The sequence below is a fragment of the Lysobacter firmicutimachus genome, from assembly GCF_037027445.1.
Lineage (GTDB): Bacteria > Pseudomonadota > Gammaproteobacteria > Xanthomonadales > Xanthomonadaceae > Lysobacter > Lysobacter firmicutimachus.
The window spans coordinates 4,478,667-4,589,118 of sequence record NZ_JBANDL010000002.1; the positions used below are offsets into that span (position 1 = coordinate 4,478,667).

At 67.5% G+C, this 110,452-nt stretch carries 110 protein-coding genes, 2 tRNA genes and 1 pseudogene (1 of these 113 running past the window's edge); 34 read left to right on the forward strand and 79 right to left on the reverse strand.

The window, feature by feature from the left end; all coding sequences use genetic code 11:
- Nucleotides 1-207 precede the first annotated feature (207 nt).
- Entirely contained in the window at nt 208-843 is a 636-nt protein-coding gene (locus tag V2J18_RS19335; RefSeq protein WP_336132622.1) for an OmpW/AlkL family protein, read from the forward strand.
- A gap of 104 nt (nt 844-947) precedes the next feature.
- On the opposite strand, the gene V2J18_RS19340 is transcribed toward V2J18_RS19335, so the two are convergent.
- From V2J18_RS19340 to V2J18_RS19350, 3 genes are all read right to left on the reverse strand, one after another.
- The gene (locus tag V2J18_RS19340) at nt 948-1,832 is read right to left on the reverse strand and encodes a DMT family transporter (protein ID WP_261370040.1); all 885 of its coding nucleotides are present in this window, start codon (nt 1,830-1,832) and stop codon (nt 948-950) included.
- A gap of 152 nt (nt 1,833-1,984) precedes the next feature.
- Nucleotides 1,985-2,518 (reverse strand): CcdC protein domain-containing protein, encoded by a 534-nt coding sequence (locus tag V2J18_RS19345; RefSeq protein WP_336132623.1) that lies wholly within the window; start codon nt 2,516-2,518, stop codon nt 1,985-1,987.
- A 237-nt stretch (nt 2,519-2,755) separates the two neighbouring features.
- A complete protein-coding gene (locus tag V2J18_RS19350; protein ID WP_336132624.1) occupies nt 2,756-3,811 on the reverse strand; it encodes an NAD(P)-dependent alcohol dehydrogenase in 1,056 nt (351 codons plus the stop codon).
- A gap of 164 nt (nt 3,812-3,975) precedes the next feature.
- Here V2J18_RS19350 and V2J18_RS19355 point away from each other — a divergent pair, with 164 nt between their 5' ends.
- Together V2J18_RS19355 and V2J18_RS19360 are read left to right on the forward strand one after the other, a co-directional pair.
- Nucleotides 3,976-4,458 carry a YajQ family cyclic di-GMP-binding protein gene (locus V2J18_RS19355; protein ID WP_336132625.1) on the forward strand — a complete coding sequence of 161 codons (483 nt, stop codon included), beginning with the start codon at nt 3,976-3,978 and terminating at the stop codon, nt 4,456-4,458.
- Nucleotides 4,459-4,469: 11 nt separating this feature from the next.
- Nucleotides 4,470-5,009 (forward strand): DUF1415 domain-containing protein, encoded by a 540-nt coding sequence (locus V2J18_RS19360; protein ID WP_336132626.1) that lies wholly within the window; start codon nt 4,470-4,472, stop codon nt 5,007-5,009.
- A 296-nt stretch (nt 5,010-5,305) separates the two neighbouring features.
- Here the strand turns inward: V2J18_RS19360 and V2J18_RS19365 are convergent, their stop codons facing one another.
- The 3 genes from V2J18_RS19365 to V2J18_RS19375 are packed head-to-tail and all read right to left on the reverse strand — an operon-like array spanning nt 5,306 to nt 7,783.
- Nucleotides 5,306-6,028, reverse strand: coding sequence for an HAD family hydrolase (locus V2J18_RS19365; protein WP_336132627.1), 723 nt, complete (start codon nt 6,026-6,028; stop codon nt 5,306-5,308).
- Complete coding sequence (locus V2J18_RS19370) at nt 6,021-6,722, reverse strand: pseudouridine synthase (protein WP_336132628.1); 702 nt, start codon at nt 6,720-6,722, stop codon at nt 6,021-6,023. Before V2J18_RS19370 ends, V2J18_RS19365 begins: the two co-directional genes overlap by 8 nt.
- Nucleotides 6,719-7,783, reverse strand: coding sequence for a class I SAM-dependent methyltransferase (locus V2J18_RS19375; RefSeq protein ID WP_336132629.1), 1,065 nt, complete (start codon nt 7,781-7,783; stop codon nt 6,719-6,721). The genes V2J18_RS19370 and V2J18_RS19375 overlap by 4 nt, the downstream gene beginning before the upstream one ends.
- A 95-nt stretch (nt 7,784-7,878) precedes the next feature.
- On the opposite strand from V2J18_RS19375, the gene V2J18_RS19380 reads away from it, so the two are divergent.
- Both V2J18_RS19380 and V2J18_RS19385 read left to right on the forward strand, forming a co-directional pair.
- A complete protein-coding gene (locus V2J18_RS19380) occupies nt 7,879-8,655 on the forward strand; it encodes a hypothetical protein (protein WP_336132630.1) in 777 nt (258 codons plus the stop codon).
- Nucleotides 8,656-8,768: 113 nt separating this feature from the next.
- Nucleotides 8,769-9,026, forward strand: a complete 258-nt coding sequence (locus V2J18_RS19385) for a hypothetical protein (protein WP_064747073.1) — start codon at nt 8,769-8,771, stop codon at nt 9,024-9,026.
- Nucleotides 9,027-9,066: 40 nt separating this feature from the next.
- On the opposite strand, the gene V2J18_RS19390 is transcribed toward V2J18_RS19385, so the two are convergent.
- On the reverse strand, nt 9,067-11,580 hold the full coding sequence (locus tag V2J18_RS19390) for an ABC transporter permease (protein WP_336132631.1): 2,514 nt from the start codon (nt 11,578-11,580) through the stop codon (nt 9,067-9,069).
- The gene (locus V2J18_RS19395; RefSeq protein WP_261370038.1) at nt 11,577-12,341 is read right to left on the reverse strand and encodes an ABC transporter ATP-binding protein; all 765 of its coding nucleotides are present in this window, start codon (nt 12,339-12,341) and stop codon (nt 11,577-11,579) included. Before V2J18_RS19395 ends, V2J18_RS19390 begins: the two co-directional genes overlap by 4 nt.
- A gap of 179 nt (nt 12,342-12,520) precedes the next feature.
- Here V2J18_RS19395 and V2J18_RS19400 point away from each other — a divergent pair, with 179 nt between their 5' ends.
- Nucleotides 12,521-13,150: an arylesterase gene (locus V2J18_RS19400; RefSeq protein ID WP_261370037.1), complete on the forward strand. Its 630-nt coding sequence runs from the start codon at nt 12,521-12,523 to the stop codon at nt 13,148-13,150.
- A gap of 39 nt (nt 13,151-13,189) precedes the next feature.
- Here the strand turns inward: V2J18_RS19400 and V2J18_RS19405 are convergent, their stop codons facing one another.
- The 7 genes from V2J18_RS19405 to V2J18_RS19435 all read right to left on the reverse strand — a co-directional run bounded on the left by V2J18_RS19405 (nt 13,190) and on the right by V2J18_RS19435 (nt 18,650).
- A complete protein-coding gene (locus V2J18_RS19405; protein WP_075575027.1) occupies nt 13,190-13,960 on the reverse strand; it encodes a Crp/Fnr family transcriptional regulator in 771 nt (256 codons plus the stop codon).
- Nucleotides 13,961-14,243: 283 nt separating this feature from the next.
- The gene (locus tag V2J18_RS19410) at nt 14,244-14,579 is read right to left on the reverse strand and encodes a RebB family R body protein (protein WP_064747071.1); all 336 of its coding nucleotides are present in this window, start codon (nt 14,577-14,579) and stop codon (nt 14,244-14,246) included.
- 113 nt (nt 14,580-14,692) lie between these two features.
- Complete coding sequence (locus tag V2J18_RS19415; protein WP_064747070.1) at nt 14,693-15,013, reverse strand: RebB family R body protein; 321 nt, start codon at nt 15,011-15,013, stop codon at nt 14,693-14,695.
- A gap of 78 nt (nt 15,014-15,091) precedes the next feature.
- Nucleotides 15,092-15,814: a hypothetical protein gene (locus V2J18_RS19420; RefSeq protein ID WP_064747069.1), complete on the reverse strand. Its 723-nt coding sequence runs from the start codon at nt 15,812-15,814 to the stop codon at nt 15,092-15,094.
- Nucleotide 15,815: 1 nt separating this feature from the next.
- A complete protein-coding gene (locus V2J18_RS19425; protein WP_064747068.1) occupies nt 15,816-16,055 on the reverse strand; it encodes a hypothetical protein in 240 nt (79 codons plus the stop codon).
- 48 nt (nt 16,056-16,103) lie between these two features.
- Nucleotides 16,104-18,302 (reverse strand): hypothetical protein, encoded by a 2,199-nt coding sequence (locus V2J18_RS19430; RefSeq protein ID WP_336132632.1) that lies wholly within the window; start codon nt 18,300-18,302, stop codon nt 16,104-16,106.
- A 33-nt stretch (nt 18,303-18,335) separates the two neighbouring features.
- Nucleotides 18,336-18,650 carry a hypothetical protein gene (locus V2J18_RS19435; RefSeq protein ID WP_261370036.1) on the reverse strand — a complete coding sequence of 105 codons (315 nt, stop codon included), beginning with the start codon at nt 18,648-18,650 and terminating at the stop codon, nt 18,336-18,338.
- Between V2J18_RS19435 and V2J18_RS19440 the strand changes: the two genes are divergently transcribed.
- Nucleotides 18,649-19,311, forward strand: coding sequence for a hypothetical protein (locus V2J18_RS19440; RefSeq protein ID WP_261370035.1), 663 nt, complete (start codon nt 18,649-18,651; stop codon nt 19,309-19,311). The genes V2J18_RS19435 and V2J18_RS19440 overlap by 2 nt on opposite strands.
- Here the strand turns inward: V2J18_RS19440 and V2J18_RS19445 are convergent.
- The 4 genes from V2J18_RS19445 to V2J18_RS19460 form a co-directional block, all read right to left on the reverse strand.
- Entirely contained in the window at nt 19,286-19,525 is a 240-nt protein-coding gene (locus V2J18_RS19445) for a RebB family R body protein (protein ID WP_064747064.1), read from the reverse strand. The two genes, V2J18_RS19440 and V2J18_RS19445, sit on opposite strands and share 26 nt — an antisense overlap.
- Nucleotides 19,526-19,694: 169 nt before the next feature.
- Nucleotides 19,695-20,249 (reverse strand): RNA polymerase sigma factor, encoded by a 555-nt coding sequence (locus V2J18_RS19450; RefSeq protein WP_064747063.1) that lies wholly within the window; start codon nt 20,247-20,249, stop codon nt 19,695-19,697.
- A gap of 364 nt (nt 20,250-20,613) precedes the next feature.
- Nucleotides 20,614-21,099: a hypothetical protein gene (locus V2J18_RS19455; protein WP_064747062.1), complete on the reverse strand. Its 486-nt coding sequence runs from the start codon at nt 21,097-21,099 to the stop codon at nt 20,614-20,616.
- Complete coding sequence (locus tag V2J18_RS19460) at nt 21,096-21,677, reverse strand: RNA polymerase sigma factor (protein ID WP_064747061.1); 582 nt, start codon at nt 21,675-21,677, stop codon at nt 21,096-21,098. Before V2J18_RS19460 ends, V2J18_RS19455 begins: the two co-directional genes overlap by 4 nt.
- 184 nt (nt 21,678-21,861) lie before the next feature.
- Between V2J18_RS19460 and V2J18_RS19465 the strand changes: the two genes are divergently transcribed.
- Together V2J18_RS19465 and V2J18_RS19470 are read left to right on the forward strand one after the other, a co-directional pair.
- A complete protein-coding gene (locus V2J18_RS19465) occupies nt 21,862-22,188 on the forward strand; it encodes a DUF6249 domain-containing protein (RefSeq protein WP_064747060.1) in 327 nt (108 codons plus the stop codon).
- Nucleotides 22,189-22,310: 122 nt separating this feature from the next.
- Complete coding sequence (locus V2J18_RS19470) at nt 22,311-23,279, forward strand: polysaccharide deacetylase family protein (RefSeq protein WP_336132633.1); 969 nt, start codon at nt 22,311-22,313, stop codon at nt 23,277-23,279.
- A gap of 107 nt (nt 23,280-23,386) precedes the next feature.
- On the opposite strand, the gene V2J18_RS19475 is transcribed toward V2J18_RS19470, so the two are convergent.
- Nucleotides 23,387-23,821, reverse strand: coding sequence for an Lrp/AsnC family transcriptional regulator (locus V2J18_RS19475; protein WP_064747059.1), 435 nt, complete (start codon nt 23,819-23,821; stop codon nt 23,387-23,389).
- Nucleotides 23,822-23,952: 131 nt separating this feature from the next.
- On the opposite strand from V2J18_RS19475, the gene V2J18_RS19480 reads away from it, so the two are divergent.
- From V2J18_RS19480 to V2J18_RS19510, 7 genes are all read left to right on the forward strand, one after another.
- A complete protein-coding gene (locus V2J18_RS19480) occupies nt 23,953-24,519 on the forward strand; it encodes a cysteine hydrolase family protein (protein WP_064747058.1) in 567 nt (188 codons plus the stop codon).
- A 792-nt stretch (nt 24,520-25,311) separates the two neighbouring features.
- Nucleotides 25,312-25,382 (forward strand) — tRNA-OTHER (locus V2J18_RS19485).
- Nucleotides 25,383-25,385: 3 nt separating this feature from the next.
- Nucleotides 25,386-25,453: transfer RNA gene (locus V2J18_RS19490), tRNA-Leu, on the forward strand.
- Between the two features lie 366 nt (nt 25,454-25,819).
- Entirely contained in the window at nt 25,820-26,950 is a 1,131-nt protein-coding gene (locus V2J18_RS19495; protein ID WP_336132634.1) for a slipin family protein, read from the forward strand.
- Nucleotides 26,951-27,201: 251 nt separating this feature from the next.
- The gene (locus V2J18_RS19500; RefSeq protein ID WP_064747056.1) at nt 27,202-27,963 is read left to right on the forward strand and encodes a hypothetical protein; all 762 of its coding nucleotides are present in this window, start codon (nt 27,202-27,204) and stop codon (nt 27,961-27,963) included.
- A 1-nt stretch (nt 27,964) separates the two neighbouring features.
- Nucleotides 27,965-29,185, forward strand: a complete 1,221-nt coding sequence (locus V2J18_RS19505) for an RtcB family protein (RefSeq protein WP_336132635.1) — start codon at nt 27,965-27,967, stop codon at nt 29,183-29,185.
- 277 nt (nt 29,186-29,462) lie between these two features.
- On the forward strand, nt 29,463-29,741 hold the full coding sequence (locus V2J18_RS19510) for a hypothetical protein (protein ID WP_336132636.1): 279 nt from the start codon (nt 29,463-29,465) through the stop codon (nt 29,739-29,741).
- A gap of 123 nt (nt 29,742-29,864) precedes the next feature.
- On the opposite strand, the gene V2J18_RS19515 is transcribed toward V2J18_RS19510, so the two are convergent.
- Entirely contained in the window at nt 29,865-30,785 is a 921-nt protein-coding gene (locus V2J18_RS19515) for a DMT family transporter (RefSeq protein WP_336132637.1), read from the reverse strand.
- Between the two features lie 260 nt (nt 30,786-31,045).
- On the opposite strand from V2J18_RS19515, the gene V2J18_RS19520 reads away from it, so the two are divergent.
- Entirely contained in the window at nt 31,046-32,473 is a 1,428-nt protein-coding gene (locus V2J18_RS19520; RefSeq protein ID WP_064747049.1) for an aminotransferase-like domain-containing protein, read from the forward strand.
- 62 nt (nt 32,474-32,535) lie between these two features.
- Here the strand turns inward: V2J18_RS19520 and V2J18_RS19525 are convergent, their stop codons facing one another.
- The 11 genes from V2J18_RS19525 to V2J18_RS19575 form a co-directional block, all read right to left on the reverse strand.
- The gene (locus V2J18_RS19525; protein ID WP_064747047.1) at nt 32,536-33,150 is read right to left on the reverse strand and encodes a TetR/AcrR family transcriptional regulator; all 615 of its coding nucleotides are present in this window, start codon (nt 33,148-33,150) and stop codon (nt 32,536-32,538) included.
- Entirely contained in the window at nt 33,147-34,604 is a 1,458-nt protein-coding gene (locus V2J18_RS19530) for an efflux transporter outer membrane subunit (protein ID WP_336132638.1), read from the reverse strand. The genes V2J18_RS19525 and V2J18_RS19530 overlap by 4 nt, the downstream gene beginning before the upstream one ends.
- Nucleotides 34,597-37,794 carry an efflux RND transporter permease subunit gene (locus V2J18_RS19535; protein WP_064747045.1) on the reverse strand — a complete coding sequence of 1,066 codons (3,198 nt, stop codon included), beginning with the start codon at nt 37,792-37,794 and terminating at the stop codon, nt 34,597-34,599. Before V2J18_RS19535 ends, V2J18_RS19530 begins: the two co-directional genes overlap by 8 nt.
- A gap of 12 nt (nt 37,795-37,806) precedes the next feature.
- Nucleotides 37,807-38,985 (reverse strand): efflux RND transporter periplasmic adaptor subunit, encoded by a 1,179-nt coding sequence (locus V2J18_RS19540; RefSeq protein ID WP_336132639.1) that lies wholly within the window; start codon nt 38,983-38,985, stop codon nt 37,807-37,809.
- A 486-nt stretch (nt 38,986-39,471) separates the two neighbouring features.
- On the reverse strand, nt 39,472-39,924 hold the full coding sequence (locus V2J18_RS19545) for a hypothetical protein (RefSeq protein ID WP_064747044.1): 453 nt from the start codon (nt 39,922-39,924) through the stop codon (nt 39,472-39,474).
- A gap of 71 nt (nt 39,925-39,995) precedes the next feature.
- Nucleotides 39,996-40,316 (reverse strand): hypothetical protein, encoded by a 321-nt coding sequence (locus tag V2J18_RS19550; protein ID WP_064747043.1) that lies wholly within the window; start codon nt 40,314-40,316, stop codon nt 39,996-39,998.
- A 115-nt stretch (nt 40,317-40,431) separates the two neighbouring features.
- Nucleotides 40,432-40,881 (reverse strand): hypothetical protein, encoded by a 450-nt coding sequence (locus V2J18_RS19555; protein WP_141233389.1) that lies wholly within the window; start codon nt 40,879-40,881, stop codon nt 40,432-40,434.
- 145 nt (nt 40,882-41,026) lie between these two features.
- Nucleotides 41,027-41,386, reverse strand: a complete 360-nt coding sequence (locus tag V2J18_RS19560) for a hypothetical protein (protein ID WP_336132640.1) — start codon at nt 41,384-41,386, stop codon at nt 41,027-41,029.
- Nucleotides 41,383-45,519, reverse strand: coding sequence for an RHS repeat-associated core domain-containing protein (locus V2J18_RS19565; RefSeq protein WP_336132641.1), 4,137 nt, complete (start codon nt 45,517-45,519; stop codon nt 41,383-41,385). The genes V2J18_RS19560 and V2J18_RS19565 overlap by 4 nt, the downstream gene beginning before the upstream one ends.
- Before the next feature lie 408 nt (nt 45,520-45,927).
- Nucleotides 45,928-47,004 carry a hypothetical protein gene (locus tag V2J18_RS19570; protein WP_336132642.1) on the reverse strand — a complete coding sequence of 359 codons (1,077 nt, stop codon included), beginning with the start codon at nt 47,002-47,004 and terminating at the stop codon, nt 45,928-45,930.
- Between the two features lie 200 nt (nt 47,005-47,204).
- Nucleotides 47,205-47,885 (reverse strand): DsbA family oxidoreductase, encoded by a 681-nt coding sequence (locus tag V2J18_RS19575; RefSeq protein WP_336132643.1) that lies wholly within the window; start codon nt 47,883-47,885, stop codon nt 47,205-47,207.
- A 330-nt stretch (nt 47,886-48,215) separates the two neighbouring features.
- On the opposite strand from V2J18_RS19575, the gene V2J18_RS19580 reads away from it, so the two are divergent.
- Together V2J18_RS19580 and V2J18_RS19585 are read left to right on the forward strand one after the other, a co-directional pair.
- On the forward strand, nt 48,216-49,505 hold the full coding sequence (locus tag V2J18_RS19580) for a CynX/NimT family MFS transporter (protein WP_336132644.1): 1,290 nt from the start codon (nt 48,216-48,218) through the stop codon (nt 49,503-49,505).
- Nucleotides 49,506-49,717: 212 nt separating this feature from the next.
- On the forward strand, nt 49,718-51,331 hold the full coding sequence (locus tag V2J18_RS19585) for an N-acetylmuramoyl-L-alanine amidase (protein WP_064747039.1): 1,614 nt from the start codon (nt 49,718-49,720) through the stop codon (nt 51,329-51,331).
- Between the two features lie 252 nt (nt 51,332-51,583).
- Here V2J18_RS19585 and V2J18_RS19590 read toward each other — a convergent pair whose 3' ends face one another.
- Together V2J18_RS19590 and V2J18_RS19595 are read right to left on the reverse strand one after the other, a co-directional pair.
- Nucleotides 51,584-52,126 carry a DUF6630 family protein gene (locus V2J18_RS19590; RefSeq protein WP_336132645.1) on the reverse strand — a complete coding sequence of 181 codons (543 nt, stop codon included), beginning with the start codon at nt 52,124-52,126 and terminating at the stop codon, nt 51,584-51,586.
- Between the two features lie 222 nt (nt 52,127-52,348).
- A complete protein-coding gene (locus V2J18_RS19595; RefSeq protein WP_064747037.1) occupies nt 52,349-52,558 on the reverse strand; it encodes a cold-shock protein in 210 nt (69 codons plus the stop codon).
- Between the two features lie 424 nt (nt 52,559-52,982).
- Here V2J18_RS19595 and V2J18_RS19600 point away from each other — a divergent pair, with 424 nt between their 5' ends.
- Nucleotides 52,983-53,708: a bactofilin family protein gene (locus V2J18_RS19600; RefSeq protein WP_336132646.1), complete on the forward strand. Its 726-nt coding sequence runs from the start codon at nt 52,983-52,985 to the stop codon at nt 53,706-53,708.
- 9 nt (nt 53,709-53,717) lie between these two features.
- On the opposite strand, the gene V2J18_RS19605 is transcribed toward V2J18_RS19600, so the two are convergent.
- The 4 genes from V2J18_RS19605 to V2J18_RS19620 form a co-directional block, all read right to left on the reverse strand.
- Nucleotides 53,718-54,632 (reverse strand): HEAT repeat domain-containing protein, encoded by a 915-nt coding sequence (locus V2J18_RS19605; protein WP_336132647.1) that lies wholly within the window; start codon nt 54,630-54,632, stop codon nt 53,718-53,720.
- 151 nt (nt 54,633-54,783) lie between these two features.
- Nucleotides 54,784-55,551: a M23 family metallopeptidase gene (locus V2J18_RS19610; protein WP_064747034.1), complete on the reverse strand. Its 768-nt coding sequence runs from the start codon at nt 55,549-55,551 to the stop codon at nt 54,784-54,786.
- Between the two features lie 56 nt (nt 55,552-55,607).
- Complete coding sequence (locus V2J18_RS19615) at nt 55,608-57,740, reverse strand: SpoIID/LytB domain-containing protein (protein WP_336132648.1); 2,133 nt, start codon at nt 57,738-57,740, stop codon at nt 55,608-55,610.
- Between the two features lie 132 nt (nt 57,741-57,872).
- Entirely contained in the window at nt 57,873-59,795 is a 1,923-nt protein-coding gene (locus tag V2J18_RS19620; protein WP_336132649.1) for an N-acetylmuramoyl-L-alanine amidase, read from the reverse strand.
- Nucleotides 59,796-60,137: 342 nt separating this feature from the next.
- Between V2J18_RS19620 and V2J18_RS19625 the strand changes: the two genes are divergently transcribed.
- Entirely contained in the window at nt 60,138-62,264 is a 2,127-nt protein-coding gene (locus V2J18_RS19625) for a hypothetical protein (protein ID WP_336132650.1), read from the forward strand.
- A gap of 129 nt (nt 62,265-62,393) precedes the next feature.
- On the opposite strand, the gene V2J18_RS19630 is transcribed toward V2J18_RS19625, so the two are convergent.
- From V2J18_RS19630 to V2J18_RS19640, 3 genes are all read right to left on the reverse strand, one after another.
- On the reverse strand, nt 62,394-62,885 hold the full coding sequence (locus V2J18_RS19630; RefSeq protein ID WP_336132651.1) for a hypothetical protein: 492 nt from the start codon (nt 62,883-62,885) through the stop codon (nt 62,394-62,396).
- Between the two features lie 301 nt (nt 62,886-63,186).
- Nucleotides 63,187-64,320: a lactonase family protein gene (locus tag V2J18_RS19635; RefSeq protein WP_261370034.1), complete on the reverse strand. Its 1,134-nt coding sequence runs from the start codon at nt 64,318-64,320 to the stop codon at nt 63,187-63,189.
- Between the two features lie 245 nt (nt 64,321-64,565).
- Nucleotides 64,566-65,336, reverse strand: coding sequence for an SIMPL domain-containing protein (locus V2J18_RS19640; RefSeq protein ID WP_336132652.1), 771 nt, complete (start codon nt 65,334-65,336; stop codon nt 64,566-64,568).
- A gap of 176 nt (nt 65,337-65,512) precedes the next feature.
- Here V2J18_RS19640 and V2J18_RS19645 point away from each other — a divergent pair, with 176 nt between their 5' ends.
- Together V2J18_RS19645 and V2J18_RS19650 are read left to right on the forward strand one after the other, a co-directional pair.
- Complete coding sequence (locus V2J18_RS19645; protein ID WP_064747027.1) at nt 65,513-65,767, forward strand: DUF3297 family protein; 255 nt, start codon at nt 65,513-65,515, stop codon at nt 65,765-65,767.
- A 225-nt stretch (nt 65,768-65,992) separates the two neighbouring features.
- Nucleotides 65,993-66,469: a DUF2165 family protein gene (locus V2J18_RS19650; protein WP_336132653.1), complete on the forward strand. Its 477-nt coding sequence runs from the start codon at nt 65,993-65,995 to the stop codon at nt 66,467-66,469.
- A 28-nt stretch (nt 66,470-66,497) separates the two neighbouring features.
- On the opposite strand, the gene V2J18_RS19655 is transcribed toward V2J18_RS19650, so the two are convergent.
- The 6 genes from V2J18_RS19655 to tsaA all read right to left on the reverse strand — a co-directional run bounded on the left by V2J18_RS19655 (nt 66,498) and on the right by tsaA (nt 71,957).
- The gene (locus V2J18_RS19655) at nt 66,498-66,980 is read right to left on the reverse strand and encodes a tetratricopeptide repeat protein (RefSeq protein WP_064747025.1); all 483 of its coding nucleotides are present in this window, start codon (nt 66,978-66,980) and stop codon (nt 66,498-66,500) included.
- A gap of 169 nt (nt 66,981-67,149) precedes the next feature.
- Complete coding sequence (locus V2J18_RS19660) at nt 67,150-68,514, reverse strand: amino acid permease (protein WP_064747024.1); 1,365 nt, start codon at nt 68,512-68,514, stop codon at nt 67,150-67,152.
- Nucleotides 68,515-68,733: 219 nt separating this feature from the next.
- Nucleotides 68,734-69,495 (reverse strand): ABC transporter permease, encoded by a 762-nt coding sequence (locus V2J18_RS19665; protein ID WP_064747023.1) that lies wholly within the window; start codon nt 69,493-69,495, stop codon nt 68,734-68,736.
- On the reverse strand, nt 69,492-70,508 hold the full coding sequence (locus V2J18_RS19670) for an ABC transporter ATP-binding protein (protein ID WP_064747022.1): 1,017 nt from the start codon (nt 70,506-70,508) through the stop codon (nt 69,492-69,494). The genes V2J18_RS19665 and V2J18_RS19670 overlap by 4 nt, the downstream gene beginning before the upstream one ends.
- 138 nt (nt 70,509-70,646) lie before the next feature.
- On the reverse strand, nt 70,647-71,162 hold the full coding sequence (locus V2J18_RS19675; RefSeq protein WP_336132654.1) for an SRPBCC domain-containing protein: 516 nt from the start codon (nt 71,160-71,162) through the stop codon (nt 70,647-70,649).
- A gap of 261 nt (nt 71,163-71,423) precedes the next feature.
- Complete coding sequence (tsaA, locus tag V2J18_RS19680; protein WP_064747454.1) at nt 71,424-71,957, reverse strand: tRNA (N6-threonylcarbamoyladenosine(37)-N6)-methyltransferase TrmO; 534 nt, start codon at nt 71,955-71,957, stop codon at nt 71,424-71,426.
- A gap of 194 nt (nt 71,958-72,151) precedes the next feature.
- On the opposite strand from tsaA, the gene V2J18_RS19685 reads away from it, so the two are divergent.
- The 3 genes from V2J18_RS19685 to V2J18_RS19695 all read left to right on the forward strand — a co-directional run bounded on the left by V2J18_RS19685 (nt 72,152) and on the right by V2J18_RS19695 (nt 73,703).
- Nucleotides 72,152-72,526 (forward strand): YciI family protein, encoded by a 375-nt coding sequence (locus V2J18_RS19685; protein WP_064747452.1) that lies wholly within the window; start codon nt 72,152-72,154, stop codon nt 72,524-72,526.
- A gap of 127 nt (nt 72,527-72,653) precedes the next feature.
- A complete protein-coding gene (locus tag V2J18_RS19690; RefSeq protein WP_336132655.1) occupies nt 72,654-73,010 on the forward strand; it encodes an excalibur calcium-binding domain-containing protein in 357 nt (118 codons plus the stop codon).
- Nucleotides 73,011-73,142: 132 nt separating this feature from the next.
- Nucleotides 73,143-73,703: a DUF3016 domain-containing protein gene (locus V2J18_RS19695; RefSeq protein ID WP_064747453.1), complete on the forward strand. Its 561-nt coding sequence runs from the start codon at nt 73,143-73,145 to the stop codon at nt 73,701-73,703.
- Between the two features lie 558 nt (nt 73,704-74,261).
- On the opposite strand, the gene V2J18_RS19700 is transcribed toward V2J18_RS19695, so the two are convergent.
- Nucleotides 74,262-74,675: a VOC family protein gene (locus tag V2J18_RS19700; RefSeq protein WP_064747450.1), complete on the reverse strand. Its 414-nt coding sequence runs from the start codon at nt 74,673-74,675 to the stop codon at nt 74,262-74,264.
- Nucleotides 74,676-75,112: 437 nt separating this feature from the next.
- Between V2J18_RS19700 and V2J18_RS19705 the strand changes: the two genes are divergently transcribed.
- The gene (locus tag V2J18_RS19705) at nt 75,113-76,420 is read left to right on the forward strand and encodes a beta-1,3-glucanase family protein (protein WP_336132656.1); all 1,308 of its coding nucleotides are present in this window, start codon (nt 75,113-75,115) and stop codon (nt 76,418-76,420) included.
- Nucleotides 76,421-76,480: 60 nt separating this feature from the next.
- Here V2J18_RS19705 and V2J18_RS19710 read toward each other — a convergent pair whose 3' ends face one another.
- Entirely contained in the window at nt 76,481-76,915 is a 435-nt protein-coding gene (locus tag V2J18_RS19710; protein ID WP_064747448.1) for a PepSY domain-containing protein, read from the reverse strand.
- 242 nt (nt 76,916-77,157) lie between these two features.
- On the opposite strand from V2J18_RS19710, the gene V2J18_RS19715 reads away from it, so the two are divergent.
- The gene (locus tag V2J18_RS19715) at nt 77,158-77,586 is read left to right on the forward strand and encodes a hypothetical protein (RefSeq protein ID WP_336132657.1); all 429 of its coding nucleotides are present in this window, start codon (nt 77,158-77,160) and stop codon (nt 77,584-77,586) included.
- Between the two features lie 27 nt (nt 77,587-77,613).
- Nucleotides 77,614-77,910, forward strand: a complete 297-nt coding sequence (locus tag V2J18_RS19720; RefSeq protein WP_336132658.1) for a hypothetical protein — start codon at nt 77,614-77,616, stop codon at nt 77,908-77,910.
- Nucleotides 77,911-77,982: 72 nt separating this feature from the next.
- Here V2J18_RS19720 and V2J18_RS19725 read toward each other — a convergent pair whose 3' ends face one another.
- The 3 genes from V2J18_RS19725 to V2J18_RS19735 form a co-directional block, all read right to left on the reverse strand.
- Nucleotides 77,983-78,825, reverse strand: coding sequence for an arylamine N-acetyltransferase family protein (locus V2J18_RS19725; protein ID WP_336132659.1), 843 nt, complete (start codon nt 78,823-78,825; stop codon nt 77,983-77,985).
- A gap of 278 nt (nt 78,826-79,103) precedes the next feature.
- Complete coding sequence (locus V2J18_RS19730; protein WP_064747444.1) at nt 79,104-79,721, reverse strand: glutathione S-transferase family protein; 618 nt, start codon at nt 79,719-79,721, stop codon at nt 79,104-79,106.
- A gap of 197 nt (nt 79,722-79,918) precedes the next feature.
- Nucleotides 79,919-80,458 carry a DUF2058 domain-containing protein gene (locus tag V2J18_RS19735; protein ID WP_336132660.1) on the reverse strand — a complete coding sequence of 180 codons (540 nt, stop codon included), beginning with the start codon at nt 80,456-80,458 and terminating at the stop codon, nt 79,919-79,921.
- A 219-nt stretch (nt 80,459-80,677) separates the two neighbouring features.
- Here V2J18_RS19735 and V2J18_RS19740 point away from each other — a divergent pair, with 219 nt between their 5' ends.
- Entirely contained in the window at nt 80,678-81,103 is a 426-nt protein-coding gene (locus V2J18_RS19740; protein ID WP_141233416.1) for a hypothetical protein, read from the forward strand.
- A 37-nt stretch (nt 81,104-81,140) separates the two neighbouring features.
- Here V2J18_RS19740 and V2J18_RS19745 read toward each other — a convergent pair whose 3' ends face one another.
- From V2J18_RS19745 to V2J18_RS19755, 3 genes are all read right to left on the reverse strand, one after another.
- The gene (locus tag V2J18_RS19745; protein ID WP_336133146.1) at nt 81,141-81,650 is read right to left on the reverse strand and encodes a DUF1697 domain-containing protein; all 510 of its coding nucleotides are present in this window, start codon (nt 81,648-81,650) and stop codon (nt 81,141-81,143) included.
- A 64-nt stretch (nt 81,651-81,714) separates the two neighbouring features.
- Nucleotides 81,715-82,140 carry a GFA family protein gene (locus V2J18_RS19750; RefSeq protein ID WP_064747440.1) on the reverse strand — a complete coding sequence of 142 codons (426 nt, stop codon included), beginning with the start codon at nt 82,138-82,140 and terminating at the stop codon, nt 81,715-81,717.
- Nucleotides 82,141-82,350: 210 nt separating this feature from the next.
- On the reverse strand, nt 82,351-83,571 hold the full coding sequence (locus V2J18_RS19755) for an MFS transporter (protein WP_336132661.1): 1,221 nt from the start codon (nt 83,569-83,571) through the stop codon (nt 82,351-82,353).
- 226 nt (nt 83,572-83,797) lie between these two features.
- On the opposite strand from V2J18_RS19755, the gene V2J18_RS19760 reads away from it, so the two are divergent.
- Nucleotides 83,798-85,333, forward strand: coding sequence for a tetratricopeptide repeat protein (locus V2J18_RS19760; RefSeq protein ID WP_336132662.1), 1,536 nt, complete (start codon nt 83,798-83,800; stop codon nt 85,331-85,333).
- A 31-nt stretch (nt 85,334-85,364) separates the two neighbouring features.
- Here the strand turns inward: V2J18_RS19760 and V2J18_RS19765 are convergent, their stop codons facing one another.
- From V2J18_RS19765 to V2J18_RS19790, 6 genes are all read right to left on the reverse strand, one after another.
- On the reverse strand, nt 85,365-85,940 hold the full coding sequence (locus V2J18_RS19765; protein ID WP_336132663.1) for a dihydrofolate reductase family protein: 576 nt from the start codon (nt 85,938-85,940) through the stop codon (nt 85,365-85,367).
- 425 nt (nt 85,941-86,365) lie between these two features.
- The gene (locus tag V2J18_RS19770; RefSeq protein WP_064747436.1) at nt 86,366-86,938 is read right to left on the reverse strand and encodes a hypothetical protein; all 573 of its coding nucleotides are present in this window, start codon (nt 86,936-86,938) and stop codon (nt 86,366-86,368) included.
- A 79-nt stretch (nt 86,939-87,017) separates the two neighbouring features.
- Nucleotides 87,018-88,307 (reverse strand): Tle-like phospholipase domain-containing protein, encoded by a 1,290-nt coding sequence (locus V2J18_RS19775; protein ID WP_336132664.1) that lies wholly within the window; start codon nt 88,305-88,307, stop codon nt 87,018-87,020.
- Complete coding sequence (locus V2J18_RS19780) at nt 88,304-88,885, reverse strand: hypothetical protein (protein ID WP_336132665.1); 582 nt, start codon at nt 88,883-88,885, stop codon at nt 88,304-88,306. Before V2J18_RS19780 ends, V2J18_RS19775 begins: the two co-directional genes overlap by 4 nt.
- Nucleotides 88,886-89,147: 262 nt before the next feature.
- Complete coding sequence (locus V2J18_RS19785) at nt 89,148-89,741, reverse strand: hypothetical protein (RefSeq protein WP_141233414.1); 594 nt, start codon at nt 89,739-89,741, stop codon at nt 89,148-89,150.
- Nucleotides 89,742-89,934: 193 nt separating this feature from the next.
- On the reverse strand, nt 89,935-91,734 hold the full coding sequence (locus tag V2J18_RS19790; protein WP_336132666.1) for a caspase family protein: 1,800 nt from the start codon (nt 91,732-91,734) through the stop codon (nt 89,935-89,937).
- A 389-nt stretch (nt 91,735-92,123) separates the two neighbouring features.
- On the opposite strand from V2J18_RS19790, the gene V2J18_RS19795 reads away from it, so the two are divergent.
- A complete protein-coding gene (locus V2J18_RS19795; protein ID WP_336132667.1) occupies nt 92,124-93,836 on the forward strand; it encodes a M91 family zinc metallopeptidase in 1,713 nt (570 codons plus the stop codon).
- Nucleotides 93,837-93,912: 76 nt separating this feature from the next.
- A complete protein-coding gene (locus tag V2J18_RS19800; protein ID WP_064747427.1) occupies nt 93,913-94,602 on the forward strand; it encodes a hypothetical protein in 690 nt (229 codons plus the stop codon).
- Between the two features lie 76 nt (nt 94,603-94,678).
- Here V2J18_RS19800 and V2J18_RS19805 read toward each other — a convergent pair whose 3' ends face one another.
- The 3 genes from V2J18_RS19805 to V2J18_RS19815 form a co-directional block, all read right to left on the reverse strand.
- Entirely contained in the window at nt 94,679-94,867 is a 189-nt protein-coding gene (locus tag V2J18_RS19805; protein ID WP_141233413.1) for a hypothetical protein, read from the reverse strand.
- Nucleotides 94,868-94,935: 68 nt separating this feature from the next.
- On the reverse strand, nt 94,936-95,529 hold the full coding sequence (locus V2J18_RS19810) for a lysozyme inhibitor LprI family protein (protein WP_064747423.1): 594 nt from the start codon (nt 95,527-95,529) through the stop codon (nt 94,936-94,938).
- 137 nt (nt 95,530-95,666) lie between these two features.
- Entirely contained in the window at nt 95,667-96,011 is a 345-nt protein-coding gene (locus V2J18_RS19815) for a hypothetical protein (protein WP_064747421.1), read from the reverse strand.
- Nucleotides 96,012-96,557: 546 nt separating this feature from the next.
- Here V2J18_RS19815 and V2J18_RS19820 point away from each other — a divergent pair.
- Complete coding sequence (locus tag V2J18_RS19820; RefSeq protein ID WP_075575054.1) at nt 96,558-97,520, forward strand: alpha/beta fold hydrolase; 963 nt, start codon at nt 96,558-96,560, stop codon at nt 97,518-97,520.
- Between the two features lie 153 nt (nt 97,521-97,673).
- Here V2J18_RS19820 and V2J18_RS19825 read toward each other — a convergent pair whose 3' ends face one another.
- The 15 genes and pseudogenes from V2J18_RS19825 to V2J18_RS19895 form a co-directional block, all read right to left on the reverse strand.
- On the reverse strand, nt 97,674-98,171 hold the full coding sequence (locus V2J18_RS19825; protein WP_064747419.1) for a hypothetical protein: 498 nt from the start codon (nt 98,169-98,171) through the stop codon (nt 97,674-97,676).
- 36 nt (nt 98,172-98,207) lie between these two features.
- Nucleotides 98,208-98,750 carry a lysozyme inhibitor LprI family protein gene (locus V2J18_RS19830; RefSeq protein ID WP_064747418.1) on the reverse strand — a complete coding sequence of 181 codons (543 nt, stop codon included), beginning with the start codon at nt 98,748-98,750 and terminating at the stop codon, nt 98,208-98,210.
- A gap of 174 nt (nt 98,751-98,924) precedes the next feature.
- The gene (locus V2J18_RS19835) at nt 98,925-100,283 is read right to left on the reverse strand and encodes a peptidoglycan-binding protein (RefSeq protein WP_064747417.1); all 1,359 of its coding nucleotides are present in this window, start codon (nt 100,281-100,283) and stop codon (nt 98,925-98,927) included.
- Nucleotides 100,284-100,316: 33 nt separating this feature from the next.
- Nucleotides 100,317-100,715 carry a hypothetical protein gene (locus V2J18_RS19840; RefSeq protein ID WP_141233411.1) on the reverse strand — a complete coding sequence of 133 codons (399 nt, stop codon included), beginning with the start codon at nt 100,713-100,715 and terminating at the stop codon, nt 100,317-100,319.
- A gap of 184 nt (nt 100,716-100,899) precedes the next feature.
- Nucleotides 100,900-101,424 (reverse strand): hypothetical protein, encoded by a 525-nt coding sequence (locus V2J18_RS19845; RefSeq protein ID WP_336132668.1) that lies wholly within the window; start codon nt 101,422-101,424, stop codon nt 100,900-100,902.
- A gap of 310 nt (nt 101,425-101,734) precedes the next feature.
- Nucleotides 101,735-102,373, reverse strand: coding sequence for a hypothetical protein (locus tag V2J18_RS19850; protein ID WP_336132669.1), 639 nt, complete (start codon nt 102,371-102,373; stop codon nt 101,735-101,737).
- Nucleotides 102,370-103,431 carry a hypothetical protein gene (locus V2J18_RS19855; RefSeq protein ID WP_336132670.1) on the reverse strand — a complete coding sequence of 354 codons (1,062 nt, stop codon included), beginning with the start codon at nt 103,429-103,431 and terminating at the stop codon, nt 102,370-102,372. The genes V2J18_RS19850 and V2J18_RS19855 overlap by 4 nt, the downstream gene beginning before the upstream one ends.
- 118 nt (nt 103,432-103,549) lie before the next feature.
- A complete protein-coding gene (locus tag V2J18_RS19860) occupies nt 103,550-103,810 on the reverse strand; it encodes a transcriptional regulator (RefSeq protein WP_336132671.1) in 261 nt (86 codons plus the stop codon).
- A gap of 1,043 nt (nt 103,811-104,853) precedes the next feature.
- Nucleotides 104,854-105,993: a helix-turn-helix domain-containing protein gene (locus V2J18_RS19865; protein WP_336132672.1), complete on the reverse strand. Its 1,140-nt coding sequence runs from the start codon at nt 105,991-105,993 to the stop codon at nt 104,854-104,856.
- A complete protein-coding gene (locus tag V2J18_RS19870; RefSeq protein WP_336132673.1) occupies nt 105,974-106,666 on the reverse strand; it encodes a hypothetical protein in 693 nt (230 codons plus the stop codon). Before V2J18_RS19870 ends, V2J18_RS19865 begins: the two co-directional genes overlap by 20 nt.
- A 154-nt stretch (nt 106,667-106,820) precedes the next feature.
- A complete protein-coding gene (locus tag V2J18_RS19875) occupies nt 106,821-107,750 on the reverse strand; it encodes a hypothetical protein (RefSeq protein WP_336132674.1) in 930 nt (309 codons plus the stop codon).
- 5 nt (nt 107,751-107,755) lie between these two features.
- Nucleotides 107,756-107,965, reverse strand: coding sequence for a hypothetical protein (locus V2J18_RS19880; protein WP_336132675.1), 210 nt, complete (start codon nt 107,963-107,965; stop codon nt 107,756-107,758).
- 105 nt (nt 107,966-108,070) lie between these two features.
- Nucleotides 108,071-108,378: pseudogene (locus V2J18_RS19885) on the reverse strand (transketolase-like TK C-terminal-containing protein); the annotation flags it as partial.
- Nucleotides 108,379-108,406: 28 nt separating this feature from the next.
- The gene (locus tag V2J18_RS19890; protein ID WP_336132676.1) at nt 108,407-110,011 is read right to left on the reverse strand and encodes a restriction endonuclease; all 1,605 of its coding nucleotides are present in this window, start codon (nt 110,009-110,011) and stop codon (nt 108,407-108,409) included.
- 201 nt (nt 110,012-110,212) lie between these two features.
- Nucleotides 110,213-110,452: the 3' portion of an XVIPCD domain-containing protein gene (locus tag V2J18_RS19895; protein WP_336132677.1), read on the reverse strand. Its footprint extends 864 nt past the window's final position; only the last 240 of its 1,104 coding nucleotides appear in the window; its start codon lies off the right edge, out of view; it ends in the stop codon at nt 110,213-110,215.

Below are 110,452 nucleotides of genomic sequence, written 5' to 3' on the forward strand. Positions count from 1 at the left end.
CGCGTACGCGAGCCATGAGGCGCAACGCAAGCACTCATGTGTTCATTGAATTCACTTTTTCCGCGGAAAAACCGCCTTTAACACGATGTTCGCGTGAAAGTTCCTTCACCTTCGTTCGCGCGGCAAGTTCGGTTCATGCAAGCGTCGCTACCTTGTGCCCGCCTCCCCCAAGGCGTCAGCAACACCACAACAACAGGAGTCGACTCCATGAACCGCTTTCGTCATTTGACCCTTGCCCTGATGGGTGCCATGGCCTTCGCCCCGGCCGCCTTCGCTCAGGATGCCGCTTCCACCTATACCGCCAGCGGCAAGCGTTTCGCCGTCGTCGGCGGCTACGCGCTGACCCAGCCGACCAAGAATCCGCAGATCGGCGGCGTGCGCAGCGACCTCGACGGCGACGGCGCCGCGACGCTGAGCGCCAGCTACTACATCAACGACAACATCGCCATCGAAGCCTGGGGCGCGGCCGACAAGTTCGGTCACCGCGTCAACAGCGGCGGCGGCAAGATCGGCAGCGTCGATTCGCAGCCGGTCGCGCTGAGCGGCCAGTACCACTTCCGCGGCGCCGACAGCATCGTGCGTCCGTTCGTGGGCCTGGGCTACTACCAGGCCAACTACAGCGGCGAGAAGCTGCTCGGCGGCCAGCGCCTGGGCGTGGAGAACGCCAAGGGCGGCATCGCCACCGCCGGCGTCGACCTCAACATCAACCCGACCTGGTTCGCCCGCGCCGATGTGCGCTACATGCAGGGCAGCAAGTCGGACGTGAAGCTGAACGGCGTCAAGGTCGGCGAAGCCGAGCTCAACCCGATCACCCTGGGCGTGGGCATCGGCGCGCGCTTCTGATCGGTGCGCCCGATCGGCATGTCCGATCGGAAACGCGACAACGGGCTCCTTCGGGGGCCCGTTGTTTTTTGCGCATCGTTTTTTCGGGCGCCGCCGCGCGCGGCTCAGGGATGTTCGGATTCGGCGTGGACGCTTTCGCGCCGCAGCAGGTACAGGCCGCTGGCGACGATGATCGCCGCGCCCAGCCAGGTCACCGAATCGGGCAGCACGCCCCACAGGCTGAGGTCGAGCAGCACGCCCCAGATCAGGGCGGTGTACTCCAGCGGCGCGATCAGCGAGGCCTCGCCCAGGCGGAACGCCTCGGTGACCGCGTACTGGCCGATCGAACCGGCCACGCCCAGCCCGGCGATCAGCCACAGGTCGCGCGACTGGATCGGCGTCCACTCCGGCCACGCCAACGCGCCCGCCCCCAGCGTGATCATGACCATCAGCCAGACCATCATCGCCTGGGTGCTGTCGGTGCGCGCCAGCAGGCGCACGGTGATCGCGCTGACCGCATAGCCCAGCGCCGCGCCGAGAATGCCCAACGCGGCCAGGCTCATCATGCCCTCGCCGGTGGGCCGCAACAGCACCAGCACGCCGAGCAGGCCGATGCCGATCGCGACCCAGCGGCGCGGGCCGACCCGCTCGCCGAGGATCGGCCCGGACAGCGCGGTGATCAGCAACGGCGCGATGAAGAAGATCGAGTACGCGCTCGACAAGGGCAGCCGGTTCACGCCGTAGACGAAGCAGGCCATCATGCCGACGCCGAGCACCCCGCGCAGCAGGTGCAGCGGCCAGCGCACCCGCACCAAGGGCCGCCAGCCGGCGCTGGCCAGGGCCCAGGTCAACACGAACGGCAACGACGAGACGCCGCGCAGGGCCGCGACCTGGAACGGCGGGTAGTGCTCGGACAAGAGTTTCAGGATCGCGTCCATCAGCGAGAACATCACCACCGCGACCAGCATGGTGGCGACCGCGCGGCCGCGGTGCGGATGGGCCGCGGTCATGGCGCGCACGCCGGCGCGAAGACGGGACGCGGCGCGCGCGGCGGGCCGTGGAAGCGAGGAGAAGGCATGATCGAAAACAATCGCGTGGACGACCCCATCATGCCGCGCGGCGCGATGGTCGTCATCCGTCTTCGGGCGAGGCGTGCAGGGCCTCAGCCGCGCAAGTCGGCACGCCGCAGACGCCGCCGCAGCCCCAGCGCATAAGCCTGGTAGTAGCCGAGCAACGACCCGCCGACCGCGAACAGCCCACCTTGGCGCGGCCACCACGCCGCGGCGGGTGCATCGTCCCAAGCATGCGCCGCCTGCCACAGGCCGATCGCCACGCGCGCGGCGACGATCAGGGTCAGGCTCAACACCAGCCAGCGATTGGGCGTGTAGTACAGCCCGCCCGCAGTCGGTTCGAAGCGAGTCAGGGCCAGTCCCAGCACGCCGGTCGCGAGCCCGGCCAGCCACCCGGCCGCGGCGAACACCGTGGCGTCCTCGACCCAATGCCCGACCGTCCAGGCACCGGCGAAGAACAACAGCAGCGAAGGCAACGACAGCGCGACCGCCAGGCCCAACGCCCAGGGCACGGCGCGCCGGCGCGCGCTGCCGGCGCGGTAGCGCAGGACCAGCCCGAGCGGCACCAGCAACGCCCACAGCAGGACCAGCACCAGCAAAGCCAATGGAATCAGCAGCAGCGGCATGACCGCAGCTTACGCGCCCGAGCCCATCCCTTGTAGGAGCGGCGTGAGCCGCGACCGCCGGAGCCGGGCACGTCAGCGCATCGCCCAAAGCCGGCCCGATGCGAGCGCCGGGTCGGAGCGGCGCGTTCCGTCCTCGGCCCCGCGCCAGGCGCGATCGGGTGACCGCGGCAGGGGACCCGGCTGCGGCGAGCGGCGCCGGGGTAAGCCGCTCCCACAGGCGGGACCGGCACCGCGGCCTCAGCCGGCGCAGCGCAAGCTGGCGATGTCGATCACGAAGCGGTAGCGCACGTCGCCCTGGAGCATGCGCTCGTAGGCCTCGTTGACCCGGTCGATGCCGATCAGTTCGATGTCCGAGGCCACACCGTGCTCGGCGCAGAAATCGAGCATTTCCTGGGTCTCGCGGATGCCGCCGATCATCGACCCCGCCAGACGGCGGCGATGCGCGATCAGCGCACCGGCCGCGACCGGCGCGGGCTGCTCGGGAATGCCGAGCAGGACCATGGTGCCGTCCACCTTGAGCAGATTCAGATAGGCGTTGTAGTCGTGCTCGCCGGAGACCGTGTCGACGACGAAATCGAAACTGCGCGCCAGAGTCTTGAACACCGCCGGATCGCGGGTCGCGGCGAAGGCCTGCGCGCCGAGCTGCAAGGCCGCCTCGCGCTTGGACTCGGACGTGCTGAACACGGTCACTTTCGCGCCCATCGCCGCCGCCAGCTTGACCGCCATGTGGCCCAGGCCGCCGAGGCCGACCACCGCGACCGCGTCGCCGGCCTTGACCCCGTAATGGCGCAGCGGCGAATAGGTGGTGATGCCGGCGCACAGCAGCGGCGCGGCGCGGTCCAGCGGAATCGATTCGGGCATGCGCAGCACGTAGTCCTGGTCGACGGTGATCCGGGTCGAATAGCCGCCGTAGGTCGGCGCGCCGCTGCCGCGCTCGGTGGAGTTATAGGTGCTGGTCATGCCCTGGTCGCAGTACTGCTCCTCGCCGGCCCGGCACTGCGCGCATTCGCGGCAGGAGTCGACGAAACAGCCTACGCCGACCGCGTCGCCGGCGCGGAACTTGCCCACCGCGCTGCCGACCTGGGCGACCCGGCCGACGATCTCGTGGCCCGGCACCATCGGAAACCGCGAGCGGCCCCATTCGCCGCGCGCCTGATGGATGTCGGAATGGCAGACGCCGCAATAGAGGATGTCGATCAGGACGTCGGTCGGGCCCGGCTCGCGGCGCTCGATCTCGAACGGGGCCAGCGGGGCGCGCGCGCTCTGCGCGGCGAAGGCGGCGGTCTTGAGCATGGAAGCTTCCGGATAACGGGGAAGCCCCGAATTCTAGCGGCCAATCCGCCGGCGCCGGGGCGCCGGAGCGGCAAAAACCGCCGGTATCGGCCGCAACAGTGCATATCGCCATGGCGCTTGCGTTACCCTTGGCCCCCGTTCCCCCCTTATCTTGCGAGTGCGCCATGCCTTCCTTCGACGTCGTGTCCGAAGTCGACACCCACGAACTCACCAATGCCGTCGACCAGGCCAACCGCGAGCTGAGCACCCGCTTCGACTTCAAGGGCGTGGACGCCAAGTTCGTGCTCGACGACAAGTCGATCACCCAGTCGGCGCCGAGCGAATTCCAGCTCGAGCAGATGACCGCGATCCTGCGCCAGCGCCTGTCGGCGCGGCAGATCGACGCGCGCTGCCTGGAATTCGGCGATGTCGAGACCAACCTCGCCGGCGCGCGGCAGAAGATCACCGTGCAGCAAGGCATCGAACAGAAGCTGGCGAAGAAGATCGCCGCGGCGATCAAGGACGCCAAGCTCAAGGTCGAGACCCAGATCAACGGCGACAAGCTGCGCGTGACCGGCAAGAAGCGCGACGATCTGCAAGCCGCGATCGCCCTGCTGAAGGCCGGCAACTTCGAGCGCCCGCTGCAGTACGACAACTTCCGCGACTGAGCCCTCGCGCCATGACCGCCGAGGACCCGATCGCCGCGACCCGACGCTGGCTGGAGCGCGCGGTGATCGGCCTGAACCTGTGCCCTTTCGCCAAGGCCGTGCTGGCCAAGGGCCAGGTGCGCTTCGTGCTCAGCGCGGCGGCCACGCCGGAGCAGTTGCTGGAGGAGTTGTCGTCCGAGCTGGTGCTGCTGGAGCAGAGCGATCCGGAACGGATCGACACCACCCTGATCGTGCATCCGCAGGTGCTCGGCGACTTTCTCGACTTCAACGATTTCCTCGACCTCGCCGACGGCGCGGTCGCGGCCTTGGACCTGGAAGGCGAGATCCAGGTCGCCAGCTTCCACCCCGACTACCAGTTCGCCGGCACCGCCTACGAGGACATCGGCAACTGCACCAACCGCTCGCCCTACCCGACCCTGCACCTGCTGCGCGAATCCAGCGTCGAGCGCGCGGTCGCCGCGTTTCCGGACCCGGACGTGATCGTCGAACGCAATCTGGCCACTCTGGAACAGTTGGGGCACGAGGGTTGGCGCAAGCTGACGGCGGAGTGAGGTCCGCGGCCGGCTTGGGCCGACGGCCGCGACCGTAGCTGCGGCGGAAGCGACGGCAAGAGCAATCCCCCTGCCGTTTTTCACAGGGGGAAAGACAAGCGGGTGCGACGAGCGTCGCGACGCAGCGACGCAGCGACGCAGCGACGCAGCGACGCAGCGACGCTCACAGCCAAAGCGATAGCCGCAGTACACGCAACCCGCCGCAGATGCAGCGGACGCAGTGGACGCCCAAGGCTCTCGCGACCGCTTGAAGCGGGTCCCGGAGGGCGTCTTGCTTTGCGTTACGCCGCCCGCGCTCAGCGCCCCGGCGCCGGCTGCGCCGGGCCGGCCAGCACCGCGGCGAGCAATTCGCGCGCCTGCACCAGGGACGCGACGATGCGGTGGCCGAACCCACGCAGCGCCTCGCCCGGAGCGATCAAGTCCGGCACCTGGATCGGCGTGGCGCCGGCGGCCAGCGCGGCGCGCACGCCCGGCTCGGAATCCTCCAGCACCAGGCAATGCGCCGGGTCGACGCCCAACTCGCGCGCCGCCAGCAGGTAGATGTCCGGCGCCGGCTTGGGATGCTCGACGTCGCTGCCGGTGAGGATCACCGCGAAGCGGTCGATCAGGCCGCTGGCGGCCAGCTTGGCCAAGGCCCGCTCGCGCCGGGTCGAAGTCGCCACCGCCTTGGGGACGCCGTGGGCATCGAGCAGGTCGAGCAGTTCGATCAGGCCGCGCTTGCGCGGCAGGCCGGCGGCGACGCGGGCGTCGTACAGGCGGTAGCTGGCGTCGCGCAGTCGGGTCGCCGCCTCTTCGCCGAAGGTCTCGACCAGCATCGCGAAGCTGGCGCGGTCGTGCACCCCGACCATGCTCAGCCACACCGCGTCGTCGGCATCGATGGATTCGGTCAGCGCCGCCTCGCGCCAGGTCTCCAGCATCGCCTGCTCGCTGTCGAGCATCAGCCCGTCCATGTCGAACAGCACCGCCTGCGGCACGAACTCGATCGGCGACGCGGAGCTCGCCGGCGCGGAATCAGCCACGGAACAACACCTCCAGATCGTGAGCGTCGAGCGTGCGCCATTGCCCGCTCGGCAAATCCTGCAGCGACAGTCCGCCGATGCGGCAGCGGTGCAGGGCCTCGACGTGATTGCCGACCGCGGCGAACATGCGCCGCACCTGGTGATAGCGGCCTTCGGTCAGGGTCAGGCGCGCAAAACGCGGCTCCGGCGATTCCAATTGCGCCGGCGCCAGCGGCGTCTTTTCCGACTCCAGCATCAGCTCGCCGCTGGCGAAGATTGCGCCCTCGTCGCCGCGCAGGTCGGCGGCGAGACGGGCCTCGTACACCTTGGCCAGCCTGGCCTTGGGCGAGACGATCCGATGCAGCAGTTGGCCGTCGTCGGTCATCAACAACAGTCCGCTGGTATCGCGGTCGAGCCGGCCGACCGGCGACAGCAGCGGCGAGCGCAGGCGGAAGCGCGGCGGCAGCAGGTCGTAGACGATCCGCCCCGGGTCCTTGGTCGAACAGGTGTAGCCGACCGGCTTGTGCAGCATCAGCACCAGGCCGGCCGGCGGGTCCAGAGGCTCGCCGTCGAGGCGGATCGCCTCGTGCGCGACCTGATCGTCGGCGTACAGCACGTCGCCGGCGGCGTCGGTGATGCGGCCTTCGCGGAACATCGCGCTCACGTCCTTGCGGCTGCCGTAGCCGAGGTTGGCGATCAACTTGACCAGCTTCATGCGCGGCCTGCCTGGCGGATCGCTTCGACGATCTTGAAGCCGCCCTGCTGGGCGACGGTACGCACTTCGCCGAAGGTCCGATCCAGTTCGGCCTCGTAGGGCAGATGGCGATTGGCGACCAGCCACAGCCGGCCGCCGGGATGGAGCGCCTGCGCCGCGACCGCGATGAAACGGCGGCCGATGTCGGGACGTTCCTCGCGGCCCTGGGCGTGGAACGGCGGATTGCTGACGATCACGTCGTAGCGCCGCTCCAGCCCGGCGGTGACGTCGTGCCAGAAGAATTCCAGCGTCGCCGCGGTGGGCGTGCGCGCCAGGTTGGCGCGCGCCAGCGCCAGCGCGCGCGACTGCGCTTCGTACAGGTCCAGGGCGACGATGCCGGGGCAGCGCGCCAGCAATTCCATCGCCAGATAACCGTAGCCGGCGCCGAGATCGGCGGCGCGGCCGCGCAGGTCGGCCGGCAGGTGCCGGACGAGCAAGGCCGAGGCGGGATCGACCCGATCCCAGGCGAACACGCCGGGCCGGCTCAGGTAGCGTCCATCGAGAATCTCGCGCGGCGCGTCGGCACCGGCCCAGGCCTCGGCCAAGGCCGGATCGGCCGGGCCCTGCAGCGGCGCGGTCCAGAAGGCGCGGCACTTGCGCTTGGACAGGCTGGCGACCGGGCCGGCGATCAGGCCCAGGTCGGCCTCGCCGGTGCGCGCGCCCTCGTCGTTGCGCAGGCAGGCCACCACCCGCCCGCCCGGCGCGGTACGCGCCAACGCCTGCGCATACAGCGCGCGCGCCTCTTCGCGTTGGCGCGGCGGCAAGACCAGCACCAACGGGTAACGCTGCTGCGGGTCCAGGGCGTCCAGATCGACCGTGTCCAGGCCGGCGCGGTGCAAGGCATCGACATCGGGCTTGAAGCCTTGCTCGCAGACCAGGCCCGGACGCGGTCGCTGGCGCAGGCCGATGCCGTCGCGGGCACGCAGGAACAGGGCCCCGCCCTGCTCGGGCCAGCGCAGCAGTCCGTCGGCGAAGGGTTGGAACAGGGTGTCCAGCGCGTCGTCGGAGCGGTCAGCGCGCATCGGGGCGGTCTTGAAAGCGAACGGGAACGATCATCGCAAGGATTTTACGCGGCCCCGGGCTAGGGTGTCGGCATCGTATCCAGAAAGGCCCGTGCATGCGCCTGCCCGTCATCGTCGCCGCGGCCCTGATGCCGGTCGTGGCCTGGTTCTCGCAACGCGGCGCGTTCGGCCCCGACAACGGCAGCCTGTCCGACCGCTATCCCACTTTGCTGGTCGCGGCCGGTTATGCGTTCTCGATCTGGGGCGCGATCTTCCTGCTCGATCTGTCGTTCGCGCTGTGGCAGGCGCGCAGCCGCTACCGCGACGCCCCGGCCCTGGTCCGGGTGCGGCCGGCGATCGCCGCCGGCTTCACCCTGACCGCATTGTGGATGCCGGTGTTCTCGCAGCAATGGTTCTGGCCGGCCCTGGCGATCATCTGGCTGGCCCTGGCCTGCCTGGCCTGGGCCGCGGTGCGGCTGGCGCGCGACGTCGATCCGCTGCCGGCGCAGGCCTGGTGGGCCAAATTGCCGGTCTCGCTGCACGCCGGCTGGCTGTCGTTGGCCGCGTTCCTGAACACCGCCCAGGTCATCGTCGCCTATCGATTGCTGCCGACCGAACGCATGCTGGGCTGGAGCCTGGCTCTGCTGGCGGCGATGGCCCTGCTGCTGAGCGCGCTCAATGCGCGCATGCACGGTAACGCCGGCTATGTGCTCGCTGCGCTGTGGGGGCTGGTCGGAGTGTACGTGGCGCAATCGGCCTCGGCGCGGCCGGGCGCGACGGTGGTGGCCTGGTTGGCCTTGGCGCTGGCCGCCGCCCTGCTGGTGCAGACCGCCTGGCTGCGCGCCCGGCGTCGGCGCAAGCTGTTTTCCGGCCATCTGACGCCCGGGGACTGAACGTCTCGTCGCCGACGACGCCGTTTTGCGTTCTTTGCACGGCGGCTTCATCGCCCGCCAACGCCGGTCCCGGGAGGATCGCGTTACGGCCCAGCACACAGGAGACCCGCGCGATGCGAGCCCTCTTCGTCGGCGGCACCGTCGACAACAGCGAACTCGATCTGGAAGGCGGCGCACCGCCGCTGCACTATCCGCCCAACACCGGCAGCGGTACCGCGCGCTACCGGCTGCATCACATCGGTCGCCGCGACAGCGCCACGGTGTATGCGGTCTATGCGGCCCCCGATCTCGCCGACGACGAAGTCGAGCGGGTCGCCGACGAGCGCGGCTACGCGCGCCGCTTCCAGGCCGAGCCGCAACTGAGCGCCTGAATCCATGCGGGCGCCGCCGAGTGCGGCGCCCGCGGCGGCGTCAGCCCTGCAGTTCGCGCAACGTCACCGACGGCGGCGCGTCGAGCACGCGCCGGGTCGCGAACAACCCGGCGATCAACGCCGCCAGGACGCCGGCGCCGCCGCCGACGGCGGCCATGCGCCAGTCGAACTGCCAGGGCAGATCGAACACCTTCACCGCGACCACGCCGGCCAGCACCGAGGCCGCGATCGCCGCGGTCAGCCCCGACAACAGGCCGATCGCGGCAAATTCCGAGGCCTGGGCCAGGCGCAGCTGGCGACGGCTGCCGCCCAGCACGCGCATCACCCCGCCCTCGAGCAGACGCTCGTCCTGGCTCGCGCTGACCGCGGCCATCAACACCAACAAGCCCGCGGCGAGCGAGAAGTAGAACACCACCTCGACCACGGTCGAGACCTGGTCGGCGGTGTTGCGCACCTGCTTGAGCACCTGTTCGATATCGATCACCGACAAGTTCGGGAAGCGCTCGACCAGCTCGGAGGTGAAGCGGGTCCGCGCCGGCGGCACGCTGATCGCAGTGATGTAGCTGGCGGCGTAGCCGTCCATCGAGCCGGGCGAGGCGATGACGAAAAAGTTCGGCCGGAAGCTTTCCCAATCGACCTTGCGCAGGCTGGTGATGCGCGCCTCGAACAGCTGCCCGGCAATGTCGAAGGCGACCGTGTCGCCGACCTTCCAGCCCAAGGTTTCGGCGAAGCCCTCTTCGACCGAGACCTCCGGCGCGGCCAAGCGCCGCGGCGCCCAGAATTTCCCGTCGACGACCTTGTTGTCGGCGCGCAGACGGTCGGCCACCGACAGGTTGAATTCGCGCTCGGCCAGTTGCTTGGCGCGGTCGCCGCGCTCGGCGTAGTCGGCGCCGGTGACGGGCTTGCCGTTCACCTCGGTCAGGCGGCCGCGGATCATCGGAAACAGGGTCGGCGCCGCCAGACCCTGGTCGGCGACGAAGCGGCGCACGTCGCCGACCTGATCCTGCTGCACGTTGATGATGAAGCGATTCGGCGCATCGGCCGACAAGGCCAACTGCCAACGGTCGAGCAGGTCGGTGCGGACGAAGGTCAGCAACAGCAGCGCCATCAGGCCCAGGCCCAGGGCGGAGATCTGGGCGATGCTGGTGCCGGCGCGGCGGCTGACGTTGGCCAGGCCGTAGCGCAGACTGCCGCGCAGGCGCGAACGCAGCCGGCGCACCACCACGATCAGCGACCAGGCCAGCAAAGCCAGCACCGCCAACGTCGCGGCGATGCCGCCGAGCATGGCCGCGCCGAGCGTGGCGGAACCGGCCTTCCACCACAGCAGGCCGCCGAGCCCGAGCAGGCCGGCGATCGCCACCAGCCAAGCGCTGGGCTCGGCCGGGTCCAGGTCGCGGCGCAGCACGCGCAAGGCCGGCACCCGCCGCAAGGCCAGCACCGGCGGCGCGCCGAACGCGAGCAACACCACCAGGCCGACGCCCAGGCCCTGCAGCGCCGGCAGCCAGCCGGCGGCCGGAATCGACATCTTCAAGGCTTGCTCCAGCCAGCCGCCGATCGCCCACTGCAAGGCGAACGCCAGGCCGACGCCGATCGCGCTGGCGATCAGGCCCAGCAACAGCATTTCGCCGACGTGGATGCCGACCAGGCGGCGCTGGCTGGCGCCGAGGCAACGCATTACCGCGGTGCCGGACAGATGGCGTTCGCTGTGCCGGCGCGCGGCCATCGCCACCGCGACCGCGGCCAGCACCACCGACACCAGCGCGGCCAGGCCGAGGAAGCGGCCGGCGCGGTCCAGCGCCGAACGCACTTCCGGTCGCGCATCGGCGATCGTCTCCAGGCGCTGCCCGCGGCCCAGTGCGGGCTTGGCCGCGGCGACGAAGCGCTCGACCGCACCGGGCGCGCCGGCCACCACCAGGCGGTAGCGGATCCGGCTGCCGGGTTGGATCAGCCCGGTCGACGGCAGATCGGCCAGGTTGAGGAATACCTTGGGCGCGATGTTGAAGTAGTCCAGCGATGCGTCCGGCTCCTGGGTCACCAACGCCGCCAGGCGCAGGCGCGCGTCGCCGATCGCGATTTCCTGGCCGATCCGGGCGCCGAGCGCGTCGGCGCCGGCGCGGCTCATCCACACCGTACCGCGGGCCGGCACGCCGTCGGCGTCGCGCTCGGCGCCGCCGGCGCGCTCGGCGATGCGGAAGCTGCCGCGCAAGGGAAAGCCCGGGCCGAGCGCACGCAGATCGCCGAGCTGCAGGCGCTCGCCAACCCGGATCATGGTCTGCAGTTCGGTCGCTTCGGCGCGGCGCAGCGCCGGCGCATTCGCGGCTTCGCGCAGCTTGCCGGCGATCGGCTGGTCGGCGCGGATCACCGCGTCGCCGCCGAGCAGGCGGTTGGCCTCGATCGCCAACGCACGCTCGGCGCGATCGGTGACGAAGCCGACCGCGGTCACCGCCAGCACCGCCACGATCAGCGCGGTCAGCAGGATGCGCACGTCGCCGGCCTTGAGGTCGCGGCGCAATTGCCGCCAGGCCATCGCCAACGTGATGACGGCGCCGCTCATCCCTGCACCAGCCGGCCGCTGTCCAGGCGCAGGCGGCGATGGCAGCGCGCGGCCAGATGGTCGTCGTGGGTCACCAACACCAGGGTGGTGCCGGCGTCGGCATTGAGTTCGAACAGCAACTCGATGATCGCCTGACCGGTGTGGGTGTCGAGATTGCCGGTCGGCTCGTCGGCGAACAACAGCGACGGCCGGGTCACGAACGCGCGCGCCAGGGCGACGCGCTGCTGCTCGCCGCCGGACAACTGGCGCGGGTAATGGTCCAGGCGCTGGCCGAGGCCGACCTTGGCCAGGATCGCCTGCGCCGGCACGCGCGCGTCGCGATCGCCGCGCAGCTCCAGCGGCAGCATCACGTTCTCCAGCGCGGTCAGCGAGGGCAGCAGCTGGAAACTCTGGAACACGAACCCGACCTTCTCGCTGCGCACCCGCGCCCGGCCGTCCTCGTCGAGCGCGGAAATCGCCTCGCCGTCAAGCAGCACTCGGCCGCTGCTGGGCGAATCCAGCCCGGCCATCAGCGACAACAAGGTGCTCTTGCCCGAGCCGGACGCGCCGACGATCGCCACGCTGTCGCCCTTGGCGATCGAAAAGCCGACCCCGTCCAGGATGGTGAGTTCGCCCGAGGGCAGGACCACCGTCTTGCCGAGCCGCTCGACCTGCAACGTCGGCGTCGCCGCGCGTACCGCGGCGTGCCCGGATGCGTCCGCATCGACGCCTTTGGCGATGGAATCGGCCATGATCGGATCGGCCAGGTGGGAAGCTGCCATGATCGCCCTTATGTTTGCGCTTATGTTTGCCTCGCCGCATCTTCGGGAGACGTTATTAAATGATTCTTAAGAACCCTGTCGGGTCCACGACATCACGGTCCAGGGCACGATATGCGGGATCCGGCCGCCGTGTTCAATGGCCGCGCGCCCTGGCCGCCGCCGCACTGCTGGCCGCCGGCTTGGTCCCGCCGCTGGCCCTGGCCCAGCCGGCCCAGTCGACATCCGCGCGCGCGCCGGCCGCGGCGCCGGCGGCCAAGGCCGCGCGCAGCGTGCTGGTCATGGGCGATTCGCTGTCCGCCGGCTACGGCCTGGCGGCCGCGCAGGGCTGGGTCGCCCTGACCGCCGAGCGCGTCGCCCGCAGCCGCCCGGGCTGGCGGGTGGTCAACGCCAGCGTCAGCGGCGAGACCACCGCCGGCGGCGCCTCGCGCATCGCCGGCGAACTGCAACGCAACCGTCCCTCGGTGGTGGTCATCGAACTGGGCGCCAACGACGGCTTGCGCGGCCTGCAACTGGCGCAAAGCCGGGCCAACCTGGAACGCATGATCCTCGCCGCCAAGGCCGCCAAGGCGCAGGTGCTGCTGATCGGCATGCGCATGCCGCCCAACCTCGGCAAGGAGTACACGGCCGGCTTCGAGCGCAACTACCGCGAACTATCGCGCCAGCACGGCACCGCCCTGCTGCCGTTCCTGCTCGAACCGATCGCGCTCGACCGCAATGCGTTCCAGGCCGACAACCTGCACCCGATCGCCAGCGCCCAGCCGAAGCTGCGCGATCACGTGTGGAGCGTGCTGGGGCCGATGCTGAAGTGAATCGCGCGGAGGCGAAGCGATAGGGGCCGCGACAGCGCCTCAAGCGCTGCGCCGGGCCGCCGCCGCGCGCGCGCGCGGCGACGTCGGGCGCTCGGCCTCGCGGCCGAGGTAGGCCTTGCAGCGGAACTGGTCGATGTCGTTGATGCGCAGGATGTTGCGCTTGCGGCTGACCAGACCGCTGCGGTGCCAGGTCTGCAATTGCGCGTTCAACTTCGGCCGGCTGGCGTTGACCATCGCCGCCAGGATGCTCTGGGTCGGCGGCAAGGCCACCTCGAAGTCCTCGCCGCGCGCATGCGGCTGAGTGCGCATCAGCGACAGCAAGTAGCGCGCCAGGCGCGACTCCAGCCGGTGCAGGCACATGGTTTCCAGGCTCTCGACCGCGTGGCGCAGGCGCAGGCACAGCGAGGCGTGGGCGCGCTCGATCACCGTCGGATCGGCGGTCAGCAGCGGAAAATGCCGGCGCGCCAGCAGCAGCACCTTGGTCGGGCTGTAGGCCACCGCGGTGAAGGTATGCGGATGGGCGTCGAGCAGCGGCGTCTCGTCGACGGTCTCTCCGCTTTCGATCGTATCGACGATCAGTTCCTGGCCGTCCGGGCCGTACAGCAACTTGTAGATGCGGCCGTGGACGATGAAGGCGAGGAAATCGCTGGGGTCGTTCTTGAAGAACAGCGCGTCGCCTTCCTCCAGGTTGACCTCGCTGGCGTGGCGCGCGACCTGGTCGAGCAGCGCCGTCGGCAACCCGCGCAGCAGACCGCAGCGGTCCACCCCCCAGCGCCTGCGCCGGACCGCCACGCCGTCGTCGGCGCTCATGCCCATAGCGGGTACCGCGCGGCCGTGGTTGCGGCCACGAGACGGCCGCGGCAGCGGCCGGTTGCGGATTCCATAACGCCCCCCTTGGTGTTTCGTCTGCCTTCGACGCCTGCGACGAGGGCGTCATCCGGCGGCCGGATCTCAGCGATCGAAGCTCGTCGAGCGAAGTTCGACGGTCGAAGCCCGGCGATCGGCTTGGGTCCGCCGCGGTGCGCGACGGCGCGCCGGTGCGGGAGCCGGAACGATGCCGGCGCCGAAGCGGACCGGCATCGCTTGGCGCTGCTTACGAGCCGTACGGCGACTTGAACGCCTTCAGCACCGTCATCAGGCTGGTCAGGTTGTCGGCCACGCCGGTCTGGGCGATCTTCTCGGTCGCGCCCGCGGCGGCGGTGGTGTCGACGGTGTAGATCTGCATCACGCCCTGGTTGGCGGCGGCCTGCGACAGCGAATTCTGCTGCTGCTGCGCCGAAACCGCGTTCTCGAACAGGATGCCGGTGGAATGCGCGGCGGCCTGGAACATCGAGCCCATGGCGAAGGCCGGCGCCTCGCCGACGACCTTGACGTTGGATTGGGTGACGGCGTCGGTGATCTGATTGTTGACTGCGGTGGGGTAGGCCATAACAAGGTCCTCGGTTGGCGATTATCGAAAAGCGGATCGGACGCGGACGCCGGCGGCAGCGGAACTGGCTGACCGGCGCCCCGCGGCCGATCTAAGCGGTCGGACCGTTCGGCTTACTTGAACGCGTTGAGCACGGTCAGCAGGCTGGTCAGGTTGTCGGACACGCCGGTCTGGGCGACCTTCTCGGTGGCGCCGGCGGCGGCGGTCGTGTCGACGGTGTAGATCTGCATCACGCCCTGGTTGGTCGCGGCCTGCGACAGCGTGTTCTGCTGCTGCTGCGCCGAAACCGCGTTCTCGAACAGGATGCTCGTCGAGTGCGCCATCGACTGGTAGATCGAGCCCATCGCGAAGGCGGGCGCTTCGCCGATGACCTTGACGTTGGACTGGGTGACGGCATCGGTGATTTGGTCGTTGACGGCGGTCGGGAAAGCCATGGTGAACTCCTTGAAGTGGTGTACGGCCCATGCCGTACGTTGGTTAGTAACGAAACGTCTATCGCGTTGTGAAGCCGATCATGGCGCCTTGCCGGCGTTGTTTTGATTGTTGTTCGGATCGGTTTTCGCGGCGGTTTTCGCGTTGTCGCTGCCGCCCTTGCTCGCCGGCTCGGATCGCGACGGCTCCGAGGGTTCGGTGCCTTGCGGCAGCAGTCCCTTGCTGCGCGCGGCTTCGATGACGGAATGCAGTTGCTGCGCCAGCGGCGCGAACTGCTGCTGGAAGCAGGCGTCGACTTCGGCGCGGATCAACCGTTGCAGCTGATGCGCGAACTGCGCCAGCGGCGGCTGCGCCGATTCGTCGCCGACCCGCGGCTTGGGCAAGCGCAGGTCTTCCAGCGAGGTGGCGCGTTCGACCGCGCCGAGAATATTGGCTTCGGCCTCGCGTTCGGAGCGGGTCGCGCTGCGCACGGTTTCCTGGGTTCGATTGAGGCCTTGCTCGATCACCTTCTGGATCCGCTCGCGCCCGGCCTCGACCACGCTGGCGGTCTTGGCCTGGACGATCCGCCCCGGGTCCGGGGCGCGAGGCGGCGGCGCGCTCGAGGCGCTCAGCAGGTTCGCGACCTGGCGGCATTTCTCGGCGTCCAGGTCCAAGTCGAACCATTTCTGCGCGAACACGCCGATCTGCCGATCCAGTTCGCTCGGCGGTTCGGCGGCCGGCACGGACGCGGCGGCGGCCGCGACGGTGGCCGGATGCGGCGCGGCCGCTGCGGCCGGCCGGGCGGTCAGCTCGGTACGCGCCATGTCAGTGCAGCCTCAATTGCGTGGCCAGCCGCTCCAGCGTCGCGCGCATGTCGGGCTGGCGCAGGCGCGCGAGCACGGCTTCGGCCAGATCCGTATCGGCCAGATCCGTATCTGCCAGATCCGCACCGGCCGGCCTCGCGGCAGGCGGCGCCACGCAGGCGGGCGGTGCCGCGGCGTCGCGCAGCGGGTCGAACAGGCCCTCCAGTTCCATGTGCAGCAGGCAGTGCAGATTCTCGTCCATGGCCAACTCCGGTCTTACAAGGGATTCGATACGCAATGCGGTTGCCGATCAGGCCGGCGCGGCGTTGCGCGTGACGGTGACGGCCGACGCCGGCGCCTTGTAGCCGGCGATGGCCACGGTGCTCGTGCGCGCGTCGGTATTGGCGGCCAGCGGGCCGACGCTGGTCTGCCAGTAAGCCGCCGCGACGGCACCGACCAGCTGCTGCAGTTGCGCGCCGACCTGGCTCTGCGCTCCGGCTCCGGCATCGAGCGGCACCAACGCATAGGCCAGCAACAGCACCGTGCGCAGGAAGGCGTCCTGTACGTCGGCATGCGTCGCGCCCTGACCGCCGCTGGCGAGCAGGTAGGCGCGCCAGTTGATGAACAGGTTCAAGGCCCGCGCCAAGGCGTCGAACCACAGACTGCGCAGGGCGCTGTCGCCGACCATCGCCTCGACCAGGGCGGCGAACGCGGCATAGCCCTGATCCGAGCTCAGGGCCGGGCCGATCGGCGCCAGCGCCGCGGCCAGCATCGGCTGCAGCACGTTCTGGCCCTGGCTCAGCAGGTCGGCGAGCGAATCGGAGCCGCGCACCAAGTCCATCAAGGCATCGATCTGGGCCGGTTCCAGCGCCTGCAGACCGGTGAACGCGAGCCGGTCGCCTAGAGCTTGCAGCGCATCGGTATCGACATAGCCGGGCCGGACGCTCCCGCTCTGGCCGATGCAGGCCGGCGCGCCTTCGTCCAGGCGGGTATCGAATGCGAGCAAGGGGTACCTGGCCCCGACGTAGCCGCGGTAATGGCAGGCCTGGCCGAGGCGGAACCCGAACGGGAACTGCGCTGCGGTCAGGGTCGCGTAGGCGCTCTGCGGCGTCGATGCGGGCGGCAGCGAAACCGCAGCGGCCGGCAAAGGCCGATCCAAGGCCTGGCACAACGCCATCGTGTCGCGCCGGCCGGCTTCGGCGACCAGACCGCGACTGCGTTCGCTGCCGGCTTCGTAGCGGCGCAGGATCAGACCATCGATGCTCAGCGTGGTGGCGCCGAACAACGTGTCGAACACGCCCAACGGGGCGATGTCGGCGCGCCCCGGGGCCAGCGCGGCCGATATGCGATCGGCATAAGCCGCGTAGAAACCGGCGTCGGGCAGACGCGGGGCATAGGCCATGGCATAGCCGATCGCCGAGCGGTTGTCCGCGGCCAGGCCGGCGCCGTCGGCGCAAGCGATCCTGTTGCACAACTGCAACGCGCGCGCATCCGCGGCGGCGCCGAAGCATTGGGACAGGCTCGTCGACTGCGCAGCGAGGAAGTCCAGCCAGACGCGATAGTCGCCGACGCCGCAGCCGCGCAGATCGATACCGATCGCCTCGCTCAGGCCGGGGTCCTGGAACACCGGCAGGACGCGTGCCCGCAACTGCTCGGCCAGCCCGCCCGGCCCGGCGCCCGGCGCGACCCGCACCAGCAACTTGTAAGCGGTCTGGCGGACGCCGTTGTAGGCCGCCACGACCGCATTGGCCGCAGCGACCTGATCCGGGTCCACGCCGATCTGGGCATGAGCGATGCCTTGTTGCTCCAGGCTGCGCAGGCTCATCGCGATCCATTGCAGGTAGCGCGATTCGCCGCCGGGCGCGACGCGCAGGCGCTGCAGCGCGAGCGAGCGCATGCGGCAGGCGTCGTCGAGCGGCGTGTAGACGCCGGCATCGTAGATGCGGCCATTGAAGTAGCTCAACGCCGGCGTCAGCGATCGCAATGCGGATGCCGGAGCGTCGTTCCGCGCCATCCGTTGCAGTCGCTCGAGCGCGCGGCGCACGCTGCGATACAGCACCGGATCGGTCGCCGACGCACCACCGAGCGCGTCCAGCCCCAACGGACCGACCAGGCACTGGCAGGCGATGTACAGGTTCTCCGCGGCGCACTCGCCGCGCCGATAGCGCCTGCGATCGGCGCTGGCGGCCAGCACGGCCAGGGGATTGCGCCGTTCCATCGATTGCAGCGCCTGGACGAACAGCGCCAACGTGCCGTGCGCGCGCTGCCGAGCATCGGCGCCGCCGCCGAACAGGCCGAGCAGCGACAGCGGCAATCCCTGCACGACCTCGACCGTGGTCTGGACCTCGGTCTGGCTGCCGCCGTCCCGGCGGCGATAGCTCACCGGCAAGATCAACGACGCGCTCGCGCTCACGCCCGGCGCATCGACCGGCAAGATGGCGTCGAGCCGGCTGCCGTAATCGAAGCGGTAGCGCGGCAACTCGATCGCGGGCAAAGCGAAATAGGCCATGGCCGGGTCCTGTCAGAGCGCTGGGCGCGTGGCCTAGGCGCTCTTGCGGTTCTGCAGCAGCGAGGAGTACTTGGAAATGCTCTGGTCGATGCGATCGATGGCGAAGCTGGCCGACTCGGCCTCCATCGCGCCGGATGCGGCGGCGACCGCGGCGGCCGCGCCCATGAGGATCTCGGTGGCGAGAATGCCAAGCGCGTCTTCGGCGGCTTTTTCCAGTTGCCCCTCGACCAGATCCTGGGTCAGCTGCTTCATCAGCATGCCTTGCGCCGCCAGGGTGATCTTGCTGATGCCGTCGAAATAGCCGGCCGCCGACTGCGCGACCAGGCCCGCGGCCTGGCTGATCATCATGTCCGGCGCCGTGGCGATTTGCGCCGGCGCGTACGAGGCGGTTTCGGCGTTGGTGAACTGCACCGCCTGGACGATCTGCGGGTTCAAGGAGTCGGTCGCAGGCGGCGTCGCAGCCTCGCTTTGCTCGACGGCGCGATCGCGCGCCATGGTCAGCGGCGACTTGGGCGTCGCACCGCCGGTCGAACCGCCACCGGAGCCTGAACCGGCCGCCGAACCGCCGCTGTTGCCGCCGCCGCTGTTGCCGCCGCCGCTGCTGCTCGCGCCACCGCTGCTCGCGCCGCTACCGCTCCCGGCGCTGGCCGCCGATCCGCCGTTCGTGCCGGCGGCGGAAGCGGCGCCAGCGGCGCCAGCGGCGGCCGGATTCGCGCCGCTGTCCGTCGTCGCAGCCGCCGCGGGCGCAGCGGCCGCTCCGGTGGCGGCCGGCGCGGCCGCAGCGGGCGTCGCCGCAACCGCAGGCGCGGAATCGCTCGCCGCCGTCGTGGCCGCCGCCGGCGATGCCGGTGCGGCGGTCGTCGCGGCGGCCGCGGGCGCAGCGGGCGCCGGCGGCGTCTTCTTCTTGCCGAACCATCTCATCGCTGCTCTCCCGCGTTATCGGATCGCCACGGCGAATGCGCGCCGGGCCGGCGCTGCGCGCGTCACGACTTCTCCCCGATCGACATGATCAGCGCGACCGCCTTGGACACCACCGCCGTCGAGATCTGGTTCAAGGCCTGTTGGCTGTACACCGCGTTCTGCAGCGAAAGCCCAGCCGAATGGCTGGATACCTGGTACAGCGAAGCGATCGCCTGCGCGGGCGCTTCGGCGACGACTTTTACGTTGGTCTGGGTGACTGCATCGGTGATCTGCGAATTGACGGGGGTTTCGGGAGCGGCCATGAGCCTGTCCTTGATCGGTCGGTGGAGGAAACGTCTGCAGGACCGACGTCCTGAGCCGCATGACGGTGTCGCGTGGGTCTAACGGGAGGAACGCAATCCCCGGCGGCCTGTGAAGCCGGGCCCAAGGGATGCGTCCGGAATCGGGGCTCGGGCGCGGATCGGCCTCGCCTCAGTCGCCGACCGCGGTCCGCAGCCGGTTGCGCAGCAACTCCACGCGCTTGCGCGCCAGCGGTTGGTTGATGTGCAGCCGCGCGGCGATTTCCGGGTAAGGCAGATCGTCGATGAAACGGTAGGCGAACAGCCGGCGCTGCTCGCGGCTCATCTTCGACACCGCCGCGATCACCCGCTCGAGTTGTTCGTCGAGCTCGAGCTGTTGCAACGCCGATATGCCGTCGTGGGCGAAACCGGCCGCGTCGTTGTCGATGTCGCGGTTGCGGTCGAACACCTCGCGGTCGCGGTTGCGCTGGCGCACGCTGTCCAGAAAGACATGGCGCATGACCACGAACAGGATGCCGCTGGGGTCGGTGATCGTCTGCGGCGAATTGCGCATGAACAGCCACGCCTTCATCGCGGTGTTGCCCAGCAGTTCTTCGGCGCGGTCGCGCTGGCCCTCGGCGAACCGCCGCGCGCGCGCTTCCAGCTCCGGCAAATTCTCGCGCCAGGCGATGGTGAACATCGCGTCGGCGGCGGCGTAATCGCCGAGTTCTGTTTCGTTACGTTCCATCACTCGCCTCTCCTGTGTCGAGCACGTGAGGCGAGTCTGGTTAGGGGGTCGGGGGATAGCTGTTACTTGGGTGACACGCGCCTGCCGGCTCCGGCACGGAACTGCGTACCCCGTCGCGGTACGCGATTTCCATGCGGATCGAAGTCCGCCGTCGACGCGCGTTCGCGCGCATTCGCGCGGCGCGCCGGGCCCGCGCGCGCCGCGGCGCGCGCGTGCGCACAAACCCGTCGCGCTTCACGCAACGCTTGTGTGGTGCGGCACGGCGTACCGCGATCGCAGTGCGGCCGCGACGGCGCGGAAATGCAGCGCCCCCATCGGCAATAAGATCGGCGCCGGCCGGGCCCGCGCGGCTTCGCTGTCGCGCTCAGGCGGCGCGAGCGGCCCCCGGGCCCAAGCCGACGCTGCGCATCGCGCCGTCCCAGCCCCAGGTAACGATGCAACAGGCGGCCACGACCAGGCCCCAGGTCAGGCTGCCTTCGGGCAGCAAGTCGACGCCGGCGGCGAACGCCGTCCACCATTGCGCGCCGCCGAGCGCAGCCGTCGCCACGCCGGCGAGCCCCAGGCCGGCCAGCAGCCCCTGCTGCAGCCAGCGCTCCAACCGGTCGCTGTTCTGCGTCGCCGCTTCGACGCTGCGCGCGACCTGCTGGGCGAAACCATAGGGAATCGGCTCCATCACCGGCGCACGCAAGGCGCGGCTGAGCAGACGATACTGGGCCAGACGCGGATCGTCGGCGTCCATCGGCGCGCCGTCGCGCTCCTCGCGCATGGCCCGCTCCTGCAATCGCCATTCGCGGGCGACGGCCGGATCGCGGGCATCGGAAGGATCGACAGGGGGCTGCGTGCGGTTCATGCGAATTCTCCCAACCGGGCTTCCAGGCGCTGGCGCAGCCGCGCCCGGCTCCGGAACAGGTGGCTTTTAATCGTACCCTCGGCGAGGCCGGTCATCGCGGCGATCTCGCCGATCGGCAGTTCTTCCAAGTGATACAGGGTCAACAGGGTGCGTTGCAGGGGCGGCAGGGCCTCGATCTCGGCGTGCAGGCCGGCGGCGATCTCTTCGTCGGCGCAGGCTGCCTCCAGGTCGAAGCCGTCGCTGACGCTGTCCAGCGGCGACAGCGCATCGTCGTCATCGGCGACCTCCACGATCGGAATCCGCTTGCGCTCCAAGTGGCGCTTGGCCACCGAGTAGGCGACCTGGCCGATCCAGGACTTGAGCGGACTCTCGTGACGGTACTGGTGCAAACACTGGTGCACCCGCAGGAACGCCTCCTGGCACAGCTCGCGGGTATCGTCCGGGTGCCGCACCATGCGCTGGATGATGTGCCAGCACAGGCCCTGGTACTCGCGCACCAGACGCTCGAATGCGCCTGGGGCGCGCTCGAGCACGGCGGTCACCAGCAGGCGGTCGGGATGGTCGGATTCACCGGTCATCCGATCAAGGATGCGGACATGGCGGGATCGGTTGCAGTGACGTCGATACCCGGTCAAATATGACACACAACATACCCAAGACGTGACGTCGGGCGTTTCCCGGCCCGCCGGATCGGCTGCAACCGACTCCGGCCCGGCCGTATCTCTTGCTCCGAACCCACCCGACCCACTGCCGAGGCACCCCATGGATCTCGAAGTCCTGATTCCGATCACCCTGTTCATCTGCATCGTCATGGCGATCAAGATCGCCGTCGAGGCGCGCTTCCGCAGCAAACTGCTGTCTACCGGCGGCGCCGACGAACTGCTGCGCTCGATGGCCCGCGACGAAGACCAGCGCCGCCGCCACGGCGCGCTGCGCTGGGGCATCGTCCTGGTCCTGCTCGCCGCCGCATTCGGCGTGATCGAGGCCGCCGGCTGGCGCGAGGTCACCCCGGGCATGGTCGCGGTGCTGCTGGCCGCCTGCGGCCTGGGCAATCTGGCGTACTACTTCATCTCGCGCCGGCTGGGCTGACGCGACCGCCATCGCAACCGGACCGGACCGCGGTCGCCGCTTGCCGCGGTCCGTCCGAAAATCGCTAGGCACTCGGCAGCGCCGCGGCGATGATCGCCGCGTCGCCCGCCCGAGAATGCCGCATGCGTCCGCCGTCGCCGTTGCTCGCCCTCCTGCTTTCGCTCGGCCTGGCGATCGGTGGCGATGCCGCCGCCGCGCCGCCGGACCGGCGCATCGCCCTGACCGTGGACGACCTGCCCTGGGTCCCGCTGCCCTCGATCGCCACCGCCGACGCCCTGCCCGGGCATCGGCGCCTGGTCGCCGCGATCGCGGGCGCGGGCGTGCCGGTGGTCGGCTTCGTCAACGAAGGCAAGCTCGAGGACCGCGGACAGATCGAGCCCCAGCGCCTGCAGATGCTGCGCGACTGGCTCGACGCCGGCGCCGAGCTCGGCAATCACAGTTACGGTCATTCCGATCTGCATGCGGTGGGGCTGGAGGCCTATCAAGCCGACATCCTGCGCGGCGAGCGCCAGCTCAAGGCCCTGGCGCGCGAAAGCGGCCGCCCGGCACCGCGCTGGTTCCGCCATCCGTATCTGCGCGCCGGCCGCAGCGCGTCCGACAAGGCGAAGCTGCAGGCCTTTCTTAGCGAACACGGTTACCGCATCGCCCCGGTGACGGAGGGCAACTCCGACTGGATCTGGGCCGGCGCCTACCTGCGCCTCGAGCAGCGCGGCGACACCCGCCTCCAGGCGCGCCTGCGCCGCGACTACCTGCGCCACATGGGCGCCAAGCTCGACTACTACGAAAGCCAGTCGATCGCCCTGCTCGGCTACAACCTCCCGCAGGTGTGGCTGATCCACGCCAACCTGCTCAATGCCGACACCTACGGCGACTTGATCGCGATGGCGCGCAAGCGCGGCTACCGCTTCATCGGCCTGGACGAAGCGCTGCGCGACCCCCCCTACGAACGCGCCGACGCCTATTTCGGCCCGGCCGGCCCGAGTTGGCTGCACCGCTGGGCGATCGGCGAACGCAAACCGGCAGCATTCTTCGCCGGCGAACCGCGGACACCGGACTGGGTGCTGAACCTGGCCGGGGTGGAGTCGGAATAGCCCGGCGCGTGCGCGGGAACGCGCTGCCCCCCTGATGCCGGGCCTGCATCCCCCGAGGGCCAAGGTCGAGAAAGGTCCGTGCGCTCTGCCGGCCTTCCCCGCCGCCGTCACCCCCGCTCCAACGCCGTGCGCAGCACCGGCAGCGTCGTCACGTCGTCCACGCCCTTCAGCGCCGCGACCCGTTCGCGCAGGTCCGCCAGTTCGCCGGGGCCGACGGTCTCCACCAACACCATCAGATCGATCTCGCCGGCGACGCTGTGGATCGAACGCACCTGCGCCAGTTCGACCAAGGGCGGCACGACGTCGTCGCAGCTGAAACCCTCGCCATAGCGCAGCAGCAACCAGGCCCGCAACGGATCGCCGCCGCTGCCCAGGCGCACCGTGTACTGGGCGATCACCCCGGCCGACTCCAATCGCTGCATGCGTTCTTGCACCGAACTGCGCGCCAGCCCCACCGCTTTGGCCAAGGCCACGGTCGACAGGCGGGCGTTGTCCTGCAACAGGGCGATCAGTTTGCGGTCGGTATCGTCGAGGATCTTCATGGTCGCAACGCAGGGCGCCGTCGCAAGTCGCGCCGGCCGGCCCGGCATTTTGCCGGGTTGAGACCGGCCTGTGGGAGCGCCCACAGTGGCCTCCCGTCCGCGCCACGCCCCAGCCCATGGAGACTCGCCCCATGTCCGACCTCGCTCATGCCGCCCTGATTCCGATCGACGTGCAACGCGGCTTCGACTACGCGCCGTGGGGACGCCGCAACAATCCGGCGATGGAAGCCAACGGCCGGCGCCTGCTCGCCGCCTGGCGCGAAACCGCTCGGCCGCTGATCCACGTCCGCCACGACTCGATCCTGCCCGATTCCACCCTGCACCCCTCGCATCCGGGCAACGGATTCCGCGACGGCTTCGAGCCGCGTGCGGGCGAGCCGTTGGTGACCAAGTCGGTCAACGCCGCCTTCATCGGCACCGACCTGGACCTGCGTCTGCGCCGCCTCGGCGTCGACACCGTGGTCCTGTTCGGCGTCAGCACCGACATGTGCGTATCCACCACCGCGCGAGTCGCGGCCAACCTTGGCTACCGCGTCCTGCTGGTCGGCGACGCCTGTTTCTGCTTCGACCTCGTCGATGCCGACGGGCGCACCGTCGATGCGGATACCGTCAGCCGCGCGCACTTGGCGACCTTGCACGCCGAATTCGCCGAAGTCTTGGACACCGAGACGCTGTTGTCGCGGCTGCGTTCCGACTGAGCCTCGCGGATTCGACGGGAGCGCCGCGAAATCGAATTCGATGGCGCAGCGCACGCCGGAAACCGACAGCCGTCGGCTTCCGGCTCACCCTTCATCGCCGTCCGAACGGCGATCGGCCGATGCGCGCGATGCACATGCAACGCCGCATCGATGCGCGCATCGCACCGCGTGCATCCGTTCGTGCGGCGACGAACGGTCTTGCATAACGAATTTCTCACGAGTATCGTGCGCCTCCATCGTCCTCGCGACGCAATCGCCAACGACCGCCTTCCCATGCTCAATCATTTCGACATCGCCAAGCAGAACGCGCCGGGGCCGCTGTGCCACGCGTCGTTCGACTGCGCCTCGTCGAAGCGCGGTCGGCAGCAGGAACTGCACACGCCGGACTGACTCCCATTCGCCATGGGAGATCGGTCGCTCCGATCTCCCGAGGAACGCGAACGCCCTCGGACTAACGCCGGGGGCGTTTTCGTTTCGGCGTTCGCAAAGGGATTTCACGAAAAAGTCGGAAACGGCTGGATTTTCGCCACTTCTTACGTTCCCCGAAGCATCCGAGAGGAAAGGGGACAGGCCATCGAGGCGCATCAGCGCCGTGCTCCGGTGCTTCGGCACGGGCCGTGCGTAGGGAATCGCAGAACAAGGGCGCTTGCGCCCGAACGCATTGCCGCCTGGCGACAGGCGGCAATACGAAGCATCCGCAAGGCAAGGACTACAGCGGCACGGGTTCTCATCCCGTCCGGTGCGCGCGGCTGTGCCGTGGCGTATGCCGAAGTCCGAGCCGGGATGTTTCTCGACGACGCTAGCTCAACGGTGGAGCAGCGGCGCAAGCCGCGGATCATCGGTTCGAATCCGATGCGTCGCCTTTCGGATATAGCTCAGTGGGTAGAGCGACAGCTCAATTGCTGTTGGTCGCGGGTTCGACTCCCGCTGTCCACCGTCCTTTCACGACGGCTTAGAAACAGGAACGAAAGTTCCGCACCAGGAAACGCCCCCCGCGGCGTTCCGCAGCGCGCCGCCGGCCTGGGGCGCAACGGAACCCCGCAACGGCGACGGCGCCGGACCCGCGTCCTCGACGCGGCCTCCGGCGCGGCGCCTGCCGCAGCGACAGGGAACGTCGCCGCGACCGGCACGCACCGGCCCCGCAGGCAGCACGCGGGTTTCGCGCCGACGGCGTCGGGGGCGTTTCCACTTATTCGGCGATACGCGCATGCGCATCGCCCCAACGTCCCGGCGACGAACCGATTCGGTCGCCACGGATGCCACCACGGATCGGATCACCGGAACGACAAGGAGACATCGCATGTTCTGGAACAAGAAGGTCGTGGTCGGCGATGCCGAGCGCGTCTTGGTTTACCGCAATCGCCGTATCGAGCGCGTGCTCGGCCCGGGCGTACATAGGCTTCGCAACTTCGGCAACGGCCTGGAGCTGGTCGCGCACGCGATCGCCAACACCGCTTACGCCGGCAACGACGGCGAGGCGTTGATCGCCGGCCTGCGCGAGCGCCTGTACGAGGACTTCGTCCTGGCCGACATCGGCAGCGACGAAGTCGGCCTGATGCTGCGCAACGGCCGCATCGCCGATGTGCTCAATCCCGGCACGCGCCGCCTGTACTGGAAGGGACTGGGCGATATCCGGGTGCGCGCGATCGCGTTGCAGGACGGTCTGGAGATCGAGCGTGAGCTCGTCGACGGCCTGCGCCAGATCGGCTGGCTGGAGCGCGTCGCCGTGTACGGCAACGTGCCCTCCGAGTCCGCCGGCCTGCTGTTCGTCGACGGCAAGTTCGTGCGCGAGCTGGCGGCGGGCGCGTACGCGTTCTGGAACCTGCGCAAGAACGTCGCGGTCGAGACCGTGGAGCTGCGCGTGCAGGCGATGGAAGTCTCGGGCCAGGAGCTGTTGACCCGCGACAAGGTGTCCTTGCGGGTCAACCTGGCCGCGAGCCTGCGCGTGACCGACCCGGTCGCCGCGCGCACCCGCGTCGCCAAGTACGCCGAGCACGTCTACCGCGAGCTGCAGTACGGCCTGCGCAAGGCGGTCTCGGCCAAGACTCTGGACGAACTGCTGGGCGACAAGGCCTCGCTCGACGCCGACATCTTCGGCTACGTGCGCGGCCAGGTCCGCGAGTTCGGCATCGAGGTGCTCGGCGTGGGCGTCAAGGACGTGATCCTGCCGGGCGAGATGAAGGAGATCCTCAACGGCGTGGTGCAGGCGGAGAAAACGGCTCAGGCCAACGTGATCCGCCGCCGCGAGGAGGCCAACGCGACCCGCAGCCTGCTCAACACCGCCAAGCTGATCGAGGACAGCCCGGTGCTGATGCGCCTGAAGGAGCTCGAGGCGCTGGAGAAGATCACCGAGAAGATCGACAAGTTGACCGTGTTCGGCGGTCTGGAGGGAGTCATGAAGCAACTGGTCAGCCTCAAGGGCCATGGCTGAAAGCAGGACCGGACGGCACTGCCGTCCGGATTCCGATAGCGCCGGGGTCCTAACCCCCCAACGCACGCCGCTCCCACAGGAGCGGCCATCGTCGTCGTGCGCCCTGGCGTCGCGACGGCTTCTATCGGAATAAATCTTCTATGCGAAACGATATGTACGACCGGATACTGCAACGGAGCCGGCCAGTCGGCTGCGTGCGGCGCAAAAACCGGGCGCCGCGCGACATCGAGCAACGGCCGGCGAGAGAACCGTTGGGCCATCGCCTGCCGGGCTTGGACCGGCGCAGTCTGCGGCCGTTGCAACGCTATCTCGAAAAGCAGGTCGGCCGAACCTGGGACGAGGTCTACAGCGACCTGTACCGCCCGCTGGACCGCCGCGACCGATTGCGGCGCGACATCGAACGCAGTCTTCCCGATCTGGTGGCTGCGACTACGGTGCGGCGAGATCGGGGCGTGTATGCGCTTTGCTCTTGGTACGGCCTTCGTCCGCTGGCGGAGATCCGCCAGCGTCTGTACGTCGATCCCGACAGCGGCCGACTGCTGCGCAATCAGCCGGCGCTGGACGCCGATGCGCAGCGGCGCCGCGCGCGGAATCAGAGGTTGCTCGAACAGCGCGTCGGGTGGCAGCCGGAGTTCCGAACTCTGGGTGCGATGACCCAACTGCATCGAATCGATGGCATCTGGTACGAAGTGCGGCTGGCCCAGGTGCCGTCGCCGGCGCCCCGCCCGGCGACGGGCGCGCGCTCGCGCAGCATGAAGCAGGCATTCGCCTACGACATGCTGTTGCAGCAAGCGGTCCATCGCTGCAACGGCGCGCGCTGCAGCCGCTACGGGCGTTGCGACCTGTACGCCTGCGAGAAGCGACAGCTGAACCATCGGGAACTGGTCGAGCATCGATTGAAGAACGACACCGCACCGGAAATCTACGACGCCTACTTCCGTTGCCGCCCCCGGCGACGGCCGGGCAAGTACCGCGGACCGATCCGCGCCGGCGGTCGACACAAGGAACACTGATATGAGTACATCAAGCTACGAACTGCTGCACGCCGAAGAGGGCTCGGTCCCGGTCAAGGGCTGGGTACGCGGGGTGACGGTCGACGAAGGAGCGCGGCGCCAGTTGCGCAACATCGCCGCCCTGCCCCACGTCGGGCCCTGGATCGCGGTAATGCCGGACGCCCACCTGGGCAAGGGGGCGACCGTGGGCTCGGTGGTGCCGACCCGCGGCGCGATCATCCCGGCCGCGGTCGGCGTCGACCTGGGCTGCGGCATGGCCGCGGTGCGCACGACCCTGCGCGCCCAGGATCTGCCCGACAGTCTGGCCAAGCTGCGCTCGGCGATCGAGCACTGCATCCCGGTCGGCAACGGCCGCGGCGGCGAACACCGTCGTTTGCCCGACAGCCATGCCACCCGCCTGGCCAAATCCGGGCTGGCGGCGCGGCTGGATGCGATCCACGCCAAACACCGCAAGCTGCGCACCGACAAGCTGGACAAGCAGATCGGCACCCTCGGCGGCGGCAACCACTTCATCGAGATCTGTCTCGACGAGGCCGGCGCGGTGTGGGTGATGCTGCACTCGGGGTCGCGCGGCACCGGCAACTTGATCGGCAGCTACTTCATCGAGCTGGCGCGATTGAAGCTGGAACGGCGCGTGCTCGGCTTCCATCTGCCGGACAAGGACCTGGCCTTCCTGCTCGAAGGCGAGCCGTTGTTCGAGGACTACGTCGAAGCCGTCGGCTGGGCGCAGGACTACGCTCGCCACAACCGCGAGGCGATGATGGAACGAGTGCTGCACGCGATGCGGGTCCAGCTGCCGAAGTTCCAGTTGAAAAAGACCGCGGTCAATTGCCACCACAACTATGTCCAGCGCGAGGAGCACTTCGGCGAGTCGTTGTGGGTGACCCGCAAGGGCGCGGTCAGCGCCCGTGAGGGGGAACTCGGCATCATCCCCGGCAGCATGGGCGCGCGCAGCTACATCGTGCGCGGCAAGGGCAACGCGGACAGCTTCCACAGCTGCAGCCACGGCGCCGGCCGACTGATGAGCCGTGCCGAAGCGCGGCGGAAGATCACTCTCAAAGACCATCGTGCGGCCACGGCCCACGTGGAATGCCGCAAGGACGCGGCGGTCATCGACGAGTCGCCGGCGGCGTACAAGCCGATCGAAGCGGTGATGGCGGCGCAGTCCGATCTGGTCGAGGTGGTCCACACCTTGCGCCAGGTGATCTGCATCAAGGGTTGAGCGCGCATTGCGCTCGCGGCGCCGTCCGTTCGGGCGGCGCTTTTTTCGCGTGCGTGACGAGCCGCACATCGATTCAGGATGCCGCGCACCCGTGGTTCAGATTCGCATCGCAATGCGCGCGTGATCCACGCCGAAATGAAAGCTTTCGGCGTCGCCGCTTTGCGTGTTTGCGACTGAGTTCGCGCTCGCTGTGTGCGTTGGCCGGATTTGGCCGCGCTTATCTTCACGTAAAGACGATATTGTTCGGATGCAAGAGCAATGCCAACGGATTTCGCCCATGACGCATACGGATGTCGATTGGCTCTGTGCGGCACCGCCGCGACGGTCGTACCAAGGCGCCGGTCCGTGCGGCGGCGACTGCATTCCTCACCGGGTGCGCGAGTTGGCCATCGCTTACGGCCTGGGCGCGCGAGCGCATCACGGCGAGCGCCACTGGGAAGATATCTGCGATCAGCTCGCCGTCGGCTGGGAGCGCCTGTGCGGGCGCGAACCGGTGCCGTGGGCGCAGGTCGAGTCCGATGTCGAAGGCGCCTGGCGCTTGGTCCAGACCGGCTGAGCAGCGCCGCACCGCCGCCTAAAATCCCCGCCGGCGCGTCCCTGCGCGGCGAGCGGCACATCCGCTGATCCGCGTCGAGAGCGGACCGGGTCGAGTAAAGCGATGCGTGCTGCGTCGGCGCGATCAGGCCCTTGCCGGCTGCGACCGGCGCCATGACCACTTCAGATTGACGCCGAGCGTGCCGAGCACGATCAGCGCCACGCCCAGGCTCTGCACCGGCGCCAGCGCATGGCCGTAGATCAGGTAATCCAGCAGCAGCGCGATCACCGGATAGATGAAGGCGACCACCGCGATGGTCGCGACCTGCAGGCGCGGGTACGAGGAATAGAACAGCACGTAGCACACGCCGCTGTGGATCAGGCCCAGGCCGGCCAGCCAGAACCAGTGCGAGCCCGGCTTCCACACCGATGCGTAATCGGCCAACGGGGCCAACATCGCCACGCCGACCAGGCACTGGATCAGCACCACGGCCAGCGGCCGCTCGCGGCTGATCTTGCGCGACAGCAGCAGCGAAGCGCCGCACAGGATCGCGGCGACGAAGGTCAGGCCGACGCCGATCAGATAGCCGCTGCCGGCGTTGTTCCAGAGTTTGAACGGATCGGCCGAACACAGCACGCCGACGAAGGCGATCGCCGTCCAGCCCAGGTCGGCGGCGCGGGTGCGTTCGCCGTAGAACAACGCGGCCATGCCCAACACCACGAACGGAAAGAAGTGGTAGACCATGGTCGCCACGCCGATCGACGAGCGTGCCATGCCGGCGAACAGGGCGACCCAGTTCAGCACCAGCAACACGCCGCTGACGATCGCCGAGCGGATCAACGCGCGCTCGCCGAGCAGGCCACGGAACAAGCCGCGCGCGCTGCCCCAGGCGATCAGGAATACGCAGCCGAACACACAGCGAAACAGCACCGCGGTGATCGCGTCCTGGCCGCTTTCGTGCACGAACACGCCGACCGAGCCGATCAACAGCTCGGCGACCAGCAGTTGGATCAAGGCGCCGCGCGAATCGGCGGCGGGCGCGACGGTAGCGGCGACGGTGCTCATGGGCAATGGACGCGGCGGATCGTGGGAAGGCCAGGGTAGGCCGACGCTGCGGACCGATACAGATTCAGTTAGGATCGATTTCGACCGGTACAGATTTGCCTCTTTCCCCTCTCCTGCTTGCGGCGACCGCAGGAAATGCGGAGCGCAGAGGGCCGGGTCGAGGGCGGCTCAGCGGCGCTGGAATTTTCGGCCTCTACCGGTCCTCACCCCACCCCCGCTCCCACAAACGGAGACGGGCTTTGGCTCTCGCGAGGTTGACGATGTCCCAGGACCTGCTCTACGAACGTCTCGCCGAGCGCATGCGCCGGCAGATCCAGCGCGGCGTGCTGCGCGCCGGCGAACGCCTGCCTTCGCTGCGCCGGCTTGGCCGCGATCAACGCATCAGCCTGGCGACCGCGGTCGAGGCTTACCAGCAGCTCGAGCGCGAAGGCCTGATCGAGGCCCGTCCGCGCTCGGGCTATTACGTGCGCGCGGCCAGCGCGCCGGCGCCGCGCGCCGGGCGCATGCGCCACCTCGCGCGCGCGCCGATGCCGGTGCGCAACCCGGCCCTGCTCGGCGTGCTCGACGTGCAGGCGCGCCACGACTTGGTGCCGCTGCACTCGGCCTCACCGGCGATGTCGCTGCTGCCCAACGCCGCGCTGGCCGGCTCGGTGACGCGCGCGCTGCGCCGCGATCCCGACACCGCGCTGAACTACGCGCCGCCGCAGGGCTTGCGCCCGCTGCGCGAGCTCATCGCCCAGCGTTACGGCCAATGCGGGGTCGACCTGGACCCGGACGAGATCGTGATCACCGCTGGCGCGATGGAGGCCATCAGCCTCACCTTGCGCAGCCTGACCCGCCCCGGCGACATCGTGATCCTGGAAACGCCGACCTACCACGGCCTGCTGCAGGCGGTCGCCGCGCACGGCCTGCGCGTACTGGAGATCCCCAACCGGCCCGGCATCGGCATCGACCCGGCGCATGCTCGCGAACTGCTGGAGCGGCACGCGGTGCGCGCCGCGCTGCTGATTCCCAACTTCAGCAATCCGCTCGGCAGCCTCACCAGCGAAGCGGCCAAGCGCGAACTGGTCGCCGTCTGCGCCGCGCACGGGACCATCGTGATCGAGGACGATCTGTACGGGGAGTTGGCCTACTCCGGCGAACGGCCCTCGCCGATGCGCCGCTACGACGACGGCGAACATGTGGTGGTGTGCGGCTCGTATTCGAAGATGCTCTCGCCCGGTCTGCGGGTCGGCTGGATGACCGGCGCCCGCCGCACGGCCGAGCTGCTGCGCACCAAGAGCTTCTCGACCGTGGCGACCGCGGCGCTGCCGCAAATGGCGCTGGTCGACTACCTGGCCCGTCACGACATGGAACGCGGCCTGCGCCGGCTGCGCCGCGCTCTGGCCGACAATTCCCTGGCCTATCGCCAGGCCGTGCTTGAGCACTGGCCCGACGGCACCTGCGTCGCCGAACCCGCCGGCGGACTGACTCTTTGGGTGGAACTGCCCGAACGGGTCGAAGGCCAGGCGCTGTTCGAAGCCGCGCTGGCCGCCGGCATCGGCATCCTGCCCGGGCATCTGTTCTCCAATCGCGGCGACTATCGCCATCATGTCCGGCTCAGCTGCGGCTATCCCCTGAACGACCGCATCGATGCGGCGATGCGCTCGCTCGGCGATATCGCCAAACGGCTGGCGCGTTCGCGCTGAGATCCGCGCAAAGAAAACGGGCCGCGCATGGCGGCCCGTCGGAATGCGCGGCGCGCTGCGGCTCAGGCCGACAGTAGGTTCGGCAGGAATTGCTCCAGCGCCGCTTTCACCTGATCCACGGTCAAATCCGGTTGCGAAATCGCGCGCATCGCCAAGCCTTCGATCAGGCTCTGCAGGATCAGCACGCGAGTGGCGACCTGATCCTGCGGCACGCCCAGGCCGCCGTCCTCGCGGCTGCGCGCGAACCAGGCCGCCAGATCGGCGCGGAACACCCGGTCCGAGGCATGGGTGGCCGCGGCGATCTCGGCGTCGCGGGTGGCCTCGGCGGTGAGTTCGAGGAACAACGCCGCGCTGGTGATGTTCGGGTCGTTGGCCTGCCACTGCTGGAACACCTCGGCGATGCCCGCGACCAGGTCGCTGGTCGCGTGCAGCTTGGCGATGTCCGAACGCGCTTCTTCCAACTGGCGCTCGATGATCGCCAGGATGATGTCGTTCTTGCCCTTGAAGTAGCGATAGATCAGGCCGGCGCTCATGCCGGCCGTCTCGGCGATGTTGGCCATGCTGGCGGCGTGGAAGCCGTGCACGACGAAACATTTCTGCGCAGCGACCAGAATGCGCTCGCGCTGGGCTTGCGCGCGCGCTTCGGCCTTGGCGGTGGGCTTGCCCGGAGTGCTCATGGGCTGCGCTCGTTCCAGCCACCTCCGAGCACCTTGTACAGAGTCACCCGGTTGGCTTGTTCGGCCAGACGGGTCGACACCAGGCCCTGTTGCGCGGCGTAGAGCGTGCGCTGCGCGTCGAGCTGATTGAGGTAGCTGTCGCGGCCGGCCTTGTAGCGCGCGGTCGACAACTGATCGGCGCGGGCGGCGGCCTCGACCAGCGCTTCCTGGGCCTGGCGCTGCTCGGCCAGGGTCTTGGTCAGCGCCAGCGCGTCGGAGACGTCGCGAAAGCCGGCCTGGATCGCCTTCTCGTACTCGGCCAGGGCGATCTTCTGGTCGGCCTTGGCCGAGGCCAGGCCCGCGCGCAGCTTGCCGCCCTGGAAGATCGGGATATTGACCACCGGGGTCACCGACCACACCCGGGTATTGCCCTCGAACAGGCCCGACAGTTCGTTGCTGCCGCTGCCGAGGAAGCCGGTCAGGTTGATCGAGGGGAAGAACGCGGCGCGCGCCGCGCCGATATTGGCGTTCTGCGCGCGCAACAGGTGCTCGGCCTGGAGCACGTCGGGTCGGCGCAGCAGCACCTCCGACGGCAGGCCGGCCGGCAGCGCGGCCAGGCCGGTCACGCCCTCGGTCAGCTTCTGCGGCAGCAGCGCCGGGTCGACCTGTTCGCCGACCAGCAGATTGAGCGCGCTGGTGTCCTGCGCGACCAGCCCGGCGTAGCGCGCCGCATCGGCGCGCGCCTGTTCGACCTGGGTGCGGGCCTGGCTCAGCTCCAGCCCGGATACGGCGCCGAGCTCGCGCCGCTTCTGGGTCAGATCGTAGGCCGCCTGCTGGTTTTTCAGCGTGGCCTCCGACACCGACAGCAGTTCGCGGTCGGCGGCCAGCGTCAGGTAGGCGTTGGCGACTTCGGCGATCAAGCTGAGCTGGGCGGCGCGGCGGGCTTCTTCCTGGGCGAAGTAGCGCTGCAGCGCGGCCTGGCTGAGGCTGCGCACGCGGCCGAACAGGTCGAGTTCGAAGTTGGCGATCGAAGCGCCGGCGGTATAGGCGTCGGTAACGTTCTGGTTGTCGCCGCCGGTGCGTTCGAGCCGCGCGGTGGCGTTCAGCGCCGGCAGCCGGTCGGCGCGCTGGATGCGGTACTGGGCCCGTGCCTTCTCGACGTTGAGCACGGCCACGCGCAGGTCCCGGTTGTTCTCCAGCGCGCGACCGATCAGGTCTTCCAGGTTCTGGTCGACGAAGAAATCGCGCCAGCCGATGTCGGCCACCGCCGCGCCGCCGGCCGCGGCGGCCTCCTGCGAGGCCGCCGGATCGGAGCTCAGCGGCTGCGCGCCGACGAAGGACGAGGTGGTCGGCGGCAACGGCCATTCGGCCGGGATGCCGGCCTCGGCCGGCGGCAGCTTCGGCGCGAGGCTGACGCAACCGGTGCCCGCCAGGGCGACCGCGATCGCCAGAGCGTGAAGGGAGAACTTACTCATGGCTGTGCGCTCCTTCCGCGGCCTGCGCCGAGGGCGCGTGCTTCTTCTTTCTGACGAACACTTTTTCCACCACGACGAAGAACAGCGGCACGAAGAAGATGCCGAGGAAGGTGCCGACGACCATGCCGCCGAGCACGCCGGTGCCGATCGCGCGCTGTGCGCCGGAGCCCGCGCCGCTGGCCAGCGCCAGCGGCAGCACGCCGAGGCCGAACGCCAGCGAGGTCATGATGATCGGGCGCAAACGGTCGCCGACCGCGGCCAGGGTGGCCGAGATCAGGTCCATGCCCTTCTCCAGGTTCTCCTTGGCGAACTCCACGATCAGGATCGCGTTCTTGCTCGACAGGCCCACCGTGGTCAGCATCGCGACCTGGAAGTACACGTCGCGCTCCATGCCGCGCAGCCAGGTGGCCAGCACGGTGCCGAGGATGCCCATCGGCGCGATCAGCAGCACCGAGGTCGGGATCGCCCAGCTTTCGTACATCGCCGCCAGGCACAGGAACACGATCAGCAGCGACAGCGTGTACAGCAGCGGAGTCTGCGCGCCGGCCTGTCGTTCCTGGAACGACAGCCCGGTCCATTCCAGGCCGATGCCTTGCGGCAACTGCGCGACCAGCTTCTCGACCTCGGCCATGGCCTCGCCCGAGCTCACGCCCGGCTTGGCCTCGCCGTTGATTTCCAGCGCCGAGACGCCGTTGTAGCGCTCCAGACGCGGCGAACCGTACTCCCAGCGGGTGCTGGCGAAGGCCGAGAACGGCACCATGTCGCCCTTGTCGTTGCGCACGTACCAGCGGTTGAAGTCGCTGGGCGCCATGCGGAACGGCGCATCGGCCTGGATGTAGACGCGCTTGACCCGGCCGCGGTCGACGAAGTCGTCGATGTACTGGCCGCCCCAGGCCGCCTGCAGGGTCGAGTTGATGTCGGCGATGTTCAGGCCCAGGGCCGAGGCCTTCTGGTTGTCGACATCGACCCGGAACTGCGGCGTGTCTTCCATGCCGTTGGGGCGCACGTTCTGCAGCAGCGGGCTCTGCGCGGCCATGCCGAGGAACTGGTTGCGCGCGGCGACCAGCGCATCGTGGCCGAGCGCGCCGTTGTCCTTCAGGTAGAACACGAAGCCGTTGGAGTTGCCCAGTTCGAACACCGCCGGCGGCGCCAGCGCGAACACGAACGCGTCCTTGATCTGCATGAAGTTGCCCATGGCGCGGCCGACCACGCCGTTGACGCTGTTGTCCGGCATCGGCGTCTTGCCGAAGCTGGTCAGCCAGCGCCAGCGGTCGCCCCAGGTCGCTTCGCGCTCTTCCCACGACTTCAGCTGCGAGAACGCCATGCCGGCGTTCTGGCCGTTGCCGGCGAAGCTGAAGCCCTGCACGGTGAACAGCGAGTCCACGGCCGGATCGTTGAGGAACTGATCCTCGACCTTCTTGAGCACTTCGCCGGTGCGTTCCTGGGTGGCGCCGACCGGCGCCTGGACGATGGTGAACAGGAAACCCTGGTCTTCTTGCGGCAGGAACGAGGACGGCAGACGGAAGAACATCACGCCCATCAGCACGGCCATCGCCGCGAACACGGTCATGAAGCGGCCGGCGCGGGTGACGATGCCGTGCACCACACCCTGGTACTTCTTGTTGCTGCGGTCGAACTTGTCGTTGAACCAGCCGAAGAAGCCCTTGTCGGACGCGTGGTGGCCCTTCTCGATCTGCTTGAGCATGGTCGCGCACAGCGCCGGCGTCAGCACGATCGCGACCAGCACCGACAGGCCCATCGCCGAGACGATGGTGACCGAGAACTGGCGGTAGATCACGCCGGTGGCGCCGCCGAGGAAGGCCATCGGCACGAACACCGCCGACAGCACCAGGCCGATGCCGACCAGGGCGCCGGTGATCTGGTCCATCGACTTGCGCGTGGCTTCCAGCGGGGTCAGCCCCTCCTCGCTCATCACGCGTTCGACGTTCTCGACCACGACGATGGCGTCGTCGACCAGCAGGCCGATCGCCAGCACCACCGCGAACATGGTCAGCATGTTGACCGAGTAGCCGAACAGCGCGAGCAGGCCGAAGGTGCCCAGCAGCACCACCGGCACCGCGATCGTCGGGATCAGGGTGGCGCGGAAGTTCTGCAGGAACAGGTACATGACCAGGAACACCAGCACGATCGCTTCGAGCAGGGTCTTGACCACTTCCTCGATGGCCACGCGCACGAACGGTGTGGTGTCGAACGGGGTGACCGCCTTCAGCCCCTTGGGGAACGAAGGCTTGAGCTGCTCCAGCTCGGCCTGGATCGCCTGCGCGGTGGCCAGGGCGTTGGCGCCGGTGGCCAGCGAGATCGCGATGCCGGTGGCCGGCTTGCCGTTGAAGCGGGCGATGGTGCTGTAGTCCTCCTGGCCCAGTTCGACCCGGGCCACGTCGGACAGCTTCAGCACCGCACCGTTGCCGTTGGCGCGCACGACGACGTTCTGGAACTGCTCGGCGGTCTGCAGGCGGTCCTGCGCGGTGATGGTGGCGTTGAGCTGCTGCCCCTTCACCGACGGCGTGCCGCCGAGCTGGCCGACCGCGACCTGGGCGTTCTGCGCGCGCAGGGCGGTGATGATGTCGTTCGGGGTCAGCTTATAGGTGTTGAGCTTGTCCGGGTCCAGCCAGATCCGCATCGCGTACTTGGTGCCGAACAGCTGGGTGCTGCCGACGCCGTCGACGCGGGCCAGCGGATCGACCAGATTGGCAGCGACGTAGTCGGCGATGTCGGCGCCGTTCATGCTGCCGTCCTCGGACACGAAGCCGATCACCAGCAGGAACGCCGAGTTGGCCTTGGACACGCTGACGCCCTGCTGCTGCACGATCTGCGGCAGCAACGGCGTGGCCAGCTGCAGCTTGTTCTGCACCTGGACCTGGGCGATGTCGGGATCGGTGCCGCTCTCGAAGGTCAGGGTGACGCCGGACTGGCCGTCGGACGAGCTGGTCGCCGACATGTACATCAGCCCGTCGATGCCCTTCATGTTCTGCTCGATGATCTGGGTCACCGAGTTTTCCACCGCCTTGGCCGAGGCGCCGGGATAGGACGCGTTCACCGATACCGTCGGCGGCGCGATGGTCGGGTACTGCGAGATCGGCAACTGCGTGATCGCAATCGCGCCGCCGATCATGATGATGATCGCCAAGACCCAGGCAAAGATCGGGCGATCGATAAAGAACCGTGCCATGAAATTCTCCGATTACTGCTGCGGCGCGGCGGCGGGCGCGGCGGCCGGCTTGGCCGGTTGCGCGCCCTTCTCGACCACATCGACCGGCATGCCGGGGCCGATCTTCTGCAGGCCTTCGACGATCACCTTGTCGCCGGCCTTCAGACCGCCTTCGACCAGCCACTTGTCGCCGATGGCCTGGCTGACCTGGACTTCGCGCGGCTCGACCTGGCCCTTGGCGTTGACCACCATCGCGGTGGCGGCGCCCTTGGGATCGCGCGACACGCCCTGCTGCGGCACCAGCAACGCGTTCTGGCGCACGCCGGTACCGAGCTGAGCGCGCACGTACATGCCGGGCATCAGGAGGTTGTCGGGATTGGGCACCACCACCCGCAGCAGGAAGCTGCCGGTGCCTTCGTCGACGGTGACTTCGGAGAACGCCAACTTGCCGGCGTGCTCGTACGGAGTGCCGTCCTCGAGCAGGATGGTCACCGGCGTGCTGGCCTCGGTCAGGGTTCCGGCGGCGATCTGCTTGCGCAGGGCCAGCAGTTCGGCGCTGGACTGGCTGATGTCGACGTGGACCGGATCGAGCTGCTGCACCACCGCCAGCGGCTCGGCTTGATTGGCGGTGACCAGCGCGCCGGCGGTAACCGCCGACTTGCCGATCCGGCCGCTGATCGGCGCGGTGATGCGGGCGCGGCCGAGCACCACGCTGGTGCTCTGCACCTGGGCGCGGCCGGCGGCGACGTCGGCGCGGGCCTGCTTGAGCGTGGCGGTGGCGTTCTCGTCGTCTTGCTTGCTGACCGCGTCGATCTTGACCAGTTCGGTCGAGCGGCGGGCATTGAGCTGAGCCGAATTCAGCGCCGCCTCGGCGCGCGCCAGTGTCGCCTTGGCGCTCTCGGCGTCGGCGGCGTAGGTCTTGTCGTCGAGCTGGTACAGCGGCTGGCCGGCCTTGACCAGACCGCCCTCGGTGAACAGGCGCTTCTCGACGATGCCGTTGACCTGCGGCCGCACCTCGGCGATCAGCGAAGCGCTGGTCCGCCCCGGCAGCTCGCGGGTCAGGGTGATGGTTTCCGGCTTCAGGGTCACCACGGTGACCTGACCCTTCTGGCCGCCCGGGCCACCGGGACCGCCCTGCTGGTCGCCGCCCCCACCGCAGGCGGCGAGCGCCAGGCAGAGCACGGAAACGGTGAGAATTGCCTTATAGGACATGGACTTGCGCGACGGCATGGGGGAGCCTCAGGTCGTTGGCGCGGTCAGGACGGACCGCGGGCACATCATAGAATGAACGATCATTCTCTTTTTTTGGGCGCGCGGGGTCAACCCGGCAAGGGCCTTTCGGGCTTGCCGGATGCGGGGTTTTGTTTCACATGGTGTCGACGTGGGTGGCGCCGGCCATGGGCCGCTGCGCACCACCGGGGGTAGGAGCGGCGCGAGCCGCGCCCCCACATACCTCAATCTCACCGCGCAGCCCTACTGCTCCTGTAGGAGCGGCGTGAGCCGCGACCACCGAAGCAGTGCAATACCACACCTCCCTCCGAAGCCACGTCGCGCAGCAAAGACGATGCGACCCCGCACCGCGACCCGACGCAACCCCATCACTCCCGTCGCCCCACCCGCCGCGACTCATGACCGGAGAAAATCCCGCGGGACGCCGCGCCTACAAGAACCGCCGTCATTCCGCGCAACCGGCGGCCATCAACAACGGCCGCACGCGCAAAACCGATCCCGAATCCGCTCCAGCATCGGCCCCTCTCCCGGCGCACCGGCAAGCACGACATACACAACCCCGCGGTCCGCAAGCTCGTAAGCGGACAGCGTCATGGTCCGCCTTCCCCCTGCCCTAGTCTCATACACGCCGGAATCGATGGATATCAAATCGGCCCCCAGGCGCTCGGGCTTCGCGATCTTGCGAAAGCCCGGGTAATAAGGGTGCAGATCGACCGTGAGGCTGGCCCTGCTGGCGCCCACCCGGATCTCGCCCTGGGTCGCATCGATGCCATCGCGCAAGGAAACGGCGACCGGCTCGGAAGTCGCGATGCAAAGAGAGAACTGCGGGCTGACGACGTGCGTCTGGCTGGGATCTGCAGTGCAACCTGTTACCAATGCCATCGACAAAATCGCAAGAACCAGAGCGAGACACTTCTTCACAAGGAAAGCCCCCCTAACCCCGTGCTGCTTTCAGCTTCCATACCGCCTCTCTTGAAACCGATCTCCGCCTGCTACGCCGAGCACCGGCGCGATCTCACCCACGCAACCAATACCAAGGCAAGAGACAGAAACGCTATTGCCCATCTGGCCGGAGTCACTTCATTCAGCAAGATAGTCAGCGCCGTGCCAACTGCCATGAAGGCCGATGAGTGTGGATCGACCGACGCGATGGCGATGCGCATGGCGCCCGTGAAAGGGATCAGGAGCATGTAGCAGATGCACAGCCATATGGTCACCAGCCCGGCAGCTAGAGCCGTGACGTTCCGTGCAAGTAGGCAGACTGCCAGCGCAATTGCAGCCATGCCTAGGACGAGAATCAGAGGAGCGTTCATTTATGGCGTCCGAGGAGACTCAGGAAACCCCACGGGAAGCGAGTTCAAGCCAGCTCAACGGAAAGGTCGCCATGACCGGCTTGCAGCGCTACCGCCGCAAGCCCATGCTGTGCGCTCACATGCCAGAAGAACATCCACCGAACACTTGAACAATCGGAGCTTCCGAGGCGACAACCAGAGCAGACTTTGTTTCATCACCGCAGCCGCCGAGATGGCTGTAGAGAACCAACGCCTGACCGTTAGCCAGGAAGACAGAATACGATCCTTCGATGTCGTCCTTCTTGGCCCTCAGCAAGAAAAATCTCCGCCCCACCAGCCGATTTCTCGCCGAGGAGAAAAGCTCGATATCGCCCTCGAGCCCAACAACCTTCGAATGCCTCAGCAACTCGATAGCCTTCGACAGTTCGCTACCGCCCACTTCAACATAGGCCGATGGCTTGAGCTCATTCGCTTCCAGCGGAATTGGCGCACCGTGAGAGGACAGCCAATCAATCTCGTTGGAAGCAGCAGATTCAGCACTCCAGGGCAAAGACGAGCATCCACTCAACACCAGAATCGCCACCATGACAGCGAACGTTTCTTTTATATGCTGAACCATCCTAGCCTCACTGCTTTCCAACAAAGACTAGACAGGAGCCCTAACCGAAGGTGTTCTGATCAGTTATCACTTATCCCATTGACACAACCCCGATAGCTCTCTGATTCAAGATTCACCGACCATCGACCTGCCGCCGCATCTTGCCCAGCAGTTCATCGCGTCTATCTGACGACGGCATTCTTTCGACTGCCGCAATCGAACCCTGCTGCCGTGCGGGACTCATCGCTTTAAACGATGCCAAGTACTTTCGTTCTAGCTCCTTGTTACCTTCGAGCGCTCCGACCAGTGAGTAGTAAACTTGCTTCTCCGACTCACCATTCCGCGCAGCTTGCTCATACGATCCGGCCGCGTCCGTAAGGACTGCTGCACTAGAGCCATCACATTCATCACATGTACTGGTCGGCGCCCACCAGTAAACCCAAGCGAAGAAGATTGCGATCAAAATCAAAGCACCCGCTAGATATTTTCTCATATCTGCCTTCCGGATAGATAAACCTTCCAACCGCCGTCGGCATAGGGAATCACCGATCGAGTAAACGGAATTCTGATAGTTCTTTTAGGGCCGAGATCTTTCTCACCCCGAGTAACTGTCGGCGAATCTGCACCTCTAACAAACGTGTCTAGAACTTTCGACAGCTCCCTGGCGATATTATCCTCACCTTGAGCAGTGTTGCACGCATTGAGCTTGATAGGCATGCCAGGCTGCCATAGCCCACTTGCACCAATGAGATTTGCCAGCTCATAGGCATCCATATTTGCGACCCTCTTCCTGTTTGCATGAGCAAACACCTCAAGCCTGCCTGCAATATCCGGAGCAGCTACCGCAGCCGCATAATTAGGATCATCCGACGGCAACAAAATTAGTTTGGCCAAGCCAAATGGATCAGCGAACTTTAAAGGACTGTCGGCGACGTACGTGTAAGTGCTTATCCCACCCTCTAGACCGATCGGATCGCTCTGTACATACCGCCCGCTAGTCGCATCGTAATCCCGGAAATAGTTGTAATTCAGCCCCGTAACCGCATCGAACCGTTGCCCCGGAAACCGCAGATCGAACACGAACGCGGTGCCGTCCTGATCCGGATCCTGATTCGGCGCATCGTTGCCGAAGGCCTCGCCCTTGGCGTTCCAGGACCAGATCGCGACGTTCCGATCCGCATCGATCACCGCACGCGGGGTGCCCAGGTGATCGGGTTGGACGTAGTGCAGCTTCTGCGCAGCGCCCGCGCCGGCCAGCAAGCCGACCGGCGCGTCGCCTAGCCACACGGCCTGCTGCTGGGCCGCACCGTTGGCGTCGTAGTCGCCGATCCAGTGGCCGGCTTCGTCGTACAAGGTGTAGATCGCCACCGGGCCGCTGGCGCCATTCGTAGCCGCGACCCGCTCGCCGCGGGCGTTGTAGCGGTAGCTGCGGTTCACGACTCCGCCCGACTTGACCTGGCTCATGCGGTCGTTGGCGTTGTAGACGAATTCCTTCGCCGTGCCGCCGATGCGGGTGGTGTTGCCGACCGCATCGTAACCGCGAGCGATGCGGCCAACGTCGGTCAGGCGATGGCTGTTGGCCGGATAGTTGTACGCCGTCGTCGTGCCGGCGCGCTGCAGGCTGGTGCGGTTGCCGGTGGCGTCGTAGCCGTAGGTTTCCAACGGGGTGCCGGTGGGACCGTCGCGGGTGGTCTTGAGGCGGCCGAGGGCGTCGTAGTCGTATTTGGCCAGCAAGGCGCTCTGCAGGCCGTCCTTGAGTTCGGTCAGCTCGCCGACTTCGTTGTAGCCGTAGCCCAGCGACAGGCCACCGTTGGCGTTGTCATGGATGGTCTTGGCGCGGTAATCGAGGTCGTAGCCGCGGCTCAGACTGCGGCCGTTGCCGTAAGTCCAGCCGGCGATCGGGCCGAACGGGCGGTAGGTCGCGCCGGTCAACAATGCGGTACGGGCGCCACCCGCGGGCGTGACGTGGGCCTGGGTTACGCGGCCGCCTGTATCGCGGGTGTAATCGACGACCGCACCGTCCGGGTAGGTCAGTGCCTGCAGGCGGCCGGCCTTGTCGTAGGCGTAGCGCAGGGCGAAGCTGCGGCCGTCCACGATCTGCACTTTGCGCGCCACGCGGCCGAAGCGGTCGTAGCAGTACTTGAGCGCGGTGCCCTCGGTGCGCATCGCGGCGACCCGGCCGACGGCGAAGGTTTCACCCGCTGCGCATTCGGCATTGACGGTGTCGTGGTCGTACTCGACATCGTGGGCGCCGCTGCCGTAGGAGAGGGTCTTCAGACGGCCCAGCGCGTCGTAGGTATAGCTGTGCGCGACCGCGTCGTTGGCGTCCTGCTTGCTGGTCAACTGGCCGGCGGTGTCGTAGCCGTAGGTCGTGACGCCGGTGTCCGGGCTGGTCAACCGGATCTGATCGCCCAGGCCGTTGTAGCCGTAGCTCGTGCTCAGGCCCTTGGGGTCGACGACCTGGGTCAGGCGGTCGTTGGCGTCGTACTGCAGCTTGGTTTCGACCGCCAGGCCGTTGACGTCCTGCAGGGTGCGCACCAGGCGATCGAGCGGGTCGTGGTCCTGGTCGGAGACCCGACCGAGCGCGTCGGTGGCGAGGTTCGGGTTGCCGCGGCTGTCGTAGGTGAACGTGGTGGCGTTCTGGGCGGCGTCCTTCACCGCCTGGACTTCGTCGAGCAGGTTGAACACGCGAGAGAACGAGCGGGTGAGCGTGCCGCTGGCGGTTCGGGTGTCTTCCTGGGTCCGATTGCCGCGGCTGTCGAGGGTGTAGTGGATCGTATTGCCGGCCTCGTCGGCGACATCGGTCAGTCGCCGTGCGGCGTCGTAGGTGTAGGCGACGTACGCGCCGTCGGGCAAGGCGACCTTCTTGACCAAGCCGGTGGGCCAGTAATCGACGCGCACGATCCGGTCGTCGGCCTCGCTGGCTTCGTCGCTGCCGCGGGTCTTGGCCGCGACCAGCCAGCCGCGGGCGTTGAACTCGTAGTCGGTGCGCACGCCGTTGCCGTCTCGGGCCGAAACGGCGCGGCCGGCGCCGTCGTAAGCCAACACTTCCACCACGGTCTGACCGAGCGCGTTCTCGACCTTCCGCAGGTCGCCCTTGCGGTAGGCGCAGGTCGCCGGCGCCGCCGCGCAGGCGGCTTCGTCGTTGGCGTAGTAGGAGTAGCGCACGACATCGGCCGCGTCGCTGCGCGGGCCGTCCACGGACAGCGGCAGGCCTTCGCGCGGGCAGGCGCCCGCGGCGATGTCGGCCGCTTCGCAATAGCGGTAGGTGGTCGTACGGGCCGGCAGTAGCCCGGCAGGGTCGATCTGGCTGGCGGTGAGCGCTTGGCCGCGGTCGTTGTAGTTCCAGACGCTCTTGGCGACCAGTTGGCCGTTGGCGTCGAGCCGGCGACGCTCCAACGGAACGCGGAAGCGGGCGTGCCAATCGGTCTGGGTGGTTCGGCGGTGGCCGGCGGTGTCGTTGGCCGCCTCTACAGACTGCGTCAGCAGGCCGCGCGCGTCGTAGTCGACGTCGTTGACGACGCCGTTGTCGTCGATGCGGTCGTAGCGGCCCGCGGCGTCGTACACATACTCCGTCTTGCGCGGCGCGCAGCCGGGGCACTCGGTGACGATCCGCCACGGCACGATGCGACCGTTGGCCGAGGTCAGATTGAGTTTCCGCTTCGCACCGGAGGGCAGGCCGATGGCGGTGTAGGCCATGTAGGTCCGGTTGCCATCGCGCTCGTAGTCCGCGCTGTACTGGTCCAGCGACCCGGCCAACTCGGTGCCCAGGGCCAGATCCCAGTTGTAGTGGGTCGAGGAGTAGCGCACGCCCGACTCGTCTTCGACGCCGGTCAGGGCGCCCCAGCGCGTAGTGCTGGAGCCCATGTAGCCGGCCTCGTCGTACCGGTACTTGACCGTGGAACCGTCCTGGTACTCTACGGTTTCCAGGCGGTTCTGCGCCGTATACGAGAACTTGATCGCTCGTCCGTCCGGCAGGTTGAGCTGCGAGATCAGATCGGCGGCGTTGTAGTCGAAGCCTAGCGTGCGGCCGGCGAAATCGCGGACCGTCTTCAGGCGGCCGGAGGCGTCGTACTCCAGGGTCTGCCGAAAGCCTTGCGGGTCGCGCAGCTCGGTCAACAGCCCGGCCGTGTTGAAGATTTCGAAATGACCGTCTTCGTCCTGGTACTCCCAGCCGTCGGCGAGCTGGCGAAGACGGTGATCGTTCCCCGGGTAGGAAGTCCAATACTCGCCGGATTCCGGCTTTTTGAAGTAGGCAATCTTGCCGTCGGGACGCGAGACGACGAACTGGTCCGTCAGGCTCCAAAATTTCCATAGCGCCCCACGGCTACCGTAGTTGAAAGTACGGTTTCCGCCCAAGGTGAACGAATGGGGCGGCAGCGGCGCCGGTGGCAACAGATAGTTATAAGTCCAGGAAAACTCGAGCGGAAATGGGCCCTCGCCGCGGTACTCGGTCTTGGACTCGAACTTGTTGCCGTTGCCGGCATTGATCGGATCGCCGAAGCATTGACCCGGGCACTTTGGCGCACCGGCGTTCTTCGACGGCGCAGCTCTTTCGCCCCAATGGAACACACCGAAGTACCAATTTCCGCTATTGCGAAGCCAGCCCGCTTCGTAAGCTCCCACACAGGAGCTTCTGCTGTATCCGAGTGCCTCGACAAAGGCATAGCAAGCCTGCTGGGCTTCGGCTTCGGTAGCGCACGTTGCTTCTAACTTATGGTCCGTCGGATATATCGTGTAACTGAGTTCCACTTCGCATGCAGACGCCGGCTTTGGCAGAACCAGTAGGATCAGGCACAGCCCAAGCAACACACCCCAAGACAACGCTGTATGAAACGAATGCCGAGCTTGCATGGCCAAGCCCTCCCTGGCGCCAAAGACGCGGGGAATTTGCCACGCCACTCGAGGTCCCGCAACCGAATTTCGCTTGGCACACTAGGCCGCAATGACCCCACGCATGTTCATGCCATGGCCTGGCCCGGCGGCACGCAACACAATGGCAACCGATCCATACCGAATCAGCCAAGTCACGATTCAGCGATACGGGTTGTAGGTATAGACCGGGCTGCTCGCCTCCGGGATGCGGAAGTAGTTCGCCGCCAGCGCGGCCGGATCGCTCGCCAACGCGCCGCGAGCCGGAACGTCGTCTTTGTCGTCCCAGCCCCAGGGCGCGTTGGCCGCATTCGCCGTGCAGCCGATCGCGCCACTGCCGCAACCGCCGCTCTTGTCGCCGGCGAAGTTGCCGTAGCCGGAGAACAGCCAGGTGTTGTTGCGCTGTTCCCATAGCCCACCCGGCTCGAAGATATCGATCAGCTTGTACTGGACATGGCGATCATCGGGGCCGGACGGTACTTCGGCCACGCTCGACGAGGGGTAATAGATCACGCCATCGCCGCGGATGTCATAGGCCGGCCACGCCTTGAGCCCATGCCCCTTGGCCTCTTGTGCGGTGACCGGATGCGGCAAACCCTGGTGAGCCAGGAAGGACAGCGTGCCGTCGACGTTCTCGGCATTGCCGGTCCAGTCGCTGCCGGCCGGAACATAGGAGAAAAAATCGGTATGGGCGACGGTGACCGCGGCCTTGAGCCGGCCATAGGTCGACCCGTCGCGGGCGATCGCGAACATCACACCCTCGGCATCGTTCTCGTGCTCAGTGTCGAAGAACGAGTCGGTCCAGTCGCGCGGATGAAAGAACAGGTAGGTGATGTACCAGTGCGTGGCGGTTTCGACCACCGAATAGTAAGCATGCGCCGCCAGCGGGTACGCCGCCTGGCCGGCGCGATCCCAGTTGTTGCGCGCGTCCAGGTCGCCATCGAAGTCGTAACGGGCAATGTAGTCGGCTGCGCCGCCGAGCGCATGCGCGCCGGTTTGGTCGACATCCTGGTAGTGCACCGGCGCCCAGCGCTGGGCCAATACGGCGCGGTCGGCGGCGGATTGCGCCGATAGCGCGAAGGCGGGATCGGCGAACACTGCGCACATCGCGCCTATCGCGGCCATCGCGGCCGTCGAAACGGAAGCAAACCGGACCGCCATCGCGACTCTCCTTGCGGGGGAAAGCCCCAGCATGGCCGCGAACCTGTGGCAGGAATGTGGCAAGCGGCGCAAAGGCAACCATGCGCGCCCCTTGCCCGTCTCACCTTAAAAAAAAGGCTGGCGGGCGATGAACCGGCTGGCAAACGAGGGGAGTCGCGGCCCGGAGGCCGCGACGACGATGCTACGCAGCGCCATGCCGACGCACAAGCCGGCATACGCCGGGGTTCACGTCGCAACTCGCTCGCGTCGTGTGCCGCACGCTCGCGCGCGGCGCCTTATCAGGTGGCGGATGCCGCCGGCATCGCCGCGATCTGGCGCAAGGCCGCCTCGAACTGCTCGACCGGCTGCCCGCCCTGGATCAGGTGGCGGTCGTTGAGAATCACCGACGGCACCGCGCGTATGCCCTGGCTTTGGTAGAACCGCTCCTGCTCGCGCACCTGCGCCGCGTACTCGTCGGACTCCAACACCTGTCGCGCGCGCTGCGCGTCCAGGCCGACCGAGGCGGCGACGGCGGTCAGCACCGATGGCGAGGACACGTCCTGGCCATCGGTGAAATACGCCTTGAGCAAGGCGTGCTTGAGCGCGCGCTCCTGCGCCGGGCCGACGGTACCGGCCCAATGCAACAAGCGGTGCGCGTCGAAGGTGTTGTAGATGCGGTTACGGGCGTTGAACTCGAATCCCAGCGCGGCGCCGCGCTGGCGCAAGGCCTCGCGATTGGCGGCCAGTTGTTCGGGGCCCAGGCCGTACTTGTGCGCCAGATGCTGATCGACGTCCTCGCCTTCGGCGACCATTTGCGGGTTGAGTTCGAACGGTTGGAAATGCAGATCGACCTGGATCTCGTCGCCGACCCGCGCGATCGCCTGCTCCAACGCGTTCAGACCGACTGCGCACCAGGGGCAGACCACGTCGGAGACGAAGTCGATCTTGATCCGCGGGGGCGTGGATGCGGCGTGGCTCATGCTCGAACTCCGTACGCGAGGCTGTCGGGAAGGCTCCCACGATGCGGCCGCGCCGCGGCCGGTTCAATCCGATAACGCTCGCATGCGCGGATCGGTGCGTTCCATCGCCATCGGACTGCAGCCCGCATCGGCGCACCGTCGCGGTGGATTTCACCTGGGCCTCACCGGACTTTGCCGCAACTGACCGTTGCTGCCGCGGCTATGGCGCGCACCTCGTGCGGCGCCCACACTGTCGGTCCGCGAATCCGCGCCGCGCGCCTTCGCCGTCCTGTTCGCACCTGTCCGCCACTTTTCGCGCTCGTTGCGCGTTTCCGCTTACTCCATCCCCGCATGAGCGCTCACGCCGTCTCCGCCACCGCCGCTTCCTCCGCCCGCCCGCTATGGCAGGACCGCGCGTGGGTGCTGGCCGGCATCGTGCTGTCGGCGTTCACGCTGCGCACCGCGGTGACCTCGCTGACGCCGCTGCTGGAGGCGCTGGGCCACGAGTTCGGTTTCGGTTCGACCATGACCGGCGTGTTCGGCATGGTGCCGACCGCCGCATTCGCCTTGTTCGGCGTGGCTACTCCGGCGTTGGCGCATCGCATCGGCCTGGAACGCGCCGCCCTGCTGGCGATGGCGCTGGCCGCGGCGGGCCTGTTCGCACGCTCATTGGCCGGCGGCACCTGGCCCTTGCTCGCCGCCTCGGCGGTGGCGTTGGCCGGCATGGGCATTGGCAACGTGGTGCTGCCGCCGTTGGTCAAGCGCTATTTCGCCGACCGCGTCGGTACGCTCAGCACCGCCTACATCACCGTGTTGCAGCTCGGCACCATCCTGCCCGCGCTGGCCGCAGTGCCCCTGGCGCAGCAGGCCGGTTGGCGAGTCTCGCTGGGCTCCTGGTCGCTGGTCGCGGTGGCGGCCGCGCTGCCGTGGCTGGCGGTGTTGTGGCTGGAGAAGCGCGGCGACTCGGCGCAGGCTCGCGCCCTGGCCGACACGCACGATCGCGCGGTGCGCAGCGGCGACGAAGCGCCGGAACTGGCCGCACCGCCGGCGCCGAGCGCGCGCGGCCGGGTGTGGCGTTCGCCGGTGGCCTTGGGCATGACGTTGATGTTCGGCATGACCTCGCTGATCACCTACTCCATGTTCACCTGGCTGCCCAAGCTGCTGACCGAGGCCGGCGGCAGCGCAGCCCTGGGCGGCAGCATGGTCGCGCTGTTCTCGACCCTGGGCCTGGTCGGGGCGCTGTGCATTCCCTCGCTGGCGGTGCGCATCGCCAATCCGTTCCCGCTGGTGATCGGCTTCCTGCTGTGTTTCCTCGGCGGCTTCGCCGGCCTGTTGCTGGCGCCGATGCAGCTGACCTTCCTGTGGGTGGCGCTGGTCGGCCTGGGCCCCAGCACCTTTCCCTTGGCGCTGACCCTGATCAATCTGCGCACGCGCACGCCGGCCGGTTCGGCGGCCCTGTCGGGCTTCATGCAAGGCCTGGGCTACACCGTCAGCTGCCTGGGCCCGCTGCTGTTCGGTTGGCTGCACGACCTCAGCCACGGCTGGTCGTGGCCGTTCGCGATGCTCGCCGCCTGCCTGCTGGTGCTGGGCGCCGGCGCATATCTGGCCTGCAAGCCGCGCATGCTCGAAGACAGTTGGTAGAAGCTGCGGCGCGGCGCCGCATTCATCGGCGCGCGAACGCGCAGCGCGCTGGCGCGCTGCGCCGGACTGGAAGCCAGGCCACAGATTACAACTGTGCGCAGCATCGTTTTCCGGCAGCGTGTCACGTCGCAGCAGCGATCGCTCACGACAATGATCGAACGGGATCCATACGCATCTTTCAACGGATACAGACTTCCGAAGGAGATCGTTCGATGCATCTGCACCCTCTCGCTGCCGTCATCGGCGGCGCACTGTGCTTGGCCGTCGGCGCGGCCGGCGCCGCCGAGCGGCCCAGTCTCGACAGCCTGCGTTTCGAATTCGACCGGACCCAAGCCCTGGTGCTGGCGCAAGCCCAGCGCGCCGCCTATCCGGCATATTTCCGCCGCGCCTACGCACGCTATCCCAACCTGCCCGCCGGCACGCTGGAGGCGATGGCCTACGCCGAAACCGGTTGGAACCACGTCCGCCCCGACCCGGCGCAGGATCCGCACGATCTGCACATGCCGCGCTCCTACGGCGTCATGGGCCTGTACCACGGCGGCGGTTTCGCCGATCAGGTCGGCGAGGGCGCACGCCTGATCGGACGTACGGCGCAGCAGGTGATCGACGACCCGGAAAGCAACATCCTGGCCGCCGCCGCCCTGCTCGACCGCGCGCTCGCCGCCAGCCAGGGTGGTACGCGCAGCCGCGCGGTGGCACGCAGCGAAGACCTGGCGCCGGCACTGGCGCGCTACGCCGGCTACGGCGCCTCCGACGGCGGCTTGGCCGCCTATGCGCGGCAGAGTTTCGCCTTCGGCGTGCTGGACACGCTGCAGCGCGGCGTGGATGCGCAGGGCGTGCGCATCGTGCCCCAAGCCCTGCAGTTGGAGCGCGCATTCGCGCCGGAGCAACTGCGCAAGCTGCGCGCGCCGGCGCTGCGCGTCGATGCCGCCGACGGCAGCGTACGGGTCGACGATGCGTTCGCGCGCGAGGTGGCGGGCGAGGTGCGCCTCGCACCGGCCGGCGACGTCTCGACCAAGGCGGTGGACTTCGGCGAAGCGATCTGGAACCCGGCCAGCTCCAGCAACTACAGCACCGCCGGCAACGCGATGAGCGCGGTGATCCTGCACACCATGGAAGGCTCCTACGCCGGTTCGATCGCGTGGTTTCAGAATCCAAGCGCGCAGGTCTCGGCGCATTACCTGATCCGCAAGTCCGATGGTCAGATCACCCAGATGGTGCGCGAGCACCATCAGGCCTGGCACGCCAAGTACCACAACAATTACACCGTCGGCATCGAACACGACGGCCGCGCCGCGGATGCGGGCAACTGGTCGAGCGCGATGCTCAACGCGTCGGCGCGCTTGACCAAGAGCCTGTGCGCGCGACGCGGCATCGACTGCCGCACGGCCTGGAACGGCCCCGGCTACGACACCTGGCATCTGGTCCCGGACAGCGTGCGGATCAAGGGGCACGGCATGCTGAGCCAGAACCAGAACCGTTACGACCCCGGCAAGTACTTCCCCTGGACCAACTACTACACCCTGCTCAACGGCGGCGGCACGCCGAGCCCGGGCAAGTACTGGGTCGACACCTTCGCCGACGCCACCGGCTACAAGTGGCCGTCGACGCTGACTCCGCTGGGCACGCTCTACAAGGGCACCCACTACGTGTATTGCAAGGCGTGGGGGCAGGAAGTGCGGGTCGGCGACAGCTACAACCATTACTGGCTGAAGACCGATTTGGATGTCGGCCCGGCCGGGGCCTGGGTGTCGGCGTATTACCTGAGCCGCTGGGGCAACGACGAAGCCCGCGACAATAGCGGCGCGGTGATTCCGGATTGCTGATCGCGGGTCGTTGCCGGCCGGTTGCCGGGCGGCCCTGACGCCGCGCTGCCAGGTTCGCAGCGCGGCGTCGTTTGGCGGGTGGGCGCGGTTTCGGCCGGCGACAGCGTCGTTGCGGCGTCTGCGCGCACTCGGTTGCGGCTTACGCCGCGCCTACAGGCGGGCGGTGTCGCCTCCCCGCGATGCGTTGTCGTGGTGGTCGCTGCCGTCGTTGTCGCTATCGGCAGGAAGCGCCGCGACCTGCGCGAAGCGGGGTCAGAACGCGTCGCTGCCGGGGCGGATGTCGATGCCGAGGGCGGCGCAGACGGCTTGCATGTTCTCGTCGTCGCGACGCAGGGCGATCCAGCCGGCATAGGCGTCGCCGCCGGTGTCGCGGTTCCACAGGGTGTAGCCGTGCTCGCGCAAACGGTCGTAGGCGCGGGCCATCAGCTCGGGCACGTCGGTGCCGGCGAGGAAGTCTTCGTCGCCCGGGTCCTCCACGCCCCAGTCCACGCGCAGGTTCCAGCGCGCGGCGAGTTGTGCGATCGCGTCGATGAAGGTCTCGGTGTCTTTCCAGTCGACGAGGTAGCCCGAGGTCCAGTCGATGATCTCCTGCACCTGATCGGCGACGTCGCCGCCCCCGCCTTCCTCGCGCGCCTCGCGGAAGCGGCCGAACTGCTGCAGCGCGGTGTCCTCGTCGCCGGGGTTGATCAGCAGTAGCAACTGCCAGACCAGGGCTTCGTCGTCGAACTCGCGGTCGTCGTCGGCGAAATCGTAGCCGTCGTCTTCGTAATCGGATTCGTTGTCGGGTGCGCTCATGGCCGGGTCGATCGGGGTCGGATTCGGGAAAACCGCGCAGATGGTGCGCGCTGGCGCGCGGCTTGGGAAGCGCGTCCGGCGGCTCGCCGCCCAGCCGCCCGATTGCGAATGCCGGGCACCGGCAAGCGCTGCTCCGAAAACGAAAAAGCCCGGCTTGCGCCGGGCTTTCGCGGCCGCTGCGCCCGAGGGCGCGGCGGCGAGGTCAACGCAGAACCCGTAGGTTCAGAGCGCCTGCACCTGGTCGGCCTGCAGGCCCTTCTGGCCCTGGGTCACGACGAAGGAGACCTTCTGGCCTTCCTGCAGGCTCTTGAAACCGGTGCCCTGGATCGCGCGGAAATGCACGAACACGTCATCGCCGCTCTCACGGCTGATGAAGCCAAAGCCCTTGGCATCGTTGAACCACTTGACGGTACCGACTTCACGATCCGACATTTGCTAACTCCTTGAACATACTTAACTATGGATATACCGCCATCGGCGGCGTTGAGCTGGTTGCAAGGAGGAAGCCAGGTGAAACGATGGAGTGGATCAGCGATCTACGGCATCGGGTCACGACCTACGGTGACCCTTGACGAACTCAGCACGCACACCGTAGTGGTGTCCAGCACGAAAATCAATTGGCGCAAGGCATGGATGTTCAGCCGTTGCGGCAATCTGAAGCCGGGTTCACAGTCCCCGGGAGCCGCCCCGGCGCCCCATCCGGCCGCCGCCGGGGCCATCCGGCTGCGGTAGGAGCTTGATTTAGTTCGATTTTGTGCCGCAGGTCCGGGTCTGGGCCGGCGATCGCCGGATTCGCGCAAGGTTTCCCAACTGAACGCTGTTCATACTTCCTGGCCCATTAGCCAGGGACGATCCGATGCCGTTGCACGAACTGGACACCCGCCTGGCGCCCCCGACTGCGGCCGATTTCGCCGCGGCCCGGGCCGGCGCCCCGCCCCTGCCGGTGTCGCCGGCGCCCGACTTCGTCGCGATCGAGGCCGCCGCGGTCGAGGGTGGCAGCTTCGCCGCCCTGGTCCGGCGCCTGTCCCCGTGCCATTGCGGCACCTTGTTCGGCGCGGCCCACCTGGCCCGGCGCCTGGCGCCGGCGCGCACGGTACGCAGCGCCGGCGCCCGACTCGACGACGGCGCTCCCCGCGCCCTGGTCGGCGACCTGGAAGTCGAAGGCGACTTGTCGGTCGGCGCGGCCCTGGTCGTGGCCGGCAACCTCAGCGTCCACGGCGTACTGCGCGACGCCGGGCCGGCCTCGCGCATCGTCGTGACCGGCCACGTGCGCGCCGGCCATATCGACAGCAGCGGCCGGATCCTCGCCGGCGGCGACGTCGCCGCGCGCGGCCTGATCCACGGCGAGCGCCACGACGATGCGCTGGAGGCCTTGGGCACGATCCGCGCCCGTGCCGTGGTGGGCGATGAACATCGCTTCGAAGCCGGCGCCGGCTTCGACGTCGAACAGCGCCCGCTGCACGCCGGCGCCTGCGGCGAGTATGTGTTCGACCGGCGCGACCCGCGGCATATGGATCAATTGCTGACCGCGTTCGGCGAGCAGTGGATGCAGCGACTGGGGCCGCCGGCCACACGCAGCTGAGCGCGCGGCTCAACCGCCCTCGCCGCTGTCGGCATCGGCCTGGGCCTGAGCGCGGCGCCAGATGCCGTACTCGGCGCGGTTGAGACGGAACTGCTGCAAAGCGAAAGTCGCCGCGCCGCGGTCGGCGGCGCTCGAGGCCGGATCGGCCGCGATCGCCAACAGCGCTTCCTTGAGCCGGTCGCTGCGGATGCGCGAGCCCTGGACGCCGGCGATGGCCTTGGCCCGAACGTCCGGCGAGGGGTCCAGGATCGCGCGGTGCAGCAGGTCTTCGGTCTGCTCGCCGTCGTCCCACTGCGCCAGTTGCAGCACCGCCTGCGCACGCAGGGACGGATCGGAATGGCGCGCCAGCGCGGCCAGTTCGGCGATCACCGGCGCGGCGTCCTCGCTGGGCATGGTCGCCGGGGTCAGCATCGCCACCAGTTCGCCCATGCGCTGCGGGTCGCCGCCCTGGCCGAGCTTGGCCAGCACGGTCTCGCGCACTTCGGCGCGGTCCATCGGGTAGGCGGCGAGCAAGGCCAGGCCGTCGCGTTCGTCTTCGGCGCGGGTGCTCGCCGTCAACGACAGGGCCAGGCGCAGCACCTCGTCGCCGGACACGGCGTTGAGCAGGGCCAGCAGTTCGCCGCGCGCGACCGGATCGGTCTGATTGCGGTAGCGCTGCATCAGGCCGCGCAGGAAGGCCGGGTCGGACGCGGCGCGGCGCCGCAAGGATTCGAAACTGACCCGCTCGCTGCCGATCGAAACGTAGTCCGGCGGCGATGCGGACGCATCGTGCGCGGGCGCCGTCGCCCTCGGCGCGGCCGCCGCGGGGTTTTCCGGCGCCGCGGACCCCGCACCGACGTCGCGCCGCGCCACGTAGGCGCCGCCCAGCGCGGCGCCGAGCGCGGCCGAGGCCAGTGCGATCAACAGGACGGCGGCAGGTTTCATGTTGCGGCGGGGATTGGGAGATTGGGGATTGGCAGTCGGCGCAGCGAGGAACGCGGGGCATCGGGCAAAAGAATACGCTGCGGCGTCGGGGGGACGCCGCAGCGTACGCCGGACGCGCGGAACGGCCGGCGAAAACGCAGGACTCAGCCGATCAGCACGGCGGCGCGACGCGACCGTCCGAGCCGGTGTAGGTGTAGGCGTCCGGAATGAAGCGGCCGCTGCCGATCCGGTTCCAGATGTTGCTGGTGCCGTACGTGCCGGTGACCGAGCTGCCGGTGGTCTGGCACTGGATGGTCACGCTGGCGCCGTCGGCGAGGCTGCCGACGATCGAGTACGAAGTGCCCGGACCCGAGCGCACGTTGAGCGGGGTGCCGCTGGTGTTGACCTGGCCGTTGGCGCCGCCGCTGCTGCCGCAGGAGTTGCGGCTGGTGTAGTCGTTGCTGCCGAAGTACAGGATCTGGCTGCCGTTGAACTTGATCTTCTGCGCGCTGCCGTTGAGGCGTTCTTCGAAGTGCAGGTGGGCGCCGGTGGAGCCGCCGGTGTTGCCGACGGTGCCGATCTGCCGGCCCATCGCCACGTTCTGGCCGACCGAGACCGAGAACGAGTTCAGGTGCGCGTACAGCGTGGTCCAGCCGCCACCGTGGTCGACGACCACGTACTTGCCGTAGCTGGTGCTGCCCAGGTTGCGCACGACCGTGACCGTGCCGGCGGCGGCGGCGACCACGGTGTCGCCCTCGTCGTTGGCGCGGTTGAAGTCGACCGAGTTGACCGGGTTGTGGTTGGTGCGGGTCTGGCCCGACCAGACTTGGCCGCACGGGAACGGCATCTGGAAGTTCGGTGCGGCCTGCGCCGCGGAACCGAACAGGGCGGCGAAGGCGAACAGCGCGGCGGCGGTTCGGGTACGGAGGGAACGAGGCATGGCTTGATGCTCCAGGTGAGGTCGCGCCGTTGCCCACGACGCGACGCGGGGGGAAATCAATGAACGATCTGCACGTCGTCCAGATAGAGGTTCACGTCGTAGCGGGTCTGTTCGCGCAGGAACCACACCGCATCCAGGCGCACGCTGGCGGCGTCGATGCTGCCGTTGCTGGCGCCGGCCCAGGCGTTCCACTGCGCCGGGTCGTCCAGCGCCCACTCCAGCCAGGTCCACTGCCCGCTCGGGATCGCGCGCGCGACCGCGCGCTCGGTGCCGTCGCTGTCGTCGATGCTGAGCGAGGCGGTCATGCCGCTGGCGCCGGTGTAGACCCAGAACCCGACCCGGCCGCGCGCGGTCACCAGTTCCAGGTTGTTGGCCGGGGTGCCGCCGCCGGACAGCAGCCGCACCGCCCAGGCCGCGCTCACCGCCGGGTCGTCTTTCAGCAGCACGCGCAACGAACAGTTGCCGCTCTTGCGGGTGGCGCAGTCCTGCTGGGCCAGCGAGGCGGTCGAGATGCCGACGGTGCTGCCGGACAGGGTCGGTGCGCTGGCGAAGCGGCCGACGCCGTTCTCGAACCCGTCCATCAGCACGGTGCCGCCGCTGACCCCACCGTCGTTGGCGAGGAAGGCGTTGCGCATGCCGCCGGGCTGGTTGTTGCCGTTGAAGTAGTGATTGGCGATCCAGCGCCAGTCGCGGCCCTGGTTGGCGGCCCAGCGCTGGGTGCCCCACTGGCTCATGCCGCGGCCGTGGCCGAAGCAGCCGCGGTTGCGGCCGACTTCGTCGCTGAGGCAGGGCCAGTTGTTGCGCGGCGAGCCGTTGCGGCCGTTGCCGCAGCTGAGGTCGTTGTTGACGCAGGACAGACCGTCGGAGGGATCGTCCCAGGCATTGTTCTCGGCCGAGTACTCGCTGAAAGCGGCGGTGCGGCCGTCGCGGGTCAGCAGCACGCCGCGGGTGGCCGTGGCCGCGGCGACCGTGGCCGAGACGCTGTCGGCGTTGAACGCCTGACAAGAGGTGCTGGCACAGATGTCATAACGGCTGTTGACCGGATGGGCGACGTAATAGGCCGCGTAACTGCGGTAGGCGACCGCGCCGGCGGCCAGCGAGTCGGCGTCCCAGGACGGGATCCATTCTTCGTCGAGGCCGCGGCCCACATAGTCCTCGAACGCGTACACCGACACGCTGCTGCAGGAGCGGCCCGAGCAGTTGGTGCCGACCCGGATGCTGCTCGGCACCGGCACGCTGGCCGCCTGCGCCGCCAAGCGTTCGGCCAGGGCGCGCGAAGCCGGCCGCGCCGGGTCCAGCGCCGCATCGGCCTGGGCTGCAGCGACGGCGTCGATCTGCGCCCGATCCGCCGCCGACACCGGCCGCTGCCGGTCGGCGCGTTCGCGCGCGCGCGCCTGCACGTGGCGGCGGTCGACCACCGCGACGCCGGCGCCGGGTTCGAGATCGACGATCAGATGGCGGCTGTCGTTGAGCAGGGGCAGGCCGCTCAGGCGCTGGCTGCGATAGCCGGCGCCGGCGACGCGCAGTTCGATGTCCGCCGGCAAGGCCTCCCGATCGGCGGCCTGCGCACGCGGCAAGCGCGCTTGCAGTTCGAAGTAGCCGGCCGCGTCGGTCAGGGCCTGCTCGCCCTGGCTGCTGCGCACGCGCGCGCCGGCCACCGGCGCGCCGTCGCCGCGATCGTAGACGTGACCGCTGAACACCGCGCAGTCGGCGCAGGCCGCGGCCTTCAAGGCCAGCAGGTCCAGGGCCTCGGACGGCGCCGACGGCGACAGCCAGACCGTGATCGGCAGGCTCGGCGCGGCGTCGACGTGCAACGGCAGGGTCAGCGGCTCGTAGCCGGGCGCGGCGACAGTCAGCCGGTAATCGCCCGCGGCCAGGCTCGCGACCCGGCCGCCTTGCGCACCGGCGTTCAATTCGAGCGCGCGCGCGCCGTCGCGCTGCAGTTGCAGCTGCGCGGGCAATGCGCGACCGGTGACCGCATCGCGGACGCGGATATCGAGCGGTCGGCGCAACGCCGCGGGGTCGGCGGCGAGGCCGGACGCGCGGGTCGGCGCGGCCGGCGGTGCGGCCGGGCGCGCCAGCCATTGCGCGAAGACCGCGCCGGCCAGCAGCAAGGCCAGCGGCGCCGGCCAGACCGGCACGCGGCGCGCGGATGCGCGCGGCGGGCCGCGGTGCGGAGTATCGGACATGGATTCCCCTGTGCGCCGTGACGGCGCGGCGTGAACGTTCAACGGGAGACGACGCCCGACGGAACGCCGGGCGCCGAGGCGACCGGGCGCGCGCAGGCCGGGTGCGGGAAGCCGGCCTGCGCGACGCGCCGATCAGTACTTGACCTGGACGTCGTCCAGATAGACGTTGACGTCGTACGCGGTCTGGTCGCGGTAGAACCACACCGCATCCAGCTTCACCGTCGAGGCGGTGATCGCGCCGTCGGCACCGCCGACCCAGGCGTCCCATTGCGCGGCGTCGTCCAGGCGCCACTCCAGGTAGGTCCAGGCATTGGCCGGAATCGCGCGACCGACCGAACGCTCGGTGCCGTCGCTGTCGTCGACGCCGAGCGCCGCGCTCAGGCCGGTGGCGCCGGTGTAGACCCAGAACCCGACCTTGCCGTTGGCGCGGTTGAGCGCGGCGTTGCTGGCCGGCGTGCCGCTGGCCGAGAGCAGGCGCACCGCCCAGTCCGACGCGGTCGCAGTGTCGTCCTTCAGCAGCACCCGCAGCGAGCATTCGCCGTTCTTGCGCGTGGTGCAGTTGCGCTCGGCCAGCGAGGCCGAGGAGATGCCGGTGGTGCTGCCCGAGTACGCCGGCGCGGTGTCGAAGTGGCCGACCGAGCTCTCGAAGCTGTCGATCACGTTGCCGGTGCCGCTGCCCGGATTGAGCAGGTTGTAGTAACGCGCCCAATCCCAGTTGATGCCCGGGTCGGTGTGGGTCTGGCTGCTGTAATGCTGGTGGCCCTTCACCTTGACGCTGGCCGGCAATACGTTGATGCCGCTGCCGGCCGGGCCCTTGTAAGCGCTGGCGCAGCTGATCGCGCTGTAGGTCGCGCAGAAATGCCGGGTCAGCGCGGCCGAGGCGTTGTACATCGCCGCGGTGTACCAGCTGGCGTTGTTGATGAAGCCTTCGTGCTCGATGCCCAGGGTGGTCTTGTTGTGTACGCCCACATGGTGGGCGGCGCGGCTCTCGCGCACCATCTGGGTGATCTGGCCGTCGGAGCTGCGAATCAGGTAGTGCGCGCTGACGCTGTTGGGATTGTTCTGGAACCAGGAGATGCTGCCGGCGTAATAGCCCTGCATCGTGTGGATGGTGACCGAATCGTAGGACGTGCGGGTGGAGTGGTAGGGCGAGGCCACCCACAGCGCCGGGCCGTAGTCGGTGCTCTTGGTATCGAAGTTCGCCGCCGGCACGGTCAGGGTTTCGCTGCGCGGGTCGATCGCATAGCCCGATGCGGCAGCGCCCACTGCCTCGACTTTGTCGTTGGCCACGTCCAGGCGCACGAACGGCGCGCGCAGCTGGACCAACTTGCGCGCGTCGAAGGCGCGCTCCCAGGCGACCGCGCGCGCCGGCACGACGATGCCGCGATCGTTGACGCCCTTGTCCTGCGCCAGCAGCACGTCGAAGGCGAAGCTGGAACGCGCATGGTCCTGGATCGCGCTCTTGGCCGCGGCGCCGCTGCGGGCGAAGCCGGCGTAGCGTTCCAGCGCCGCGCGGGTGGCCTCGACCGGCGCATCGGCGCGCAGGCCGTCGGCGCGCAGCTCGCGGTCGATCAGCGCGGCCGCGGCGAGGATGTTGGTCGACGGGTCGCGCTGCACGCGCGCGGCCGGCACGCCGAGCAGGCGCGCGCCCTCGCCGACTTGATCGGCGAAGCCTTCGCCTCGGTACAGACCCATCACGCCGTAGGACCGCGGCATGTGCTGGTGCTGCTCGCCGTAGCCGGCCGCCTCCGGCTGCAGGTGCTGCCAGCGGCTCATCACATAGGCCACCGACTCCAGGGTGCCGCGCGGAATCGAGGGATAGCGCGCATAGGCTTGGCGGAAGTAGTTCGCGTACAGGGCGCGGTCGACCCGCGCCAGGGATTCTTCGACCTGCAGGCGTTGCGCCAGGGCGCGGTCTTCGGCCGCGGCCGGCGGCCGCGACTGGGCCAGGACCGGCGCGGCCACGGCCGCGATCAGGCCGGCCATGGCCAGGACGAGGGTGGAGCGGAGCGGGTGCCGCACGGCAGCGGAACGGACACCGGAATATTCGTTCATGATATTTATCCCCAAGAGAATTAAAAATTCCCGCGCCGCCCTTGTACTGCATTTGCCTGACCGGCAAGTGCTGCGCGATGGGTCGTGCGGTAGCAATGTCGCGTTCCGCGACTGCGATCACTCGTGAATTGAGCGCGGCGGCGGAAGGCGGCAGAACGCCGACCGCCCTGGCCGTATGGACGCGATGCAGCGCCGCAAGCGCGCCCCGGCGAAATGCGCGAACGCGTCGTGCGCCACCGCCGGCGCACCTGGGGTAAACCCTAATGTTGCCGATTTGTGACATTGGATAGCGTGTCGCGGTTTCGGCGCATCCGTTGCCATAGCGACTATCGGGAGAAAGACATGAGTGGAGGAATCGGCGGCGTCAGCTGGCAGACGTTCAATCGCCTGCCGCCGGAAGACCAGCAGGCGATCCGCGACTCGGTCGCACGTCAGGAAGCCGCGCAGAACGAGCCCGCGGCGCCGGCCAGCGCGCCCGGCGCCGAGACGCCGCCGGCGCTGAAGCCGGCCGAGGCGAAGACGCCGGAGCAGGCGGTGGCCTCGATCAACGGCCTGCCCTTGCCCAAGACCGACGACCTCAACGGCATGCCGTCGCCGGTCTATCAGTCGGTCTACCAGCCGCGGGTGACCCAGTTCACCACCACCCGGCGCGAGGAAGCGCAGGCCGCGCTGGACCGCTTCGAGCCGAAGTGGGAGGACTACCGCGACAGCGGCCTCAACGGCGCCACCGCGAGCTACGAATACGGCGAGGCGCGCGACGCGTTCAACGACAACCCCTACGTCAAGGAACTCAAGCGCATCGTCGGCGAGGCCACCGACAAGCCGACCGAAGTGCCGGCCTACCTGCGCAACGATCCTTCGACCAAGACCAACCCCGAAGCGGTCACCAACCTGCCGATCGATACCGCGCGCACTGCGCTGAAGAACTTCGGCGTCGAGCTGCCGCCGAACCCGACCCCGCAGCAGATCGCGGCCGGTTACGAACTGCTCGGCGCGATGCCGCAGGACCTGCTCGCCTATGCGATCAACCCCGGCACCCAGGTCACCTACAACGCGCCGCTCGGCGGCATCGGCACGCCCTCCTTCATTCCGGTGCGCGCCGAGGCGGGCTTCAGCTTCGAAGGCAAGGTCGAGCTGTCCGACGTGCAGACCGGCGTCGATTTCCAGGAAACCCAGCAGTTCAAGACCTCGGTGCAGTTGCAGAGCGAGGCCGGCGTCGACGTCGGCAAGACGCCGCTGAACAAGCTCTACCGGGCCGCGACCTTGCTGCGCCAGGTGTCGCCCGAGGCCAAGGAGCTGATCGAAGGCTCGCCGCTGCTGAAGAACGTGGTCAAGGGCCTGCCGATTTCCGGCCACTACACCGAGTTCGAAGGCACTCGCCTGAGCTACGAAGCCACGGTGACCACGCAACAGGGGACCAAGCTCGCCGGCGGCGACATGAGCGGCATGCCCAACCCGCTGGACCCGCTCAACATGCCCACCGGCACCTCGGTGCTGATGCGCGGCCAGGACCTGCAGGGCTCGGATTTCGCGGTGAACTACAAGGCCTTCACCCTGGCCGGCAACCACACCGAACTCGACGGCGCCGGCTTCGGCGTGCGCAAGCTGGAAGGCTCGGTGGTCGAGGTGTATGCCGGCCCGATCCAGACCGTGGAGAACGCGACCTTCTTCGGCCTCGGCCGCGCCGGCACTGCGGCGATCGGGCTCAGCGTCGACACCAGCATGGAAAACCGCTCGCTGAGCACCGCGCGCATCGACCTGGCCACGCCGGAAGGCCAGCAGGCTTACCAGAACTTCATGAACGGCGGCCGCGTGCCGGACTGGAACCCGCCCGGCGTGCAGCGTTCGGGCACCAGCGAGGTGCTCAACGCCGAACACGCCACCCGCCTGGGCATCGACCTGGGCCCGCTGTCGTGGCAGGCCGGCGGCAACAGCCAGCTGACCATCACCCGCAATGTCTGGCAGGACGGCACGATCGATCAGCAGAACACCTACACCTCGGCCGACGGCATGACCAGCGACGTGCAGTTCCAGGTCGGCCGCGACGGCAAGCCGATCGACAGCAAGACCGAGTGGAAGATCGTGCTGAGCGATTTCAACCCGATCCTCACCTCCTACCTCAACGCCGCCTACCGGCCCGACCAGGTCAACAAGGACTTCGACGGCGAACAGCACGTGCAACTGGAGTTCACCAGCGCCGAACTGATGGAGCTGCGCGACCGCAGCCGCGCCCACGTCGGCTCGGTCGGCGGCAAGGAGCATCTGGCCGACCTGGATTCGGGCCGGGTCACGCCGTGGAACACCAACGTCGCCGAGCACCTGGCCGTGGCCAAGACCCCGGACGAAGTGTTCGCGGTGTTGAGCAACGACTTCCATACCAGCCAGATCCCCGAGGACCTGCTGGCGATGGTGTTCGAGCAAGGCAACCGCGCGGTGCCGGGCACGATCCGGCTCAAGGACGCCGGCTGACGGACGTCGGCCAGCGGCATGCGCGGCGCAGCCAGGCCCGGCCATGCCGGGCCTGGTCGTATCGGCGTCGCTGATGATCGACATCGGCGCCCGCCCCGCACGCGGCGCGCGGACGCAACGCGCGCATCGCTAGCGCGCGCGGCGGGCCTTGCGGGCGCGCCGGCCCAGGATCGCAAAACGGGGACGCCGCCACCGCCGTCGCGCCGCCGCGGGCGAAACTCGGCGCCCATCGCGACCGAGCGCGATGCGCACCGCGGCGCAGGCGATCCCCGCGCACAGCAACGACACCAGCGCCTGCGCGCCGACTTCCAGGACGAAGCGCAGCGGCTGTTCGGCGAACGCGAACGCAGCGCGGCGCTGGCGCACCACACCGGTCGCGGCGGTGACGAGCAGATTGGCCGTGCCCCACAGCGCGGTGCTGGCGCAGACCAACGCCAGCAGCGCCGCGACCACGCGCGCAGCGGCGCCGACCGGCGCGGAACCGACGGATGGCGACTCAACGCCGCTCATCAGCGGCACGTCGCGACGGGCCGGACGGACCGGCGCGACGGTGGCAACGATGGAAGGCCGGGCGGAAGACGACGAGCGCCGGTCGCTCCCCGGCGGCGGGCGGCGCTGCATGCCGAGCTCGCGACTTGGGGGCCGGCAGTGTCGGCGATGCACGCGCAGCGACCAAGCCCCGGACGCCCCGTTTCGCGAACGGAGCCACATTGCGTCGCCGTCGATGCGTCGAAACGAGACTTTGGCACTGGGGTGGGATTGGGGATTGGGGATCGCATGTTGAAAGCGTGATGTCGTTGCAAGCGCTTCGCATCAAAAAACGCGCGCCCTCCAACGCAACTCACCTACCAGCCCCTCTTTTCCAAGGGAGGAACACAAAAACGACGTCCCTCAGCCCCATTCCCCATTCCCCAATCCCCCCCTAAGGCACAAACTTCACGTCCGAAGGCGCGAACGCCGGCAGCGTTTGCAAGGTGGCGCCGAGCAGGCCGCTGTCGGGGTCGCGCGCGATCACCACCAGCGAACCGCTGTGCTGGTTCGCCACGACCAGATGACGCCCGTCCGGCGTCAGGGCGAATTCGCGCGGGCCGCGGCCTTCGCTGCTGCGGCGTTGCAGCGGACTGAGCCGGCCGCTGCCGGCCTCGACCGCGTAGACGGCGATGTGGTTGTCCTCGCCGCGATTGCTCGCATACAGAAAACGACCGTCGGCCGACAAATGCAGCGCGGCGGCGGCATTGCCCTCGCGCCGGCCCGGGTCCAGGGCCAGCGTCTGCACGATGCGCAAGCGATCCTCGTCGCGTTCCAGCACGACGACCTCGCCGCTCATCTCCAGGCTCAGATAGGCGCGCCGCCCCGAAGCGTCGAACAACAGATGGCGCGGCCCGCTGCCGGGCGGCAACGCCAGATGCGGCGTCTCCGCCGCGCGCAGCGGCCGCTCGGCGCTGCGTGCCGGGTCGTAGCGATAGACATAGACCTTGTCCGCCCCCAGATCGGCAGCGAGCAGATAGCGGCCGTCCGGGGTCGGCACCGCCGCGTGCACGTGGGTCGAGGCCTGTCGCTCGGGGTCGGCACCGCTGGCCAGATGGGTCATCACCTGCACCGCCGGCTGCAAGCGTCCTTCGCCGTCGACCGGCAGCACCGCCAGCGTGCCGCCGGGCGCGGCCGCGACCGCGTAATTGGCGACGAACAAGTACTTGCCATCGGCGCTGGCGCTCGCATGAGCGGGCTCGTCGCCGAGCGTATTGGCCTGCGACAGGCGCTGCGACCGCGCGTTGCCGCGGGCCAGGAGGTAACTGCTGGCGCGACCGACCGGATCGGCCGACGCCGGCCCGTTCTCGTTGAGCGCGAACAAATGCCGGCCGTCGGCGGAAAACGTAAGCCAGGACGGATTGTCGGTTTCGATCACTTCCAAGGGCTGCGGATCGATCCGCCCCTGGACCGAATCGAAGCGATGGCGCGCGATGCCGCGACACTGCGGGCCGGTATAGCAACCGATCAGCAGCTCGGTCGCACGATCGTGGGCGGCGGCGGCGGCGGGCGTGGCGGCAACACTCATCGTCAGACTCCAGGCAAGCAGGACGGATCGCAGGTTCATAGAAGTTCCGGCGTAACGGCGCGAGGTCCGATCCTGCACCAAGGCCGGCCGGATCGCCATGCCGTGTGCCGCGCATGCAGCGTCGGCGCGGCGCACGGATTTACACGCGCCGCTCTCGGGCGGCGCAGACGATTGCGCGGCAAGGGGTTCGCAGCACCGAAACGGCAACACGCGCCGGTGCCGGCGGCCGCATCGCCCGGCGCCGGCTAGCGCGCGTAGGCGTACTCGACCTCGACTTGCGCGGTCGTTTCGCTGCCGCGCACGGGTGCGTCGGCAGCGTAGTTGTAGGCGCGGGCGCCGTACTGACGTGCGGTCGGCGGTTGCGGCGTCCACCACGGGCGGTCGTCTTCGATCCGCACCGCGACCGGCCCGAGCAGGCGCCAGCCCGCAGCGGCCGCCAGCGTCTCGGCCTTGCGCTGCGCGTCTTGCAGCGCCAGCCGGCGCGCCTGGTTGGCGTACTCGGGCAGGCGCTGCGACAGCGGCTGGACCTGATCGAGCCCGTCGATGCCCAGCTCGGCCAAACGCTGCTGCAAACGCATCAAGGCCTCGCGGCTGCGCAAGCGCAGTGCGAACCGGGTCTGGTAGCGATAACGCGTCGCCGGCGCGTCGTCGCGCCGCTGCAGGCCCGGCGCGTCGGCCGCGGTTTCGTCCAGCTCGGCGCGCTGCGCCGCGATCGCATCGCGCGCCAGCGCCACGGCCTGCTCGTGCCGCAGCCGCGCCGCGCCCGGCTCGGCCGCTTCGCTGACCACGACGAAGGCGAATCCGAACAGATCCGGCTCGAACGCGACCCGGCCGAAACCGGCGACGCGGAAGCGGCCGCCCTGCTGCGCAGGCACGGCGCCAGGCCGAACGGCGTCCTGTTCCGCGGCCGCCGCCCCCGCCGCGGCAACGGTCGGGCCGACGGCGGCCGGGCCAGCCGCGGACAGGCCCGCGCCGAACAGGCCGGCACCCAGCAGGTAAGTCCACAGTGGATTCATCGCGACATCGCCAGGGACGCAGAGGGCAAACGAAGCTTACCCCTCCCTCCCCGACCGCGGGACTGGGCCGGTGATGGCCACGCGCGTATCCTGACCGCCGCCGGCCGTGCCGGCACGCCGTCCGGCTGACCCTCAGCCCGCAGCATCCGCAAGCCCAACCGAACCGAGCCTTTCGCATGACCGACACCCCGCCCGACCGCCTCTCCAACGACCCGCGCAGCCCGTTCCACGACCCGGCCGTGCTCGAACGCGGCATCGGCATCCGCTTCAACGGCGCGGAGAAGACCAATGTCGAGGAATACTGCATCAGCGAAGGCTGGGTGCGCCTGCCGGTCGGCAAGTCGCTCGATCGCCGCGGCAACCCGATGACGATGAAACACAAGGGCCAGGTCGAGGCCTACTACCTGACCGCGGCTTCCGACGCCGAGTAATCGCGGCCGCTGCGCCGCCTTCGCGGGCGGGGCCGGCGCCCCACCCGCTGGCATGCCTCCTACTGGCCTGCCTGCCGCTGGCACGCCTGCCGCCGGCACGCCTGCAACCGGCTTTTCCGGCCGCGGATTTTTCGGCGGCCGATGTCCAAAATCGCCGTCCTGGATCGTCGAATCAGCAAAAGCCCGCACTACCACCGCGGGCGCGTCGACCTCCAGGAGCCCGCCATGTCCCTAGCTTTCAGCCTGATCGCCTTCAAGTTCGTCCTGCTCGCCGGCCTCGCCGCCTGGTTGAGCCTGGTCGCGTTCAACAACCTCGTCGCGTTCCGCAACGGCGTGTTCGCCATCGGCCAGATCATGCGCATGGCGCCGCTGGACCAAGCCCCGGCGATCCAGACCCCGCTGCAGCGACGCCGGGTCGAGGCGGCGCACTGGCACCGCGCGGTGTTCGCCCTGGTGTTGATCGCCGAAGCGGTCAGCGCGGCGCTGCTGTGGGCCGCGGCGTTCGGATACGCCGGCGCCAGCGCCGAGCCCGCCGCGTTGGCGACGATCGCGCTGACCGCGTTGATGGCCACCAGCTTGCTGATGCTGCTCGGCGGCAGCTGGTTCGCCTACTACATCCGCCAGGACAATCTGCAGACCATGCACTTCGTGCTGATCGGGGTCGCTGCGGTGGCGACGATCGCGGTGAATCTGCGGGTTTAAGCGACCGCAGCCGGGTTCGCCGGCCCGCTCAGGCGGCGGCCGTTCGCCATTGCGCCAGCAGGCGGCGCATGTCGGCGGCCAGTTCGGGAATCGGTTGCGGCAGGCGCTGGGCGGCCTCGATCAGGCGGCAGGCGCGCGCGGTTTCGCCGCCAGCGGCGACATGCAGGGCGCGGGCGTAATCGCCCAGCGGCGCCGGCGCATCCAGCACCGGGGCCAACCACAGGCTCGCTTCGCCGCCGGTGCCGCGCATCAGCAGCAGCTGCGCCAGTTGGAAGCGGGCCACGACGAACTCCGGCATCCGCCCCAGCACCACCCGCAGACGCTGCTCGGCGCGCTCGTACAGGCCGACCTGGGCGTGCTGGATCGCCAGCAGGTACTCGGCGTGCAGATTGTCCGGATCGCGCTCGAGCACCTGTTGCAGCAAGCGCACGGCTTCGACATCGCGCGCTTGCGCGATGGCGGTGTGGGCGCGCGCCAGCAGCGCGGTCAGGTCGGTGCGTGGTTCGGGCATGGTCCGGGCATTGTCCGATGAGGTCAGGACCGCGCGCTCCCCGGCGCGGCCCGGATCGGAACGTCTATTGTGCCGTGCCGGCCGGCAACGAAAAACCGACTGCGTCATAAGCGCGAACGCCGCCCCGCGCGGGCGGGACGGCGTTCGCGGCGAATCCGCCGGGCGCGGCTCAGGCCAGGGCTTCGCGGCGGTGGTAGCCCATCGCGTAGAACAGCACCGTCAGCAGGATCAGGAACGCCGGGCCGACGATCAGCGCCACCCGGGTGTCGGGGAAGTAGGCCATCAGCCCGATCACCAGCGCCAGGAAAGCCAGCGCGACCCACGAACCGAGCGGGTACATCGGCGCCTTGAACGCCAGCGCGGCGCGCTCGGCCTCGCTGAGGCGGGCGCGGAACTTCATGTGCGCCACCAGGATCACGCCCCAGGTCCAGATCGCGCCGAAGGTGGCGATCGAGGTCACCCACACGAACACCTTGGCCGGCGCCAGGTAGTTCAGCGCCACGCCGATCAGCAGCACCGCCACCGAGACCAGGATCGCCGCGCGCGGCACCCCGCCGGAGGTCCGCGCGAACAGCGCCGGCGCCTGCCGCTGCTGGGCCAGGTTGTAGAGCATGCGCCCGGTGCTGAAGATGCCGCTGTTGCAGGACGACAACGCCGCGGTCAGGACCACGAAGTTGATGATGCCGGCCGCCTCGCGGATGCCCATGCGCTCGAAGGTCATCACGAACGGGCTGCCGGTGGTGCCCAGCTCGTTCCAGGGGTACAGCGACAGGATCACGAACAGCGCGCCGACGTAGAAGATCACGATCCGCCAGAACACCGAGTTGATCGCATCCGGAATCGACTTGGCCGGATTGGCCGCCTCGCCCGCGGTCAGGCCGATCATCTCCACGCCCAGGTAGGCGAACATCACCATCTGCAGCGACATCAGCACGCCCTGCGCGCCGTTGGGGAAGAAGCCGCCGTGGCTCCACAGGTTGCTGATGCCGGTGGCGACGCCGTGGTTGCCGAAGCCGAACAGGATCATCGCCAGCCCGGCCAGGATCATCACCACGATGGTCACCACCTTGATCATCGCGAACCAGAACTCGAACTCGCCGTAGGCCTTGACCGCGATCAGATTGACCGAACCCATCGCCACCAGCGCCGCCAGCGCCCAGGCCCACTGCGGCGAGCCCGGGAACCAGACCTGCATGTACACGCCGACCGCGGTGATTTCGGCCACGCAGGTCACCAGCCACAGGAACCAGTAGTTCCAGCCGGTCAGATAGCCCGACAGCGGGCCGAGATAATCGCGGGCGTAGCGGCTGAACGAGCCGGCGACCGGGTGGTGCACGGCCATCTCGCCGAGGGCGCGCATGATGATGAAGATCGCCGCGCCGCCGAGCAGGTAGGCCAGCAGGATGCCGGGGCCGGCGAGCTTGATCGCATTGGCCGAGCCCAGGAACAGGCCGACGCCGATCGCCGCGCCGAGCGCCATCAATCGGATGTGGCGCTCGCTGAGGCCACGGTGAAGTTGCTGGTGATCGGTCATTCGCCCGGGCTCCCGCTGGCCGGCGCGACGACCGCACTGCGCTCAGCGCGGCCGGGCCGGGACCGGCGCAGCATACTCCGCGCGGCGCGGGTGCGGCAGGGTTGGGCGCCGTGCGCGCCTGCGCCCCGGCCCGCTCGCAGGGAAGGACCGACCTCTCAGCAACGGCAAGGCCCCTCTTCCGTTTACGGGAGCGGGGCTGGGGTAAGGGCGAGGCGCGCCTCAGCGCTTGAGCTTGTACCCCGTGCGGAAGATCCACCACACCGTCGCCAAGCACAGCAGCAGGAACCCGGCCGTCATGCCGACGCTGAGCCGGATATCCACATCCGACTGGCCGTAAAAGCTCCAACGGAAACCGTTGACCAGATACACCACCGGATTGAACAGCGACAGCGAGCGCCAGAACGGCGGCAGCATGTCGATCGAGTAGAAGCTGCCGCCCAGGAAGGTCAGCGGCATCACCACCATCATCGGGATCATCTGCAGCTTCTCGAAGCCGTCGGCCCAGACCCCGATGATGAAGCCGAACAGGCTGAAGGTGACCGCGGTCAGGATCAGGAAAACCGTCATCCACAGCGGATGCACGATCTGGAAATCGACGAAGAACCGCGCCGTGATCAGCATCAGCGTGCCCAGGATCACCGACTTGGTGGCCGCCGCGCCGACGTAGCCCGCCACCGCTTCGACGAAGGACACCGGCGCCGACAGCAACTCGTAGATCGTCCCCGACCACTTCGGCAGGTAGATGCCGAAGGAGGCGTTGGAAATGCTTTCGGTCAGCAAGGCCATCATCACCAGGCCCGGCACGATGAAAGCGCCGTAGCCGATGCCGTCGATCTCGACCATGCGCGAGCCGATCGCCGAACCGAACACGATGAAGTACAGCGAGGTCGACAGCACCGGGGTGGCGATGGACTGCATCAGGGTGCGGAAGGTGCGGTGCATCTCGAAGTAGTAGATCGCCCGGATCGCGTGCCAGTTCATGCCGCGCCCTCCGCTGCGTCGCCGCGGGAGGCGCCTTGCGCCGACGGCGACTTGACCAGATTGACGAAGATCTCCTCCAGCGAACTCTGCGTGGTGTGCAGGTCCTTGAAATCGATGCCGTGCTCGCCGAGCCGGCGCAACAGCGCGGCGATCCCGGTTTCCTCGGACTGGGCGTCGAAGGTGTAGGTCAGCTCGCCGCCGTCGGCCGACAAGGCCAGCGCCGGTTCGGCCAGCGACGGCGGCAACGCCGCCAACGGCGCCTGCAGTTGCAGGGTCAGCTGCTTCTTGCCCAGCTTGCGCATCAGCGCGCGCTTTTCCTCGACCAGCACGATCTCGCCGCGGTTGATGACGCCCACCCGGTCGGCCATCTCTTCGGCCTCGTCGATGTAATGGGTGGTGAGGATGATGGTGACGCCGCTGGCGCGCAGCCGCGACACCATCGCCCACATCTCGCGGCGCAACTCGACGTCGACGCCCGCGGTGGGCTCGTCGAGGAACAGGATGCTCGGCTCGTGCGACAGCGCCTTGGCGATCAGCACCCGCCGCTTCATGCCGCCGGACAGGGCCATGATCTTCTCGCCGCGCTTGTCCCACAGCGACAGCTCGCGCAGCACGCGCTCCAAGTAGGCCGCGTCAGGCGCCTTGCCGAACAGGCCGCGGCTGAACTTGACCGTGTCCCACACGGTTTCGAAGGCGTCGGTGTGCAGCTCCTGCGGCACCAGCCCGATCGTCGCGCGCGCGGCGCGGTAATCGCGGACGATATCGTGGCCGTCGGCGAGCACCGTCCCCTCGCTCGGGTTGACGATGCCGCAGACGATGCTGATCAACGTCGTCTTGCCGGCGCCGTTGGGCCCCAGCAAGGCGAAGATTTCGCCGCGACGGATGTCCAGGTCGACCCGCTTGAGCGCCTGGAAACCGCCGGCGTACGTCTTGGCCAGGCCGCGGATCGACACGATCGGCGCGGCGTCGCCGGGCGGAGCGGATGCAGCGGATGGAGCGGATGCAGACGACATGCGCGGGATAGCCTCCGTGATCGCGGGCCGGACGACGGTCGGGCGACCGCATGCATACGCCGCGCACCCGAGCCGCCGGGCGCTGCATTGCGATGCGGCCGCGGCCAGTGTACGAGCCGGCGCGCGGACGCGTCGCGCTCAGCGCTCGGCCAGATAGGCGTCGAGGCGCTCGAAGCACTCGCCCCAGCCCGGCACCACCTGCTGGGTCTGCACGTCTTCGCGCTCGCCGGCGCTGGCGAATTCCAGCTCCAACGTCACCTCGGTGTGGCCGTCGCTGCGCGCGGACAGGCTGACCCGGTTCAAGGACGGTTGCGGCGGGCGCGCCGGATCGTCCCAGTCGACCCAGTACACCAGCCGCTCGGGCGCGACCAGTTCCTGATAGCGGCCGCGCAGCGGGTACTCGGCGCCATCGGGGCCGACCATGCAGATGCGGAATTCGCCGCCGGTGGCGACGTCCATCTGCCGAACCACGCTGCGGAAGCCGTGCGGCCCCCACCAGCGCGCGATGTGGACCGGGTCGGTCCAGGCCAGGAACACCAGGTCGCGCGGCGCGTGGATCACACGCTGCAGGACGATGCGACGATCTTCGATGCGGTGCGAGGTGACGGCGGCAGGCGGCGCGGCGCCGGCACGGCGGGAACCATCGGCGGTCATGACGGACTTCCTGTACGAACGAAAAGCGCGGGGGCGCGCAAAAGGAGGCGTAAAACGCCTCTAAACCGACAAGCTAATTAACCCGGCCGGAAACTACATCCGGGTCCGTACAGGGTCAAGCCGATTCGCCGGCCCGACTGCGGCATCGATCGCACTATTGCGCCGAAGTCCGACGACTATCACGAAATCGCAAAATCGGTACAACTTCCAGCGCTTGACGGCGCAACGCGCCGATGACGGGCCAGGTAAAGCGCCGACGCTTCAGCCGGCGGCATCCGCGCGCGGCTTGCGCGGGCGCTTCGGCCCCGGCGCCGACTGCCGCCCCTGCGCCGCGTCGATCGCGTCGATCCAGCCCGCGCGCGCCTGCGCGAACGCATCGGCGTAAGGCACGTAGGGCTTGATGTCGAGCACCGGCGTGCCGTCGAGCAAATCGACGCCGCGCACGCGCAAGGCGCCGGGTTCGACCGCCACCAGTTCCACCGCCGACAAGCCCAGGGGATTGGGCCGGTGCGGCGAACGCGTCGCCAGCACGCCGCGCTTGGGCCCGCCGCGCGGCGGTTTGACCTGCGCTTTCCACCCCTGGCTGCGATGGAACGCGAAGATCAGCCAGATCCGCTCGAAACCGGCCAGGTCGGCATAGGCCTCGAACGGAATCCCGTCGGCGAACTCGATCCGCGCCTCCTCGGCCGCGCCGCTTTCGGTGCCCTGCACCACGGTCGGCTGGTGCGGCGCATCGATGCGCTGCGCATAAGGCGAGCGCAGCCAGGCGATCGGACGGCAAAGGAGATCGGACATGCGGCGCGCGGGCTCGACGGAACGCGCCATTGTCGCCCCGCGCCGCGTCGCGGTCGACGGTCGCAACGCCTGCGACCGACGCGACGCAGCCTCTCCGACCATCGTCGCTGGCGCAGTGCCGCATAGGCGGTATGCTCGGCGCCGTCGCGAACTCCCGCGTCCCTTCCACCGCAGCGCCCGCTGCCGAGGCCCCCATGAAGTTCATCGTTTCGATTTACAACGACGACAGCCTGATCGAAGCCCTGCCCCCGGGCGAGTACGAGAGCATGATGCGCGGCTGCCTGGCCCATGCCGACCGACTGCGCGCCGACGGCGTGCTGCTGGACTCGCAGATGCTCGCGCCGCCGGCCAAGGCGGTGTCGCTGCGCACCCGCGGCGGCCGCACTACCTTTCTCGACGGCCCCTTCGCCGAGGCCAAGGAGTACCTGGGCGGCTTCAACCTGATCGAAGCCGCCGACATGGACGAGGCGCTGCGCATCGCCCAGGAATTCCCCTGGAGCCGCACCGGCCGGATCGAAGTGCGTCCGGTGATGGACTTCGACGACGTCCGCCGCGCGGTCGCGGCCTGAAGCGGACACCGCGCGCCGCGGCAGCGGCACCTGAACCGGCACCGCCACCGCTCGCCCGCAGCGTGCGCGGCCCCGCATGGCCGCTCCCCCGCCCCCATCGCGTTAGGGCGGACACGGGGGTCCGATCATGCGCCGCTGCATCGTCTTCGCCGTCGCGCTGGCACTGAGCGCGACAGTACCGGCCTACGCGCACGGCGGCGGGCTGGACAAGCACGGCTGCCACCACGACCGCAAACGCGGCGGCTATCACTGCCATCGCGGCTCCGCTCCGGCCGCCGCCTGGGCGCCCGCGGCCACGCGCTCGCACGCGCGACCGGCGCTGTCTTCGTCGTGGACGCCGGCCACCGCAGCGCCGTCCGGCGGCGGCGGCGCGTTCGCCAACTGCAGCGCCGCGCGCGCCGCCGGAGCCGCGCCGGTGCGGCGCGGCGACCCTGGCTACAGCCGCCGGCTGGATCGCGACGGCGACGGGGTCGGCTGCGAATAAGGCGCTGAACGGGCGATCGTGAATTGGCGCCAACGGCCTCGGCGCCGAGCCTGCGTTTAACGCGGTTTCGCTTGTCGCTCGCGCGAACGCGGGCGGACAATGGGCCCGAACCCCACCGCCTCGGAGCCCGCCATGAAACTCCGGACCGCGCTCATCATCGCCTTGTCGGCCGCCGCGCTGGCGGCCGGGGACGCCGGCGCCCGTTCCCGCACCGTCACCGATCCCGACGCACCGCGGGCCCTGCCCGAACAGGGCCCGGTGAGCGTGCGCTGGGACGATCCGGCCAAGTTCGCCGAGATCCGCTACAGCCGCAACCGTTACGACGCCCGCCGCGGCAACTGGGTCGAGCAGCTCGCCGAGCACCTGCGCAAGCGCGCGCAGAAGGAGCTGCCGGCCGGCCAGCGCCTCGACGTCGACATCACCGACATCAAGCGCGCCGGCGACTACGAGCCCTGGCACGGGCCGCAGTTCGACGACACCCGCTTCGTCCGCGACATCTATCCGCCGCGCATCGTGCTCAGCTTCAAGCGCACCGACGCCGACGGCCGGGTGGTCGAGGAAGGCCAGCGCACCCTGCGCGACCTCAGCTTCCTGATGGGGCCGCGACCGCTCAGCGACAGCGATCCGCTGCGCTACGAAAAACGCTTGATCGACGACTGGCTGCGCCAGGAATTCAAAGCCCCCGGCGCCTGAGCCCGGCGCAAGCAAGCCCTGCCCCTGGTAGCAGCGGCGCGAGTCGCGACCGGGGACGTGAAGAGAACGCAACGGCGACGCCGTCGCTGACGGGGCTGCGTTGGTTGCGCAGCGGAAAGCAAATCCCCCTGCCCCCCTTTTCAAAGGGGGGAACAGCAAAGGCCGCGGCGCGCTCCTTGCGCGACGCGTGCTCTTGTAGGAGCGGCGTGAGCCGCGAGAGGGAACAGGCAGAAAGCGCAACAACGCCGCGCTCCGCACCGGGGTAGGAGCAGCGCAAGCCGCGACCCCGAGACGCGCAGACCAGCCCACCATGCCGTCGGCGATCGGGGCCGCGTTCTGCATCCGGTCGAAAGGGCGCGAATGCGCGCGACATAGAGCCAATCCCGCCTGCCCCCTTTTTCAAAGGGGGAAACAACAGAAGCGGCGCTGCTTTCCGTAGGAACGGCGCAAAGGCGGAACATTGTCTGCCGACAGACTACTCCCCCAGACGAACGCAAGCCGCCTTGTGGCGGCTTGCGCTGCAGCCCGTTCGCGGCGGCGAGACGGGCCGATGGACCTTTACTGCTGCGGCATCGCGCTCATGTCCATGTAGAACACGTCCCAGGTGTGGCCGTCCAGGTCTTCGTAGCCGTGCGAGTACATGAAGCCGTAGTCGCGCGGTTCGCCGAGGACCTTGCCGCCGGCCGCCACGGCTTTGGCGATCAGCGCATCGACCTCGGCCCGGCTGCCGACCGGCAGGGCAACCAGGGATTCCAGGCTCTTCGTGGTGTCGCACAGGGTCTTGCTGGTGAAGGTCTGGAAGAATGGCTCGACCAGCAGCATCACGAACAGGTTGTCGCCCAGAATCATGCAGGTGGCGTTTTCGTCGGTGAATTGCGGGTTGAAGCTGTAGCCGATCTGAGTGAAGAAGGCGACCGAGCGGTCCAGGTTCTTGACCGGCAGGTTGACGAACAGTTGGGCGTGAGTGGTCATGGCGAGTTCCTTGTTGGAAGGGGTGAGGGTTCGATAGCGGCGGGCGGGTACAGCGGTGCGGATTCGGAACCGTTTCCTGCCTGCTCTCGACAACGACGAAGCAGGATCGCAGGAATCGACAAACATCCGATGATTTTTTTTGTGCGCATCCCCGGCTCGCAGCGGACCGCCTCAAGCCCGAGACGGAAGGCGGTAGGATGGGGAGAGCGCGGGACCCGACAACCGTTTCCTGCCTGCTCCTCTCAGCGACGTACCATCGCCTCCGCAATCGACACGCCGGCGAGAATATTTTTCATCCCCATCGCTCGCCCTCGCGGCCGCGGTCCAGGCCGCGAACCCCGGGGACCCGTACCGCTTCACGTCTCGCCCCCTGCCGCGTTCCCGCCCATGCAGCGCGCCCGTCCAGCGGCTGCGCCCCTTCCCTTCCGGAGCCGCCCATGACCGTCCCGCTGACTTTGGATGCGACCCAGACCGACCTCGCCGACGATGTGCCCGTCTACGCCTACATCGTCGGCAAAGTGCCCGACGGCTTCTACCGCCTGGACGCCACCGGCCTGCCTCAGCCGATGCAGCTCGCCGACAACGCCCAGACCGCGGGCAGCTTTCCCGGCGCCGGACAACTCGATCCGGCCGTCGTCGCGGCCCTGGCCGACAACTACCCCCAGGCCTGGGCCGACTATTCGATCCCCCTGGCGCGCAGCGGCCCGGCGACCTGGATCGACCTGTCGCAGATCAATACCGCCAATCTGCCCAGCCTCGGCACTGGCAGCGCCGCTTTCAGCGGGCGCATCTACATTTCCGTCGGCGTGCCGCGGTTGCCGTTCACCGTGCAAAGCGGCGGCTATGCCGCGCCGGTGCCGTATCAGGACGGCCCCGGCGCCCAATGCCTGTTCGACTGGATCGAGTTTTCCTACGACAGCGACGGCAACTTCAACGGCAACACCACCCAGGTCGATCAGTTCGGCTTCACTCTGATCTTGGACGGCGCACCCGGCGGCAGCGCGCAGGGCCAGCCGATGGTGTCGCGCGATGCCTTCATCGCCCAGGTGCAGGCCTTGCCCGCGCCGCTGGCCGGTCAGCCGCTGGCGATCCCGATCCCCGCCGCCATCGCGCCGGCGTATCCGACCGGGCTGAGCTGGTTGCGCGCGATCTCGCCCAAGACCCTGACCGGCGATCCGGCGGCCTACGGTACCGCCGTGAGCGGCTGGTTCGACGACGAAATCTCGACCTGGTACGCGAACTGGCAGGCCACGCCGCTGGTCGTGCACGACGTCGCCACGGGTTACTACACCGGCGTGGTCGACCCCGACAGCGGCGTGCTCAACTTCTACGCCGGCCAGTACCCGACGTTGGCCGGCTGGCAGGCCGCCGCGCCGCCGCTGGCCTTCGCCCTGACCGGCGCGGCCCCCTCGACCGTGCAGTTCGCCTCGCTCGATGTCTGGCAATGCAACAACGCCCTGGCCAACGGCGACGCGGCGCAGCTCAACGTGGGCAAGAACATCGCCGCGGCATTCAACCGCGGCGTGGTCGGTTATCTGCTCGACGACGCCGACTGCAGCGGCGCGGCCGCCGGCTTCTATCCCGACGGCGGCACCTGGAACGCCTGGGCGCAGTTGACCCACGCGGTCAGCGCCAACGGCCTGGCCTACGGCTTTCCCTACGACGACCTGTGCAACCAGAACCCGTCGATCCAGTTGAACGGCACTCAGAGCGTCGGCGTAGTGTTGGGCGACTTCTACGGCTGACGGCGCCGACACAACGGCCCCGGCCGCGCGGGCGGCCGGAGCCGCTGCGGGCACCGCGAACTAGTCGTTCTCGGCGCCGATGACCTTGCCGTTGTTCGGGTTGATCTTCAGTTCGACATCCTTGCCGGACGGATCGTCGGCCTCCGCATTCCAGAGGCCGTCCTCGTAGTCGACATCGTGGATGTTGGTGTAGCCGGCCGCCGACAGCGAGGCGCGGATGTCGCGTTCGCTCAGCCGCGCGACCAACTCGTTGGCGAACACGTTGCCGGTGCGCGGGTCCAGCCGCACCTGCACGCGGTTGCCGTCGGCGCTGCGCGCATCTGCGTGCCAGACGCCGTCGGAGAACTTCAGGTCGTTGACCTTGTCGTAGCCCTGCTCGGCGAGGCGGGTGCGGATCTGGTGCTCGGTCAGTGCGACCGGGCCCTGCGTCTCCTGCGCCGCAGCGACGGCCGGCACGCAGGCCGCCAGGGCGAGGGCCAGGATGAACTTCCTCATGGCGCGCTCCTGTGCTGGGGGGAGATTCGATTCTGGCGAGCGCCCGAGAACCGCGGATGAACATCGCCGCGTTCAGTGCGCACGCCCGGGCAGACGCGAATGAATGCGCAAACGCGATGCCCGCTTTTCGTTCCGCCTCATCCTGTCGTCACCCGAGGCTAATGTCCGACCGCGTCGCAGCATGGCATTCCCCGCCGCATGCCCTATGCTGTCGCCGACTTCGCAGAAAGGATCTCTGCCCGATGAAAGCCGTCCTGCTCGCTCTGGCCGTCCCGCTGGCCGCCACCGCCCAGACCCCGTCCTCGCCCGCCGCCGACGCCGCTCCGGGCGGCAGCGTCGCCACCGCGATCGAGGTCTGCGAGCCGCAGGGCCAGCACCGTTACCTCGCGCGCCTGGTCTGTCCCGACCGCAGCCACCCGCAGTTCGAACGCGCCGGCAGCGTCGGCGAACGCACGCCCCTGCCGGCCAACATGACCGAAGCGCAGTCCGTACGCTTGGTCGAAGCGATGCTGGCCGGCAAGCCCTTGGCGCCGGGAGAGCCCGACCACCATGTCGTCGACCGCTACCGGGTGGTCTGCGGCACGCGCGAAACCTCGCTGTACCTGGACATGTATCACTGCGATCGCCCCCCGCCGCGCATCGCGCCGGCGGGCTTCGAACTGATCGACTGAGCGGGCCGCGGCGGCATGGGATTCGACATGAGCGCCGGCGGGCGCAGGGAAAGCATCCGTCACGACGAGGAACACGTGATGGTGTTGGCCGACAGCGACCGGGCCCGCTATCCGCAGCTGCACGCGCTGTGGGACGCCTTCTACGACAGTCCGACCCTCTCGCCGCTACAGGCCGGCGCGATCGTGCACGAACTCATCGAATTGCTCGACCGCCACGGCCAAGACGGCCGCGATCGCCACCTGATTCGCATCGTGCTGCGCTGGCTCGCATTCTTCAGCCACGCCGCCCGCGGCGGCCACGCCATCGAAACCCTCAGCGACTGAGCGCCGCAACGGGCGTCTTAGCGGCATGTTCGAACGGCGGCCGCGCTGCGGCGGCGGCCGAGCGCCCTCGCCTCACGCCGCCGCGCGCCGTTCGATCGCGGCGCGCAACGCCGTTTCGTCGGGCAGGCGCAGGCCGAACTCTTCGCGCAGCACCGCGATCACTTCGTCGGCACCGGCCAGTTCGCGCCGTTCGCTGGGCTGTCCCAGGCGGTGGATGGCGTAGCTGCCGTTGTTCAAGGTCTTGCGCCAACCGGGCCCGGTGCGAGCGACGAACAACTGATCGCGGAACGGCGACTGCGGGTGCGCCGAGACGTACCAGTTGCCGACCACGTAGTCGATGTACTCCTGCGGCGCCAGGTCGAACACGTACATCGCCCGCCACTCCTCGCCGACTCTGGCCTGCAGCAAATACCGATCGGCGCCCCGGCGTTCCAGCCGGTACGGCTCATGCGGCGTGGCCTGTTCGCCGGTCTCGTCCAGCCGCAACGGCCCGGTCGGCACCATGCCGCCGAAACCGACATCCGCCACGTAGCGTTCGCCGTCGATCTCGACCAGGGCCACCATGTGGGTGCGCGCGGTGACCGCATCCTCCGGCCCGCCCATCAGCACTCGTCCGGTCAGGCCGCGCGCCCGGAAGCCCAGCTGTTGCAGCAAGGCCAGGAACAGACCGTTGAGTTCGTAGCAATAGCCGCCGCGGCCATCGTGCAGCAGCTTGCGCCGCAGCGAGGGCAGATCGATCGGGATCGGCGCATGCAGCAGGTTGGCGACGGTCTCGAACACGAATTCCGCGCTGTGACGGCGCTGCAACTCGCGCAGCGTCTGCAAGCTCGGCGCCGGCGCATGCGCGTAGCCCAGCCGGCGCAGATACAGTTGCAGGTCGTCCTGCGACAGGACGGTCTCGGGCAGCGGCGGCATCGTCGTTCTCGGCGTGTTGGATTGCCGCCACCTTACGACCTCAACCCCGCTTGAGGTCCAGCGTTGCGGGCCGCCGGCGCCGCAACGCTGTGGTGCACGGATGGGACTGCGACGGCGATGCGCAAGCGCGCGCCCGATGAAGCCGCACGCATGAGAGTCGCGCAGCGGCGCCGATGCGCATCGCCGCTTTCGCGGGAATGACGTCCCTGCAGGAACACTCGGGCCTGGGCGCACGCCGCTGTGCGCGTTCGCACGCACGACGTGCCGGCAAAGAACGCTCAGGCCGCGGCGAGCAAGGACGCGTCGTACTCGGCGGCGAACTTCGACGACGGCCGCTCGGTGCACCGGCGCACCCAGTCCCGGATGGCCGGGTTGGCCGGCATCGCTTCGGAGAACCACACGAACGGCGTGTGCAGCAGCAGATCGGCGGCGCTGTAGCGGTCGCCGAGCAGGTAGGGCGCGTTCTCCAGCGCCTTGCCCAGCCGCGCCTCCATTTCCGCCACCCCGCGGAACGTCGCGCTGAGGAAGGGATGCTCGACCCGGATCGCCGCCAGCAGCAGCACCGGCTCGACCACGTCGCCGTACCAGCTCAGCCAGGACAGGTAACGGCCGCGCTCGCGCGAACCGATCGGCGCGCCGATGCCGCGCTCGGGAAACAGGTCGGTCAGGTACTGGATGATCGCCGGGCTTTCCCAGATCTCGACCCCGTCGTGCAGCAACACCGGCACCTTGCCTTCCGGGTGCGGATTGCGCGCATCGCCGGCGAAGGGACGGTCCTGCCCCTGACGCTGGATCTCCACCGGCCGCACCTCGACCCGGTCCAAGGCATCGAGTTCCTTGAGCAGGGCGATGATGCGGGTCGAGCGGGAATGCGGCGCGTGGATCAGGGTCAGCATGGCGAAGCCTCGTGGGCGCGATGGAAGAGGCGCTCACGTTAAACCGGGATCGCGGACAGGGTGAGTCCTCGATCGTTCCAGGGCCGCAGCGCCGGCCTGACAAGACACCGGGCGCGCAGGCGGTCCACCGAGCCGACAGACCGCGCGGCAGGGCGCCGCGAGCTGAGCGCGCTCAACGCCCTGCGTCCCCAGGCCGGTCACCAGATCAGATCGTCGGGCACCTGGAAGCGCGCGTAGTACTCGTCGTCCTCGCTCGCCGGCGCGGGCGGCGTGGATGCGCCGTTGTCGAGCACGATGGCGGCCGGATCGCGCTCGCGCACCTTCTGCGCGGCTGCGCGTGGCAGCAGTTCGTAGCCTTCGTCCAGGCGCACGATCACCAGGGCGCCGCCGGCCAATTGGGTGCGCAGCGCCTTGTCGACCAGCAGGCTCTTGATCTTGTCGCCGTCGGCGAAGCGATAGTCGATCTCGCCTTTGCGCTCGATCCGGTTGGCCTCGACGATCTGCCGCACCTGCGCGCGCAACTCGTGCGCGCGCGCCTGCGCATTGCGCTCGGCCGACAGCGCGCGATCGCGTTCGGCGCGTTCGGCGCGCAGGCGGTCGACGTCGACCTGGTCTTCCTTCGGCGGCACGGGCGCCTTGCCCTGGCGCTGCTTGGCTTGCTCGCGCACGGCCTGGGACACCTGGGACTTCTTCGCCAGGCCGGCCTTGAGCAACTGATCTTGCAGGGGATTTCGCATGTCCCGAGTCTAGTACGGCGTCTGCGGCACCGGAAGCGGTCGGCCCGCCGCACCGCGGTCCTGGCGTCGCGCCCTCGGCCCGACAGCGGCATCGCCGGCCGCCGGACCGCGCCGGCCACTGGCGGTTTCAGGCACCACCCTGCGCAACGTGCGCTGCTATAGTGCCCGCCCCCGGCCGCAACGGCCGCGGTTTCTACTCGCAATCGATCAAGGACGGATATGGGTTCGATCATAGGGATGGCGATCTTCGGCGGGCTGTGCGGGCTCGGTTTGCTCAACCTGATGGCGCTGGTGGCCAAGAACGGCAAGCATCCGTTCGATCTGGTGGAGTTCTCCTCGGACCAGGATGTGGCCGCCACGGTCGCCGCCTGGGCGGCCGGCAACGGCTATGCGCTCGCACGCCACGAGGGCGGACGCCAGGTGTACCGCAAGGGCAAGGGTTTTCTGACCGCGCCGATGTTCCTCGAACTGGACCGCATCGGCGACCGCTACACGATCAAGAGCTACGTTCGCATCAACGGCCTGATCCTGCAGGGCGACGTGGGCCTGGCCGGCGACGGTTTCCTGGTCAAGATGCCGCGTTCGATGGCCAAGAAGGCGCAGAACCAATTGTTCGCCACGCTTGGCCTGCAGCCGCTGAAATAAGCCTCGGATCGCAGCGCCCGCGCACGCGGGCGCTGGGTCAGGCCCCGGCCATCTCGATCAGCTTGGCCACCGTGTTCAAGTTGCGCGCGGTGCCGGCCTTGGCCGCCGGAATCGTCAGCTTCGAGTCGGCCATGCCGTCGCCGTAATGGACATAGATCTCGCGTTCGCCGAGCGCGATCTCCTCGCCGTTGCGATGCTTCGCCGCGGCCAGCGCATCGGCCGGCGGCGCCGCGTCGAGAAAGATCAGCACCGCCCGGTTCGGCGCCGCCTGCTTGAACGGATTGGCCTCCAGCGCGCGCCGCAGGTCCGCGTCGGTACGCACGATCACCCCGACCGGCTTGCCGGCGTAGGCCCGCAACCTGTCCTCCAGCGCCGCCTGCACCCGCTGCGCGCTGAGCTGGCTGCGCAACACCACATTGCCGCTGGCGATATAGGTGCGTACATCCGAGAACCCCGCCGCCTCGCACATCGCCCGCAACTCGGCCATCGGCAGCTTGCCGGTGCCGCCGACGTTCACGGCGCGCAACAAAGCGATGTAGGTGGTCATGGCGGACTCGGCACAAGCGGCGAAGACCGCCAGAATACCGGTTCGGGTCGCAAATGCTGCGTCGCTACAGATATCGGGGGGACGCCGGCGTCGATTCCCAGCGATCATGGCGCCCGTCCTCGTATTCGATCGGGATCGCCGCCAGGGTCGCGTCGTCCAGCCCGTCCAGGCAGGCGACATTGACCGCGTGGAACCAGCCGTTGAACGGCTCCATTTCCAGATAGCCGCGGCTGAAGGGGCGCACGCCGCAGCGCCGGCAGAAGTGGTGATGGACGCAGCCCTGCGGCCATTGCGAATCGGCGGCGCGGTAATCGCCCAGTTCCTGTTCGCCCTGCAACAGGCGGAACTCGCCGGCCATCGCGAACGCCTTCCACATCCGCGTCTTCAGACAGAAGCTGCAATTGCAGCGCCGCGTGCCCGCGGCCAGGTCCAGGTCGCATTCGAACCGCACCGCGCCGCAATGGCAGCTGCCTGGGTAAGTCTGCTTCATCCTTCGCCTCCGTTCGCCGGCCGGCATCGCGGCCGCTGCGTCGCCCGCGAGCTTAGCGCCGCCGCCACGGCCTGGCCCGTACGCGGGGACGAAACCTGACATTCGTCAGCCGGCTTCAGCGGCGCCTTGCCTCCTGCAGGAGTGGCGTGAGCCGCGATCACCGCAGCGGTGGGTGCAAGCGTCTCCACCGAAGCCGGACGGAACTCGCTCTCAGCCCGCCTCGCCCGAGCCTTCCAGCGCCGCTTCCGACGCGCGCTGATCCGCGCGCGCCCAGGCGTAGATCGCCAGGCCGCCCAGCGCGGTGATCGCGCCGACCACGCCGGTCGAGGTCCAGCCGTAGCCGGCGGTGATCGCCGTGCCGCCGAGCCAGGGACCAAGCGCATTGGCCATGTTGAAGGCGGAATGGTTCGAGGCCGCAGCCAAGGTCTGCGCCTCGGCGGCGACGTCCATCAGATGCGCCTGCAACACCGTCGCCAGCGCGCCCATCGTGCCCACCGCCAGCACCGCCGGCAGCACCGTCCACGCCGAGCGCGCGGCCAGCGGGAACAGCAGCAGGATCAACACCGACCACACCAGCACCAGCGCCGCGCCGCGGAACTGGAAGCGGTCGAACAGCCAGCCGCCGCCGAGCGTGCCGAGGATGCCGCCGATGCCGAACGCGATCAGGCCGAACGGAATGAAGGATTCGCGCACGCCGGTCACGTGCACCAGGGTCGGCGCCAAATAGCTGAAGACGCAGAACATGCCGGCGAAGCCGATCGCGCCGATGCCCAGCGCCAGCCACACCGGCTTGCGGTTGAAGTCGCGCAGCTCGCGCATCGCATCCGGGCGCGGCGCGTTCATGCCGCGCGGCAGCACGTGCGCGGTCATCGCCACCGTCGTCAGCGCGATCGACGACACCAGCGCGAACGCCCAGCGCCAGCCGAAGGCCTGGCCCAGCCAGGTCGCCAGCGGATTGCCGATCAGCAAGGCCACCGACAGCCCCAGCATCACCCTGCCGACCGCGGTGCCGCGTTGCTCCGGCGGACTGATGCGCGCCGCCACCAGGGCCGCGATGCCGAAGTAGGCGCCGTGCGGCAGGCCGGCGACGAAGCGCGCCAGCATCAGGCTGGAATAGCCCGGCGCCAGCGCGCTGGCGAGATTGCCGACCGCGTAGAAACCCATCAATGCCAGCAGCAGGCTGCGCCGCGACATGCGCCCGCCCAGCAAGGCCAAGGCCGGCGCGCCGACCACCACGCCGAGCGCGTAAGCACTGATGACGTGACCGACCTGCGGCTCGGTGACGCCCATCGCCCGGGCGATCTCGGTGATCAGGCCCATCACCACGAACTCGCTGGTGCCGATGGCGAAACCGCCCATGGCCAGGGCGAACAGGATCAGGGCCACCCGGCGCGGCGGCAGCGGGGCGGAGGCGGTGGGGAGGGCGCTCATAGGGCCATTATTGTGCATTGCAGCAAGGTGGACTGTGCGTGATCGGGCGCGAGGGCGCGGCTTCACGGCTCGCGCCCTGTTCCGCCCGTCCATCGCCGGATCCGCGGCCCGCGCCCGGTATCGGCACATTCCGGCTTTCCCGTAAGCTGAGCGCCCTCGCCGCCCCCGCGGGGGCGAAACATACGAAACCGGCTTGGCCGGGTGCAACCAGGGGATGGAGAAACAGATGCACGGAGCCGTATTGCGGGTCGCGTTCGGCGGGCTGATGCTCGGCTTGTGCGCGACGGCGCCCGCCGACGCCGGGCAAACGCCGGCGCCGGCCATCGTCGCCGACGAGGCGGAAAGCCGGTTCTTCCGCCAGCGCATTGCCGACGCCGTCGCGCTGGCGCACAACCAGCACTACGCCAGCGCCGACCGCGCCTTCGGCGAGCTGATCGCGCAGCCGGAATTCGCCCGTCTGAACGCGGCGCAGCGGCTGCAAGCGCTGACCGCCGCCGCCGCATCGGCGGTCAAGCTCAACGACCTCCCCCGGGCCGCGGGCCTGTACCGGCAGGCGAACGCGGCCGACCCCAACGATCCGGACGGCTGGTACCGGCTGAGCGCGATCGAATTCAACCTGCACCGGCACGACGAATCGGCACGGGCCTTCATCCACCTGGTCGAGTACTGGCCCGAGCTGCTGCCGAACATCGACGAGCAAATGATCTTCCAGTTGGTCAATCGGCTCGACCGCGAGTCGGAGACGCGCTTCGGTCTGGTACGGGCGCTGTACGACGCCAACTGGCACAGCCTGACCGGCGACGACGGCGAACTGTGGTTCGTCCTGCTCGAGCGCCACGTCGAACGCGGCGAGCACGAGGCCGCGCGCGGTGTGGTTCGCCGCATCGCCGACCCGCTGAGCCTGGTGCGGCTGCGCAGCGACAAGCGCTTCGATTTCCTGGTCGAGGCCGACAGCTGGACCTTCAACGTCGAGCATGCCGCCATCGGCATGGTCGAGAGTCTGCGCGAGAAAGCCGACGCCACGCCGCGCGGCCTCGAGATAAGGGTGCAGCTCATTTCGGCGATGCTGGTCGCCGGCATGCACCGCGAAGCCTTGGCGTTGACCGAACAAATCGCCGCGCGCATTGCCGAAGCGCCAGACGGCCAACCCGCGTTCGACGATATCCGGCAGCAGGGCTGGGTGCTGAACGAACGCGCGATCGCGCTGCGTCGCCTCGGCCGCATCGACGAAGCCGTGGCCGAAATGACCCGCGCCAGCCGGCTCACCGAAGACGGCCTGCCCAACGTCAGCCAATCGTTGAACCTGGCCACACTGTATTGCGGCCTGGATCGCCCCGACGACAGCTTGGCCGAACTGCAACGCACCGGTCCCGATCTGGCCGGCTACGGCCGCATGGTCATGCAGGCCAACAAGCTCTGCGCCGCCTTGGCCAAGCGCGACCGCGACGGCGTGGCCGCGGCGCTGCACTACCTGCGCGAGCATCGCCAGGACGGCCCGTTGGTGTACCTGGAGTCGCTGTTGCGCGCGCAACGGATCGACGACGCGGCGCATCTGGCCGCCGAGCTGCTCGCATCGACCGCCGATCGCGCCGACGCGCTGGAGTGGATGCAGCAGTTCCAGACGATGGAGCCGTTGCCCGGCGACGTCGCCTATCGGCAGGCGCGCGAAACGATGCTGGCGCGTGCGGACGTGCAGGCGGCCGTGGCCGAAGTCGGCAGGATCGGGCGCTACCAGGTCTATATGGGGAGCGGAACCGAATGAAGCGCCCCTCGCACTGCGTCCACGCCAGACCTCAGCGCAGAACGTAGGACAAGCGCACCAGCCCGTCCGACATCGCCCTGGCCTCGGCCAGCCGCAGGCGCCGCCGTCCATGGAGGCCCGCGAACAGCGGCTTGCCCGCGCCCAGCAATACCGGGTGTACGACCAGGCACAACTCGTCGACCAGATCGGCGTTGAGCAGGCTGGCGATGAAGACGCCGCCGCCGAGGGCGTGCATGTCGCGTCCGGATTGGGCCTTGAGCGCGCGCAGCTCGTCCAGCTCGCGCACGATCCGGGTCTGCGCCCAGCCGGCCGATGGCAACGTACGCGACAGCACCACATGTGCAGTGACCGCGGCGAGGCGCGCGTATTCGATCTCGAACGGCAGGGCACGCCGGCCGACCCAGGGCAGCATCGCGTCGGGGTCGGCCTGGATCGCGCTCCAGTAGGCCTCGTAAGCCGGGTACATGCGTGCGCCGAGCAGGAAGGTATCGACCCGGTCGAGCAGGCCGAAGCGGTCCTCCCAACTGTCGATCCAGTCCAGCTCGCCGTGCGGGCCTTCGATGTAGCCGTCCAACGACAGCTGCAGGGCGGCGATGATCTTGCGCATGGCGGGCTCCCGAGGATGAGGGCGCGCCGGGGATCGGCGCGGTTCTTCTCATCGACGAATGGGGAGCTGCGGTTTCGACGGCGTCGTGGCGCCGGTGGGCGACGGAGCTGCGAGCGGTCGGCGGCTGGCCGGTATTGGGCCGCGCGGGCCTGCGAAACGGACGATAGTCCGGCGGCGGCGCATGAGGCCAGGAAGAGCGGATCCGTGCGTCGAAGTTGCGCCGGGAGGATCCGGGCTTCGGACGCGGCGCTAGCGTCGACCGCTTCGGTGGTCGCGGCTTACGCCGCTCCTACATGAGTCCTTGTAGGAGCGGCGTAAGCCGCGACCGCGAAATCGCAACTACGGCGAATTCGACCGAAGGGCCGGTGTCGCATCCGCCAACGGACTCATCGCAACAGCGGCATCGGCGATGGCGGCGGCGCCGCTTACTGCCGCGCCTGCACCGGCCGATACCGCTTGTCGTCGCCGTAGGGCTTGGCCTTCATGTCGACGTTGGCGCACAGGCGCCCACCGCACAGGGTCACGTCGGCCTGGTTGTAGGCGCGCAACAGGTCGGCGGTGATCCGGTTCTCGTTGATGTCGGCGCGGTATTGCCACAGCAGCCAGCCGCCGCCGGCCAGCAGCAGCAGCACGCTGCCCAGCGCCGCGCCGACCACTTTCCACACCAACTGCTTGTGCAGCCATTCCATGCGCTTGATCTGCGCCGCCAGCCCTTGCGAGCCTTCCTGCAGCAAGGCGCCGGCTTCCTGCAGACGTTTTTCGTAGGCGCCGACCGGCTGCGACAGCCCGCCTTCGACCTTGCCGATCACCGCCCCCGGCAGGCTGCGCAGGCTTTCGTCGGCCGACTGCCGCACCACGCCCGGCACCTGTTGCGCCAAATGCTGCAGCTGCTGGGACACCGCGAGCTGCTGTTTCTCGATCTCCTCGCAGCGACGCTCGAACTGCTCCATCAAGACCGCGGTCTTGCTGATCAGCGCCATCAACTCGTCCTGTTGCATGCCAGCGCTCTCCAAAGCGGCTTCGTGCCCAACGGATATTCTAGGGGACCCGGCGCGCGCCGCGCGCCGGCGGCACCGGTCACCCCATGCGCGGTCCCTGGCGGCTGGGTGTGGCCTGCTCGTTGGCCTGCTGCTGCATCGCCTGCTGGGCCAAGGCCTGCTCCTGGCGATCGACCGTCGCCACTGCGTCGTTGCGCAGCTCGCGGCCCGGCGTCGCCGCGGCGGCCTGCTGGGTCATCTGCCGGAACGCGTCGCGATCGCCGTTCTGCGAGGCGGCCAGCATGCGGTCGACGAAAGCCGAGGGGTTGTCGTCGAGCGAGGTGGTCGCACGCATCGGAAAGCCGGGATTCAAGGTCGGCGTCTTGCCCGGATGGATGTAGTCCCGCAGCGCCGGGCCATAGGGCGCCGGGTGCCACGGCGAGGCATTGCGCTCCGGCCGCGCCGGCGCCTCGTGCCGGTGTTCCTTGCGCCCCGGCTCGCCCGGCTTGAGCGGACCGCGGATCTCGTCGATCAAGTCGCCTGCTTTCCCCACCGGATCGCGGAAGGTGTTGGTCACGCCGCGACGCAGGCTCTCGATATCGTTGCGGTACTTGTCGATCATCGGATCGTACTGCTGCGCCAGACGCTGCGCCTGGGGATCGCCGAGCACGGAACGGTCCGGTTTATCGTGGGCGTCGACATTGAGGAAGTTGTGCATGCTGTGCGAGGTGCCGACCATCTTCTTGGCCGCCCCCACGGACGAACGTGCGTCGAACAGGGTGCTGCGGTCGTTCTCATAACCGCTGTCCCGCATCGACTTGACTTCCTGCGCGGTGGCGTAAACCTTGACCTGGCCGTAGTGGTCGCTGGCCGCGCTGACCGGATCGCCGGCCATGACATGGTTGGTGACGCGGTTGCCGCTCTCGGGGATGCGGTAGCCCAGGCTGACCGCGCCGTAGGCGTTGAAGGTCTCGCCGCGCAGGTCGTAGTGGTGGGCGGTGATTTGCGCCAGGGTGCCGCCGAGGGAGTGGCCGGTGACGGTGACTTCGGGTCGCGACGGCTTACCGCGGCCAAGTTCTTCCGCTATCTCTAAGGCATCGCGCGTCAATGCGATCGCGTCCTTAGCCTGGACATTGGTACGAGATGTAACCATGCCGGCATCGGTCAGACCGTCCTTGAGCTTCTCTCGGTCAAATTCGGTGCCACGATGGGCGACGATGATTTCCCCGGTATCCTGGCGCCGATAGATCGTACCCTGATAGCCTGATGGCTTGTCGACGTGCTTTAGCACTGTGTACGTCACACCCTCAAGGGTGACGTCTTTACCTTTCTCACGAGGGTTGTATGCATCTTCGGCGAGGTTGGCATATTGCTGGCTGCTGAGGCTCATGGCGTCCCTGCCTTGGCTATTGAGGTAATGGTGAATAGCTGCCCCTGGAACTCCGGCGTGAATTTGTTGCGATCCAGTTCGCCTGGGTCGAGACGCTCATCCGGATCATTGCCCGGATACTCGTCCTTGAGATAGTAGTTAGTGCGGAACTTCTGAGCGCGTACCTCATCGCCAGCCAGATTGGCGAGGTAGCCTATGTCGGTCTTGGCTCCGGTCGCCTTGAGCCAGGAGCTCACGCCCATCAGTTCCCAGTGGCAGACACCCTCGCCCAGATAGTCCTCATCCAGCATCGCATCAGCGTGGATCGTCGCGACGAAAGTAGATTCGTCGACCTTGGCGAACTCAATCGGCAATGTGTGTGACGGGCGCTTGCGCACCCCTACGATCTGGTTGGGAATAAAGGTGCAGTTCGGCGCCTCATAGCTCACGAATCCCTCGGCCCTCTCAAACGGCCCCGGCGCATCCGCCACCTTCAGCTCGATCCGGTACGCCTGCTTCGGCGCCGGGTTGCGTTGGTACTTGGCTTCCAGCTCGGCCATCGACGGCGCGGAGTCGGAGGTGGGAGTTTCGGCGTTCATGGCGGCCTCGGGAGCGCTACAGGCGGAAGTACTCATCGCCAGCAGAAGGCAAAAGCTGCGAAACACACCGCGCATCGATGCCTCCATGGCAGGACGGTTATGGAACGCGGCACGTCGGCGCTCGACGCACGACGATCCGGCTCGGATCTGTTACGGCAGAGCTTACGGCAGGCGCGGGACGGCAACAACGGCAACCCAAAGTAGCGGGACACGGGCGGATTCAAACTTGGCCGTCGTCCTCATGGTTTCCCGGCCTTCGCCGTCATGGTGATTGAGAACAGTTGATTCTGGAATTCCGGCTTGAACCAGTCGCGACGTTGATTTCCGGATTCCGCCCCCCCTCCGGATCGTCGCCAGGGTATCTGTCCATGACGTAGCAGTTGGTTTGCGACCTTCGTGCGATCGCCTCGTCGCCAGACAAGTTGACGACGTATCTGGTATCGGTCTTGGCACTCGTCGCCGTGAGCCAGGCATTCACGCTCCGCAGTTCCCGGTGGCAGACGCCGTCGCCCAGCCGGTAGTCCTGATCCAGCATCGCATCGGCGTAGATCGTCGCCACGAAGGTGGACTCGTCGACCTTGGAAAAGGCCATAGGCAGATCGATCGACGGCATCGACCTCGCGCCCGCGATCCGGTCGGGGATGTAGGTGCAGTTGGGGGCCTCGAAACCGACGAAGCCTTCGGCTCTGGCGAACGGCCCAGGCGTATCCGCGGTCTTCAGCTCGGTCCGGTACGGCCGCTTCGGCGCCGGGTTGCGCTGGTACCGGGCGGCCAATTCGTCGGCCGTCGGCCCGGGGCCGCAGGCGCAGACGCTCAATACCGACAGCCAACCAAAGCAACGAAACACGCCACGCATCCATGCCTCCCTGGCAAGCCATCGCACCCCGCCGACACCGCCGGCGAACGCCGAGCGAACCGACCCAACCCTGTCGAGGTCTGGGCACGAGCCTACTTCAGGTCGCGCAAGCCGGAAACGACAACCAAAAGTTGCGCTCATCGCGCCGTTTGCGGCGGTTATGCCGCGCCGAGCGCCGGCATGGGCGGGAGTGTCACACGTACGGCCGAACCGGCTCGAAGCAACGCACGATGTTGTCCTGGCCCAGCACGTGGATCGCGCCGTCGCCGGCGCAGGTCATCCATTGCAGCCGCACGCCGATGTCGCTGCCCGCGTCCAGGGTGGCGACGTGCTCGCGGCTGCGAGTATCGACCAGGAAGACCAGTCCCGCGTCGGCGCCGATCGCGAGTAGTCTGCCCTGCTCGGCCACGTCGCAGCACAACAAGTCGTATCCCGGCGGCCGCGGCGCATGTTGGGTCCGCAACCAGAACTCGTCGCCGTTTTCGGCCTCGAACCGGTCGCGGTCGGCGAGATACAGGCTGGCTTCGTCCGGCGAGAGCTGGGCGCGGCGCAAGCGTCCGTACGCGCCCGGCACGTCGACGCTGGGCCATTCGAACATCCGCAGACGCTCGACCGTGTCGTCGGCAAGGTCGATCCAGACCACCCAGCCATCGTTGCATACGGCAGCCAGCGTGTTTCGTCCGGGGAGCCAGGCCAGATCGTAAACGTGCAGGGAACGGCCGAGCGCGATCCTGTCCGCACGCGGCGTATCGCCGTCCAAGCGCAGCCGCACGACATGGTTGCCGTACCCGCCCAGATAGGCCACGCGATCGGACTGGAATACCGCGCTGTACACGCACTCGGGCCGCTTGCCGACGCAATGCTGGCGCCAGCCGCCATCGCTTCGCTTCATGACCGCATAGCCGGCCTGGCCGTGAACGATCGCGAACTCGCCGCCGGGAGATACGGCGATGCCGTGGACCTCCTCGCAGTCGATCGCCACATCCGCTGTCGGCAAAAATTCCGCTCCCTGCCGCGCCTCGGCGCGGGTGTCGAGCGATACGAATGCATGCGGCCCGGCCAGAAACACGTCGTCCTCCCACGTTGCCGCTGCGGTGTACGCCGGGCCGTGCACGATGAATCCGCCCAGCTCGCCGTCGTGCAGCACTTGCAAGCGCGCATGCAGGTTCGCCACGACCGCGCCGTCCATCGCCCGCGCATGCAACCGCGTAACCGCACCGCGCTGCGTGACCAAGGTGGTCGAAGACGCAAGCGCATAGGCCGGCAGATCGCTGAACCCCGCCTTGCCGCTCAGGTTCGTGTACACCCACGGCCGCTGCTTGGCGTCGGTATCGGCGATCACTTCCTGCCCGCAGTGCGTCAGCGCCTCCACGATGGAGACATCGTGGCGCAACAGGGCCGTTTCGAGCTTTTCGCAGTACAGGCTGTTGCGGCTGCCTGTGCGGCCATCGGAAGCCGTTTGTCCCGACGCGGTGGAATAAGCGAGCGCCAAGTCGCCGGCTACGTCCACACCCGCCAGTCGCTTGGTTTCGCTATCGGCCCAGGCGGCGAAATCGCGTAGTTGCAGGTCGCTCCAGCCATCGATCGCACTGCGGCACGCATCCACGATCACCACCTTCGGCCCGCGCCCGGCCTTCAGCGCGGCGACGACCTCCAGCACGGGTACGCCGCTGCGGCGGATCGGGCCGATGGTCACCGGCGCCGGGGTATCGGCCGGCAGCAGCACGCCGAAACCGCCGATCTCGATCGCGTGTCCGGCGTAGTACACCACGCTCAGCAGCCGCCCGGCCGCGGGGTGTTCGATCTTCGCTCGCAAAACCGTCAGGGCATCGATGAGTTCGTCCGCCGTCGGGTCCGGCAGCAGGGTCGAATCGAAGCCCCGGTTACGCAACGCGGCATGGATGCGCCGCGCATCGTTGACTGGATTGTCCAACTTCAGCGCGTCCGCGTGGTAGCCCGCGACGCCGATGCACAAGGCGATGCGACGATTCATGGGAGTCCTTTCCGTTCCGCCTTTCCCCGGCAGCGGGCGGCCAGGCCGCAGGATACGGCATCGCCGGCCCCGCCCTTCCGAAGCCAATCCTGAACGTCCCCTGCGCCGGACCGCCTTCACCGTGGCCGGACCGCGCGACCCAACCCGTTCCTGTGACTGCGCTCCCGATTTCGCGGCCACCGGCCGGGGCAGAGTGCAGCTTCGCCGACCGGCGGGGCGGCCGCAGGCACGGGCGGGGACGACCCGAGTTCCTTCGCCGCCGCGGCCCGCCCTATAGTCGGCACACCACGTCGCCCGCAGCGGGCGACCTCCAGGCCGCGCGGCAGGAACACGGCTGCGCCGCGCGCGCCTTTCACCGTCAGCCACTGCAACGCCAAGGAGATCGTTTTATGGCCGGCCCCACCCCGATCGTCATCAACGGCGGCGTCGTTCCGCCCGGCAGCCCCGCTGCCGACACCTCGCGCAGCACGCCCGACGGCAAGGGCATCACCTCGCAGGAACTGTTCCGCCAGGGCGACATCGTCATCAGCCGCGAGCAGGTGACCGGCGGCGACCAGTTCGCCGACACCCTGGTCATCAACGGCGGCGCCGGCGACGACAACGTGCGGGTCAGCCAGCGCGCCAACGGCGTGCTCGACGTCAACATCAACGGCCAGCCGTTCGAGATCACCCTCGCCGCCCAGCAGCAGCTCGGCGTGCGCGGCGGCGACGGCAACGACGTCATCCACGCCGCCTCCAACGTGCGCGTCAACATGGACGTGCAGGGCGGCGACGGCAACGACACCATCACCACCGGGCGCGGACGCGACCGCGTCGACGGCGGCGCCGGCGACGACGTCATCAACACCGGCCGCGGCCGCGACGACGTGTTCGGCAACACCGGCAACGACACCATCGACGCCGGCGCCGGCAACGACGTGGTCTACGGCGGCGACGGCGACGACATCCTGCGCGGCGGTCAGGGCCGCGACTACATCGAGGGCGGGCGCGGCGCCGACACCCTCGAAGGCGGCCAGGGCAACGACATCCTGTCCGGCGGCCAGGACGCCGACGTCCTGCGCGGCGGCCAGGGCAACGACCGCATCTACACCGGCGCCGGCGCCGACACCGTCGACAACCGCGCCGGCCGCGACACCGTCTACGGCCAGAGCGGCGAAGACACCGTCACCGCCACCCGCGGCGCGCGCAACACCCAGGTCGAAGTCGACATGACGACCCATGTCGGCGCCAGCGTCACCGTCGCCGCCGGCTCGTCGGACGCGTTCCGCCAGCGGGTCGAGGCCGATCTGGACATGCTGCGCTCGTCCAACAACGGCCGCGAGATGCTGGCCGAGCTGGACCGCAACGCCAACGCGTTCGTCGGCACCGGCCACAGCGTCAGCATCACCGAGCTGAGCAACGAGATGAACGGCTACGCCGGCCCCTCGCTGACCAACGACGCCTTCCTGCAGACCGACCCGGCCACCGGCGTCACCACGCGCGGCGCCGGCATGGATTCGGTGATCAGCTACAACCCGTCCTTCCACAGCGACTTCTTCGAAACCCCGACCGTGGTCCTGCACCACGAGATGTCGCACGCCTACAACATCACCGGCGGCACCCTGCAGCAGGGCGTGTACAGCGGCACCGGCCCGGACTCGGGCAGCGTGCGCAACTTCGAGCGCCAGGCGGTGGGCCTGGACAACAGCGGTGTCGCCTTCGACTTCGACCGCAACGCGGCCACGCCCGACACCAAGACCAACCCCGCCAACCTGACCGAGAACGGCATGCGCGACGAGATGGGCCTGGCGCGCCGGCAGAACTACAGCGTCGACGCCAAGAGCGCCTTCTCCGCCCCGGGCAACCCCAGCGCGACCGGCGCCGGCGGCAACGGCGGGCACAACCACAACCACGCCCATCTGGACGCGTTGTTGCAGGCGATGGAATCCGGCGACCGCAACGCCGCCCGCGACGCCACCCGCCAACTCGCCGGGCAAGCCGCCGGCCAGGAGCTGCGCCACGAGGCCATGCACGCCGCCGACCGCCAGGAGCAGGCCGCGCAGGCGCAAGCCCAGCAGACCCAGGCCGAGCCGACCCAAAGCGCCGGCGGCATGCGCCGCTGAGCGCAGGCGCCGGCCTTCGCGCCGGCGCGACACGCCCTGGCCTTACCGTGAATCGACCCATGCCGAGAGCCGCTAGATGACCGCGACCCGCACCACCGCCGCCCGCACCCGACGCGCGCTCGCCGCCGCCGCCGTGCTGACCGCCCTGTCCGCCGCGGCCTGCGCGCATGGCCTACCGCATCCTGCAGAAGACACCCCAATGAACGCCCAACCCGCATCCACCGCCGCCACCGCCGACACCCGCCTGCGCGTGCAGGACGGCCAGGACGTGAGCCTGCACGCCGAGTTCCAGTACACCGCCGCCAGCAACACCCTGCTGGTGCGCTACCGCCTGCGCAACGGCAGCGCCGACCGCGCCCTGGCCGTGTTCGACCGCGGCAGCTACGGCGACCGCGCCGGCGCCGTCTACAACCCCGGCCCGATCGGCGCGCCGCGGCTGGAAACCCAGGACGGCGGCATCACCCTGCTGCATGCCCCGGCGCCGGCCTCCGCCGCCAACCCGATGGACCCGCTCGGCCACGCCGGGCTGGCCCTGGAACTGAAGGCCGGCGGCGAACACGCCGATCAATTCGTCCATCGCTTCGGCGACCAGGCGCCGCAGCGCGTGCGCTGGTGCGTCGCGGTGGCGCCGTTCGAGCAGAAGCAGTTCCGCATTCCCACCAAGACCGCCCACGGCACGATCTGGGCGGCCGGCGAAGCCGGCGTCCAGACGCAGTCGCTGTGCACGCCGTGGTTCGATGTGGGAACGGGCAAGTTCGCCGAGTAAGCCGGGCGAACGCTACGGCTTAAGAGAACGGGCCGCGATTGCGGCCCGTTTTTTGTTTGCGGCGCGGGTCCGGCAATCAGTCGCCGCTCGCGCCGGCACCGCCACAGCCGCAGAGGGAAGGCCCCTGAGCCTCGACCCCGGTGTAGCCAGGCACGGCCTTCTGTTCGGCGATCAGGACCACCACCGTCCCGCGCCCTTCGCTGCCCCAGCGCACATCGTCACCGAGTCGAACCGCTTGGCCGTCGTGGTAACGCAATACTGTCATGCCCGTATCCTTATCGTGCTGGGCGCCGGCGACCAACAACGCTCTTCCCACAGACGCGAACCGCCACCTCACTCCACTCCGGCTGCTCGCAGCAACGCAGCTTTCCTGGCCTCCAGGGCCTCGACTCGCTCCCGGGTCCGCTCGACTCGGCAGGCCTCGGTCAGTCCGGGCGCCTCGCGTCGGGCCATGCCCTGGACAAAGGGGTCCAGCGCGCACGCGGCATCGCGCGCCGCGGCCCAGGCCTGTTCGTCCGCGCGCAGGTAGGCCGACAGGTCGTCGACATAGGCCGGGTCGTTCTCGACGTAGCTGGCGTACTTCGCCCGCAGCAGGTTCATCAGCGAGCGCGCCACGCTCAGCCGCCGCGCTTCCAGGCGGTGCATGTCGCGGTACGGTGCGCAGGCGGACAGCCGCATCCGCTCGCATTCTGCGATGCGGCTGTCGGGCCAGCGGGCGAAGCAGGCTTCGCGTTGCCGAGTATCGCCGATGCCGATGCAGTCGGGGTCGCGGTCGGCAGCAGCGGAGTTCTGCGACTCCTCCTCTGCGTAAGCGCCCGGCACAAGAACGACAGCCAGGATCAGCGCGATCGCGGCGCCCCAGCGGCGCCCGCCGGCGCCACGAAGGATGTCCCGGCCGCTGCCGGTTCGAACCGTCGCTTGTTGCATCGTCGTCCTTGCGTTTCGGGCCTTGTGGGCAGCCGCGCACGGGCGGCTCGCTGCCATTGTAGGCACATCGCGCCGACCGCCAGTAGCGCGCCTTCAACCAGTCCGCCGAGCGTCGGTTCCGCCAGAACGCGCGAGCCTCAGTAGCGATGCAGCCGGGCGCGCTCGAACTCGGCGGCGTCGATCGTCTCTACCGAGGTCACCGCGCAACGGCGCGAAGGGCTGACCACTTCGCTGCCCTGCGGGCACAACAGGTGCTCGGCGCCGTCGGTCACGATGCGCAGATGGCGTGCGCTGGCGACGCTGTCGCACTCCTTGGCCAGGCGCAGCAGGTAGCGCTCGTCCCCGTGTTTTATCAACACGGCGCCGCGCGCCCGAGCCATTTGCGAGGTTGAATTCAACTTCGTGCATTCGGCCGGCTGGGCCGCAGCGACCGGGCTGGCGGCCAACAGCATGCAGAACAGGGCGACGTATGGACGGGACATGCGGACTCCTCGGTGTGCAATGACCACAAAGGATTCCGCTGGGCGCAAAAGCGTCGCACCGGCGCCGTAGAGGCGAACGCGGTTAAGCATCCGGCGGGGACAGCCCGCCGACCGACGCCGCGCACACCGGCGCAGAACGCAGCGCATGTTCCGCGAATCGCCGGAACCTCGCGGGGCGTCTCACGCCGCAATCGCGACGCGACGCGCGATGCAGGTGTGCGACCGCTCGGAGAACGCGCCCGAACGGCGGTTAGCGTCCGTGCGCCTTGGTTAGCTTCGGTGATCCTTTCGCGCTCCGGCGAAGTCCGATTACGCCGTCTCGGAATCGAATCCGATGCAAGCGTATATCCAGCAGCACCCGCCGAAGCCGCGTCGACAGGCTTCGGCGGCGGACTCGCGCACTCAGCACGTCGCCGCCGGCACGACGCGGCACGGGCGAGTTCGCCTCCACGACAGACGAACCCGATCGCGCGAGTCGCAATCCAGACACGTTGGACGTTCCAGATCCCTGCGCATTTCCCCCAATGCCCATCGCGGAGAACCTTCATGGCCGTCAAGTCCGAAGACCAATTCGTTGAACTCGAAGACGTCAAGCTGTGCTACCGGGTCGAAGGCGACCCGAAGAACCCGCCCGTGCTGTTGATCATGGGCCTGAATTCGCAGCTGATCCATTGGCCGCAAGAACTGGTCGACACGCTGAAAGCCGACCACTACGTGATCCGCTTCGACAACCGCGACAGCGGCCTGACCACCTGGCGGACCGGGGAACCGCCGGCCGACGGCTACCGCCTGGCCGACATGGCCAAGGACGCCGTGCAGTTGATCGACCACCTCGGCATCGACCGGCCCGACGTGATCGGCGCCTCGATGGGCGGCATGATCGCGCAGCGGTTGGCGATCGATTATCCGGACCGCGCGCGCAGCCTGTGCTCGATCATGAGCACCACCGGCAGCCTCCTGGTCGGCCACCCGCAGCCCGGCGTGATCGAAGCCCTGCTCAAGCCGCTGCCGAGCGACCGCGACGCCGCGATCGAGCACATCGTCGGCCTGTACAACCTGATCGGCTCGAAGACCCATGCCGCCGCGGAAGCCGGGCGCCGCCGCGCGCTGGCCGAAGCCGCCTACGACCGCTCGGTCGGCCCGACCGGCGCCCCGCTCCACCCCGGCGGCGGCGCGCGCCAGGTCGGCGCGATCCTGCTCGCCGGCGACCGCACCAAGGCGCTCAAGACCCTGACCCTGCCGGCCCTGGTCGTCCACGGCAACGAAGACGCGCTGATCAACGTCTCCGGCGGCCGCGCCACCCGCGACGCCATTCCCGGCGCGCAATGGCTGGGCGGCCCGCAGAACGGCGTCGAAGGCATGGGCCACGACCTGCCGCATCCGCTGCTCGACACGATCGTCGACGGCATCGTCGCGCACCTGAAGAACGCCAGCACCCTGGCCTGGAACCCGGGCGTCGCAGAACGCGCCAACGGCGGCACGCGCCCGACCGCGCCGCGGCCGTCGTGATCGAAGTCGGCGGCGCCGACCGCAGCGGTCGGTAGCTGGGCGATGGACGGGGGGCGCCGCGGGCGCCCCCGTCCTGACGTCGGCGGCCGCCGAATGCCGAACTTCAGCGCCTTTCGCGCCACGGCGACGTATCGCGGCGATCGAAACGCGTGGCTAGCCCTCGTCCGGGCAATCGACCTCGCCGTGGTCCCGGTCCGCCTCGCTGCCCGCAGGCACCAGCACGGCGTACGGCTCCGCCATGTACGACGACCTGAACCACAGCAGCGTCTGCCCGGACCGCTGCAGATAGCCCGCCTCCTGACCGAAGTTCGGGCAAGCGTAGTCCGGCTTTGCGTCGTCCTGCGTGCACAGGCGCAGACTGGCCCGCCCATCGCGCACGTCGCCCTGCAGCTCACCATTCCAACCGCGCACGCGACTGCCGTCGGCCCAGGACCCTGCGATCTTGGCGCCCTGCTGGGTGATCTCCATATTGACGAAGTGGCCGAAGCGGCAGGAATTGGAATACACCCAGTCGCCGGCGAACTCCGCGTGCTGGCCCGCATGGGCGTACAACGCCACCACGCAAGCCAGTGCGGCAACACCCACCGCACACGAAAAAGCTGCCCCATTGCTCGCCACATCGATCTCCTTGTCGCCGCGCCAGCGGTCCATCGGTCCGGTCCCCCTACCTCCCCCAACCAGCGCCGACTACCGCTCCCCCGGAAAGAACAAACTCCGCAGTTGAGCGATACGCGCCCGGGTTCGCTCGGCACGGCAGGCTTCGGTCAAGTTTTCGGCTTCGCGCCGCGACATGCCTTGCGCGAGCGGTTCCAGCAGGCAATCCATGTCGCGGAACTGCGCCCAGGCCTGACCCGACTTGGCCAGGTAATCGGCCAAGTCGTCCAGATAAGCCGGATCGCCGTCCACATAGGAAGCGAAGCGCTTGCGCGCGCTGGCCAAGGCCTCGCGCTGCAAGGCGGCTAGCTCCTCATCCAAGCGATACATCTCGCGATAAGGCCTACATGCGAACAGCCGTATGCGCTCGCACTCGGCAATCTCGTCATCGGACATCTTGAAGAAGCACTGCTCGCGCGTTGCGAGGTCGCTAGCGGAAAAGCAGTCCTCCTCCGCTGCCGCCGCCGTGGTCGGCGTCGCGGTCGCAGCGGCGGCAGGGCGGACCGCTGCCGCGGCCGCACACGCCGTCGACAAGGCCAGCGCCAGAGCGGCATGCTTGATGCACCTGAAAGTCATGCCCCAATCCCTCTTATTGCTACCCAGCACTGTTCATGGGTTTCACCGCAATTCGCACCAGCAACTGCCCGCAGCGGAAACCACAGATAGGCGGCAACCATCAACGCTGGCTTGTTCATAACCTGCCCTGGGTCGACTTCGCGGCTAAAGGACATCGGGCCATGCCGATGCCCTTCACACCGTTCGCGGCTGATGGGCCATGTGCTGGCCTTGCTGATCGGCCTCCAGGGTGGCCTGCCGGGCTTGAACCTCGTTGGCCGCCTGCAGCTTCTCCAACGACCGTTCGACCGGCTGGGCCAAAGCTTCGTCGGTCCGCATGTGCGCACGCCGATGCGCCGGGTCGTTCAAGGCGCCCTCCACCGCGAACACGAACTCGCCGGGGCGGACCGTGCCGGCACCCTGGCTCAGTACGATGTGGTCGATCTTCGACAGCCCCGCCTCGCGCGCCATGCCGGCCACGCTGGCCGCCAGCCGCGCGCTGTTCTCGTCGTAGCCCCGTCCCAGCCCCTGCTCCATCCGCCGAACCGCAGCCTCGGCTTGGACCAGGAAGGGATCGTTCCTGGGCGCCGCGGCAGGCCCGACCGCACCGAGCGGACCGAGATAGCTCGGCAGACCGCGCTCCTCCAGGGGACGGTTCAACTCCGACGGAAACACGCGCGGCAAGGCCTGCTGCAACGTCGCCGGATCGATATCGCCGGTACGCGGCAAGCCGTTGGCATCTTGGTAGCGAATAACCGCGGCCTGCATCGATAGCCGGTAGACCCCGTCCTCCGGCAGCCGCTGACCATTGGCATCCAAGTAGCCTTGCTCGTTGAGTACGCGTTGCAACTGCTCGACGACGCCGGATGTCTCACCGATGCGGATCACCCCATCGTCGATGACGGGACGGGCTCCGATGCCCTGGTTGCGGCGTGCTGGGTCGATGGATAGCCGACCACTGACGAGATCGTCGACATAATTTTCGTAATGCTTGTAGTAACGCGTATCGACCTCCATGTGCACGTGCACTTTCGCTGTCGCCTGGTTGTTCTGCATACCCAGCGACTGCCCGTACGCCACTTCTGTGTCTTCTTGGACGTGAATCGGCTGCATATGCCGAATCCGCGCAATGACCTCTCCGCCCTTACGGTCGTAAATGTCGACCAGCCCTTCTGCCGCGTTGCACCGTCCAACATAACCAGCCACGGGCGAGGGAACATCAACATCGCGAACACCACGACCGCCTGAAGGAATGCGGGAGTCCTCCAGCATGAAATCCTTTTTTAAAAGTACTTGGTCCTCGGTCAAGTTGAGCGCGCCACGCTCGCCGCTTATAGCGATCTCCTGAACCTCGCCACCGATCAGCGCATGACGCCGCCCAGGCTGCGCGCGAATCACCCTGCCGTTCGAAACCACGGCGTCCTGATTGTCAAAAGGATGGTGTGTCACCAGGCTATCGAAACTTCCAACCGGAATGTTGACCGACACCCCTTTTTGGATGACGCGGTAGTTGACCGTAGCAATGCCTTCGTTCGAGTTCTGAAATCGATCCATGTCGTTATTCTCCTCGTCGCGGTCTACGATGCTTCAACGACAACGCACGTACTTTGCTGACCTGTTCTCGTCAATGATCGTCAGCAGCCCCGAATCTTCCCCGCTGATGGCGAAAACCTCGTAGTTGTCCACAGCCTCCCCGTCGATATGGAGGCGAGACTTGATCCGCCAGGCCTTCGGCCTCGTGGAGATTTGAACCACGCTTACCGGCTCGCTCCACTGCTCGTAATCGACGAGCTTGTTAGGCCGGATATCCATCCGGCTATCGCTATCGAGATTCCCCGGCAGTTCGCAGGTTGGCCCGCCCCCTTGCCATATACCAACCACCTCTTTGGGGTATTTCGCCTTCGCGACCGAACCGGCCGCATGAGCGTTAGCGCCCAGTCCAACACTCAACAGTGCAGTTGCCAGCGCATGGATCAATCCGTTCATCGCTTCGCCTCGCAATCTTCCGCTAGTAGTATTTGGCAAGACGCTCCAGCCACTTCATACATATCTCATCGTGGCTGCTACGCGGTGCTCCACCGCATTCTGCCCCATCGCCATGACCTCGGCTACGTGATACCCGCGGCTGCGCTTAAAGCACATTTCCGTCCGAAGTCCGATTCATTTCCGGCTAGTCAGCCAAGGTAATCAATAAGTGGCCGATGCAAAGACGGTCTACCGACCGCGCATCCGCAGGACTCGAACCGAGGACCGCCATCACATCGACACGGTCACGACGAAAGATGTATGCGAGCGGTTGGCCGATCCCATCTTCATCGATCCGCATCATGAAGCCGTCATCTTTCAGCCGCTTGGCGACCACGTCCAACTCCAAGCCGCACAGCGGCTGCCCGGTCGGCGGAGTATCGCCGTCGTACGCATAGTTCAGTTCGACGGCTTTGGGCGGCTTGGAGCCGCGAAAGATCACGCTGTAGAACCAGGGTGAGTCCGGCAGCTTGATGATGAGCCCATGGGCCCTACCACGGGGGTCGTACTTCAACGGAATGCCGGTCTTGGCTGCCACTTCATCAACGGTAAGACCATCGGTGGTTTTCAAACCGTCCAACAGCCGGAGCACCCGATTGCCGACCTCCAGCGGAGTCAGCTCGGGATACTCGGAGGGGGAACTGGGCCGGAAAGGCTCGGTCGACGTCATGTCGTGCGGCTCCTTGGGAGGCACGGATGGGTTGACTTTGGGCTCGTGCGCGCACGCGCTGCCTAGTACAAGAAGCGCCACCGCCGCTAATAGCGATCGCGATGCTCGGCCGACAACCCGTCCCGACGGTTCAAAGCGACGAAACTCAAAGTTGCGCATTCCATGCACCGCTCGCTCTGCAGATGTGGCGAGCATACGGGAACCCTGCTGCAACTGACAGAGAACCAGGAGTAGCGCGCCGCGGTAATAAGCACACTTCGAGACTGGCAAGACGGAATTTAGTAGGTTCCGCTGAGGCGTCCACCATCCATCAATCTTTCGACTGAATGGTCAAAACTTCCACACAGGAATCTATTCCGAGCGGACCGGGCATGCTGTGCCGACTCGGCACGGCCCGAATGCGCACTTCGTTTCGACTGAAAACATGTTCGAGCGTGCGTCCCATCTCGTCGATGTCGGTGGTCATGCCATAGCCCAGGGTCTTCAGACGCTCCGCAACCGCGGTCGCACCCAGTGCGCATGGAAATGCGTCAGCCGTCCGCGGGTTGTCAGGCGCCTCGTAGCGTATTTCGACGAAGCGCCGCCCGCCCTTGTCACGATAGATGACGTTGTAGAACCCAGCGTCCTGGGCCAGCTCTACGGCGAAGGCATGCACCTTGCCAGCCGGAGCGTACTTGAGCGGCATTCCGGTTCGCGCAATCACCTGCTCCAGCGAAAGCTCGTCCATCGACTCAAGCCGGTCGACGAGACTCAGGACACGTCGCCCGGCTTCCTCGGCTGTCAGTTCAGGAGATTCACTTGCCTGACTGATTCTGTAAGTATCGACCGGCACCGGATCGAAGGTCCCCGTAGCTCTCTTGTCTTTCGGGGCGTACGCGCAGGCGCTTGACATCATCGAACACAGCAGCATCGCAATGACGCTACCACGGGAAATCGCCATGGACTTCATGGTTGGCCCTTCGCCGTAATCATCAGTTGCGCCAGGCACAACCGGTGCGTTCCAGCCGTGCTGCCGGGCGTACTCGGGCCCGGAACCAATCGGACGATGAGCGGCGTGCGTTCGAAGTAGTAGGCCAAGTTCCGACCAAGCTCGTCCACATCGATCCATGGAGTGAAGCCATCGTCCTTGAGCCGCTTTGCGACCTCATCGACCGTCAGGGGACAAAGGGGCGCTCCCTTGGGCTGGGTGTCGCCGGCATAGGCATATTCGAGTTCCACCGCCCTACCCTGTCCGTCGCGATAGTTGAGGCCGTAGTACCAGGGCGAATCGGGCATCTGCACGGTGAACGCGTAGACCTTGCCTTTGGGTGCGTATCTCAGCGGCAGGCCGGTTTGGGCGATGACCTGTTCGAGCGACAGTTGCTCCATCGTGTCCAGTCCATCCAACAGCCGCAGCGCCCTATGCCCCACCGCTTCGGGCGTAAGGTCCGGGTACTCGGACGCTTGGCTAAGCCGATAAAGCGGCTGCCGTCGTTCGGTCTTCAAGTGCAGGAAGCTGATATCGCCCAGACAACGCGGCTGGGCGGCGGACTCGGTGAGCGTCAGCTCCATGTCGTTGCGGCGCGCACTGAAGCTGCGCGGCGCCGAGCCCGGTGCCGTTGACGCGTGCCAGCGAAGGCCGGCCAGCGCCGCAGCGCGCTGCATCGGGTAGCACGGCCGGTCGGCGACGAAGATCGACACCACCGGGCGATGCCAATATCGGTTGTCGATCTGTACGCCAGCCGCAACGAAGCCATCAACTAGCCCGACCGGACTACGGCTGTACACCTCCGGCGGGTCTTGGTGGCCGGTAGTAGACGGATATAGCGCCAATAGCGCGCGGAGCGCCCGGTCGTACCCCTGCGGCCCTTGCAGCGGCCAGCGCAGAAAGTCGTCGATGCCTACACGGGGCCGCGCTTGAACCCGGGCGGCGTCGCTATCCGGCGGCGCGGCCGAAGCGGCCTGGGTCGAGAGAAACAGGAACGCGAGCCACGCCGTGCAGGCTCTAAAAACATCGACGCTACTCATAGTTTCGCCCTCCCTGACAGCCGCCTCGCGATCGCGAAGCAGCTTAGGTCAGCGGCTGTGGCGGGGCAAAGACACAGTCGTCCGCTGCCGGACAACCAGCACCGATGCAACCGATTCCTCAGCCCTTCTCGCCAGACGCCCCTGCCTGCGCCAGCCGGGCCTTGAGGTCGGCCACGGCCTTGCGCTGCTCGGCCTTGGACAGCAGGCCCAGGGTCAGGATGGCCTCGGCCAGCACGTCGGTGTCGGCGTAGAGGAAGGCGAGCGGGACGCCCAGCGATTGCGCGATGCGGCGCGCGGTGGCCAGATCGGCGTCGTGGACGGCCTTTTCGTAGCGGTTGATGCGGACCGCGGCTGTTTCCTGCGGCAAACGTACAGACATGCCTAGTTCCTTCTGCTTTGGTGAAACACCAGCCCCAGAACATTTCATAGAGTCCTGAAGCAGAAGAAACCACGCTCAAACAGGTCCGTCAATTTCGTTTATCGTAATTACGATAAACGTATTATGCCGGAAACACTCTGCCATTGTTAAAATAGCGCCCAGCAGCAATATTTACTAGAAGCTTACGCACGGCGAAATGCGATATGTAGTGTGTCGCGGATTTTAAGTGCATATTTTCCGGTCCGCATAGCATATGGACTTTTCAAGACCAGCAAGTACATCCCTTGCAAGGCCTCCCGCGTCTCTACTGATGCGCGCTGAAGAAGTGCTGTAGTAAGAGCCTCGTCCAGATGGCAGTTTATAGAGTTATCACCATCCATAAGCAGCCAAAGTTGTGGGCCGGCGTTCCCGCCACCACTTGCTCGTGTGTAGGATATCTGCCCCCAATACCCTCCAAAATCACCCGGCCCATCGGCTTGCCCTTGAAAAGGCTTAAAAAAATCGCAAACTCGCACAGGATCATGTCCAGCGAGAACGACGAGCTGCGTGGAATTTCTGAATTCTGGCACCGTAACCAGTAGCCGAAGTAGTGAACTAAGACGCCTATGCGTCCTACCCTCCCGGGGTAGATCACCCTGCAGCCTGTGCGCTCGCCCCCCAACACGCTGCCTCGCTTGGCCCGGCACTGGATCAATCCCGCCAAGCGCATCGGCGCCATTATTCAGATCAATCTGAATAATCTGGCCACGATTGATACACTCATAGGCTTCCCCGTCCGCTCCGTCGCCCCACGGATCTCCCAAAATTTCGGTCTTATAAATACAACCATCGACATGGTGGGCTGCGAAGCACGCCGTCCTGTTGTTTACTGCGGGCCTTCGGAACCATGCCGCCGCATTACAAACAGTGCAAGAGAAATATCCACGCAAAGCCTCGCGCTCTGCATCACCCATATGATAGACGGCTTGAGCATATCTAGGTGAATCACCAATCGAGCAGTTAGCTACGTCCATACGCTACCATTCTGTTGGCTCAAGTTAAGACTACTTCACGTCAACGACTCTCAAAAAAGGACGCATCACGCGCCCCTCAGACTCAACATCCATAGACTCCTCGATAGGAGCAGGGATGATCTTAGAAAGAAAATCTGGAAGCACTCCCAAGTCATTAGCTAAACGCGTGAACCCTATACCGTGCACACTCTTCATAATCTGCAGCGCCTGCACGACGACCTCGCCATCTTCTTTGACAGCCAAAGCATCTTCCGCTTCCTCAATAGCTTCACCTCGGTTCTTGAGTGTAATAACCGCGCTTAAGTATTGAGCGTCATCAATCAAACCAAGAGATTTAGCGCGATACAAAATCGCTGCCTTACTAACCATAAAGGTGAGCTTCAGATCGCGGATACCTGACCAATCTAGACGCCCCCCACGTCTCGGAAAAGCTTTCAGAAAAGTGGAGCGAGGCAGCAAGAATGCTGAAGCGAACCTGTTCGCCTCGGTTTCGGTTTTCCTATCTCCCGTCACATGTCCTTCATGCAGAACTAAATGACCGAGCTCATGTGCAATATCAAATCGCTGCCTAAAGGGACTTCTCTTCGCATCATTGCGGACAATGACTGGCCGGCGAGATGTGATTGAAAGGGCATCTACTTCGGTAGATGCCTCCCGAAAGAAAGCCACAACTGCGCCAGCTCGCTCAACCACCCGCACCATATGAGAAATGGGCCCTAACCCCAGGCCCCAATGTGCTCGAAGCCGCTCTGATGCACGCTCTATTTCTTCCGCGGTCTCGAAGCCAGAATAATCCGGAAAATCCACGGCCGGCAGCTTTACATGCCTGTCGATATACTCAACAACTTGGTCAAAAATTGACCCCCTCGCAAGAACGGTCTGTCGCGTACTCGCCTTAGTTGTTGCAAGCTTGCGAAAGTGCGCTTGCTCTTCAGCTATTTGTGGCACAGAAAAGCTAAAAAGGAAGCTGGGCCTTACCTTCAGCGCCTCGGCCAAAAGATCGACAATCGGGTCATTTACCCCAGGCTTTGCCTTTCCTGTTTCGAGTTGTGAAATAAATTGTCGGGTCTTGCCAACGATATCAGCAATATCTTGGAGCGTGAGACCTAAATAATGACGCGCCAAGCGCATCTGCCCCCCATTAAAAACACTATCCCGCACGCCGCTCATTATCAATTTCCTTAGAGGAAATATGGGGCTCTAGCCCCCCCTCTGCCTCAACACGCTCATCGCCAAAAATTGGCGTGAGCGAGATAGGATCCAAGTGTGCAGCCGCTGGGATATCGTTATCAGTAGAGCGGAAAGCACGGACAGATTCAGTAAATTGCCACTTGGCAACAATTTCCCCAATCACGTTGTATCCGACGAAGAAAACTCTATTTTCGTCGATATCTGTCAGTGCGCGCTCAACGATAAAACGCCAGAGCGCTGGAGTGGTATCGGGCTGAGTTCCAAAGTCTAGCGGCAATTGCCCTGCTTCGCCTTCAGTAGGGCTCAAAACCCTTGCCTTACGGGGTTTCGTATGATCATCGATAAAGAACCGGACCGGCACGTCACCGATCCCAATGACTAAGTCATTGCCTGCGTGGCGGATTGTCAGCCACTCATGATCTTTAGAACGCACAAGCAATAAGAGTGCGTTCTTAATCCATGCCCAGGGAAGAACAGCACGAGAATATGAGCAATCGTATTTCGTACTTGTTGCGGTAATCGCCTTTGTAAGTACATCAAGCATCACCTCCCCCACAACGCTAAGTCGCTTACCGCTCAGCTCAGGGGAAAACTCTTCGGGGGTTGCCAAATCGCTCACTTGACTGTTCTCTCGCTTGGATTTGTAAAGCACCTTTTAGTGCCAATCGGGAGATTTGTCAAGCAGCATGTTGCAGCTAATAGAGCCCCCTAATCCATTTCAACTCATTGTTTTAGTAGGAATTACGCGCATCAACATGCGTCCTCATCAAGCCCCCAACGTAGGCGGGATCATCGCTTAGGCTGGGCTATATCGCCAAATCAGATTCACTTGTGTTGTCTTTAGGCGAAGAGAACCATGCCTTGTATGCGTCTGGATCATAGAATGACGCGGATTCGATTTCTTTAATTGCTATCACCTTGATCCAGTCACTAATTCCGTCCGGATCAAAATCACCGAACTTGTCAATGACGGCTTGAGCCTCGGCGATATCGTTAGCCAATTTCTCGCGCTCAACAGCAATTCTCTCCGCATAACCAAATCCATTAGCAGCGACCCCCTTATCAAAGAAATCCAAAATACCTTTTCTAGAATAAATATATTGCTTAGCCTCCCAAAGAGATATAACAGGATAATCTGTCCGCCCTCCCCCCATCCGAAGAGTGTCTTTATCTCTATACGCCGAAAAGGAAGGGAGTATCTCTACGCACGCATCTGAATTTTCTATATTTGGCGGAACTTCTAAAATACGACCGCAGTATATTTTTCTAGACTTAAGAGTGATGAGAACCAATTTTTGATTATCCGCAGCTTTCCTCAAGAGCTGGCAAAGCGCATTTCCAAAATTATCTGTCAACTTATTATAGACACGCTTGGCTGTGGGGCGCCCGGTACGCCCATATCGGAGCCACAGAATAAAATTCAATGCTAAAGCACCGCCCACAGCCACCACGATAGTCAGTAATAGACGACATGCGTAGGGAACGGGAATAGCGATGTCGATTGCCCTGCCAATCGCCAGGATAAAGCCCCCTTGCAAATAAGGAGCCGATCTCAAAATGCCCGTTACTCCAAAAACAAAGGCGCCGAGCACGAGCCCGGCGCCTGCAGCCATGAAAAATAACTTTTGTCCTTCAGCCTTACTGCTGAAATAGCGAAATGGGTAAAAGATCAGATTGAACAAATACCCGCTGATCAACAGTGCAAGGAGTACTAATGCGGAGCTTCCTGCTGCCATAGAACTCACCTGATCTTTGCTAAGCGCCCTAGATCAATCTGCTTTAATTTTTCAAGAGCCCTCAACCCATCGCGCTTTCCGACGACAACCCTTCCCACGTCTATTTTCAGCGTTCCGCCGAAACTTTGGGACGACTGAAGCTCACGAAGCATTTTCGTAGCAGACTTTTCGTAACTAGATAGGAAGTTGGCTAAGTTCTTTTCATCCTTGGCCATGACTGCCTCCACTTCTCCTGATGGACGCATTTAGCTTAGCTCCTTATCATCTCAGAATGCGAGACGCAAGCAGCTTGGCTCATTAGTGCCTTCTGCTCGCGCTCCTCAAACCCCCAACGGATTCTGTTCCCCACATCGATCTTGTACTGCTTGATCGCCCGAGCCACATCCTTCCCGGTCATCTTGCCTTCCGCCGCCAGCGCCGCGATGGCGGCGTGGGCGATGTAGTAGCGGTCGACTTCGAAGTGGCGGCGCAGGTAGGCGCGGGGGCGCTGCGGCCGAAGCCATCGGTGCCCGAGCAGGGTGTAACGCATCGGCACGTAGGCGCGGACTTGTTCCGGGTACATGCGGATGTAGTCGGTCGCGGCGATGGCCGAACCCTGGCGGCGGTCCGGCACTTCCATCACGGCCGCCATATCAAGCACTAGCCTTCCACCGGCATCACGATCCTCGCCTTGATCCCAACCTCCTGCAGAGCAGGTACAGCAGCCCGCCGCCGTCGATCAGCTCCATCGGTTTGCCTTCGGAGAACTTGTAGGCGTCCGAGCCGTAGCTGCTGGTCGCCACCAGAATCCCCTTGCTGGCCCCCTCGTTGAGCATGGTGCCGTAGAGATCGCGGACGGCCGATACGCCGACCGTGTTGCGGTAGCGCTTGGCCTGGATAACGACTTTGCCGCCCAGCACGGGGCGGGTGTCGAACGCGACCGCGTCCACGCCGCCGTCGCGGCTTGCGCGGGTCTGCTTGGTGTCCAGGCCCATCTTGGCGAACAAGTTGCTGACCAGGGCTTCGAATTCGGTCGGCGCCAGGTCCATCAGGTTCGGGCGCTGGTCGAGCCCTTCCAGCACGTCCTGCTGCTCGATGAAGCGGGGGTCGGCCATGTCGAATTCGATCACCGGCTTGACCGCAATGGCTTCCTCCGGCCTGGGCGATACCTGGGCGCCAAGGTTCCTGAGGCATTGGGCCGGCTCTACCCGGGCCAAGTTGATCTGGTTGAAATCCGGTTTCTGCGCTCGCACCGAGATCAGGCAGACGCGCTCGTCCCGACCGGTGGACGGGTTCACCCGGTGGATGAAGCCGTTGAAGACGCACAGGTCCAGGTGGTTGGCCTGGTCGGATTCAAACAGCTCGTGCACGGTGCGCAGCGCGGTCTGGGCGACGACCTCGCGGTAGAGCTTGGCGATGTCGGCCGGCTTGCGCGGCTTCTCGTCGATTTCGTCGCGGGTGCGGACGTATTTGTATTCGACCACCGCCGGAACGATATCGGGGTTCGGCAGATCCAACTCGACGACGGCCTGCCTGGACTCCGGGATGTAGGCGACTCGGTGGACGTCCGGAAACCCTTCCGGGTAGATCGAGCGATCCAGCACCATGTCCAGGTAGAGGGTCACCGTTTCCGGGTCGCCGGCCCGATAAGAAGCCTCAAGCTCGTCCACCTCGGCTTTTCGCTGCGCGACTTTCAGTTCGAACGCAGCCTTGTCGGCTTCGTATTCTTTCTGGTGCCGCTCCAGCTCGGCCTTTCGCACCGCCGCAGCGGATTCGTAGGACTTGGCTGCCGCTTCGTACTTGCGCTGCGCCTCGGCCAAGTCGCGCTCGTGGCGCTTCTTCATCCCCAGAGTTTTTTCCAGCAGCGTCCGCGGCGCCACCAGCGCCATGAATTTATCCCGGGACGGCGCCTGGATCGGATTCTTCAGGTCGGCAGGCAGGTAGTACGGCGGAAACTTTTCCCGGATAAGTAGAGACGAAAAGTCGATCCTGTCGTCGACCGCCAAGGTGGCGGCCAGGATCGTCTGAAGCTCTTCGACGCGCTGTTCGCTGTCCACCGTCAGCTCTTCGGCCTCGGCCTGGCGGTCCAGCAGATACTCCTGGCGTTCGGCTTTCTCCTGCGCCTTGCGCTCCCGCTCGGTTGCGCGCGCGTCCTGAAGCGCTATCCGTGCCTCAGTCTTGGCTTGCTGGTCGCTCAGCCGGATCGCCCGGGCGAGCTCGCGCTCTCGACGCCGCAGATCGGCTTGATGCTGTTTTGCCGCGCGCGCACTGGCGCGAACCATAGCGCCAACGAAGCCCTCGATGCCTTTCCGTCGCCCCATACGACCCCCTGTCGTGGCGTGGCTATTGATAATCCGAATGGTGCTGTCCTGCCTTGCGTCCGGACGACTGCGCCGGAACTTCCAGACCGCGACTTCTTGCCCTACGTAGATCAGCGAAGAATCCGGCCATCGCCCAATGCATCGCTTCGCGGACAGGGGCTGCTAGCCGATCCCCCGCCGCTGAGCCTCCTGCTGCACCTGCGGCTGCAAGGCCTGTTCGGCCGCCATCTGCCGATCGACCTCGTGCAGGCGCTGCACCGACTCTTGAACAGGCATCTGTGCCGCGACGTCGGTGCGCATGTGCGCGCGCAGGTGGGCCGGGTCATCGAGGCGGCCTTGGACGACGAAGACGTTTTCGCCGGGGCGGCTTTCGCGCCCTTCGCCGCTCAGCACGACGTGGTC

What these genes read in the sequence shown, in the direction of transcription:
- V2J18_RS19735 (WP_336132660.1), bottom strand. Translation starts at nt 80,458, where the DNA reads ATGCGAAATCCCCTGCAAGATCAGTTGCTCAAGGCCGGCCTGGCGAAG.
- V2J18_RS19700 (WP_064747450.1), bottom strand. Translation starts at nt 74,675, where the DNA reads ATGACCACTCACGCCCAACTGTTCGTCAACCTGCCGGTCAAGAACCTG.
- V2J18_RS19590 (WP_336132645.1), bottom strand. Translation starts at nt 52,126, where the DNA reads ATGAGCGCACCCGACAACGAATCCGATTACGAAGACGACGGCTACGAT.
- V2J18_RS19630 (WP_336132651.1), bottom strand. Translation starts at nt 62,885, where the DNA reads ATGCAGCGCCGCCCGCCGCCGGGGAGCGACCGGCGCTCGTCGTCTTCC.
- V2J18_RS19350 (WP_336132624.1), bottom strand. Translation starts at nt 3,811, where the DNA reads ATGCTCAAGACCGCCGCCTTCGCCGCGCAGAGCGCGCGCGCCCCGCTG.
- V2J18_RS19670 (WP_064747022.1), bottom strand. Translation starts at nt 70,508, where the DNA reads ATGTCGTCTGCATCCGCTCCATCCGCTGCATCCGCTCCGCCCGGCGAC.
- V2J18_RS19625 (WP_336132650.1), top strand. Translation starts at nt 60,138, where the DNA reads ATGAGTGGAGGAATCGGCGGCGTCAGCTGGCAGACGTTCAATCGCCTG.
- V2J18_RS19645 (WP_064747027.1), top strand. Translation starts at nt 65,513, where the DNA reads ATGACCGACACCCCGCCCGACCGCCTCTCCAACGACCCGCGCAGCCCG.
- V2J18_RS19750 (WP_064747440.1), bottom strand. Translation starts at nt 82,140, where the DNA reads ATGAAGCAGACTTACCCAGGCAGCTGCCATTGCGGCGCGGTGCGGTTC.
- V2J18_RS19605 (WP_336132647.1), bottom strand. Translation starts at nt 54,632, where the DNA reads ATGAAACCTGCCGCCGTCCTGTTGATCGCACTGGCCTCGGCCGCGCTC.
- V2J18_RS19835 (WP_064747417.1), bottom strand. Translation starts at nt 100,283, where the DNA reads ATGGATCGATTTCAGAACTCGAACGAAGGCATTGCTACGGTCAACTAC.
- V2J18_RS19820 (WP_075575054.1), top strand. Translation starts at nt 96,558, where the DNA reads ATGGCCGTCAAGTCCGAAGACCAATTCGTTGAACTCGAAGACGTCAAG.
- V2J18_RS19475 (WP_064747059.1), bottom strand. Translation starts at nt 23,821, where the DNA reads ATGAAGATCCTCGACGATACCGACCGCAAACTGATCGCCCTGTTGCAG.
- V2J18_RS19730 (WP_064747444.1), bottom strand. Translation starts at nt 79,721, where the DNA reads ATGCTGACCCTGATCCACGCGCCGCATTCCCGCTCGACCCGCATCATC.
- V2J18_RS19515 (WP_336132637.1), bottom strand. Translation starts at nt 30,785, where the DNA reads ATGAGCACCGTCGCCGCTACCGTCGCGCCCGCCGCCGATTCGCGCGGC.
- V2J18_RS19370 (WP_336132628.1), bottom strand. Translation starts at nt 6,722, where the DNA reads ATGAAGCTGGTCAAGTTGATCGCCAACCTCGGCTACGGCAGCCGCAAG.
- tsaA (WP_064747454.1), bottom strand. Translation starts at nt 71,957, where the DNA reads ATGTCCGATCTCCTTTGCCGTCCGATCGCCTGGCTGCGCTCGCCTTAT.
- V2J18_RS19875 (WP_336132674.1), bottom strand. Translation starts at nt 107,750, where the DNA reads ATGGCAGCAGGAAGCTCCGCATTAGTACTCCTTGCACTGTTGATCAGC.
- V2J18_RS19740 (WP_141233416.1), top strand. Translation starts at nt 80,678, where the DNA reads ATGGGTTCGATCATAGGGATGGCGATCTTCGGCGGGCTGTGCGGGCTC.
- V2J18_RS19585 (WP_064747039.1), top strand. Translation starts at nt 49,718, where the DNA reads ATGCATCTGCACCCTCTCGCTGCCGTCATCGGCGGCGCACTGTGCTTG.
- V2J18_RS19830 (WP_064747418.1), bottom strand. Translation starts at nt 98,750, where the DNA reads ATGACTTTCAGGTGCATCAAGCATGCCGCTCTGGCGCTGGCCTTGTCG.
- V2J18_RS19695 (WP_064747453.1), top strand. Translation starts at nt 73,143, where the DNA reads ATGAAACTCCGGACCGCGCTCATCATCGCCTTGTCGGCCGCCGCGCTG.
- V2J18_RS19710 (WP_064747448.1), bottom strand. Translation starts at nt 76,915, where the DNA reads ATGAGGAAGTTCATCCTGGCCCTCGCCCTGGCGGCCTGCGTGCCGGCC.
- V2J18_RS19660 (WP_064747024.1), bottom strand. Translation starts at nt 68,514, where the DNA reads ATGACCGATCACCAGCAACTTCACCGTGGCCTCAGCGAGCGCCACATC.
- V2J18_RS19825 (WP_064747419.1), bottom strand. Translation starts at nt 98,171, where the DNA reads ATGGACCGCTGGCGCGGCGACAAGGAGATCGATGTGGCGAGCAATGGG.
- V2J18_RS19690 (WP_336132655.1), top strand. Translation starts at nt 72,654, where the DNA reads ATGCGCCGCTGCATCGTCTTCGCCGTCGCGCTGGCACTGAGCGCGACA.
- V2J18_RS19395 (WP_261370038.1), bottom strand. Translation starts at nt 12,341, where the DNA reads ATGGCAGCTTCCCACCTGGCCGATCCGATCATGGCCGATTCCATCGCC.
- V2J18_RS19420 (WP_064747069.1), bottom strand. Translation starts at nt 15,814, where the DNA reads ATGGCGCGTACCGAGCTGACCGCCCGGCCGGCCGCAGCGGCCGCGCCG.
- V2J18_RS19450 (WP_064747063.1), bottom strand. Translation starts at nt 20,249, where the DNA reads ATGGAACGTAACGAAACAGAACTCGGCGATTACGCCGCCGCCGACGCG.
- V2J18_RS19495 (WP_336132634.1), top strand. Translation starts at nt 25,820, where the DNA reads ATGTTCTGGAACAAGAAGGTCGTGGTCGGCGATGCCGAGCGCGTCTTG.
- V2J18_RS19510 (WP_336132636.1), top strand. Translation starts at nt 29,463, where the DNA reads ATGACGCATACGGATGTCGATTGGCTCTGTGCGGCACCGCCGCGACGG.
- V2J18_RS19865 (WP_336132672.1), bottom strand. Translation starts at nt 105,993, where the DNA reads ATGAGCGGCGTGCGGGATAGTGTTTTTAATGGGGGGCAGATGCGCTTG.
- V2J18_RS19385 (WP_064747073.1), top strand. Translation starts at nt 8,769, where the DNA reads ATGCGAGCCCTCTTCGTCGGCGGCACCGTCGACAACAGCGAACTCGAT.
- V2J18_RS19765 (WP_336132663.1), bottom strand. Translation starts at nt 85,940, where the DNA reads ATGCGCAAGATCATCGCCGCCCTGCAGCTGTCGTTGGACGGCTACATC.
- V2J18_RS19375 (WP_336132629.1), bottom strand. Translation starts at nt 7,783, where the DNA reads ATGCGCGCTGACCGCTCCGACGACGCGCTGGACACCCTGTTCCAACCC.
- V2J18_RS19640 (WP_336132652.1), bottom strand. Translation starts at nt 65,336, where the DNA reads ATGAATCCACTGTGGACTTACCTGCTGGGTGCCGGCCTGTTCGGCGCG.
- V2J18_RS19345 (WP_336132623.1), bottom strand. Translation starts at nt 2,518, where the DNA reads ATGCCGCTGCTGCTGATTCCATTGGCTTTGCTGGTGCTGGTCCTGCTG.
- V2J18_RS19760 (WP_336132662.1), top strand. Translation starts at nt 83,798, where the DNA reads ATGCACGGAGCCGTATTGCGGGTCGCGTTCGGCGGGCTGATGCTCGGC.
- V2J18_RS19845 (WP_336132668.1), bottom strand. Translation starts at nt 101,424, where the DNA reads ATGACGTCGACCGAGCCTTTCCGGCCCAGTTCCCCCTCCGAGTATCCC.
- V2J18_RS19440 (WP_261370035.1), top strand. Translation starts at nt 18,649, where the DNA reads ATGTCCGGCGCCGTGGCGATTTGCGCCGGCGCGTACGAGGCGGTTTCG.
- V2J18_RS19720 (WP_336132658.1), top strand. Translation starts at nt 77,614, where the DNA reads ATGAGCGCCGGCGGGCGCAGGGAAAGCATCCGTCACGACGAGGAACAC.
- V2J18_RS19595 (WP_064747037.1), bottom strand. Translation starts at nt 52,558, where the DNA reads ATGTCGGATCGTGAAGTCGGTACCGTCAAGTGGTTCAACGATGCCAAG.
- V2J18_RS19560 (WP_336132640.1), bottom strand. Translation starts at nt 41,386, where the DNA reads ATGAGAAAATATCTAGCGGGTGCTTTGATTTTGATCGCAATCTTCTTC.
- V2J18_RS19405 (WP_075575027.1), bottom strand. Translation starts at nt 13,960, where the DNA reads ATGAGCGCCGACGACGGCGTGGCGGTCCGGCGCAGGCGCTGGGGGGTG.
- V2J18_RS19685 (WP_064747452.1), top strand. Translation starts at nt 72,152, where the DNA reads ATGAAGTTCATCGTTTCGATTTACAACGACGACAGCCTGATCGAAGCC.
- V2J18_RS19580 (WP_336132644.1), top strand. Translation starts at nt 48,216, where the DNA reads ATGAGCGCTCACGCCGTCTCCGCCACCGCCGCTTCCTCCGCCCGCCCG.
- V2J18_RS19615 (WP_336132648.1), bottom strand. Translation starts at nt 57,740, where the DNA reads ATGTCCGATACTCCGCACCGCGGCCCGCCGCGCGCATCCGCGCGCCGC.
- V2J18_RS19525 (WP_064747047.1), bottom strand. Translation starts at nt 33,150, where the DNA reads ATGAGCACTCCGGGCAAGCCCACCGCCAAGGCCGAAGCGCGCGCGCAA.
- V2J18_RS19555 (WP_141233389.1), bottom strand. Translation starts at nt 40,881, where the DNA reads ATGGTGGCGATTCTGGTGTTGAGTGGATGCTCGTCTTTGCCCTGGAGT.
- V2J18_RS19425 (WP_064747068.1), bottom strand. Translation starts at nt 16,055, where the DNA reads ATGGACGAGAATCTGCACTGCCTGCTGCACATGGAACTGGAGGGCCTG.
- V2J18_RS19850 (WP_336132669.1), bottom strand. Translation starts at nt 102,373, where the DNA reads ATGAAGTCCATGGCGATTTCCCGTGGTAGCGTCATTGCGATGCTGCTG.
- V2J18_RS19390 (WP_336132631.1), bottom strand. Translation starts at nt 11,580, where the DNA reads ATGAGCGGCGCCGTCATCACGTTGGCGATGGCCTGGCGGCAATTGCGC.
- V2J18_RS19535 (WP_064747045.1), bottom strand. Translation starts at nt 37,794, where the DNA reads ATGGCACGGTTCTTTATCGATCGCCCGATCTTTGCCTGGGTCTTGGCG.
- V2J18_RS19890 (WP_336132676.1), bottom strand. Translation starts at nt 110,011, where the DNA reads ATGGTTCGCGCCAGTGCGCGCGCGGCAAAACAGCATCAAGCCGATCTG.
- V2J18_RS19775 (WP_336132664.1), bottom strand. Translation starts at nt 88,307, where the DNA reads ATGAGCCTCAGCAGCCAGCAATATGCCAACCTCGCCGAAGATGCATAC.
- V2J18_RS19480 (WP_064747058.1), top strand. Translation starts at nt 23,953, where the DNA reads ATGTCCGACCTCGCTCATGCCGCCCTGATTCCGATCGACGTGCAACGC.
- V2J18_RS19445 (WP_064747064.1), bottom strand. Translation starts at nt 19,525, where the DNA reads ATGGCCGCTCCCGAAACCCCCGTCAATTCGCAGATCACCGATGCAGTC.
- V2J18_RS19415 (WP_064747070.1), bottom strand. Translation starts at nt 15,013, where the DNA reads ATGGCTTTCCCGACCGCCGTCAACGACCAAATCACCGATGCCGTCACC.
- V2J18_RS19780 (WP_336132665.1), bottom strand. Translation starts at nt 88,885, where the DNA reads ATGAACGCCGAAACTCCCACCTCCGACTCCGCGCCGTCGATGGCCGAG.
- V2J18_RS19505 (WP_336132635.1), top strand. Translation starts at nt 27,965, where the DNA reads ATGAGTACATCAAGCTACGAACTGCTGCACGCCGAAGAGGGCTCGGTC.
- V2J18_RS19655 (WP_064747025.1), bottom strand. Translation starts at nt 66,980, where the DNA reads ATGCCCGAACCACGCACCGACCTGACCGCGCTGCTGGCGCGCGCCCAC.
- V2J18_RS19575 (WP_336132643.1), bottom strand. Translation starts at nt 47,885, where the DNA reads ATGAGCCACGCCGCATCCACGCCCCCGCGGATCAAGATCGACTTCGTC.
- V2J18_RS19455 (WP_064747062.1), bottom strand. Translation starts at nt 21,099, where the DNA reads ATGAACCGCACGCAGCCCCCTGTCGATCCTTCCGATGCCCGCGATCCG.
- V2J18_RS19610 (WP_064747034.1), bottom strand. Translation starts at nt 55,551, where the DNA reads ATGCCTCGTTCCCTCCGTACCCGAACCGCCGCCGCGCTGTTCGCCTTC.
- V2J18_RS19770 (WP_064747436.1), bottom strand. Translation starts at nt 86,938, where the DNA reads ATGCAACAGGACGAGTTGATGGCGCTGATCAGCAAGACCGCGGTCTTG.
- V2J18_RS19805 (WP_141233413.1), bottom strand. Translation starts at nt 94,867, where the DNA reads ATGACAGTATTGCGTTACCACGACGGCCAAGCGGTTCGACTCGGTGAC.
- V2J18_RS19355 (WP_336132625.1), top strand. Translation starts at nt 3,976, where the DNA reads ATGCCTTCCTTCGACGTCGTGTCCGAAGTCGACACCCACGAACTCACC.
- V2J18_RS19665 (WP_064747023.1), bottom strand. Translation starts at nt 69,495, where the DNA reads ATGAACTGGCACGCGATCCGGGCGATCTACTACTTCGAGATGCACCGC.
- V2J18_RS19460 (WP_064747061.1), bottom strand. Translation starts at nt 21,677, where the DNA reads ATGACCGGTGAATCCGACCATCCCGACCGCCTGCTGGTGACCGCCGTG.
- V2J18_RS19410 (WP_064747071.1), bottom strand. Translation starts at nt 14,579, where the DNA reads ATGGCCTACCCCACCGCAGTCAACAATCAGATCACCGACGCCGTCACC.
- V2J18_RS19840 (WP_141233411.1), bottom strand. Translation starts at nt 100,715, where the DNA reads ATGAACGGATTGATCCATGCGCTGGCAACTGCACTGTTGAGTGTTGGA.
- V2J18_RS19745 (WP_336133146.1), bottom strand. Translation starts at nt 81,650, where the DNA reads ATGACCACCTACATCGCTTTGTTGCGCGCCGTGAACGTCGGCGGCACC.
- V2J18_RS19880 (WP_336132675.1), bottom strand. Translation starts at nt 107,965, where the DNA reads ATGGCCAAGGATGAAAAGAACTTAGCCAACTTCCTATCTAGTTACGAA.
- V2J18_RS19810 (WP_064747423.1), bottom strand. Translation starts at nt 95,529, where the DNA reads ATGCAACAAGCGACGGTTCGAACCGGCAGCGGCCGGGACATCCTTCGT.
- V2J18_RS19860 (WP_336132671.1), bottom strand. Translation starts at nt 103,810, where the DNA reads ATGTCTGTACGTTTGCCGCAGGAAACAGCCGCGGTCCGCATCAACCGC.
- V2J18_RS19435 (WP_261370036.1), bottom strand. Translation starts at nt 18,650, where the DNA reads ATGATGATCAGCCAGGCCGCGGGCCTGGTCGCGCAGTCGGCGGCCGGC.
- V2J18_RS19635 (WP_261370034.1), bottom strand. Translation starts at nt 64,320, where the DNA reads ATGAGTGTTGCCGCCACGCCCGCCGCCGCCGCCGCCCACGATCGTGCG.
- V2J18_RS19520 (WP_064747049.1), top strand. Translation starts at nt 31,046, where the DNA reads ATGTCCCAGGACCTGCTCTACGAACGTCTCGCCGAGCGCATGCGCCGG.
- V2J18_RS19340 (WP_261370040.1), bottom strand. Translation starts at nt 1,832, where the DNA reads ATGACCGCGGCCCATCCGCACCGCGGCCGCGCGGTCGCCACCATGCTG.
- V2J18_RS19600 (WP_336132646.1), top strand. Translation starts at nt 52,983, where the DNA reads ATGCCGTTGCACGAACTGGACACCCGCCTGGCGCCCCCGACTGCGGCC.
- V2J18_RS19785 (WP_141233414.1), bottom strand. Translation starts at nt 89,741, where the DNA reads ATGCGTGGCGTGTTTCGTTGCTTTGGTTGGCTGTCGGTATTGAGCGTC.
- V2J18_RS19855 (WP_336132670.1), bottom strand. Translation starts at nt 103,431, where the DNA reads ATGAGTAGCGTCGATGTTTTTAGAGCCTGCACGGCGTGGCTCGCGTTC.
- V2J18_RS19335 (WP_336132622.1), top strand. Translation starts at nt 208, where the DNA reads ATGAACCGCTTTCGTCATTTGACCCTTGCCCTGATGGGTGCCATGGCC.
- V2J18_RS19540 (WP_336132639.1), bottom strand. Translation starts at nt 38,985, where the DNA reads ATGTCCTATAAGGCAATTCTCACCGTTTCCGTGCTCTGCCTGGCGCTC.
- V2J18_RS19430 (WP_336132632.1), bottom strand. Translation starts at nt 18,302, where the DNA reads ATGGCCTATTTCGCTTTGCCCGCGATCGAGTTGCCGCGCTACCGCTTC.
- V2J18_RS19715 (WP_336132657.1), top strand. Translation starts at nt 77,158, where the DNA reads ATGAAAGCCGTCCTGCTCGCTCTGGCCGTCCCGCTGGCCGCCACCGCC.
- V2J18_RS19675 (WP_336132654.1), bottom strand. Translation starts at nt 71,162, where the DNA reads ATGACCGCCGATGGTTCCCGCCGTGCCGGCGCCGCGCCGCCTGCCGCC.
- V2J18_RS19795 (WP_336132667.1), top strand. Translation starts at nt 92,124, where the DNA reads ATGGCCGGCCCCACCCCGATCGTCATCAACGGCGGCGTCGTTCCGCCC.
- V2J18_RS19790 (WP_336132666.1), bottom strand. Translation starts at nt 91,734, where the DNA reads ATGAATCGTCGCATCGCCTTGTGCATCGGCGTCGCGGGCTACCACGCG.
- V2J18_RS19815 (WP_064747421.1), bottom strand. Translation starts at nt 96,011, where the DNA reads ATGTCCCGTCCATACGTCGCCCTGTTCTGCATGCTGTTGGCCGCCAGC.
- V2J18_RS19725 (WP_336132659.1), bottom strand. Translation starts at nt 78,825, where the DNA reads ATGCCGCCGCTGCCCGAGACCGTCCTGTCGCAGGACGACCTGCAACTG.
- V2J18_RS19705 (WP_336132656.1), top strand. Translation starts at nt 75,113, where the DNA reads ATGACCGTCCCGCTGACTTTGGATGCGACCCAGACCGACCTCGCCGAC.
- V2J18_RS19650 (WP_336132653.1), top strand. Translation starts at nt 65,993, where the DNA reads ATGTCCCTAGCTTTCAGCCTGATCGCCTTCAAGTTCGTCCTGCTCGCC.
- V2J18_RS19800 (WP_064747427.1), top strand. Translation starts at nt 93,913, where the DNA reads ATGACCGCGACCCGCACCACCGCCGCCCGCACCCGACGCGCGCTCGCC.
- V2J18_RS19530 (WP_336132638.1), bottom strand. Translation starts at nt 34,604, where the DNA reads ATGAGTAAGTTCTCCCTTCACGCTCTGGCGATCGCGGTCGCCCTGGCG.
- V2J18_RS19620 (WP_336132649.1), bottom strand. Translation starts at nt 59,795, where the DNA reads ATGAACGAATATTCCGGTGTCCGTTCCGCTGCCGTGCGGCACCCGCTC.
- V2J18_RS19470 (WP_336132633.1), top strand. Translation starts at nt 22,311, where the DNA reads ATGCGTCCGCCGTCGCCGTTGCTCGCCCTCCTGCTTTCGCTCGGCCTG.
- V2J18_RS19360 (WP_336132626.1), top strand. Translation starts at nt 4,470, where the DNA reads ATGACCGCCGAGGACCCGATCGCCGCGACCCGACGCTGGCTGGAGCGC.
- V2J18_RS19380 (WP_336132630.1), top strand. Translation starts at nt 7,879, where the DNA reads ATGCGCCTGCCCGTCATCGTCGCCGCGGCCCTGATGCCGGTCGTGGCC.
- V2J18_RS19465 (WP_064747060.1), top strand. Translation starts at nt 21,862, where the DNA reads ATGGATCTCGAAGTCCTGATTCCGATCACCCTGTTCATCTGCATCGTC.
- V2J18_RS19550 (WP_064747043.1), bottom strand. Translation starts at nt 40,316, where the DNA reads ATGAACGCTCCTCTGATTCTCGTCCTAGGCATGGCTGCAATTGCGCTG.
- V2J18_RS19755 (WP_336132661.1), bottom strand. Translation starts at nt 83,571, where the DNA reads ATGAGCGCCCTCCCCACCGCCTCCGCCCCGCTGCCGCCGCGCCGGGTG.